Here is a 112,470-nt window from a genome sequence, read left to right as displayed (position 1 = left end):
AGCGGGTCTGCGTGGTGACGTGTGGGCCTCTGACAACTCCGACAGCAGGGAGCATTTTTTCCGATGACCGCACAGTTCGCACGCCCTGAGCGCAGCGGTCCCCAGACCGCCTCGGTCATGGACGTCTCGCCCTTCAAGCCTTCTCTCGTCAAAGCGGTGTTCAGGGACGTAAGCCCGATGCACGTCTCTCGGTCGGCCGCGTGCGCCGCCGCGGCGGTGACGCGGACGGTGCTGACGGAGATAATCGACGGCGCGAGGAGAGCGGCGGCGGAGGAGGCCCGGAAGAAGCTGATTCCCGGGGACCTCGTCGCGGCGATCGATCGGAACGTCGAGCTCGAGGTGGGGAGCAAGTGGTTCCTCCACAGTCCGACGTTTCACGGCCTGACCGGTGTCATGTACGACGCCGAGGGCGTCATTGTTTCTACTCGTGAGCGCAGGGGGTCACGCAAACCGAGCGCTGTGGTCGGCGCCCACAGGTTCGAGGCCGGCGTCAAGAAACTGCTGCGAAACCAGGGGACGACGGCCGTCCCGGTGATGGTCCGCGACCTGGACGGAATCGCGAGCGCGTTCCTGACGGACCTCGCCCGGGACGCGGTCACGGTCGTCCGCAGGGGGGACAGGCGGACCATCGGCAGGGACGACATCCTGGCCGCCACCGCGATTCAGTTGTTCGGCGGCACCCTCAGGCAGCGAGCCCTTACCGAGGCACGCGAGGCGACACAGAACACTTCGGCCGGCTGAACGGGTGCGATGGTGCGACCAACAACGCCGCCTGCACTCTCATCTGCCACCGCAGACGCGCCGCGGTCTGTAGCGGTTTGTGGACTGGACACCCGACGCGACGCCCCATGACCCATGACGGCCGGGGCCGTCGGAGGTTGCCAAACGATGCAGACTTGCCCAGGTGATCCGTGAGGTGGCCGGCCGGGAGCCCGATGCCCGGAGACAGGCGGCACTCCTCGAAACGCCGTACCACCTCGGTCTCGAAGACCCGGATGATGAATGAGCCTGCCGCCATCAGCAGACGAGTCGGCTCCCGGCCCGGGCCGTCGCGATGCAACAACAAAGCCTCGGTGTAACGGAGTTCAGCGCAGAGCACGCCGCTCATCTACACAACGGGTCGGTGTCCCCAGAAACACATCGGGTGTTGCAGAGCCATAAAGGATGTTGAACGTCTCCAATTGATAGGACCAGGCCCCATCGCATCTGCCGACGAACCGGTGATTGATCTGCCACTGCAGCCACTGGCCGGGAGCCAGGCGGACGGCGGGCGGGCGCCGATTACGTCGTGGCATGGCGAACGTGGATATCGCTGGTGGATCCACGCGCAGCACCCCATCGACCTCGCGGAGGATGGTCCCGGGCGCCGACAGATCCCGCACCTGCATACGAGGCTCGAAGGAATCGGACTCCCGCATGGCGACCTCGTGGAGGGCGGAACTCAAGCCCGGAGGCAGCGAGAAGACCGTAGGGGCGGCGTTCCTCAGGGCAGCATCAGGGCCGCCGCGCGACTTCTTGGTCCACGACGTGCGCACGCGCTGAACGACTGCATCCATGGGCTCGATCATCCGGCATGACTCCGCACCGCGGCCACAGAGTTACGTGCCGCGCCGGCCTGTGCCAGGTCGTGCGGGCAACTACGGGGAACACCGGGCACCTTGCCGGCGCCTCCGGACGCTGGCACCGCCCCGACGCACGTCAGAGGTGCCCTGATTCCAGAACGCTCGGTTGATGTGCCTGACAACGGTGACCGGTTGAGAGATCATCGGTTGATGCCCTCAGAGACGGCGCTTTTCAGCCTGCGCATGGTGTGTCCGCCGCCGGGTCAGGGGGCGTTGGAAGCCCGCCCGGTTGTCGACGGCAGGGATGTGCTGTCCGAGGTGTTTCCCGGGCGTGTGGCCGTGAGCCCCCTGTATCTCCTGGACCCGGACGACGGGCCCTTGCACGCCACGGCCACGCCCCACGAGGTCCGGCTCGCGGGGTCGAGCCCCTGCGAGGAATGGTGTTGCGGCGCGCTGTATGTGACCGTCAGACGTGAGGGGCAGCAGGTGGTCTGGGCGGGCTGGCGCAACCCGGCCAGTCAGGACCTCGACCTACCGGAACTGCGGTTCGACGTCGACCAGTACGAGGCGGAGGTCAACCGGGCGGCAACGGACCGCGGCTGGGAATGGCCGGCCGGAGCGGTCGCGAGGCTCCTGCAAGCCCGGTTGCGCCGGCACGAAGACTGGCTGGAGACGTGGGACTGCGAGGTGGAAGGCATCGGGGCACCCCGGACCGAACCCGATCGCATCCATGTCGTTCTGATGCACCCCCGAATCCGGACCGAGGCGGACCAGCCCTGGCTCCAGTTCGGGATAACCCTCCCGGTCTCCCAGGACGACCCCGTCGACAGCCAGGCCGCACACCTCCAGGCGCGCCTGACCGCCGGTGATCCCCGCGCGATCGCCGAAGTCTGGGGTGGCTCGGAGGCGTACGCCGAACAACTCGGCTACCCGTGGCCGCACTGATGCCGCGCACCTGATCGCACGGGGACGAATCCTGTACCCAGCGGGCATCGATCTCGCGGCGGTTCGGCAGGGTGTGGCGCGGCGGGTCCGCGGCCGGGATGAAGCCGGCGCCTGACAGCGCTCGGCCGGACGCGGGTGTTCGCCACCTCGTGACCAGCACGCAGGGTCCGAAGACCTCCGTGCGCAGGACATGCCGCGGATGAGCGCGCACGGATGGCAGCGGAGTGTTGGGCACTGTCCATCCGCGACGCAGTCGTGACCAGGCCGTTTGCTCCCCTGGAGCCCCGATGGCCAACTCCGCCGGTGTTGGCTGCTGCCGCGCTGTCAGCGCGTCAAGGTCACCAGGCCAAAGATCACCAACCCGGCCCCCATGAATCCGAACTGCAGTCTCATGCGTTCAAGGTTCTTCCAGGGCGTCCCCCAGCGCGTCCTGTAGCGCGATGACACGTCTGCCCAGTCCCACACCCAGACATCCACGCCGCGAAAGCCACAGGCCACCACGAGGAAAGCACCGCCCACGATCAGCGTGAGCACCCCACGGAGCAACACACCAGTCCACCCCCTGCCTCATGATCAGTGTCACCGTCGCGGCATTGTCGCAGGAGGCGCCGAAAGCCCTGGGAGCGGTCCCCAGCAGAGCCGTGGCAGAGCGAAGAGAGGCACGGCATGCGTACGAGCCCGGTCCCTCGCCCCATGACGGCTCCAACCCAAGGCCTCACGCCGGGCGTCCGGCCGTACTGTCGGAGGCGGCTTGTATCCTGCACGCATTTGACGATCGGACGATCACGGATACGGGCGTGCGGGAACGGGGCGGGCGTCCAGGGGCGGGAGCGCGGGGATTTCGATGAGTGACGCACATCCGATACGAAGCCATGGACCGGGCCTCTCGATCGGCGCGCGCATCATCGCGGTGGTCGTCCTCGCCGCGATCGGGGCCGTCGTCGCCTGGCTCCAGCACGACGCTCCCGGCCGGAGCACGGAGCCGCGTACGGAGTTCACCGCGAACAACCCGCCCGCGGGTCTGCCCACCGCGCTCACCGCCGGCCAGCACCTCCACTGGGCCAACTGCACCTCGCCGCCCACCGCGCGCACGGGCTACGACTGCGCCACCATGAAGGCCCCCCTCGACTACCGGAAACCGGACGGCAGGACGATCGACGTCGCCCTGATCCGCCGCAAGGCCACCGGCCCGAACGCCCGGCGCATCGGCTCGCTCGTCCTCAACTTCGGCGGCCCCGGCGTGTCCGGCGTGCGCGGACTGCCCGAACGCCTCAACCAGTACGAGCCGCTCCTCGACCGCTACGACCTGGTCTCCTTCGACCCGCGAGGCGTCGGCGCGACCATCCCCGTGCGATGCGGGAAGACCGCGAAAGACACCGGCTACGACGGGACCGACGCCTGCGCCGAGCACTCCGGGGCGCTCCTCCCGTACATCGGCACCTCGCACACCGCGCGCGACCTCGACCTGATGCGCTACCTCCTCGGCGACGAGCGGCTGCACTACTTCGGCGTCTCCTACGGAACGGCGCTCGGCGGGGTCTACGCCCACCTGTACCCGTCGCACGTCGGACGGCTCGTCCTCGAAGCGTCCGTCGATCCGACCGAGGACCTCGACGAGGAGCAGGTGTCACAGGTCAAGGCGGTCCAGGCGGCGTTCGACCGGTTCGCCGCGCACTGCGCGGCCCGTATCCGCCACTGCCCGACCGGCGACGGGCCCGAGGAGGCCGCGCGGCGCATGGCGCGTCTGGCCGACCGCCTGGAGAAGAAGCCGGCCCCGGCCGGCGCCGGAAGGAACCTTGACGCCGACGACCTCGCGTACGCCGTCGGCGACCATCTCGACCTCGGCACGGACGGCTGGGCGCTGCTCGCCAAGGCCCTCACCGCGCTGATCGACCACAACGACGGCCGTCTGCTGAGCAAGGGCGCGGACGACATCGGCTCCGGCGACCGCACGGCGATCCCGCACGATTTCAGCCGCGCCGCCCTGACCGCGATCACCTGCGCGGACTCCAGCCTGCGCCCCGGCTTCGAACGCCTCGACCGTGACGAGGCCCGCGTCAAAGCCGCCTCACCCGTCTTCGGCGCGGCCTGGTCCATCGGTGTCTACCTCTGCTACGACTGGCCGTTCGACGGCGAGCGCGCCACGCTCCAGGTGAACGCCGACGGCGCTGCCCCCGTCCTGGTGGTCGGGGGCACCGGCGACCCGACGACCCCCTACCCCGGCGCCCGCCACATGGCCCGCGCCCTCGGTGACGGCGTCGGCGTCCTCCTGACGGCCGAGGAGGAGGGCCACGGCACCTATCCGCAGAACCGCTGCGTCAAGGAGAAGGTCGACCAGTACCTCCGCACGGGCCGAACCCCGGCCCAGGGGACGGTGTGCCGGGGCAGCATGTCCTGAGGCTCGTACGGATCCGCCGGGCGGCCGTCAGCACACCGGTTCATTCGCAGCTGGAGGGTGAAGGCGGTCGCGTCGGCGGCGGCGATCTTCACCACCCGTTGAAGACCTGTCCTGAACCCCTGCCTGCGTTCCGGCGCCCCGTACGCACACTCGCCACACGCACGCACCGGCCGCTGCTGCGCCCGCGCTCCGCGCGAGCGACGGGGGTTCAGAGACAGACTCCTGTTCGTCTGGGGGAGTCATTGCAGGAAGCTGTCGATGGGCGCCGCGTCGAATTCGGTCGCGCCCGTCGTAGTGATGCCGCTGGCTGAGCCGGGCAGTCGCAGAGAGCCGACGGCGCTCACCAACAGGTCGGCCTTTCCGTCACCGTTCGTGTCGCGCAGCCGTACCAGGTCACCGAACTGGTCGTCAGCCGTCAACGGGCCCGGCACGCCGGGGGTGTTGCGGGCGAACCACTGCGAGCCGGCACCGGACAGACCGCTCGCGCGCCCCTTGAGGACGTGTACGGCGCCCGCGTTGTCCTGGCCGTCGATCTCTTCGCCCCGCACGCCGATCGCGAGATCGGCGTAGCCGTCGCCGTTGACGTCGCCCGCCGAGATGGATGAGCCGAACTCGTCGTAGTTCTCTGGGGATCCGGCGACCCCACTGGTCGACTGGGTGAGGCGGGTGTTTCGGGACGGGCCGGTGGACGAGCCGTACCAGACGCTGACGCGGCCCTTGTGCTTGGAGTAGAGGGATGTGCCGACGGCGATGTCGCCGTAACCGTCCTTGTCGAAGTCGGCTATGACACCGTCGCCACCGCGCTCGGAGCTGCCGCCGTTGCCGGACTGGGACTCCAGGCGGAGGCTGTTGCCCGGGGTGAGCGCGCTCGCGCCGCCCTTGATGAACCAGACGTCGGACGCGATGTATTCGGGGGTGGCCACGTCACCGATGATCGCGAGGTCGGTCTTGCTGTCGCCGTTGACCTTGCCGGAGATGAGGGCCGCGGAGTAGAAGGACGTCGTCTTGTCGAGCTTGGTCACCGAGCCGGTGGTTCCGGAGCGCTTGAGCGGGCCGCGGTAGACGTAGGTCATGGCGTCGTTGATGACGGCCAGGTCCTGCTTGCCGTCCCCGTTGAAGTCGCCGGTGGCCAGATCCAGGCCCATGTAGTTGTTGCGGCCCGGGTTCTTGTTCGGGAGAGCCGTGCCCGTGGACAGGCCGGAGGCGGAGCCCCAGAGAACCGTCACGGCGCCCTGGTCGGCGCCGTGGGAGCCGTTCTCGCCGGTCGCCGCCACCGCGAGGTCGCCGTATCCGTCGCCGTCGAAGTCCGTGGCGGCCCGTACCTCACCGAACATGTCGTCGGCTTCGTCGCTGCCGGGCACGCCGGGGCTCGACTGGGTGATGCGCTGCTGTGTGGTGCCGGGTCCGGTGGCGGTCCCGAAGACCACGGTGACGCCGCCGCCCCCTCTGGCGCTGAAGCTCGAGTACGCGTAGTCGCGGTAACCGTCGCCGTTGAAGTCGTCGCCGTGCTTCGCGGGCGCGGCGCTCGCCGCCGCGGCGGGCAGGGTGAGGGGGATGAGGCCCGCTACCAGAAGGGTGGCGAGCATGACCGTTGTGCGGTTGGGCATGGGTGTTGGGGTTCCTTGTGTGTCGCGGAGGCGGTGGGGTCGGTCGGCGATCTGGGCATCGAAGCGGGATGCGTGGCCGGTGGTGGGTGGGGGCGCCACGTCGTTCACCGAAAGCTGTTCCGGGTGACGCGTGGGGTGTGCGAAGAGCAGACCGGTGAGGGGGCGTAAGGGTTGTACGTCGGCGCACAGGAACGTCGCCCGGCTACGGTACGGGCATGGTGAATTTCGTGCTGGTTGCGGGTGCGCGGCTCGGGGCCTGGGCGTGGGACGACGTGGTGCCGTATCTGCGTGCGGCCGGCCACGGCGCTTACCCGTTGACGCTGTCCGGCCTTGCTGAAAAGCGGGGTGTACGCGCGGGGCAAGCGACCCACGTCCAGGACATCGTTTCCGAAGTGGAACGCCAGGGTCTGCGTGACGTGGTCCTGGTCGGTCACAGCTACTCGGGCATCCCGGTTGGCCAGGCCGCGGAGCGGATCGGCGACCGACTGGCCCACGTGGTATTCGTCGACTCAAGTGTGCCAATTGACGGCGAGTCGTTTGTCTCCGCCTGGCCAGATGGTGGGGCGGCGGTGAAGGCATCGATCGCCGAAAACGGTGGGTTTTGGCCGCTCGTGCCAGCTGCTCACTATGACGGCGAGGGTCTCACCGAGGAGCAGATCGCACGACTCGTCCGTGGCTCAACGCCTCACCCGGGCGCCACGCTGACCGAGCCCGCCGTGCTCGCAGGGCCGCTCGGTGAACTTCCGGCGACGTACGTCCTTTGCCTGTTCGCGGGGGCCGAGCCCGACGAAGACGTGGCCGAGCTGCTGAACAGCAAGCACTGGCGGCTGGTCACGATGAACACCGGCCATTGGCCGATGTTCTCCCAGCCGCGTGAACTGGCGCAGATTTTCATCGATTCTGCCGTGGAGTAACAGCACTTGCATGCTGCGGGCTCCCCATAGGGAACGCTTCACGTGCGCTGGTCACAGCCATTCGTCGATGGCGGCAACGAGAATGGTCGCCTCGTAGCGGACCACTGATGCGGCGGATTCCCCGGCAACGCAGGTAAGCGTGATTCCTTCTGGAGGTCACCGTGCTTGCGTGCACCACGCTTTCGAGCGGCAGGTTGCCTCTTATGACACGCCGTAGGCACCCGTCGGGCTGGCGGGCAGACTGCGTCCATGCAACTCCCCGCACAAGCCGTTGCAGCCACCGCGCTGATCGAAGTCGTCAGGATCTCCGCCCTCCCGGCCAAGCGGGGCGCCCCATTCCCTGGCGAGGTGGTCACCCACTGGGCCGGGAGCGAGGCCGCCGACGCCTTGGCCTTGATCGAGACCCTGCCCGGCAGCGAACAGCACCGCTGCGGCTTCTCACCAGGCTGGAGCATCCGGGCATACGAGGACACCCTCGACCTGGCGTTGTTCGAGGCGGCATTCTGCTTCAGCTGCCATGAGGTCCGGATGCAGGGAACGGCTGTGCCACCCACGCTGGCCACGCAGTTCTTCGACGCGGCCGCCCCGTCGGCCCAGAGCCTCCTGGCCCTCTTCCGCGAGGCGGCCTTGTAGTCGGCAGGCTTCCGGGTTCGGCGCTCAGGTTGGGCGGACGGGCCAACCTGAGCGCTCAGCCACAGGCGTGTGACGCCGTCCGGGGCATGGCGAAGAGCCCCGGATCGGGTTCGGTGTGGATGCCGATGCCCAGTTCCTGACGATCGGCGCCCTCAAGGCTTCGGCTCGACCGAACCATCTTGATAGCGACACACATGGCCACGACAGCAACTGTTCTTCCCAAGGGCTGCATCGGGTCAGCGAGCACCGTCGTGGCGACCGCCAACAAACACACGCCGAAGGCGAACAACAGCAGCCCCCAACCGTAGACGCGAGGGCGTTTCACCGTCGGCCGGGCCTTCGGAAAAACCCAGCCGCCAGTGATTGCCGCGATGGCCTCGACAGCGTTCACCAACGCCAGCACACCAGCGAATATCACCCAGTAGATGGACATACTTCCTCCGCTACACGCCAGATCCAGGCACAACGCCCCCGTGGTCATGACAGCGCCTCCATAGGGCGGGGTACGTGGCGTCGGCCTCGGCCTCCTCGATCCCTCGCGTGCCGTCCTCGACTCCGCCCGCGTCCGCGCCAAGCCGCGCCCCGGCTTCCAGGTCGGGCGGGGAAGCCTTGGCGGATGGTCGCCAAGCGACTGCTTCACCCCGACGATATGACCTCGACATACACGGCAGAAAAGGTGGCGTCATCTTCGTCGACGAACAGGTTGTAGGTGACTCCGCCACGGCTCACCGAGCCGGACTCGTATCGCTTCACCTTGGAGACGTCGCGTCCAGCCATGTGCGCAACCTCTTCGAAACCCTGCCAAGGTCCGGGGCCGTAGGGGGACTTCAGGTCGACATCAATCGACTGGAAATAGGGTTTAACGCGGTTTTCGGGAATGACGAAGAGGAAGTGTGACATACCCGCGTACGGAACGCCCTGCCCGTCCGTGCAGTGATAGACCTCGTCCGCCTCCGCCGGCAACGAGACGTTCCATGCCCGGGCGAGCCCGGCCGCATCGCCCCGACCGCTCTTCCCGCAGTCCTCTCCCATTGCTATCGCGTTCCAGGACGGTAGATGGAAACCGACGACCAGCCAGTAGCCGAAGGCCAAGACGAACGCCGCGCACCCGACGCGACGGCGTGCCCTACCTCGAACCTCACCTTGCATTGCCCATACCTTTCTTGCACCCGACCCCGTGGCGACTCTTGTGACCGCGAGAATCAGGAGAGCGAGGGAATCGCAGTTCACACGCGTGGGTTGCCCCTCGCTCCGGAGACGGAGGTCAGTCAGTCCGTGGCGATCAGCAAGTCACCGTCGTCGTCGCCCCAGCCGATGCCTACCGCACCGTCGGCGATGTCGCCAATGACGAACTTCATGTAGTCGACGGCCCCGTCGCCCACACTCTGGGCCGGCAGTCGCAGGGTGTGGAGCAGACGCCCGGTGTCCGCGTCGAGGACGAGCAGCTCGCCTTGGAACCAGCAGCACGCGTCCGCCTCGGTGAGGTAGGGCTGACGTACGACGTACACCCGGCCTTCAGCGATCTTGGGGAGCCCGTACTCCTGGCCGCTCGGCGCCCGCAGTTGCCAAGTGGGCCGTCCGTCGGCGGTGTCGAAGGCGCGCAGGAGCGTGACATGTCTGCCGGAACGGTGCTTCGGGTCGGTGCCGGACAGTACGGTGCCGCTGCCCGCAGCGATCATGTTCCATCGGTCCAGGGGGAGAGTGGTGCGTGGTGAGATCCTTTGGCGGTTCATGTCGAGCACCTGGATGGTCCGCCGGTGGTCGGGGTCCGGAGCGACCAATGTGTGCCCGTCACCCCAAGCCGTCAGATCCGGGTCCACGGTGCGCTGCTGCCACAGGACCTTGCCCGTGCGGTTGTCGACACCCAGCAGCAGGCCGATGTCGTCGGGGCCGTAGCGTCCCGAGCCGTTGCACAACACGTGGACGGCGGTCAGATGGTCCGGCAGGGTGTGCACGGAATTGAGGAACACCTCGGGACACCAGTCAGGGGTTTTCGCCGTCCACAGGTTCCGGCCGTCGCGTTCGTCGAAGGCGCGCACGGCCCCGGGATCCTCGGTGACGGTCTGGCCTCCGGCGATCTTCACGTTCCGGCCGCGGTCGCCGGCCTGGATCTCCGCGTGCCACAGCAGTTTGCCGGTGCGCAGATCGAGGGCGACGAGCTTCCCGTCGTCGAAGCGGGTCACCACCGTGCGGCCCGACGCCCCGAAGTGCCACACAAGGGAGTCGTCCACATCCCGGCGCTCGTAGTGCCAGTACTCCTTGCCGGTCCGCAGGTTCACGGCCTCGATGCCGTTGTACTCGTCCATGTACATGTCCGTCCACCGCAGGGACAACCCGTGCACCAGGACTTGCCTGTTCCGCGGGCTGCGTATGAGGTGTTCAGGCGCGACCGGGGCCTCGGTGGCGAACGCGGCGGGGAAGGGGCCGTGGGCTCCGGTGAACACGTCCCGTGACATGTACCAGTCGTCCAGGGCAAGGGCCGCTTTGGAAAGGAGGAGCACCACCAAGAGAACGATGACTTTCCAGTTGCCGTCCATCAGTCGGCTCGCACGACCCCCCAGGGGCCTGCCCGGCCCCATGGATGCACCCACCCCTGGTTCTCCCAGCAAATTCATCCGCTGCACCACGACTGCCCCCAATGCCCTGCGCCTGTCACGGTGACGGGGCAGCTCAGGGATCTTCACTGGTCAACGGGAGCCAGGCAAGTCGGGCCATCGGCGCAGTCCTGTCGGCCGCACTGACGCGTGAACGGCATCTGGGACCGAATGGCACCCTCCGGACATCCAGCCGGATTTGCTCATATTCGGCCACGTGGGGCGGCCGCCCCTTCGCGTTTCCAAGGGCTGTCCCGTGAGTGACCTTCAGGCGGTTGCGGTCAGGCGCCCGTGCAGGGGAGTGACCAAGCCCGCCGCTGCGGGCAGGTCGACGGCCCCTTACTCGTAGCGGTACTTCAGGGAGTCGGCCTCCGCCTGCTGGATGTCGGCGATCGTCAACTCGGGCATCCGGAGTTGCGCCAGTGTCACCTCGGCCGAGGTCGGCTGGGCGTCCGCCGACAGCCACTGGTCCGGCTTCCAGGCCCCGCTGCGCAGGAGCGCCTTGGGGCAGTGCGGGTAGACCTCCTCGATCCCCAGCACCAGCGCACTGGCCGGCGGCTTGCCCACGGCGGTCAGCTGGGACAGCAGCTCCGGGCGGGTGGAGACGCAGGCCCGGCCGTTCACCCTGAGTGTCGTGGTGCGCCCCGGGATGATGAACAGCAGCCCGGCCCGTCCGGTGGCGACGACATTCTGCAGGGTGTCCAGACGCTTGTTGCCGGTCGCGTCCGGTATCGCCACCGTCCGTGCGTCCAGGACGGCGACGAACCCGGCGGGGCCGCCGCGCGGGGAAACGTCACAGTTGCCCTCGGCGTCCGCGCTGGCGACCAGGACCAGCGATGAGCATCCGATCAACCGCTTGGTCTGCTCGGTGAGTTCGGTCATCTGCTTGCGCACGGCCGTGTCGCTGGGGAGTGCGTAAGCCCGGCGCAGCGCCTCCTGGTCGGGCACGGCGTCCAGGCGGAGCGAGTCGAAGGCACTGCCGGCAAGAGGTGTCGTCATGCCCACGACCCTAACGGGCGCCGACACGTGATTGATCTTGGTCGTCCCGTCCCGCGCCGGTCCAGTGGGCGACCAGCGGAGGATGCGCCTCCTCGGAAGCGACCTGCCGAGCGTGAACGACCTCATGAGTCATCGCCCAGCGGGAACATGACGCTCAATCGCGGGAGTCTGCGAGTCGCATCGGCTTCATCCCGAACATTCCAACGTTCCCCAGCCAACACCCGCCTGCCGACCAGGTGTTCGCCCCGCTGAGCCCGCACAGCGGCATGGAACCGATCGCCGCACGGGTCTGGATCCCCGGTCGCAAGGCCGTAGGCTTCCGACGCCACATAGTCCAGCAATTCCCATCCTGGCCAGTCCTCGCCCCAGTCCCTCCAACTCCTCCCGGTCAAAGCCAGGACCTCAGGCGCATCGGCCAGGGCATCCGGATCGAGCACCGCTCGTCCGAAGATCTGCCCTCCCAGCCCGACCATCCAGAGGCCGAAGTAGTCGAAGTCGTCGTCCGAGCACCGGCCGCCGAAGATCCGCTCGGCCGCGGCCACCAAGTCCCAGTGGAAGGCCTGACGGGTCACCCGGTCGAGGCACAGCTGGAAGTCGACGATCTCCAGTTGCGGCCTTCGCGACAGGTCGGCCCGCAGCCAGGCCAGCCGCGCATCCCTGCCTTCCGCCTGTCGGCGGCATGTCTCCATCAGTTCCCAGAAGGATTCAACGTCCACGGGGAACACCCTGCCAGGGGCCACTGACAACCACCGTGTCGGCTTCGGGGCGGGGCTCACGGCGGCCGGTGGGCGCGATCGCACGACAGAGGAGGCGTCGCCCGTACAACCGTTCCGAGTCGGCAAGGGTCTAGTGATCGCAACACTGTTCCCCTGGAAGACAGCGTCCGTTTCCCCCGCGTCCCAACAAAGGTTCCCTCCATGCCGATACCCCCACACAACCGTCGCACCTCCCGGGCCGCTGTCGCCGCCCTCGGTGCTGCCGGCCTGATCGCGTTGGTCACGGTTCCCGCCGCCTTCGCCGATGCAGCAGCATCCGAACTGGTCGTCGGAGGCATCGAGCCGATCCACGGGTTGAAACCGGGGGACACCTTCGACCTGCCGGTCACCGTGGCGAACAAGGGCACCGGGACCGCCGAGAAGGTGTGGGTCTCCTACTCCGTCACCCGGGGGCTCGACTTCGTGGACGTTCCCTCCAATTGCCGTGTACAGCACATTGAGACCTACGACGAGATGACCGAGAACTGGGCCGCGACGTGCGCGTTCGACCAGGCAGTGGAGCCGGGCGTCGTCTACACGCCCGAGAAGCCTCTCCGTGTCAAGGTACTGGACCGCGCGTACATAGACAGGCTGCGTGTGCGTGTCGAGGACGGCGGCGCCCCCATGGACGACGAGAACGGAGATCCGTCGGTGGCGGGGACCGCGCCGGCGGTGAAACTGGTCGAGCAACCGGCCGGGGGCGAGGGCTCCGCGGAACGTGTCAAGGTGTCGGTCACCTCGGTCAACACGGCCGACTACCAGGTGACGGGTGCCGCGTTGAGGGGGCGGGTCGGTGACACGGTGACGATGAAGGTGAAGTTCGCCAACGCCGGGCCCGCCTGGCTTCTGGAAGAGGAAGTGGAGCGGGGCGTCCAGATCATGATCACGCCTCCCGCCGGAACCTCGGTCATCAAGCGCGACTACTACTGCCACGCCGAGCGCGGGACGTATCGCTGCCCCGCGCACTTCGGTATGAACATGGCTGAGGACGTCCAGACGGCCTACACCTTCAAGCTGAAGATCGACAAGCGGGTCGCGGGCGCCAAGGGCTCGATCGCGCTGACCACCGAACCGCGGCCGTTCGACCACAACAAGGCCAACGACAAGGCCGACATCACGCTGGACGTCACGGGCGGGGGGTCGACCGGCTCGACGGGCGGCTCGACCAATGGTTCAGGCGGCTCGTCCGGCGGGTCGACAACGGGCTCGACGACGGGTTCGACGGGCGGCTCGACGAGTGGCTCGGGCGGATCGTCCGGCGGGTCGTCGACGACCGGCGGCGAGGGGGCGACGACGACCGGCGGCAACCTGGCGGAGACCGGCTCCTCGACCCTGCCGGTCATGGGCGCGGCCGCCGTGGCGCTGGTCACGGGTGCGGGCACCCTCCTGATCGTGCGCCGCCGACGGGCCAGCGCCTGAGCTGACGACCGTCCGACGCGAAGGGCGGCCCCGGACCTCTGGTCCGGGGCCATCACGACACGGCGGCTTCCCGGTACTGCCCCAGGTAGCGGAACGCGCGGTCGACGACCTGGAAGTCGAACATCGCGTCGTGGTTGTAGCCGTACCCCGACTCGTACTTGACCGTGCGGGTGATGCCGGCATACGTGATCTGGGGCATCCGGCGGGCGATCGCGCCCCGTTCCGTCAGCGTGATGCCGTCGTTGTGACAACTCTTGGCCAGGAACATCACGGCGTCGTGGGCCTCCGCCGCGTACCAGCCGGGGTCGGCGCCGAAGCGGGTGCGGTAGGCCGCCGTGAACGCGCGGGCCGAGGCGCGGGCCGTCGGGTCGGTGAACGACGTGACGAAGACCCAGCCCTTCGCGGCGGCTCCGGCCGCCGCGAGGAACCGTGGGTCGAGAGCGCGTTCCGTCGCCATCCGGGCGCCGGTGAACCGGTCGGCGGTCAGCGCCGCCGCGAGTCCGGCGGCCCGGGCCGCGTCGCCGGTGAAGACGACCGCGTCCGCGCGGGCGGACCGCACCTCGGCGGCGAGCGACGCGTAGTCGATCTTCCCGGCGGCCACATGGGTCACCGTGGCGTCCCGGCCGTTCTGCCGCAGCGCCCGCTCTGTCTGGTCGCACACGGTCCAGGCGAAGTCGCCCTGCGCCCGGTCGTCCACGAGGAGCACCTGACGGGAGTCGACGTGGTTGCTGAGATAGCGGACGCACGGGGCCGCGAGCAGCCCGTACGTGACGTGGAGCGCCGCATGGCAGTGGAAGACGTTCGTGCCGAACGTCGAACTCAGCGTGTCGGTGCCCACCGAGACGGACACGACGGGCATCACCGCCTCGGTGTACGTCCTCTCGGTGGCGCGGAAGCAGGCGTCGCTGGTCGGGCCCAGCACCGCGAGCACCTCGGCGTCCTTCGTCAGCCGGGCGGCCAGCTCACCGGCCCGCCCGGTGTCGCCGCCGTCGTCGTACGTCCGCAGCTTCAGCCGAAACGGGTGGTCGCTCCGCGCGTTGAGCTGATCGACGGCCAGCCGGGCGCCATTGAGCTGGGCCGTCCCGCTCTCCTTGGCGGCGCCGGTCAGATCGCCGTGGAACGCCACGACCAGTTCGGGGCGCCGAGTGCCGGTCCCGGAGGACGTGGACGTTCCCGGTTTCGCCCGGGTGCTCCACCACCAGGCTCCGCCACCGCCCGCCGCGAGGAGTCCCGCCGTCGAGCCGAGGCGCAGGAAGCCGCGGCGGCCGACCGCGCGCGGGATGGGGTCGGTGGCGGTGACGGCCGTCAGCGTCGCGGCCTCCGGCGACGCCGTACTCGCCGTGTTCGGCGGTGTGGACGCGGACACCTGGGTCGGCTCGATCGCGCCGATGGTGAGCACGGCGGCGGCCCTGTCGTTGATCAGCCGGGTGACCGGCGCGGGCAGCCAGTCGGACGGCTCGTCGGAGTCGGCCGGCGTTTTCTCCCCGAGCGTCGCCCGGAGCCGGGCGAGGCTCGGCCGGTCGGCCGGAGCCTTGTGCAGGCAGGCACGCAGCAGAGGTGTCAGAGCGTCCGGGAGCGACGCCGGATCGGGCTCCTCGTAGATGGTGCGCAGCAGTACTCCCGCCGCCGGTCCGCCACCGAACGGCCGCACCCCGGTCGCGGCGAACGCCAGGACGCACCCCAGCGAGAACACGTCGCTGGGCGGGCCGATCTCGCCGCCCCGCGCCCGCGCCTGCTCGGGTGACAGGAAGCCGGGCGAGCCGACGATCACGCCGCTGGAAGTGAGCGCGGTGGCGTCGGGCGCGCGGGCGATGCCGAAGTCGATGAGCCGTGGACCGTCCGGGGCCAGCAGGACGTTTCCCGGCTTCACGTCGCGGTGCACGAGACCGGCGCCGTGCACCGCCTCGAGCGCTTCGGCGAGTCGCGTGCCCAGCACGTGCACGGAGGTGAGCGACAGCGGTCCGAATGCGTGCACCGCCTCGGCGAGCGAGGGCCCCGGCACGTACGAGGTCGCCAGCCACGGTGTCTCCGCGTCGGCGTCCGCGTCCAGCAGCGGGACCACCCAGCGGCTGCCGACCTGCCGGGCGGCCTCGACCTCACGGCGGAAGCGGGCCCGGAATCCGCTCTCGTCGGCGTACGAGGACCGGACCGTCTTCACCGCGGCGATCGCCCCGCCGGGCGCACGCGCCAGGAAGACCACGCCCATGCCGCCGGCGCCCAGTCGCCTCAGCAGTCGATAGCGGCCGATCCGCGACGGGTCGGCCGCCCGCAGGGGTTCCATCAGACGGTGAGCGGCGCGGGGCCGTCGTACACGAAGGCACCCTGCTCCACCCGCCAGAGGAAGCCGCCGGTGCCGTCGATGACCATCATGCCGTTCTTCTTGAAGGCGTACGTCTTGGTGATGCCCTCGTACGTCCCGTCCCGTACGGCCGTGAGCAGGTTCTGCCGGGTGCGGCTCTTCGGTGGCAGCCCGGCCAGGGCCTTGAGCAGCATCCCGGTCACGTCGTAGGCCTCCGCCGCGTACCGGGGCGGCGCCTCCTTGAAGCGCTCGCGGTAGGCTGCGGCGAACTTCCGCGCCTCGGGTTTGCGGGTCGCGTCGATGACCGGGGCCACCATCACCCAGCCCTCGGCGCCTTCTTGAGCCTGTGTCAGGAACCGTTCGTCCAGCAGCGCAGGTCCGGACACCCGCGGACCCGGGAAGGCGCGTTCCCGCAGCGTCGCGGCGATCAGCGCTCCCCGGTCGGGCAGACCGGCGAAGAACACGGAGTCGGCCCCGGCGGAGAGCACCGCGTCCACGGCGCTGCCGAAGTCGTGGCGCATCGCGCTGACCACTTCCGGCACGGACGGGTACGGGATGCTGCCGAGGGCGTTGCTGAGGGAACTGCCCAGGTTCGTCCCGTAGTTGCCGGCGGGGCGGTCGATGACGATGCCGACCTTGCGTGATCGCCCGGCACCGCGCAGGTAGTTGCTCACGTAGACGGGCAACACCGCGTCGGGCAGACGTGCGTGCAGGAACGAGCGGAACCCCTGGAGGGACAGGTTGGTCGTGCCGGGGGACACGCCGACGACCGGCAGCAGCCCGGCGTCGTAGGTCGCGAGTGCCGCCTGCCCGGTGTCGTCGGTGGTCGGGCCGACCACGGCGAGGACCGCCGGATCGTCGGTGAGCTGCGCGGCGATCCGGGCCGAGGCCGCCGGATCACCCCCGTCGTCGACGGCTTTGACCTTCACCGTGAACGGGGCGTCGCCGCGGGCGTTGAACTCCGCGACCGCGAGCCGCAGTCCACGCTCCTGGGCCCGGCCCGTCTCCCGCTGCGGTCCGCTGAGGTCGCCGTGCAGCGCGACGGTGTGAACCGGTCGGCGCGAGGACACGGCGGCAGGGCTCTTGCCTTCCGGGCCGCCGTCGCGGGCGACCGCCCACCAGGCCCCGCCCCCGCCCGCCGCCAGCACCACGGCCCCGCCCGCGAGCAGCAGGAAACGACGCCGGCCGGCCGGGAGGGAGTCCAGCGGCTCTGCCGGCCCGGACATGTCCCGCGTGTCGGGCTCCGCCGGGTCGGCGGCGGCCGGTGTGTCGGACGGCGCCAGCGTGTGCTCGATGTCCGGCAGCGCGAGCGCGGCGGCCGAGCGCTCGGCGATCAGCCGGGCCACCGGCTCGGGCAGCCACCCGGACGCCCCGTCGTCCCGCCGCGCCGCTTCGGAGGTCTCCTCGTCCGGCGGTGCGGCTTCGGACGTCCCGTCGTCCGGCGATGCCGCTTCCGAGGTCTCTTCGTCCCGGGGTGCCGCTTCCGAGGCCGGTGCGTTCCGTAGTGCGGCTGCGGAGATCTCTTCGCCCGGGGCGGCGCCGGCGGCCGTCAGTTCCCGTACCAGCTCACCGGCATCCGGCCGCCGGGCAGGATCCTTCTCCAGGCAGCGGTCCAGCACCTCATGCAGCCACGCCGGCACCCCCTCGAGGTCCGCCGGGTCGTGGACGGCACGGTAGAGCAGGGCGTCGACCGCTCCGCTGCCGAACGGCGCCCGCCCGGTCGCCGCGAAGGCCAGGACACAGCCGAGGGAGAAAACGTCGCTCGCCGGGCCGATGCCGTCCCCGCCCCGCCCCTCGGCCTGCTCGGGAGACAGATAACCGGGTGTGCCGACCACCATCCCGGTCGCCGTGAGTGTCCGGTCCTCCGGCGCGCGGGCGATACCGAAGTCGATGAGTCGCGGCCCGTCATGGGCGGTCAGCACATTGCCCGGCTTCAGGTCCCGGTGGACCAGCCCGGCCCGGTGCACCTCGCCCAGCGCCTCGGCCAGCCGGGCGCCGAGCAGCCGCAGACCGCGCTCGGGCAGCGGCCCGTAGGCGGCCACGGCCTCGCCCAGCGACGGTCCGGGCACGAACGCCGTCGCCAGCCACGGCGCCTCGGCGTCCGGGTCGGCACCCACCAGCGGCACCACCCAGGGGCTGTCGACGCGCCGGGCGACCTCGACCTCGCGGCGGAACCGCTCCTTGAATCCGGGCTCCTCGGCGTACTCGGCGAGCAGCACCTTCAGCGCCACCAGCGCGCCGCCCGGCGTGCGCGCCAGGTACACCACGCCCATGCCTCCGGCGCCGAGCCGCCCGAGCAGGCGATGGTCCGCGATGCGCGCGGGATCCGACGAACGCAGCGGCTCCATCAGCTCTTTCCTCCGAGCTCGAACTCCACACTGTTGAGCATCGTGACGTTGGCGTGCGACGCGTAAGTGGCCAACTCGTTGTCCGTGTAGCCCTTGGCGCCCTTCACCGACACCGCCAAGGTCACCGTGCCGAGCCGGGTGACATACCAGTAATAGGTCTGCTCGCCGCTGCCGGTGAGGTATTTGCCGATTTCCACGACCTGGTCGTCGGAGTAGGTGTTGTTGCCCTGGCCGTAAGGAGTGGCGGCCGAGATGAGTTTGGCGATCCGCTCGTCGGTACGGACCTGCTGTTGCCGACAGCGCAACGGCTCCTCCAAGGTGGAGGCCAGCCGCTCGTCGGCGTCGCGCACGCTGGTGTGCACGGTGACCGCCGCGCTCACCTTGAGCTCGCCCTTGCCATCGGCAGCGGGAATCTCGCTGTAGCGGGAGAGGGAGGCCAGGACGCCCTGCGACAGACCCCGCCGCTCCCACCGGCACTGCTCGTCCAGCACGGCGACCGTGCGCGGGGTGCTCACGGCCGGCCGCTGCGCCCGGAAATCCGCCCCCCACGCCTGCGGTTTCAGCGTGACAGCCGCTGCCAGGGCCTCGGCCCGGCTCTTCGTCCTGGGCACCTTGGCGGGGTCCGCCTGGAACGGTGTCAGCGGCGACGCGTCACCATCCGAGGAGGACGCGGACGCGGCGGCCGAGGGAGTGCCGGACGTCGCGGCTGAGGCAGTGCCGGACGTGGTCGCGGCGGCGGATTTCGAAGGTGCCGAAGGTTTCGGCCCGGCCGCCTTGCCATCGTCCCCGGAACCGCAGCCGCTGAGCACCAGGGCCGTCGTGGCGAGCGAAGCGGCTAATCGCCACGCCCAAGTGCTCCTGCGCACAACGGTGTTGCCGTCGTTCATCCCCGCCCCCTCGCTCACGAGCCCCCCGCCCGCGTGCCGTGATCATAGCGGCGGACACGAGGAGTGGGCGGGCGGTTACAAGAAAGCAGCTCGTGAGGCCCGGATCGCCCTTCGGCGTGGTGTCAGCGCAGGCCGCTGTAGGCGGCCATCACGATCTCCATGCCGCGGTCGTCCTGCTGCCGGTCCCGGTCGATCATCTGATTCATGACGTAGGCGACCGTCATGTGCGAACCGGGATCGTTCACGACCAGCGAGCCGCCCCAGCCGCCCCAGCCGAAGGTGTCGCCGAACTTGCCGAAGCCGGCAGTCCAGGACATCGGCGTCCCCAGCACGCGGTCGTCGCCGCGGAACACCTCCTGCCACGCGGGCTCGCACCCCTGGGCGGAGAGCAGTCGCACGCCGCCCGCCGAACCCTGGTTCGCCAGCACCGACTGGACAAGGGCGACGGAGCGAGCGTTGCCGAAGCCGTTCACTGCGGGGATCTGCGCACGGCGCCAGGGCGCGGAGTTGGCGTCCTTGACCCGGATGACGGCACCGGTGTTCTCCCGGCGTGTGCCATCCGGTCGGGGCGGTGCCTCGGCAGCGTACTCGTCGGTCAGTGACGGTGGCGGGATGAGCGGTGCGACGCGGTGGTCATGGTCGTCGGAGAGCCCGATGTGGAAATCCGCGCCCAGTGGTCCGGCCACCTCTTCGGCGAAGAACTCGCCGAGACCGCGGCCGGTGACGCGGCGGACGATCTCACCCACAAGGAAGCCGAAGGTGAGCGCGTGATAGCCGGCGGCCGTTCCCGGTTCCCATTCGGTCGCCTGGGCGGCGAGCCCTGCCGTCACGTTCTCCCAGTCGTAGAGCTCCTCGACCGCCGTCAGCCCGGACAGGTCCGGAAGCCCCGCGGTGTGCGACAGCACGTGTCGTACCAGCACCTTCTCCTTGCCGGCCGCGGCGAACTCGGGCCAGTAGGCGGCGACCGGCGCAGACAGATCGAGCTCGCCCCGGTCGGCGAGAATCAGCGCGCACAGGGCGGTCATGTTCTTGGTCGTCGAGTTAACGCCGGTGAGGGTGTCGCTCTCCCATCCGACGGAGCGGTCCGCGTCGGCGTACCCGCCCCAGAGGTCGACCACCGGCTCACCGTCGATGTAGACGGCCGCCGAGGCGCCCACGTCGTCCTTGCCGAGCAAAGCGGAGAGTGCCTCACGGACTGCGGAGAACCCCGGTTCGCAAAATCCCCTAACATCGTTCATGGGCGTAAGCCTCGGACAACCCCAGGGCCTCCTGCCCGACAATTCCCGCACCGGTCATGTCGGGCGGGGCGCGAACAGAACTCCTGTACTCCGGTGAGGCGGCCTGACGGCCGCGCGGTCGTCCCCTCGGACGAGGCCTTCCGCCTCCGGCCCCGGGTCTTCCGGAGGTCGACCCCTCTGACCCTGCCCAGCGGCCTGGCGGCGGCCCGGCCGGTCGTCCACCAGCCCGGCCGTATCGGTAGCTGTCCCCGGAAGTAAGGACGGACACGCGTGCTGGAGCGGCTGAATCAGGCGCTGGACCACCTGGAGGCCTGCCTCGACCAAGAGGTCGACATGGCCGAGGTGGCCCGGATCGCCGCGGTGTCGGAATACCACTTCCGGCGGATGTTCTCCGCGCTCGCCGGGATGCCGCTCACGGTCTACGTACGGCGCCGGAGGATGACACTCGCCGGGGCCGAGGTGCTGGCCGGGGAGCCGACGCTGCTCGACGTCGCGGTGCGGTACGGGTACGGCTCGGGCGAGGCGTTCGCCCGGGCGTTCCGGTCGGTGCACGGCATCGGGCCGGGCGAGGCCCGGCGAACGGGCGCGGTGCTCTCGGCACAGCCGCGCATGTCCTTCCGTGTTGTCGTCGAGGGTAGTACGACGATGCGGTACCGGATCGTGGAGAAGGAGTCGTTCCAGGTCGTCGGCAGGAAGGCCCGGGTCCCCCTCGTGCACGAGGGGCTCAACGCGGCAGCCGCGGCGCACGTGCAGAGCCTGGACGAGCGGGCGATCGTGCGGATGAAGGAGCTGGGCGACAGGGAGCCGGAGGGGGTCCTGTCGGCGGTGGTGTACCTGACCGACAGCCGGGAGGAGGGCGCCGAGGCGGACTACTGGGTGGGCGTGGTGACCGGTCCTGAGGTGGTCGCCGAGGAACTCGACGCCCTCGACGTGCCGGCCGGGACCTGGGCGGTCTTCGACAACCACGGGCCCTATCCGAGCGCCCTCCAGGAGCTGTGGCGCGACGTGTTCACGCAGTGGTTCCCTTCGAACCGGTACACGACCCGACCGGGCCCGGAGCTGCTGCGGACGCGGCCGGTGGAGATCGGCGCGGAGACCAACTCCCAGCTGTGGATCCCGGTCGAGCGGGGCAACGGGAGTGCCGGGGCGTGAACATCGTTCCCTGACATCGGAGTTCTGGCTCGGCTGGCCGATTCCGCCCTGCTGGTCCGCGCTTGCGCAGGCCTCCACCCGCCCGCCCGCGGCGCCGTCACCCTTGGCTACGTGCAGCTTGCAAGCCTCTACCGCCGACGTACCCGGGGACCGGCGCCGCCGCATCCAGCTCGTCCCGCAGAACCGGCTCGGCGCCTTCAATCCCGCGCACGCCGTCGGCACCAGCATCGCCCGGCCAACGCGCGCTCACCACAGGGCCGAAGGCAGGGCTGATGCCCGGATGACCCCTGGTCTCCGGCTGGTTGTGGGCCGAACCAGGCCGGGTCGGTCGAGTCACGGCCGCACCACGCAGCGCCGGACACCTGGCGTACACCGCGGATACGGCAGGCGGCACCCGTGGACTCGCCTCTGGGTGCCGCCCCGCGCAGGCGCGGCTCGCGCACGTCCAGAACGGTGTCCGCCACTCCCTCGTGACGAAGTTCGTCAACGAGCTGATCGAGGCCGCGGACGAGAAGCCGTTGATCAAGACTGTCGCCCGCCACGGACGCGTCGATCTCCTCTGCACGACGAACTCGCCACCTGGAACTCGACCGTCACGGCGCCGAACGCCTCTTCCAGGTCCTGACGGAACACGAGGAGATGAGCGGTGTCGGCATCACATCCACTGCCCCCTTCTCCAAAGCGCACCGCGCGGCCATCGTCGACCGCCTGATCTTCAACGGCACCATCACCGAGACCGGCACTGACCCCTACCGCCTCGCCGGCACCCGGGCGCGAGCTGAGGGGCCGGCGAACGCCGGCTGAGCTCAGGGCGACCAGACATACGGTGTCGTCGTGGTGACCGCGTGCAGGCCGAGGCGGGTGAGTATCGGGGCGCTGTCGGCCGAGGCGTCGACATAGACGTAGGGGACATCGCGAGCAGCGGCGAGTTGGGCTCGGTGGGCGACCATGGCCCGGTAGATTCCCTGTCCGCGCCATTCCTTGAGCGTCGAGCCGCCCCAGAGGCCGCCGAAGTCGACGCCGTCCTTGAACACCAGCCAGGCGGCGCAGACGACTTGGGCGCGTGCCTCGGCGACGAGGACGACGATGTCTCCGGGGGCGTTCTCGATCCGGGCGGCCAGGTCGTCGGCGAGCCAACTCCAGTCCTCGCCCCAGACGATGCTCTCCATGGCGGCAATGCGCTCGACGTCGGATCTGGCGGAGCGTCACGCCGTCGGGCAGGACGGGGTCGGCGGCGAGTTCCGCTGACTTCCCGATGAGCACGGTCTCGCTGGCCTCGGCGACGAAACCGGCTGCCGTGAGTCGGTCAGTGAGGTCGGGGGGGTGCCCCTATGGGTTTGGTCAACCCGATCGGACGGGTTGTGGGTCGTAAAAGGTGCCGTCGCGGAGCATCGCGAAGAGGACGTCGGCTCGTCGTCTGGCAAGGCAGAGGAGGGCTTGGGTGTGGTGCTTGCCTTGACTGATCTTCTTGTCGTAGTAGGCCCTGGAGACGGGGTCGGCCAGGGCGGCGAACGCGGAGAGGAAGAAGGCCCGTTTGAGCTGCTTTTTTCCCCGCAGGGACGGCTGTTCGCCGCGGATCGAGGAGCCCGAGCTGCGGGTTGCCGGGGCGAGGCCTGCGTAGGCGGCGAGGTGGGCGGCGGACGGGAACGAACTGCCGTCGCCGATGTCGATGAGGATGCGGGCTCCGGTCCTGACGCCGATCCCCGGCATGGACGTCAGGACCTTCGAAAGAGGGTGGTTCTCCAGCAGTTCCTCGATCCTTGCGGCGAGGAGTTTTCGCTGTTCAAGGACGGTCTGGAGCGAGTTGGCGAGGCTGGGGACGATCAGTGCGGCTGCGTCGGTGCCCGGGACGACGACAGTCTGTTCGTCCAGGGCCGTGAAGATGTCCTCGACCAGCCGCTCGGCCATCCGCGGGGCCTTCGGACGTATCAAAGTCACGAGCCTGCGGCGTCCAGCCTTGCGAATCTGGGTTGGTGAACCGAACTGGTCGAGGAGCTTGAGGACGGCCGGGTGCTGCAGCCGCGGGCCCAGCACCCGTTCCAGCGCCGGGTGGATCTGCGTGAGCAGACCGCGAAGGCGGTTGCTGATGCGGGTTGCTTCGCCGGCCAGGTCGTCGTCGAACCCGACGATCATCTCCAGCTCGGCAATGGTCTCGTCTTCGAGGTCGACCGAGCGGAGGGTGTGGGGCATGACGCGGGCCGCGTCGGCGATGACGAAGGCGTCGCGGGCATCGGTCTTGGCCTCGCCCGGATAGAGATCGGCGATCCGCCGCATCGTCAGCCCGGGGAGATATGCGACCGAGCAGCCCATGTCACGCGCGACTGCCAGGGACAGGGCACCGATGGAGGCCGGCTGGTCGACCACGACGAGCACGGTTCCGTGCTTGGCCTGCAGTTTCCCGAACACCTCGCGGAGCTTGGGTTCACTGTTGGGCAGCCGCTTGTCGAATGCCTTCTTCCCGACCGGGGTGACGGCGGTGGCGTGGTGTTCGCCCTTGCCGACGTCCAGGCCGAGGAAGGCGCCGATGTCACTGACGTCGATCACGTGCGTCCTCCGGTCGTCCCCACACCCGGCCGTCCCACGGCACCGATCGCCACATCCACATTACGAAGAGCCTCCCGACCTGCGGAAAGGCCGGTGGTCATGCCCCTAATCAGCGGTCTGTCGATGCCTCCGGAGCCGGTGACACCACCCCCCAGGCCATGCGTTCGACAGGGGGAGACAGTCATGCCAACTCCGGAGGCCGGGCGCCCCATTGCGGGGCCACCAAAACGGTAATGGGGGGGGAGGTCATGGCCGCGCGTCTTCCATTCGACCGCCTCGCCACGGGCGGCGTAGAAGTCACGCTGCCGCGCTATGAGCGTGTCGAGTTCCGCCCCGCACACACCGAGGTCGCGTGGGCCCGTGACGAAGCCGCGGTGCCAGCCGACGACGCGGGTCAACGGGCCGTCCCTCTCGACGCGGGCGCTGCCACCGGGCGGTGTGACACCGCGGAGTTGGGCGTCGTACGCGGTGCGGAGTTCGTCGATCAGAATGTCTTTCACGCGAACACCGTACGGACCGGGTCAAGTGATGTGAACGCCGTCGAACCGAGGTCGTGCCCGTGAATATCGCCTCCGCCCGGCTCGTGCCGGCCAAGACGAGCATGCACGGAGCCATGGCACGCGAACAGGCCGCTTTCACAGTGGACTTGGGGGGACCGGTGGAAGACACAGCAACTCTGCTGATCCGCGACGATCGTCCCCTCGCTCCAGCTCGGGGATTCGCCGAGGATCCGGCGGGGCGAGGCGCAGGGGAGCAAAGTCTCTCGGAGCGGAACCGGTAAGCGCCGAGAGCCGGTGACGGAAACCTCCGGTAGCGGGGTTCGGGTTTCGGGTTCAGGAACGGTTGTGGGCGCGTCCGGCGTGCTTGCATGAGGTCGTGGTGAACGACGGCATGGCCGTGACCATCGACCTCGTGTCCGAAGTGGTCGAGCGTGCATGGAAGTTGTTGCCTGAGGAAAGCTGTCGGCCGGGTTCGCGTCATCCTCGGAAAGAGCCTCGCCCGGGGTGCGCGTCGATGGCACCGAGCGGATAATCGAAGTAGACACGGTTCTCACCTCTTCGGTCATGCGCACGAAGCAGAGACAGTGAGACCGCTCGCTACACGGCTGAGCCGGCATCCCGGAATTCACCTCGCCGTACAGAGGTGCGGAGCAGGTGGGGCCCGGCGCGTCAGACGCGATTGCCCGGTCACAGTAAAACCGTCCGCCTGGCGATCGACACCGTCGATGCGCCGCCTCCGGCGCAGACGATCGACGAGGGCGAGCTCCAGTCGGGGTCGGCGTGAGTGTTCCGAACGCGGAGAACAACCACGCGACAACATCCGATGAGCGAGGTTTCCCCACCCCTCCTCATGTACGCGAGGTGTCCCATGACCAGGACCTCCCACCTCCATTGCATCATCCCCCCGCACCTGCTCGAAAAGCTCCTGAGCAGCGACGACAGCGAAGTGCGCCAGACGGCACTGAACACCATGCTGACCACCGCCCGGTTGCGGGGCGAGCGAGGGATCCGGGCGTCCTTCGCAGGCGCCGCTGCCACCCCCGGCAACGGCCGGCGGACCGTCTTCGACTGCCAGAACGGCACCTTCCTCCCTTCTGCTGTTCTCGCCCGGTCGGAGGACGGCCCCGAGTCCCCGGATGACTCCGTCAACAAAGCCTTCGGCGGACTCGGAACGACACGCGATTTCTACAAGGCGGTGTTCAACCGCGATTCGATCGACGGCCAGGGGATGCGGCTGGACGCGTTCGCCCACTTCGGCGAAAGGTTCAACAACGCCTTCTGGGACGGGCAGCAGATGGTCTTCGGTGACGGGGACGGAAGGATGTTCTCCGACTTCACCGGATCCGTCGACGTGATCGGCCATGAGCTGACACACGGAGTCACCGAGCTCACCGCGGGACTCAAGTATCACAACCAGTCCGGGGCCCTGAACGAATCCCTGTCGGATGTCTTCGGGTCGCTGGTCAAACAATGGTCACTGAAGCAGTCGGCCGATGAGGCGGACTGGCTGATCGGGCCCGACATCTTCACCCCGGGAATCGACGCCGACGCCCTGCGATCGATGAAGGCCCCGGGGCGCGCGTACGACAACGACCTGTTCGGCAGAGACCCCCAACCCGACCACATGGAGAACTTCGTCAGACTGCCGGACACCGAGAAGGGTGACCTGGGCGGGGTGCACGTCAACTCCGGTATCCCGAACAAGGCGTTCTTCCTGACGGCGGCACGCATCGGCGGATTCGCCTGGGAGGCTCCCGGACTCATCTGGTACGAATCACTCAAGGCTTCCAACGCCGAGACCCAGTTCCAGGAGTTCGCGAACACCACGTACCGGAAGGCCGCGGAACTGTTCGGCGAGGACAGCGCCGAACAGTTGGCCGTACTGGCGGGCTGGCAGGACGTGGGCATCCAGATCAGCGGGATCCTGGCAGGCGTCGCCCGGGCGCGAAGCCTCGCCGCCGACCGGAACGGTGGCACGGGCGGTGACAAGGGAATGGCGACCGTGAGCCGCCAGATCGGCGCACTGGCCGCCCAGGTGACGGGGCTGGCCAGGGACGTGACCGCGCTGAAGGGCAAGTGACCGACGGCTGTTGACGCGGCCGACCCCCGACGGCGAGGAGTGCCGGTCGGTCGGCCTGAAGGGTGTGCCCGATGAGGGTGACCTGGGAAGCACAGGGAGGCCAGGCGGCTGCGATCCGCCTGGGCCTACCGCCCAAGGTGCTGGACACCGACGCCCTGCCCGAAAGCGCGGCGGGAGAGCTGGACCGCCTGGTGGCGGCGGCCGCCCCCGAAGCCGGGCAGGACCGGCCGAGCCGGGCCAGGGACGCGATGAGCTACACGATCACCGTGGAGGACGGCGGCCGCTCGACCGCTCTGACCCAGTCCGAAGCCGCCATGTCCCCGGCATTCGCGGCCCTGCTCGGCTGGCTCGAAAAACACATCGCGGAGCAGTGACACACGCGGGAACGCCCATCAGGCCGAGGAGGACACCATGGCCGCCCCTATGAGCACGCACATCCCGGCCGAGGTCCTGGCGGGCAGGGGAGAACCACCGCGCGAACCGGTCACGGACCCTACGCTGGGCATTCCGGTCGGTGACCAGGAGCAGGGACAGGAGCCACGCCATCGGCTCGTGACGATCGGCGACTCACTCACGCACGGGTTCCAGAGCGGAGCGGTCTTCAACACCGACCTGTCCTACCCGGCGATCATCGCTCACGAACTGGGATCCGGCACCGACTTCCGATTCCCCGTGTACCCGGGGTACGGAGGGCTGCCCCTCAACATCGAACTGCTGCTGAGGGAGCTTCAGGAGCGCTTCGGAAAGGATCTGGACTGGTGGGAGGTCCCGCTGGCCCTCTTCCACGCCCGCAGGTTCCTGGACGAGGCCGAGGACTACTGGGAGCGCGGGCCGGGAAGCGTCGTCCCGCAGATCGACGCCATCAACCACAACCTCTCCGTGTACGGCTGGGACCTGCGCGACGTCCTCGAAAAGAGCGCCAAGATCTGCCAGGACGCCATCGCGGCGCCCGCCGACAACCTGCTGCGGCAGACCGTGGAGAACAACGGTGACCGCGCGGCACTGCGGGTCCTGCCCTCCGGCAGCGTGGACCGAGGCGGAACCATGACGCTGCTGTCGGCGGCCCGCCGCCTCGGTGAGGACCGTCCCGAGGGGGGGACCACGGAATCGAGACCCTGATCGTCTTCCTCGGCGCCAACAACGCCTTGCAGACAGTGACCCAGCTCAAAGTGGCGTGGAGCGGTGAGGGATACGACGACCTGGAGCACAAGAAGGCGTACACGGTCTGGGATCCCAGCCACTTCAAGGACGAGCTGCGGCAGATCGTCGCCCAAGTACGGCAGATCGCGGCTCGCCATGTCATCTGGTGCACCGTCCCGCACGTCACCATCGCCCCGCTCGCCCGTGGAATCGGCGCCAAGAGCGCGCCAGGGTCCAGGTACTTCCCCTACTACACCCGTCCCTGGATCGACGATGACACCTTCAGCCCCGTCCTTCACCCTCACCTGACGGGGCAGGAGGCGGAAGACGTCGACCGTGCCATCGACCTCTACAACGAGGCCATCACCGACCAGGTGAGAACAGCGCGGACGACGGGGGCGGACTGACTCCTCATGGACACGGCCGGCCTGCTCGACCGGCTCGCGTCACGCCGGTACATCAAAGACATGACGGCCCAACCGCCATGGTGGCGGCCCTACCAACTGCCGCCGCAACTGAAGGCCCTTGCCCCGGAGCCGAACTCCCACTTCATCACCAGCGACGGCACAGGACGTAGCGACGGCGGCCTGTTCTCCCTCGACGGCGTTCACCCCACCACCATCGCGTACGGGATCGTCGCCCAGGAACTGATCAACGTCATGCTCGCGGCCGGTGTGCGGTTCCGCCACTCCGACGGAAGCGTACGGACTGCCCCGGTCACGGTCGACTTCGATCGGCTCATCCGCCGGGACACCCTCGTCAACCAGCCTCCCGCCAACCTGGATTCCACCTTGAACATCCTCGCCTGGGCGCAGTCGTCACTCGGCCTCCTGAAACGCACCGTGTACTTCCGCGTCTGACAGGTCTCCCGCCGGCACAGGCGTCAGCCCCCTCACCGCGTCTCCCGATCCGTCGAGAGCGGCCGACGGCTCACTGTCCGGCCGTTCCCAGAATCGCGTCGGCCGTCGTGAAGCGGTGCACTATCGGCTTCAGTACCTCGTGGAGGTGCCCGAAGTACGCCGTTTCCGCAGTCCCGGTGAGCACCGCCAACAGGAAGGCGAGGCACCCCATGTCGTGCTGCTCCCACAGGGGACCGCGCCCCTCGTTGTAGAGCACGGTCCACTCGTCGGGGTGCTGACCGGGCCGCGCCAGCCAGTACAGGAACGCCCCCGTGCCCTCCTCGAATGCCCACGGCAGGACCTTCACCCCCGCCTCCCGCAGACCGGCGGGCTTCTCCTCGAACTCCCACAGGTCTGCCAGGATTTCGTCGCGCTCCGCCGTCTGCGCGTGCAGGTCGCAGTCGTCGTAGGCGGAGTCGGGGACGAGCAGCCAGATCGTCTCGTCGAAGATGCCGTCGCCGTATGTCTCGACGAGCTGCTTGTAGTCGGCCGGCAGTCCCGCACCCAGGGCGCCCTCGGCTTGCGCCCAGTCCACCGGTGGCGTATCGGCGGGCGGAGGGCAGAGCCGGACGAGTGCGTCGAGAGCGATCATGGAACGGACGTTACAGGGATGCCGACCGCTGTCCGAGGGGGTCCCAGCCCTGTTCGGGGCCGACGCCAGACGGGCGGTAACGGAGACTGCGAGGTCGTCGGCCCCATCAGGATCCGGGCGTCAGGCTCGCCGTACGGCTCTCGTTCAGGAGGGCTGACGCTGCTCCTGAAGGAGAGCCGCAGCTTGAAGGTCATTGGTCACCATCACCTGAGCCAGTCTGGCCGCGATGGCGATCACGGAGCCCCATTCCTCGGCATCGAGATAGGCTTCATCCGGGGCGCTGCGGCCCACGGACTCCTGCACCGGCGAGTAGGCTCTGCCCAGCTCCTTCATGAGCGTGACTTCCTCCTCGGTCCGGAGGCTCTTGCCCAGCCACGGAGCGGGATCGTCAGCGTTGCAGAAGTCGTCGAACAGCACGTTGATCACGTAGTCCAGGTTTTCGAACTCCTCCGGCTGCAGCCACACATCGCGTTGCCATGAGGGGCTCGCCAGAGCGAGAACCGCCGGCACGACATGCAGACGAAAAACGGGGAACTCAATGCCGTGATCAGTCACTCGGCCAGCCTAACGAGGCGGTGAGGGAGGCGGAGCCGTCCGATCAGGAACCGCGGACAGAGCCCTGATTCCGTCCGGTGCCGCTCGTCGCCTCAGTCGGTTTGGTGCTCAACGGATGGGGAGGTTTGCCGACATTGCGCGAGTTCCGGGGTGAGGCCGGTAGGGCCATAGGTGCTGCAGAACTCGCAATCACAGCTGGTCAGGGAGTTCGCCTGGCAATGGGCGGTCGGCCAGTAGCGGGATGCGCAGGGGCCTGGGTCGAGCGGGGATTCGTCGCGGGGCACTGTCCTGTCGCACCAGGTGCAGCGGACGGCCGCAGACACGTCGGCCTCCCGCAGTCGTCGGGCCGCGACGGCGGCCGTGTCGAGCGGGACCTTCTCCACAACCGTCGCGGGGGCACGGTCCAGAAGAAGCTTGCTACGCCACAGGCTCAGTCCGGTCAACGCTCCGATCGCCTGCAGGGCTTCGCGTCCTCCGTTCCCGGAATGGGTCACCAGCACGGTGAACTCTGGCTCCTCCATGGATCACGTCTCCCTCGGCGACGGGACAGCGGCCTCAGTATGCCGACGGAGAGACTTTCGGCCCACCAGTTTTCAGCGAGACGACCGCCCTTACCGCCGGGCGGCGACGTCGTCATCTGTGAGGCTCTGGCTCGCGGAAGTGCCTGTGCTGTCGCTGGACGTGAGCGACCCCTCGTGGTGACACTGATCCCATGACCAGGGCAACGAGGGAACCGCTACCGGGAGGCGGTGTCGTCCTGGCCGTACCGGACGGGCTGTCAGGCCCGCCCCTCCTGCGCTTTGAGCGCGTTACGGACCGCGAGTGGACCCTCCGGCAGGGGGAACGGCCGCTGATCCAGGCCCGGTCGGAGGGCGACGGCTGCTGCCGCGACCTCCACCTGCGCCGCCTGCCCGGCCACCGCTCCCCACTGCCGCCGCTGACCGCCGCGGCGATGCGGACCGGGGCCGACTGGCCGCACCGATACGCGCTGTGGCTGGAGGAGACGGGGCTCGGCCCACTGCACCACGGGCGCTGGCTGCTGACTCCGCGCTCCACTTTCGCTCCGGGTATCTGGGATGGTGACCTCGTTCAGGACTGGCCGGACGCCACCCTCGAACTGCTCTGCGGGGGTGGCTGGCACGGTGTCTTGCCGCTGCGTCCGCTGTCGGCACCGGATGCCTCGCGCGTGAAGGCGTACCGCAAGCACGCCCGGGAGGGCACTCTCGCCCCGGTCCTGCTGTGGTGGGTGTCCTTCCTGGACGGTTGGTTGCTCCTCGACGGTCATGACCGCGCTGCTGCCGCTCTGGCCGAGGGCAGGCAACCGGCCTGCGTGGAACTGGTCCGCGTACCGGACGACGCCGACTGGCGGGCGACCGCCGAGAAGATCACCGAGGCGCACGAGCAACAAGTGGCGCGACTGTCCGAGCGCCCCGTGGGCCCGCACACCGCACGTGAACGGCAGACGCTGGACCGGGGCTACGCCGACGTGATCTCCACGCTGGCGTACGACGCGAACGCCACCGCCGTGTTTGAACGCCCCCGCGAATGACCGCATCGTGCTGCGCCTCTTACTTCGCGCCAAGGGCGGATGCGGCACCGAACTCGGCGTCGTCTGGGGCGGATCCGTACCACCGGACCCTGAGGAGAGCCAGGTGATCGCCTCCAGCTCGGTTTCAGCGCCGGGTGCGTCCTTGCGGGCCCATGCCTTCTGTCGCGCCCCACGGGATCGATTCGGCCCAGGCACGCTCCAGCAGGGCGCCGAAGGGGGGCGAGCTCTCGGCGGATCAACTCGGTCAGTGTGGAGTCGACGGCCGTGAAGTTGCGGCCCGGGTTTTGCCTTTCGCCGGGAACGACCCGGCACGGCAGCCGGTGTGCGCCCTCGACGCCTTCACCGTACCTACTCCTTCAGTCTTCCTGGTCTTGCCGCGGCTGTCGTGCCGTCAGGAGTACGGTGAAGACGTCGAGGGCACGTCGTACGCCGGTGATCACACAGGCCTCGTCCTCGTCGCAAGAGAGATGCGGGCCACTCAGGTCCGGGCAGGTTCCGCCCCGTGACACCCGAAGCCGCGCATTGCCCACCCCGCTCCGAGGCCACGCATGAGCGAGCAGGGCCGGGTGAAGCCCGTATGGTCGCCGCGGACTGTGAAGCGGTTCCGCGCGTCGCGGACGCGCTCCGGTCGCCTTCCGCCGGTGACGAGCAGCGTCGCGGGCCCCTCGGGAACGGGGACGCGACTGCACCTCACAGCGAACGCCTCGCACGCAGCGGGTCCGCTCCGCTCCTGGCTCGACTTCCGCGGACTGCCCGCCGATCGCATCCACCCACCCATCGTCGAAGAGGCGCAGCCCAAGACCCCGGCCGCACTGTCGTCACCGAGGTCAAGGACCGCCCATGTCTTTCCAGTCTCTCCGTCCCCCGTCCGCCGCTCAGCCGGAAAGTGCCTCGCCGCTCCAGGAGTACGACGGGAGGGCACCCTTCCCGTGCGGCGGAACCACGGGCGAGCGCACCGGCAGCGAGCGGCTGTCCCTGACGATCACGGCGTTGATCGTCTTTCTGCCGTTCCTGGCACTGGGCCTGGCCGGCTGGTTGCTGTGGGGCGCCTGATCCATCCTGTCGATGTCGTGCTCGCCACGGTGCTCTACACGGTCACGGGCCTCGGCGTCACCGTCGGGTTCCACCGGGGCCTGACCCACGGCGGCTACCGGGCCGTACGGCCACTGCGCATCGTGCTCGCGACGGCCGGGTCGATGAGCTTCCAGGGTGACGTGATCGGCTGGGTCGCCATCCACCGCCGCCACCACGCCTTCACCGACCGGCCGGGCGATCCGCACTCTCCGTACCGCTACGGCACGTCTGTGCGCGGCCAGTTGCGGGGTCTGGTGGACGCCCACGTCGGCTGGCTGTTCCGCAACGACCCCACGTCCGCCGCGCGTTACGCTCCCGACCTCGTCGCCGACCGCGACATCCAGGCCGTGTCCCGGGCCTTCCCGGCCCTGTGTGTGCTCACCCTCGTCCTCCCCTTCGCCGCGGGCGGGCTGATCGGCGGCACCTGGGCGTCCGCTCTGACCGCCCTGCTGTGGGCGGGACTTGTCCGCATCGCCCTGCTCCACCACGTCACCTGGAGTGTGAACTCCCTCTGCCATGTGATCGGCGAGCGTCCGTTTCGCACCCGTCGCCACGACCGCGCCACCAACTGGTGGCCTCTGGCCCTGCTCTCCTTCGGCGAGAGCTGGCACAACCTCCACCACGCCGACCCCACCAGCGCCCGGCACGGCGTCGACCGTGGCCAGCTCGACCCGTCCGCCGCCGTCATCCGCCTCTTCGAACGCCTCGGCTGGGTCAGGGACGTGCGCTGGCCGACCCCGGACCGTATCGCCGCCCGTCGTGTGTGAATCCGATCGACCGTGTCCCTCAGGAGTTCTCATGACACTCGCTCCCCCGCCCCCGCCCCCGCTCTCCTCGTCGTCCGCCGTCCGCCTGTGCCTGTCGGTCCAACCGGCACAGGGCCGCATGCCCCGGCGCATCGACGGCGCCTGGTGGCCCCGCTCGACCGATCTGACGTCCGAACTGCCCCAGCTGCTGGGCGGACTGCCGCCCGCCTGGGGGCACGTGAGCAGCGTCCTGGTGGACGAGGCCGTATGGGCTCCGTTCCCCGTACGGCTGCTCGTCGCCGATCAGGTGGTACGCCTGCGCCGGACGACCAGCCGGCACGCCCCTTCCACCGTCTGTCTGCTGGTGCCCGGCCGCGGCCGGTGGGACCTGCTGGTCGTACCGCCCGCGGCCACGGAGGCGGAGGCCGGAGGGCTCATGGACGGCATGGACACCGCCGTGAAGGACGGCCTGGGGTGGGGAACCGCTGTCCGTTGACGGTGTCTGCCGGACCGGTTGTGGGTCCACGGCACCCAGGGGGGCCGTGGACCCGGGGGCGTGGTCACCGCACCGGTCGAGGGCCGTCAGTGCCTTCCGCCCGGCACCGAGCGGCGCAGCCCGGAGCGGTGGAGGTCGGTGGTGCTGCGGTGACACGACCGGGCGGCGCGGAGTTCTCGTCCCCCGTCCTGCGGCGGCCGTGTTGTTCGGACGCGGAGTCCGTCCGGACCATCGGCGGAGTACGCTCGGTGCTACCGAGGGTATTTCGCGCACCGGCTCCCATGTCCGTGTCGCTTTCGGCGATTTGATCACCTCGGGCCGGTTTCGGTCGGTCCGGAGCCGGGTTCGTGTCATGAATGCGACCGCTACCCTCACGCCGATCCCCGCATACACGCCTTCCCCTCCGTCATGCCGGAGGCCTTTCGCTTTCGTTGATTCCTCGCCGACGGCCGTGCTCGATCCGCTGAAGGGGCCGGTCACAGGCGACCTGGCGGATCATCCGTACCGGACGGCTGTCCCGGGCGCGGTGCCCGTGGGTGGGCAGGGACAGCGGACTCCGGCCTCGGCTCTTTGGCTGCTGGCCGCGGGGAGAGACTGCCTGCGCACCTCGCACGCGGGCCGACTGATGGTGGAGGCGGCGAGCCTGCGCACAGTCTCCGAGGCTGACCGGGCCGTTCAGACGGCCTGGGACTCCGAAGGGGACGATGCGATCCGCGAGCCGTCAGCACGCCCGCAGATCCCGGTCGTTTCCGCTCCGCCGGCGGCGAGATGAGGGCCGTTGAGGCGCTGTGACCACCACGGCCACAGCCGGACAGGGCCGGGCGGGCGCACCAGGAGGTGAGGGAGGAGGGTCGCCGTGCCGTGAGCGCCGCCGGGCTCCTGGCGGACGGCGGCGGGGAGCCGCTCCTTCCCGGCACTGTGATCCTTCGGATGAAGACGACAGCCGAGCACGCGGGACCTTCGACCGCGCTTGGTGACTGTCGGCACGCGACCTCAAGAGTCGGCCGGCACACGACCTTCGGCCGGCACGCGACCTCAAGAGTCCGTGGTGGCCGCGGACACGCGACCCCAGGAGCTGGCAACTCCTCCACGGCAGCCCGAGACCCCGGCCGCATCACAGACGACAGGCCGGGGTCCGCCCGTGCCGTGTGCTTGCCGGATCCCTCGGGTCCGGGACCGTCATCGACGTAAGGAATGTGGGAACCATGGGTGTTCTGATCACCGTGCTGGCGGTGTTCGCCGTGGCCGGGCTCGTCCTGCTCGCCCTCAGCGTGCGCAACGTCCAGCAGTACGAGAAGGGTGTGGTGTTCCGCTTCGGACGGCTGCTGCCGGACATCCGCGGGCCGGGCCTGCGGCTCATCCGGCCGATCGGGGACCGGATGCGGAAGGTGTCCGTACAGACCGAGGTCCTCGGTATCCCGCCGCAAGGGTCCATCACCGCCGACAACGTGACACTCACCGTCGACGCTGTCGTCTACTTCAAGGTCATCGACCCTGTCAAAGCCCTGGTGAACGTGCGCAACTACCCCGCCGCCGTCTCCCAGATCGCCCAGACATCGCTCCGCTCGGTCATCGGCAGGGCCGATCTGGACACACTGCTCTCCGACCGCGACCACATCAACGCTGAACTCAAGAAGGTGATGGACGCCCCCACCGAGGAGCCCTGGGGGCTGCGCATCGAGCGTGTTGAGATCAAGGACATCGCCCTCCCGGAGTCGATGATGCGCTCGATGTCCAAGCAGGCCGAGGCGGAGCGGGAACGTCGTGCCCGGGTCATCGCCGCCGACGGCGAGTTCCAGGCGTCGCAGCGGCTGAGCGACGCCGCGGCGACCATGGCCGACACCCCCGGAGCTCTCCAACTACGCCTGCTGCAGACCGTGGTGGACGTGTCCGCCGAGAAGAACAGCACTCTCGTGATGCCGTTCCCCGTGGAGATGCTCCGCTTCTTCGAGCACCAGAGCAGGGAAAGCGGCGGCGTGTCCGACGGACGGGTCACGCACCGGATCAGCCGTAGGACCCGGCGCCCCGCGGCGCCTACGGGCGTCGTGATCCCCGAACCCGCCGTCCCGTCACCGGTCATCGCGCCCGCCTTCTCACTGAGCGGAGAACGGGTCGGATCCGGCGGCAAGCGGATCGGCGGCCGTGCGGAGGAGGCCGGGGAGCGACGGGACGACTGGCCGACACGGAGGGACGCCGAGGAGTCACTGAACGGCTGACCGCTCGGCCGACGGAGTGACGCGGATCGTGGTGCCGCTGATGACCTCGGTGACAGCACGTCACCAGGGTCACAGCGGTCCGGAGTGACTGAAGCGGCCGGCCCGGCGCTGGATGCGGTGCCGGAGGGTGCGGTGGCGTACCGGTGGTAGCGAGGCCCGCGCGTCGGCACGGGCGTAGAAGACGTGCTTGGCGCTCTCGATCAGCACCAGGTAGAGCACGACCATCAGGGCCAGGGTGAGGAGGAGCCCGAGCGGCAGGGACTGGAAACCGAGCGGCCCCGCGAGCGGCGACATCGGCAGCGCGACACCGACGGCGACGACGGCGAAGGCGCTGACCATCAGGGGGCGGCTGGGCCGGCTGCGGTAGAACGGTACCCGGCGGGTGCGGATCGCGAAGACGACCAGGGCCTGCGTGGCGAGGGACTCCACGAACCAGCCGGAGCGGAACAGGGACGCGCCCGTGTGGAAGATCTCGGTCATGACCGCGAAGGTGAGGAAGTCGAAGACGGAGCTGACGGGCCCGAAGAAGAGCATGAAACGGCGGATGAAGGCGATGTCCCAGTGCGAGGGCGCGCGCAGCTGCTCCGGGTCGACGTGGTCGGTGGGGATGGTCAACTGCCCGGCGTCGTAGAGGAGGTTGTTGAGCAGGATCTGCGAGGGCAGCATCGGCAGGAAGGGCAGCACCAGGGAGGCTCCGGCCGCGCTGAACATGTTGCCGAAGTTGCTGGAGGTGCCCATCAGGACGTACTTGATGGTGTTGGCGAAGATCCGGCGGCCCTCGGCGACCCCGTCTGCCAGGACGCCGAGGTCCTTCTCCAGGAGCAGGACGTCGGCCGCGTCCTTGGCCACGTCGGTCGCGGTGTCCACGGACAGCCCCACGTCGGCTGCGTGCAGGGCCAGCGCGTCGTTCACGCCGTCGCCCAGGAACCCGATGGCCCGGCCCCGGTGCCGCAGCGCCCGTACGACCCGGGCCTTCTCCTGAGGTGAGACGCGGGCGAAGACGGTGGTGGTCTCGGCCGCCCTGGTCAGCTGGTCGTCGTCCAGCTCCCCGATGTCCCGGCCGGTCAGGGCCCGGCCGGGCGGCAGACCGAGGTCGGCGCAGACCTTCTGCGCGACGAGCGCGTTGTCGCCTGTACAGATCTTGACGGTGATGCCGAGATCGGCCAGGCGTTTCAGCGAGGCGGCGGCACCGGTCTTGGGCGGATCGAGGAAGACCAGGAAGCCGGCCAGGCACAGCCGGTACTCGTCGGCCGCGGTGAGGGACGTCTGCCCGTCGGCGTCCCTGGTGGCGACGGCGACGACCCGGCTGCCCGCCGCGAAGTGTTCCTGGAGCACCACCGCGGACTCGTCCGGTACGTCCCCGCAGCGGGCCAGGACCGCCTCGGGCGCCCCCTTGGCCACGAGCAGGCGGCTGCCGTCCGCGCGCTCGACGAGCGCGGAGCCCAGCTGCCGGTCGTGGTCGAAGGGCAGCAGTGCGAGCCGGTGGTGACCGGCCGGGGGAGTGCCCGTGGCCTGCCACAGCGCGCTGTCCAGCGCGTTCCCGCCCACCTGGTCGAGGTCGCCCTCGGCGGCCAGCAGGCCCAGCTTGAGCACCGTGTCGGAGGGCGCGCCGGCCGGGTCGAGGGCCGCCTCGAAACGGATGCGGCCCTCGGTGAGCGTGCCGGTCTTGTCGGTGACCAGGACGTCCATGTCGCCCAGGTCCTCGATGCACACCAGCCGTTTGACGAGGACCTTGCGCCGCGCCAGCTGCCGTGAACCGGTCGCCAGACTCGTGCTCACCACGGCGGGCAGCAGCTGCGGGGTGATCCCCACCGCGATGGCCAGCGAGAAGAGCAGGGCGTCGAGCAGCGGCCGGTGGAGCAGGAGGTTGACGACGAAGATTCCCGTGGTGAGGGCGGCGGCGACCTTGAGGAGCAGCATGGAGAAGCGGCGAAGCCCCGCCTGGAAGTCGGTCTCCGGCTGCCGTTCTCCCAGCCCCAGCGCGATCCGCCCGAACTCGGCACGGCCCCCGGTGGCGACGACCACTCCGGTCGCGCCGCCCCCGTGCACCACCGTCCCCATCAGCGCACAGGACGTCAGCTCGGCCAGCGCCGCCCCCGCGGCGACCGGCTCCGGGGTCTTGTCGACAGGGGCGGACTCCCCGGTGAGGACGCTCTCGTCGCAGGCGAACGCCGTGCACTCCAGCAGGCGCAGGTCCGCGGGCACCACCTGTCCCAGCGTCAGACGTACGACATCGCCCGGCACCAGCTCGGTCACATCGACCTCGGTGGCCGCGCCGTCCCGGACCACGACGGCCGTGTGGCGCACCCGCGAGTGCAGGGCCTGTGCCGCCTTCTCCGCCCGGTACTCGTTGACGAATCCCAGGGCCACGCTCAGCACCAGGATCCCCGCGATGATGATCGCGCCGGTCCGCTCTCCGAAGAAGTACGAGACCCCGGCCGTCACCGCCAGCAGGATCAGCAGAGCGCTGCGCAGTTGCCGCCCGAGAAGTGCCAGGACGCGGACGTGGTGTGTGCGTACGGCGTTCGGCCCGACGGCCGCGAGGCGCTCGGCCGCCTCACCCGCCTCGCCCCCCGACAGTCCGTCGGGACCGCTCGCGAGCGCGGCCAGCACGGCCTTCGCGTCTTCGGTGGCGGCGTCCCCCACCCGCATCTCCGCCACCAGGGTGGTCACTGGCTCCAGGTCCATTCGGCGACCTCGGGCAGGTCCTCCCCGTGGGCGCGGATCCAGTCGTGATGGCGATGGCGGACGTCGACCATCCGCTGCCGCAGCGCCGCGGCCCGGACCGCGAGACCGGGCACCCGGTCGATGACGTCCATGACCAGCCGGTACCGGTCGAGGTCGTTGCGTACGACCATGTCGAACGGGGTCGTCGTGGTGCCCTCCTCCTTGTAGCCGCGCACGTGCAGGTGCGGGTGATGGGCGCGCCGGTAGGAGAGCCGGTGGATCAGCCACGGATAGCCGTGGTACGCGAAGACGACGGGCTTGTCGGGGGTGAACAGTGCGTCGTACTCGTTCTCGGACATGCCGTGCGGGTGTTCCTCCGCGGGCAGCAGCCGGGCGATGTCGACGACGTTGACCACCCGTACCGCGAGTTCGGGCAGCTGGACACGGAGCAGCGAGGCGGCGGCCAGCACCTCGAGGGTGGGTACGTCGCCCGCGCAGGCGAGCACCACGTCCGGCTCGCCGCGCTCGGACTCGGTGCCGGCCCAGGACCAGATCCCGGCGCCGCGGGCGCAGTGCGCACGGGCGGCGTCGAGGTCGAGCCAGTCGAAGCAGGGCTGCTTGCCCGCGACGACGACATTGACGTAGTCGCGGCTGCGCAGCACGTGATCCGCCACGGACAGCAGGGTGTTGGTGTCCGGTGGGTAGTAGACCCGCACGACCTCCGGGGACTTGTTCAGCACGTGGTCGACGAAACCGGGGTCCTGATGCGAGAAGCCGTTGTTGTCCTGGCGCCACACGTGCGAGGTGAGCAGGTAGTTGAGGGAGGCGATCGGGCGGCGCCAGGGGAGCCTTCGGGCGACGCGCAGCCACTTGATGTGCTGGTTCGCCATGGAGTCGACGATGTGGACGAAGGCCTCGTAACAGGAGAACAGGCCGTGCCGTCCGGTGAGGAGATAGCCCTCCAGCCAGCCCTGGCAGGTGTGTTCGGACAGGATCTCCATCACCCGGCCCCCGCGTTCCAGATGCTCGTCCGTCGGCAGTACCTGGGCCTCCCACGCCTTGCCGCTCGCCTCGTAGACGGCCTGGAGGCGGTTGGAGGCCGTCTCGTCCGGGCCGATCAGCCGGAAGTCCCGCCGTTCGCCCGTGTCGGCCATCACCCGGGCCAGCAGGTCGCCGAGGACACGGGTCGGCTCATGCGCCGTCGCGCCGGGCTTGTCGACCGGGACGGCGAACCCTTCCAGGGGCGGGAGGGGCAGGTCGTGCAGCAGCAGGCCGCCGTTGGTGCGGGGGTTGACGCCCAGGCGGTGCGCTCCGTCCGGAACACAGGCCACGACCTGCGCCCGGGGGCGTCCGTGCTCGTCGAAGAGTTCCTCCGGCTGGTAGGAGCGCAGCCACTGCTCCAACTGCCGCAGATGGTCCGGATTTTCGCGTACGGCCGACAGCGGGACCTGGTGCGCCCGCCAGGTGCCCTCCACCGGGAGGCCGTCGACCTCGGCCGGTCCGGTCCAGCCCTTGGGGGTGCGCAGCACGATCACCGGCCACCGCGGGCGTTCGGTGACGGCGGAACCGGCGCCTTCGGTGCGGGCGGCGTGCTGGAAGGCGGCGATGCGGTCCAGGGCCTCGTCCATGGCGCGAGCCATCGCCTGGTGCACGGCATGAGGGTCGTCCCCGGTGACGTGGAGGGGCTCGTGGCCGTATCCCCTGAGCAGGGAGTCGAGTTCGGGCTCCGGTATCCGGGCCAGGACCGCCGGGTTGGCGATCTTGTAGCCGTTGAGGTGCAGGATCGGCAGGACGGCACCGTCCCGTACCGGGTCGAGGAACTTGTTCGAGTGCCAGGAAGCGGCCAGCGGGCCCGTCTCGGCCTCGCCGTCGCCGATCACACAGGCCACCAGGAGCCCCGGGTTGTCGAACGCGGCCCCGTAGGCGTGCGCGAGGGAGTAGCCCAGCTCTCCACCCTCGTGGATCGATCCGGGGGTCTCGGGCGCGACATGACTGGGGACGCCGCCCGGGAAGGAGAACTGCCGGAAGAGGCGGGCCATGCCGGCCGCGTCCCGCGTGATGTCCGGGTACGTATCGGTGTAGCTGCCCTCCAGCCAGGAGTTCGCCACCACGGCGGGCCCACCGTGACCGGGCCCCCAGACACAGATCGCGTCCAAGTCCCTGGCTTTCACCACCCGGTTGAGGTGGGTGTGGACCAGGTTCAGTCCCGGTGAGGTGCCCCAGTGCCCCAGCAGCCGCGGCTTGACGTGCTCAAGAGCCAGGGGCTCGGTCAGCAGCGGGTTGGACAGGAGGTAGATCTGCCCGACGGCCAGGTAGTTCGCCGCCCGCCAGTGGGCGTCCAGCGCGGTCAGTTCCTCCTCGTCGATGGTGTCGCCGCGGGCCGGGGTGTCGAGCGAAGTCCCGCGAGGGGGGCCGAGTGGCATGACGAACCCTTCTTGAAGAGGGTTGCTCAGGAACTTCGGGAACTGAGGCCGGGGAGGAATTCGGTTTCGTCGATGAAGGCGCGGGCGACATCCGAGAGGCGGCGGTTGTGGGAGCGGGCGTAGGCCCTCAGGGTGGTGAAGGCCTGTTCCATGTCCGTGTGGCGGCGTTCGGCGAGTTTTCCCTTGGCCTGTTCGATCAGGACGCGGCTGTTGAGGGCCGTCTGCAACTGCTCGTTGAGGAGCGTGTTGCGCTCGGTGGTGCGTTGTTGCAGCAGGCTGATGGTGGCGACGTCGGCGAGGGCCTGGGCGAAGGGTGCGGCGGCGGGGCTGATGGGCGCCGGGGTGGCGTGGAAGAGGTTGAGGGCGCCGACCACCTCGTCGCGCAGGCGCATGGGCAGCGCTTGGACGGCGGTGAAGCCGCTGCGCTGAGCCTGGGCGGTGAACAGGGGCCAGCGGGCAGCCTCGTTGCGCAGGTCGTGGACGGAGACCGCGATTCCGGTGTGGAAGCAGTCCAGACAGGGGCCTTCGTGGTTCTGGAGCTGGAAGAGTTCCAGCAGGCGCACCCGTTCGTCGGAGGCGGCCATGACGCGCAGGACGCCGTCACGGTCGGCGAGCAGGACGCCCGCCGCGCTCGCGTCGAGCAGGTCGACACAGCGGTCGGTGAGCAGGCGCAGGAAGTCCATGAGGTCGAAGTCGGCGACGAGACTGTCGGCGAGCTCGACGAACGTCCGGGCCATCAGCTGTTCCTTCATCGTGCACATCTCTGTGGATGGGGCGTGAGCATCAAGGCTCCTCGTCGGGGGGTCGTGCCTCCGGCGGTCGGATGTCGGACGGAGTCGTGTCCGGGGGGAGGCGGAGCCGGTGGGCGACCACGTCGGCGGCGACCACCGAGATCGGTGTCCCCCGGGCGTACGCGTGGGCGCGCAGCCGGATGAAGGCTTCCTCGAAGCCGACGTCGAGCTGGACCATGAGGATCCCGGTGGCCTGGTCGATCTCGGCGCGGTACCCGCCCAGGTCGTCGAAGGGCGCGGTGTCCGGCCGGTCGGTGCCGGCCGCGTCGGTGTCGGGCGCGCGGGTGTCGAACGGGACACCCGTCTCACTGATCCGGGCATCGAGCAGAATCAACGTGGCAGCGTCGGCGAAGGCCATCGCATCGGCCACCTCCTCCGCGTCCAGCTCGACCGAGATGCTGGAGTACAGGTCGAGTACGCCGGGGCTGACGGCCCCGATCTGCAGAGGGAAAGCGAAGACCGCTCTGGCACCGGCTTCCAGGGCCGCGTCGGCGAACACCGTCCAATGCCGCTGGAGTTCACCGGCCAACAGGTCGGGGCAGAGCACCGTCGAGCCGAGGACGTAGGCGTCCACGCACGGTCCCTCGCCCAGCGTGAGCTGGAGTTCTTCCAGATGCTGACTGACGGAGTCGGTGCTGCACAGCGGATGACTCGCCCGGTCGCGGGACATCGCGGACATCCCGGCCCCGCCGACCGGCAGTGCCGCCACCGCCGCCGTACACACGTCGAGGACGCCGACCCGGGCGCCGCGCAGCGCCGCCTGCTCGGCCACGAGAGCCTGGATCCGCGCCGACCGGCTGCCCGGTATCACCGCGACCACCGGGTCCAGGAGCGGAGACCAAGTCCCTTCGGCCTCACCGCCGTTCGCACCCCCGAGGGGATCGCCAGGGCCAGGAGCACGGCGCCGTCGGCCGCCCTGCGGCCGTCTCCGGCGTCCCTCCGGTCCCAGCGGCGGAGAGCGGCCAGGATGGGCTGGTCAGGCCGGTCCGCCAAGGTGACACCGGGTGGTGCCCGGTGCGCGGTGAGCAGCGGTTCCCGCAGCGGCCGGGGGGATTCTCCGGTCGTGGCGCTGGTGACCGGCGCCCGGTTGTCCGTGTCGTGCCGGCAGACGTTCAGGATCGGTGGGATACCCATGGGGCAGGGTGCCTCGGTTCACGAGACCGTACCGGGTACGCGGTACGGTCGTACGGTCGTGCAGGCAGGCGAATGACCGATCCAGCAGCCGATGTTCCGGACCGTAGGACCCAGCCGGTCACCTCGGGATGCGCGGGGCGGGCGGACGGGTGATCCGCTCTCCGCAGGCATGGGGGGCAAGCAGTGGTGGCCCGCCGGGGTCTGGGACGTCCGTACGCAGCATAGTCCCGAGGCCGGTCTCCTGGTGGGTCCGGAGAGGGCACCGCGATGTAAACACGGCGGTGGACGGCTCCCATGCCGTGCCGGGGCGTTGACCACAGGTGAAACACCGTCAGCCGGGCAGCCGACGCGGGTTCTCCGCCGAAGAGGCCTCACCTACCCCGCGTTCAGCGGGAGAGATAGCCCGGTACTGCCTGAACGCGAGCCGGGGTTCCTCGGTCTGCGCGTTGGTCGCCGTGCTGTCGGTCAACGCCCGACTGACTCTCTTGTCAACGCATTCTCGACAAGCGGGAGTTCCGCGAGCTGGGCGGGGGTCGCTGGGCGAACGGAGCCTCGGCGGGGGCGTTCACCGGCTCGGCCGATGGCGCCGGCAGGATGCGGTCCTCCCGCCAGGACGGGCCCATCATGGCGGCGAGCAGGACGAAGGAGGTCGAAGCCGGAACGATCACCGCGTACATCTGTACCGCCCTGCGGCGGTATGCGCGCGATGCGGCGGACAGCACGAGGGGGCTGGACGGGCGTCAAGTGGCCATCCGCTTCCGGCCACTTCCGACCGCTTCCGTCGGACGCCGAGGCCACGGTGCGCTATCCGCAGGCCCTTGGAAGGGCTACGCTGTGTGAACAGGCCCTGGCCCCCGGCAGTGATGGTTTGTTCCGCTCCGGGGAGGCCCGCCGTGTTCGTTCTGTTTCTCGTGCCGATCGTCGTCCTGTTCGGCCTCGGCTTTCTCAATCCCCTTTGGTGGGTGGCCGCGGCCGCGTTGCTCTTCGGCGCCAACCGTTACGGCCGAGATCGCGGGGGAGGCTGGATCCGTGGCGACGGTTCCGATCACAGGGGCTACCGGGACTATCAGGCGCGCTGGGACCGGCAGGACCGGTGGGACCGCCGCTACAGCCGACAGAACCGGGCGCGCTGGAGGCGCGAGGAGCGTCGGGACCACGAACGCCGCGGGTGACCGGTTGGCCGCCCCGTCGTGCGGTCGGCGGCCGTGTCAGGGGTGCGCCACTCGCGGATCCCACTCGCGGATCCCGGCTGCCCGGATCATCCGCTGTCCCTCTTGAGCGGGATGTCCGTCGATGCGAGCCGCGCCCCTTGGAAGGTCGCGGTCTGACCGCCCCGCCAGTTCGGCTGTGGCAACGACTCCGGCGCAAACACGCCGGAGTCGCCCTTCCAGGCGGCTGCACGTGAGAGTGAGCCAACCCAACATCCATGCTACTGCGGGTGGCGCGGTTCGTACTTTCTCCCAGGGGTCGCGCCAACCGCGCTCTCCTCTGGCTTACGTGATCCATCCGGCACCGAGGACATGGCCCACGGGTGACGTGACGACGACTACCCCGCCTACACGATGGGGCGGGCCGCCGAGATGCTCGGCACCACCCAGGGCTTCCTCCGTGCCATCGGCGAAGCCCACCTGGTCACCCCACTGCGCTCCGAAGGCGGGCACCGCCGCTACTCCCGCTACCAGCTGCGGATCGCCGCGCGCCCGGGAACTCGTCTACCAGGTGACCCCCATCTTCCTGAGCATCGCCAGCACTCTGGCCGTGCTCCTCTTCTGGCCGTGCTCCTCCTCCCGTCGGACCGGCGGCCCGTCCCGCTGTGGATCGTCTGGACAGGCGCGCCGGCCGGTTCGGCTTCCACGAGATCTGGCATGCCGAAGCGCAGGACTCGGGGACGGGTCCTGGCTGCACCTGGTCCGGGAGAGGCTGGTGGGCGGGGCGGAACCCGGGTTCCGTGATGCGATGTGACCTGTCCGATGATGGACTTTGCACAGGTCGTTCGCACCTGCGGGGCGGAGTCCTGAGCGTCATCGAGCAGTGAGGAGCCGCTGTGACCGCAAGAACGCCGGACAGCGGGCGGGCCTCTCCTCCTGCGAAGGGCGGGGGTGGCCGGGGCGGGGCGATGACCTTGGCGGGGACGCTGGAGGCGGCGGAGGCTGCGGCGCCGGTGGAGTCGCTCGACGTGGTCGCGCGCATGCTCAAGGAACATCTCGGGGCGAAGTCGGTGTCATTCCTGATCACCGACTTCAGCGGTGGCTCGGTCGTACGGCTGGGGCTGGCGGGCAGCGTCGATACCGACGAAACCGCCCGGCGCATCACGCTGCGGGGCACCCTGTACGACGACGTGATCCGCACCCAGCGGCCGGGTGTGGAGGACAAGGGCGAGGACGCGCTGGTGCGGATCGTCGCCCCGGTGACCAACCGCGGGGACGCCATCGGGCTCCTCGAACTGTTCCTGCCCGCGGCTCCGGACGCGGAGGTGATGCGGGAGATCGGCGAGACCGCGCACGCTCTGGCGTACATCGTCATCGCGAACCGCTCCTTCACCGACGTCTACCAGTGGGGCCGTCGCACCACCCCGCTGAGCCTGGCCGCGGAGATCCAGCACCGGCTGCTCCCGGCGTCGCTGGCGTGCGAGGCGGCGCAGTTCGCGGTCGCCGGGGCGCTGGAGCCCGCCGACCACGTCGGAGGTGACACCTTCGACTACGTGATCGACCGGGACACCGTCCAGCTCTCCATCACCGACGCCATGGGTCACGACGTCGACGCCGCACTCCTGGCCACCCTCATGGTCGGGGCCCTGCGCCGGGCGAGGAGGGCCGGTGCGAGTCTTGAGGGGCAGGCCCACGAAGCCGACCGTGCTGTGAGGGAACACGGCCGCGAGGGTTATGTCACCGGCCAGCTGCTGCGGATCAATCTGATCGACGGCGGTACCGAGTTCGTCAACGCCGGCCACCCCTGGCCGCTGCGGATGCGGGACGGCCAGGTACGAGAGATCGTTCCGAAGGTCGACAGGCCGTTCGGCTTCCACGCCCCTCACACCTACCGGGTGCAGTCGCTGGACCTGCGGCCCGGGGATCGGCTGGTGATGCTGACGGACGGCATGCTGGAGCGCAATGCCAAGACCCTGGATCTGTCGGACATGATCGTCCGCAGCCGTGCCCTGCATCCCCGCGAAGCCGCTCGCGCCCTCATCGGGGCGATCGTCGACGCCGGCCACGGTCACCTGGAAGACGACGCGACCGTCATGTGCCTGGACTGGTACGGCACTGGCTACTCCCAGCGGGACGCCGACACCGGCGCCGACCTCACCGACGCCTCACAACCGTCAGGGACGGGCCGGACCAGTCCCGGGCGATGACCCTGGGCGGATGGCGAGGAAGACGGCGACGCGGTCGCTGTGCTGCGCGTTGAGCCAGGTCGATGAGGGGCGCCGCGGGACCGACCATCGCCAGGATCACGACCGTCTGCATGATCCTCACCTCCTCACCTCCTCAACGGCTGACACGGCAGCGTGGCGGCGGCGGGCGGGATCCGTGGACGTACGAGAGGTGCGGGGCCCCTGCCAGGTGTGAGCGGGACGACCGTGTGCCCAAGTCCACCACACCGATCCGGGCACCACACAGGGCCGTCGGCTCGGTGACCAGCACCTGGATGCCGGCCGACCGGCTGCCGGGCCTCACCCAGGCCACCGCGTCCAGGCATCGTGCGCAAGTACCTCCGACCTCCGGGAGGTTGATTTGCCGGCGGGAAGGATCAGCACCCGGAGCGGCGTGGTGCCGGTCGGCTTCCAGAACGCTCCCACGTCCAGCCACCCCCAGGAACGGCGCGTGGTGAGGGTGGGGTGATCGGCCCGGTCCACCAGGGTGGCGCCGAGTGACGCCTGGTGGTCGGCCAGCAGCCGCTCCTGCAACCGGCGGGCCACGTGCGCGTTCTGCGGGTGCGGGGGGATCAGGATGTCGGTGATCGCGAAGACGCCCTGAGCCGCTGCGAGTTGTTCGACGCCGCGCGGTAGGGCTCGGTCGAACCCGATCCGCCCGAAGGCGTCGCTGAGCATCGGGGATCCGAAAGCACATCCCACCAGTCCGTCCGTCTCCGCGATCACCATCGCGAAGCCCGGCCGCCGGATGTCGGCTGTGAGACGGTCCAGGAACTGCCGGCGGCTGGGACGGCCGTACGCATCAGGACGCGATGATGTCTCGTGGGAGTCCACATACAGTTCCGTCAGCTTCCCGCTCAGATCCTGTGCCAGCCCGCGGTTCACCCGACGTAACCGGACCGCGTCCAAGATGGGCGATTCGCAGCCACGGGGCTTTCGTGGCCGTCCCCGCCCCGCCCAGGCCGTCACGGCGCATCACCCGAGAGCGCAGAGGCAAGTGGAACAGCCCGGCGCCGCGGGGTCTGAGCGGTCGGGGCCGGGACATCCCCGAGGGGAAGTGACAGCTGCCCGAGAGGATCGTCGAGGAGCAGGAACCCGGAGCCGGTGAGGTCGAGGATCAGACCCAGCGTCGGCGGCGGGTGGTGGAGTCGCAGGGTCCCGCCGGTCTCGGTGGTCTGCTGCGCGGCGTGGAGGAAGACGTTGAGGCCGGTGCAGTCGCAGAAGGTGACAGGGGTGAGGTCGATGTCGATGGTGCGGATGCCGTCGCTCAGACATCGCGCCAGTGCCGTGCGTACCAGCGGGGCCGATTCCAGGTCGATCTCACCGGCCAGGGTGATCAGTACCCGCTTCCCTCGGTCATGGCGATAGACGGCGAGCTGCGGTCGGGGCATGATGCCTCGATTCGGTGGACCATCCGGCAGCGGACGAGGTGACGCCGGGGATCCCGGCCCCCCATGGCGCGCTGCCTACAGGGCGTACGTTCGCGGAGGCGGAGCAACGGACGGTCCGACAGCGCACCGGAACCGCCCAGTTCCTCCAGGGATGCGACGGGTCACAGACGAAGAGTCCGCTCCCTGCAGCCATCTGTGTCGAGCAACGACAAGCCGCCAGGGTCTGGGACGCCCGAACAGCAGCATAGTCCTCGACCCGGCCCGGCGGACGCCCGGCAGCCATCCGTTCCTCGTACCCGGGCGACGCCTGGACATTTTGCCGCGCGAGTACATCCGTGCCCTGCCTGATCCTTGGGTCAGTCGTTTTCCCATGCCTTCTGCGCCTCCACAGGATCTATTCGGCCCAGGCACGCTCCAGCAGGGCGCCGAAGGTGGCGGGCTCTCGGCCGATCAGCTCGGCCAGCGTCGAGTCGACGGCGGTGAACTCGCCGTTCCGGGCCGCTGCGAAGATGCTCACCATCAGGTCGGCGATCGGGGCCGGGGCACCGTGCGCCAGTGCCTGCTCGCGGAAGGCCTCGTCGGGGACGACGGTGCGGGTGAAGGGCCGTCCGGTGGCCTGGGACGCGAGCTCGGCGATGGCGTCGAAGTCGAGCGTCGCCGCGCCGGTGAGCGGCGGGGTGGGCCCCTCGAATCGGCCCTCCTCGGTGAGGATCGCCGCGGTGGCCTCGGCGAGGTCGTCGTGGCCGGTCCAGGCGACGGGACCGTCTGCGGGGAGGGCGATGTCGCCGGTGTGGCGGGCGGACTCCAGGAAGTGCAAGGCGCTGGCCGCGTAGAAGCCGTTGCGCAGCGCGGTCCAGGGCAGGCCGGTGGCGCGCAGAAGATCCTCGGTCTGGGCGTGGTCCCGGCATGCCTGGAAGCGGGAGTCGTGGGCGGCGCCCATCTGGCTGGTGTAGAGGATGCGGCCGACGCCGGCCTTCACGGCGGCGTCGATGGCGGTGCGGTGGCCGGTGACGCACTCCTCGCCGATGCGGTCGAGGGAGACGAGGAGCAGCTGCTCGGCCCCCTCGAAGGCGTGCACCAGCGAGGCGAGGTCGTCGAAGCTGCCCTGCCGGACCCGGACGCCGCGGTCGGCGAGGTCCTGGGCCTTGCGGGGGTCGCGGACGCTGACGCCGACGCGGTCCGCCGGGACGCGCTCCAGGAGGCGTTCGACGGTGCGGCGGCCGAGCTTTCCGGTGGCTCCGGTCACGATGATCATGAGGTTCTCCCGACGGTGTTTCCAGTGGAATCATTTCGACGATAACACTGGAATATCAATGGAACCAAGTCTTCGATATCATCGATTCATGGCCACGCACGACATCACCGACAGCCCTCGTCGCCGCATCGTCGAGGCGGCCGTCGAGCTGCTGGAGAACGGTGGCCCGGACGCGGTGAGCACCCGCGCGGTCGCCGCCGCGGCCGGAACGCAGCCTCCGGCGATCTACCGCCTCTTCGGAGACAAGGAGGGGCTCCTCGAGGCCGTCGCCGAGCACGGCTACGCGCAGTTCCTGGAGCGCAAGCGCGCACAGCTCGACTCCGGCCCGCAGGACGCGCTGGAAGACCTGCGCCGCGGCTGGGACATGGTGGTGGAGTTCGGGATCTCCCGACCCGAGCTGTTCGCGGTGATGAACAGGGCCACCAGCCGGGGGGCGGACATGGCGCACCGCGCGGGCCTGGAGATCCTCCACGGCCGGGTGCGCCGACTGGCGGCCGAAGGGTGGCTGCGGGTCGATGAGGAGCTGGCCGCCCAGATCATCCAGGCCACCGGTCAAGGCACGGTCACCACCTGGCACTCCACCCCGGCAGAACGCCGCGATCCGGCGCTGCTGACCGCTCTTCGCGAGGCCATGGTCTCCGCCATCACTCGCGCGGAACCGACGATCCCCGCCACGGAGTCCGGCCCCGCCGCGGCGGCCCGCACGCTGCGCGCCGCTCTCCCCGACGATGCCGATGTCCTGAGCGACGCCGAACAGTACCTGCTGCGCGAGTGGCTCACCCGCCTGGCGGCGGACAGTGGCGCCCCGTACGCCTGATCGCGCCCCAGGACCCCTCGTGCTCACCCGGCAGTGCGAGACGGACACCCGTGCCCGCTTGGCCTTGGCGTGCGAGCGGGCCTGCGGTCCGGACGCCGATCCAGCTTGAGCTGCCTTCACTTCTCCACGCAGTACGGCCGGTTTCCCGGGGGCCGGTTCGAACTGCCTGGAGTCCGTCGCCCGGCAGGTACAGGTACCCGTGTCGGCAGGAGCGGAGGAGAGAGCGCGGGGCTACGGTGTCAGCACGATCCTGCCGAAGACTTCACCCGCGTCCATCTTCTGGTGCGCCAGCGCAGCTTCGTCCAGAGGAAGCAGTGCGTGCACCACCGCTTCGATCTCGCCGCGGCCGGCTGCGCCGAACTGCTTGCCGCGCACGGTACCCAGCTCGGCTGGGGTGACGGTAGCCGCGCTGAAAGCGGCGAAGGACATCGACTTCTGGAACGCCGCCATGATCTTCGTCCCGAAGTCCGCAGGCGGCTGACCTGCGACAGCGCCCACGGCCACCATGCGGCCGTTCGGGTTGAGCCTGTCGAAGAACGACGGCATGTCCTCACCGGCCACCACGTCGATGATGACGTCATAGCCCGGGGGAGCCTCTTTTCCTCCGTCGCCGGAGCGGTCCAGCACGTGGGTCGCGCCGAGACGGCGCAGCCGCTCGCCGCGCTCGGACGACGATGTCGTGACCGCCACCGCGGCGGCACCACCGCGAGCCGCGAGCTGCACTGCCATGATCCCGATACTGCCGGCCGCGCCACGCACCAAGACCGTCTCCCCGGGAGCGAAATGGGCGTGGCGAAGCCCGAAGTGGGCCACCGCGCCGGAACTGCCGAGCGTCACCGCGGCAGCGGCGGACAGGCCGCTGGGCAGGGGAAGAATCTGCTCGACCGGCACGATGGCCTGTTCGACGTAGCCTCCGCCGGTGCCGGTGAAGCCCCACACCCGCCGGCCGATCCACGACGCGTCGACGCCGTCACCGACCGCGGTCACGGTGCCCGCCACCTCGCTACCCGGGATGTGACCCTCCTTGAAGCCGTAGGCGGCCAGAGCCCCGCTTCGGATCAGGGTGTCGACACCACCGACGCCCACCGCCTCGGTGGCTATCAGTACCTGCCCGGCAGCAGGCGTGGGTGTTGGCAGGTCGACAACAGCCAGACCGTCAGGACTTCCGAACGTCTGGATCGAGATTGCCTTCAATGTGGTCTCCAGGTTCCCGGACAGCTCAAAATGCGAGAGCTTCTACGTCTCGGACGGTAACGGACGCCCCCGTCCGTTTAGGTAAAGTGAGAGCGGTGACCGACCGTTTGCCTCATACGTTGCGCTCCGACGCGCTGGACAACCGCGAACGCATCCTCGACGCGGCCCGAGCGCTGTTCTCCACCGACGGCCTGGACGTGCCGATGCGGGAGGTCGCGCGGCGTGCCGGGGTGGGACCCGCCACCTTGTACCGTCGCTTCCCGACCAAGCAGATGCTGGTCACCGAGGCCTTCGCGGATCAACTGAGCGCGTGTCGGGCCATTGTCGACGAGGGGTGCGCCGATCCTGATCCCTGGCGTGGCCTGTGCCTGGTGATCGAGAGGATCTGTGAGCTGCACGCACGCGATCGGGGTTTCACCGAAGCCTTCCTGTCGACCTACCCGGAGGTGAAGGATGTCGCCGCCGGCCGGGAGTACACGGTGAAAGCAGTCGCCGAACTGGCTCAGCGAGCCAAGGAAGCGGGGCACCTGCGCTCCGACTTCGTCCTGGACGACCTGATTCTCATCCTCATGGCCAACAAGGGGATCCACGCCACATCGACCGCCGGCCAGGTCAAGGCCTCCCGACGCTTTTCAGGGCTGGTGATCCAGGCGTTCGAAGCCTGCCCTCGGCATGCACCCCTACCACCCGCGGCACGACTGGCATCCGGACCACCCCACGGCCTGTCGCGGTAGAGGCCCGATTCACCGTGGCGGAACCTCTGCGGTGATCTTCGCGACCCGCGGCGGACCGATCCGGCCGCCGAGGCGTCATGCCGCTGACCGTCGGCTCCGTCTCGAGTTCTGGCGAGTTCCAGGTCCGGTTCCCTGTGGCTACTGCTTCTGCTTGGTGGTGTGCTCCTCGGAGCCCTGGCTCGTCGGCAGCAGGTACTGCAACTGCGTGTACCGCTGAGCGCAGGCCGTGTGCGCGATGGCCTCGGCGACAGCGTCGGCGAGGGGGCGGGATGCTTCGCCCAGCAGCGTTCGGGCCTTGTCGGTGAGTGCCACCTCGACGCCGCGCCGGTCGCGGCACGCGGAGTTCTTGGTGATCAGTCCCGCGTGCTGCAGGCAGGCCACCTGGTAGGTCAGCCGGGTCTTGGGGCGTCCCAGCAGTTCCGCGATCCGTGTCATTCGCAGGCTGGAACCGGGCTGATCGGCGAGCAGGCACAGCAGCAGGAACTCGTCGTGCGAGATCCCCGTCGCGTCCTTCACCCGTGAGCGGAGCTGTTGCTCGATCGTGCCGGCCGCGGCCAACAGCCGCATCCAGGAGCGCAGTTCGGCGGGCAGGAGCCCGGCGTCGTCCGATGGCTCGCGCTCGGGCTGATCGGCGGGGGCGGAAGAGTCGGCCATGGTGTCACAGTCTAACGGTTGTCCATTTTTGGATAAACCGCTAGCGTGCGGGGAGTCATCCAAATTTGGACTACTGGGCTGCGGTCCCGGCACTTGCGTCGCGGATGCGGCTTCCCCGTTCCCATCCTCACTCTTATGGAGAACCCCCATGACCGTCGTCATAGAAACCGGCTTGTGGCAGCTGGATCCCGCCCGGTCCACCGTGGCTATCGCGCATCGGACGATGTGGGGTCTGGTGACGGTGAAGGGTGCCTTCGGCCATGTCACCGGAGAGGGCGAGATCAAGCCCGACGGGACCGCCCACGGTGTTGTCAGTGTGGACGCGGCGTCTCTGGACACGAAGAACGCGAAGCGGGATGAGCACCTGCGCGGCAGTGAGTTCTTCGACACCGAGAACCACCCGACTCTCGCCTTCGCCGTCAACGGCGCAGCGGTGCCCGAGGACGGCACCGCCGAGATCGTCGGTCAGCTGACCGTCCGGGGTGCCAGCAGCGCGCAGGCCGTCACCGCCCACGTCACCGCGTCGAGTGGCGACGCGATCAGCCTCGCCATGGAGTTCACCGTGGACCGGGAGCAGTTCGGGATGGTCTGGAACCAGCTGGGGATGATCCGCGGCCTGACCACCGTCACCGCGACGCTCACCTTCGCTCGCGCGGTGGTCTGAGGAGCCAACGGGCTCGCGCCCTGACGACCAGATCCTTCCCAGCCGGGGCGGCCGGCCGACAGAACGAGCCGCCCGGCTCGCGGTCTTGCGCCGGCTCGGCTTCTACGACCACCGGCGCAGGCACTCCACTATCGGCTACCTCACCGGTCGCCTTCGAACAGAGATCAACTACGCCGGCCATCGCTGCATGACAAGCGGTGTCCATGATCAAGGTGGAAGCCCCGTGAGCGGCGAGGGCGGAACCGAGATCATCCGCTGTCCCTCACGGGCTCGGCTCGCCCGCTACTCCTCGCCCTCGTCCGTGACCGCGTCCCAGGACGGCAGGGTCGTTCCGGCCGCCGTCGTTATCCGAAGCACCTCACATCCCATGAGCCGAACAGCGGCGACGAGACGCCGGCGAACCTGTTTGCTGTCCTCGGGTGGGAAGTTGATTCGGATCTGGTGAGGCCGGGACGCGTCGTAGGTCAGCAGCCAGTCGGCATCGACCATCGCGAAGTGGTCTTGTCTCGCCTCGTCGTGCTCGGAGCTCCACGAGCCCCGGTCCGTGGTGGGAGCCAGCGTCTCGCGCAGGATCCGTAGCCGATCGGGGTGGGACAGGGGGCCTTCGGACAGCCGCAGGCACCGGTGGGTGCGGGTACGGAAGGCGTTGAACCACGGCGCCAGGTTCGGCTCCATGCTTCCGAGCAAGCCGGAGCTTACGCGTCCGCCGGCCCAGCCCTCAAGGAAATCGGCCGCGCCCATCCGATGGGTCTCGTACCAGCCCTCGCTGCTCCACACCACCACAGGCCACTGCTCCGGAACCCCGTCGGTGAGCCAGCACAGCCGGTCGGCGTCCATGGTGGTGCCCCAGATCAGCAGCCCACCCGGAGCGGGGTGCAGTGGATAGGGGTAGCGCTCAGGGTCCCCTTCCGGAGATCCCGTGGGGTGGGGACTCTGCCACTGGATGCCGTTGTGCCTGTTGGTTCCGAACGGAGTCCGGAGGTAGAGGAAATCGCAGAACTCGCCCCAGCCGTAGGCTTCGACGAGTCGCTTGTAGTCTTCCGGCAGCCGGGTACCGATCAGGGTCTCGACGGTGATCCAGTCCCCGTGGGCGTCCACGGGCGCGGCCGGCGGCGGCACGAGCCGGACCAATCGGTCGCAGTACGCCGTGCTGGGCTTCGCATCCGCCATGGCGGGAGCATAGGCATCCCCCGGCGATGAGATCGACGAGATTTCAGGCCGGCGGTGGAGCGCTCGCCCGGATCCCCTCGCGGCCGTCCGTCCAGAGTGGTGAGGGCGAGCGAACGGGCGTGTTCTGACCCATGCGGCTCAACGCACTGCGCCGCTGCACATCGCACGCCGCCGTCGCCCGGCCGACGCACTACTGCGCCGACCTCGCGGTTGTTGCGCAACACAAGGTTGCGTATCCCTGACGCGAGGGCTAGGGTGATACGCAACCGATGGTTGCTTATTGGAGGTATGTGGTGGAGTTCGGAAAGCTGGAACGCGAGATCCAGATCGATGCCGCACCGGAGATCGTGTTCGATGTCGTGAGTCGTCCCGAGCACATCAAGATGTGGTGGTCCGACGACGCGTCGTTCGATCCCGCGCCGGGCGCGGTCGGCGAACTGGTCTGGGGCGACCGCGCCGCGGTGGAGCGGATCGTGGTCGTCGACGTGGATCCGCCGCGCAAGTTCGCCTTCCGCTGGGTCGCCGAAGACGGGCAACTGCCCGATGGCGACAACTCCCTCCTGGTCACCATCGAGCTCGAGCCCTCCGGTGACGGCACGATTCTGCGCCTCACCGAGAGCGGCTGGCGAGAGAAGGGCTGGGAAGCCGCCGTACTGGAGGAAGCCTTCCACGACCACGAGCGCGGCTGGGACCTGTTCCTGCCCAAGCTGCAGGGCTACGCCCCTTCCGTGGTGGCGCAATGACCGCCGCCGTCGACGACGAACTCTGGTCGGCGATAGGCGACCCGATCAGGCGCCGCCTGCTCGACCTGCTGCTCGCGGAAGGAGTCGGTACGCCGACCAGCCTGAGCGATCGTCTCCCGATCACGCGCCAAGCGGTCACCAAGCACCTGGGCGTCCTCGATCGCGCGGGCCTCGTGCACGCGACACCGATGGGCCGCGAGCGGCGCTACGAAGTCGACGAGGCGCAGCTCGCCCGTGCGGTCCGCCAACTGAATGAGGTCGGCAGGGCGTGGGATGCGCGATTGAACCGCATCAAGAGCATCGCGGAACAGATCCAGCGTCAGAAGAACGACCGAGACTGACCGTCCGGCCCCCGGAAGAGAGCTCTGGCCACCCCTTCGATCAAGGTCGGCGCCCCGGCTACGTAGCGCGCAATGAACCCATCACCTGTGAACGACCCCATCACCTTTGGAGGGCACAATGAGTGGATTGCTGCTTGCTGACAAGAACGCCGTGATCTACGGAGGCGGGGGCGCGATCGGCGGCGCGATCGCACGGGTATTCGCCCGCGAAGGCGCAAGGGTCTTCCTCGCCGGGCGGACGCAGGAGAAGCTCGACGCCGTGGCGCGCGACATCGCCGCCACCGGCGGGAAGGTCGAGACCGCGCAGGTCGACGTGTTCGACCAACAGGCCGTCGAAAAGCACGCCGAGGACGTCGCGGCGACGGCCGGCAGCATCGACATCGCGCTCAGTGCCGTGAGTGTCATGCACGACCAGGGGACCTTGCTGGCGGATCTCTCGCTCGAGGAGTTCATGCGGCCCATCGACGGCTTCCTTCAGACGCTGTTCATCACCAGCAAGGCCGTGGCGCGCCACATGGGCCGCGAGCGTCCTGGCGTCATCCTGACGTTGTCCGAGCCGGGTTCCAAACTGGCTGTGGGCGGCATCTTGGGGCACAGCGTGAGCGCGGCCGGCAAGGAGGCCTTCTCGCGGGTTCTGGCCGCGGAGCTGGCACCCGACAACATCCGGGTGGTCTGCATCCGTCCACACGCTGTCGTCGACGCGCCGGCAGCGGGTTCGTACACCAAGGACCTCTTCCAGCAGATGGCGGCAGCGGGCGGGCAGTCGGTCCAGGAGATGCTCGAAGGCGGAGGGATGGTGCAAGGGACGCTTCTGAAGAGGCTTCCCACGCTGTCGGAAATCGCGGAGACAGCCGCGTTCCTGGCGTCGGATCGCGCGGGAGCCATGACCGGCACCGTCGCCAATCTCTCCGCCGGCGCGCTGGTCGACTGAGCCCGTCATGTCCGATCAAGCATGTCCGATCAAGCCGACAAGGCCAGACTGCTCAGGCCCCGCACATCCCGGGCGCCCCGCCGGTGCTGCCGAACGCCTGGGACGCGGGCAGCGCCCGTGCCGTCGTCAAGGCGGGGTTCCCGGTGGTAGCGACCGCCGGCAACGCAAGCTCCGGGTGCTCGACGAGGGGCTCGACGCCCTTCTCAGACATGCAGGACGGGTCGATAGACGAGCTCTTGGATGTGGCCGTCGAGCGTCCGGTGCTCGATCAGCTCGAGGTCGAAGTCGGCCGCACCCTGGAAGATGGGGTCCAGCCCTGTCTGACCGGTGATCACCGGGAAGAGCGTCACCTGGACGCGGTCCACCAGACCTGCGGCCATCAGCGCCCTGTTCATCGACAGGCTGCCGTGCGAGCGCAGGGGAACGTCGGAGTCCTTCTTGAGACGGGCGACGACGTCGACGGCGTCGCCGCTCACGACGTTCGCATCCGGCCAGTCGAGAGGTCCTTCCAGGGTGGACGACACCACCGTGGCCGGCAGGCTCCTCATCCGCGTGACCCACGGGTCGCGCACGTCGGACTCGTCGGTGCTCGCCGCGATCATCTGCGCGAACGCCCTGTACGTGTTGGCTCCGAAGACCATCCGCTGGTCCTCGTCGTACAGGGCGAGGCGGCGGTCGAGGAGCTCGGGGCCCTGCTTGCCCCAGTAGCCGGTCCAGTTGCCGCCGGCGGCGCCGAAGCCGTCGAGGCTGGAAAAGACGTCGAAGGTGTAGGTCGTGGTCATGACGTGATCCTCGAGTTCGTTGGTCCGGGTGTGTTGATAGAGACTGGAAGCCACGGCAGAACTCATCGCCGACGGACTCCTGGAGTCCAGCGTGGCTCCGGCTGCGGTCCCCGGCGACGGTGCTCCTCAGGGATGGCCGCACAGGAGAAGCGGGACATCCCTCGGTCAGCATTTCGCGGCCGGCTCGTCGAACGCCCCGAGCCGCAGCGGCATGACCGTCCGCGCGCCGGATAATCCCTCGTCCAGCGGAGACCGTCCGGCGATACTGCCTCCTCATGAGGCGTGATGAGCCCGACGGGGAAGTCCCGGCCAACCCGGCGTTGCGACGCATTTTGCGACGGCCTCGCGGCACGGAACTGTCGGAGCTGCTGACCGAGGGTATGTCCGGTGGTGATCTGACCACGCTGCTGCTCGAAGTGTTCAGGCGCCGGGCGGAGCGGCTCTCACCGGCGGACGTGATGCGGTGCTACCGCAGTGATCGGTTCGTGGCACCCGCACCGATCAGTTTCGCCGCACTGTGTCGCGCCGACGGCGCCTTGCTGTTCGCGTTGCCGGACGAGTTCGAGATTCTCGTGCTCGCCCCAGTGCTGCCGCTGGCCGCGCACTCAGCTGTCGCGACCGTCGATCCGCGCAAGGTGATCGCAACGCTACGGCGTCGACCGGCTGGCTGAAAGCCTCCCACCGTCCCATTGAGGCACCGTGCTCCGGGCGTCGTTCAGCACATGCCTGCCTGCCGTGCCTGCCGTGCCTGCCGTGCGTGAGGATCTTTCGATGGCCGGTGTGAGGACGGGGTCGGAATCGTTTGGTCTGGCTCCACCGCAGGCCCACCGCGTGGCGCTCCCATCGCGCCAACGCCGCGGGGGAGTTGGGCACGTGAGCTCGCTCGTGCCGGTGCCCGCGTCGCGCTCGGCGTGCGCGACACCGACGCGGCCCGACGCGCGGTCGCCGCGCTGACCGTCGCCTTGGCATCCGACCGCTCGACGTGTCGGACCTGACCTCGGTGCGAGCCTTCGCCGAGTCCTGGTCGGGAATGGTGCCGAGAAATGAGAGCACCGGGGCGATGGAGGCATGTCAGTGGTCTCCGGTTGTATTGCCTCATGAGTGTCCACGAAGTGATCAAACAGCTGCCCGAACCCGAGGCCGTGCGTGCCCGCTCGAAGGCGATGGCGATGCTGGACGCCGTCCTGAGCCCGGAGTGGCAGTGGCGTTACTACTCGTACGACGCTCAGTGGGCGCCGGATGAGGAGATGGCCTCGATGCGCGACGGCTCCGGCAACGACTACGCCGTCGTCTTCTCCGCGGCCGGGGTCTATGCCCAGGCGAACAACCACAAGTCGCCGATCGCCGCATATCGTCGCTCGCCGCCGGCGCCGTGGCCCGGCATGTTCGACTCGCTTCCCGAGGCTTTCCGTCCGTTTGCGCAGGAGCCCGCCTTCCAGGACCACAACGGTGTTCCTCGGGCCACCGTCTGTCTGTGGCGAGAGAACGCGGACTCCGCGTGGAGGTGCGGCGACGTCCGGATCCCGGATGAGGACGAGAATGACGCCGATGGCGCTGTGTGGTTGTTCGGGCTCCTGCTGGAGGGCAAGGCCGAGGCCTATCTGGAGTTCGCCGAGAGCTACTACGAAGTGGAACCGCCCATGGAGGCGATCCGGCACGTGTATGACCTCAAGCCGCTCACACAGGAGGTCGTCTCAGCCCTGAACCCGGAGGTTCGGCTTGAAGATCTGGCCGAGGACATCGCCCAGATCGGGTATCCGCAGTAGGCGTCGGCCGCTCCGGACGATCGGCCGTGTTCCCGTACGCGTGTGCGAGACAATCGCACGACACGACGGGCGAGTTGGAGTCGAGGGGCCGGGCGGCTTACACATGCGGGCTGGGCGGCTTACACAGGTGACAACACGGCCTCCTGGGAGAGTCGGTTGGTTCGCATCCCCGAACTGCCAAGAAGCCCTGCCTTCATGCGCGCACAGCCGGAAGATCGCCCGGCCGGGAACCCTGTTCGGCCCACACGTTCCCTGATCGGTTGAGATACAGCTACTCAGCTCTGGACGAGCGCGCGTCCGACCGGTGGGATCACTCCTCAACTCCCGCCCTCGACAAGGGCGTCGACGATAAGATGATCTCGCTCGCACCTGCGGCGCACGCCCCGATCCGTCCTCTCCGGGAGACCAAGACATGAGCGTGGCCGGCAGCGCGTCCGACGCGAGCGCGAACGATGAACGTGAGGTCTTCGTCGGGCGGCGGTCCGAGTCCGAGCGGCTCGCGGCGTGTGTGGACAAGGTGCGCGGCGGTGAGGCGTGGCTGGCGGTCGTCGAGGGTGAGGCGGGGATCGGCAAGAGCGCTCTGATACGCCGGGCGGTCTCCTCGCTGGATGACTTCACGGTGCTGTGGGCGGTGGGCGATCCCTCGGAAACCGATCTGCCCGGTGGCGTGCTGAGCCAGTTGGTGCGGCGGGTCGACAGGGAGTTGGCGGCCCGGTTCCCGCTGCTGGCGCGGCCGGACGCGGCGGGGGTGTCGCCGCACGCCCTGGGCGGGCAGTTGTTGTTGCTGCTGGGCGCGCTGCAGGAGTCCGGGGGCGGGGTCGCGGTCGTCGTCGACGACGCGCACTGGGCCGATCCGCTGTCCTCGCAGGTGCTGGGATTCGTGGTGCGCCGTCTCTGGGCCGACCGGGTGCTGGTGCTGATGGCGACCCGTACGGACAGCGGGCAGAGCGGGGAGGCGCTGGAACGGCTGGTGCGGTCCGTCGAGCGGGCGGCACGGGTCGAGGTCGGCGGACTCGGACAGGACGAGGTCGACCAGTTGGCCCGGCGGCTGTTGGCGGTGCGTGTGACACCGGAGCTGGTGACACGGCTGCACGGCTACACGAAGGGCCATCCCCTCTACGTGCGCACGGTCCTGGCTGAGGTACCGCTTCAGGTGCTGGGCGACGCTTCGGCACGGCGGTGGCCGGTCCACCAGTCGCTGCGGGCGGGGATCGGGGCCGTACTGGGGCGCCTTCCCGCCGATTCGGTGGCCCTGGTGGAGGCGCTGGCGGTGCTGGACGGCCGGTTCCCCCTGGTGGGTGTGGCGCGGGTGGCCGGGGTGGACGACGCCGTGCGGGCGCTCGAACCGGCGCTGGCGGCGGGTCTGGTGCGATGGTGGCCGACGGATTCCGTGGGGCCGGTGTCCTTGGTGCACGGGTTGCAGCGGGACGCGGTCTACGCGGGGATCGGACCCGAGCGACGGCGCGCACTGCACAACTCCGCGGCCGAGGTGGTGGGTTCGGGAGCGGCGTGGGCCCATCGTGTGGCCGCGGCCACGTCCGATGACCCTGTTCTGGCGGCCGACCTGGAGCGTTCGGCGAACGCCGAGGCCCTCGCCGGCCGCAACGCCCTGGCCGCCACCCGGTTGCTGTGGGCATCGTCGTTGTCCGACGACCGTCTGGAACGGGAGCGGCGTCTGCTCACGGCCTGTGCGCAGTGGCTGCTGACCTTGCAGCCGTGGGCCGCCGTTCGGTTGAGGGCGCAGGTGGAGGAGTGCGCGGAGGGAACGCTGCGCAATTGCGTGCTGGGGGTCATGGACCTCCTGGAGGGCCGGCTGGCCGTGGCCGAGGCTCGGTTGACCGAGGCCTGGCAGGAGGCGCTCGCCGATCCGGACGCGAGCTGGGTGGCGCTCCTGGCCGGTACGTTTCTGACCGTCATCACGATCCGGCAGTGCCGGGGCGCGCGGACGGCCGACATCGCGGGCAAGACGCTGGCGATCGGTGACCTCGACGCGGGCACGTCCGATTTCATCCGCGCGGTCCTGGCCACGGGCCGGATGTGGGACCAGGGGCCCGGTGCGGCGCTGCTGGACGTGGCGCACCTTCCCGTCGAGGCCGCCGAGGCGTCGAACGACCAGCTCGCGACGCTGGCCACCCGTGGTGTCATGCACCTGTTTCTGGGCCGGCTGGCCGCGGCGCGGGCCGATCTGGTCACCGTGGCGCACCGCGACCGGCTGGGCGCGGGGTCCAAGCTCAGCCATCTGTCGTCGGCGCTGCTGGCGGTGGTGGAGTACCTCGCGGGTGACTGGAGTGCCAGTGAGGGCGCGGCGGACCGGGCGCTCGCGATCGCCGCGGCCCACGACCACGTCCTCGGCGACGCGGCCACGTGGTTCGCGGCCGTGTGCGTACAGGCGGGGCGCGGGCGCTGGGAGGCGGCCCAGGAGTCCGTCGAGGCCCTGGAGCGGATCAACCGGATGCTGGGAGATCCACCGGCGGAGCTCGTGTACGCCGGACTGGCGGGGGCGGTGCTGGCGCAGGCCCGGGGTGACCACGCCGCCATGGTGAGGGCGTTGGCTCCGCTGGTCGAGCCGGTGACCGGAACCGGAGCCGAGGACGGGGGAGGGAACGGGAACGGGGACGAGGCCGGGGCCGAGGATGATCGGGTGCGCCTGCGGTTCAAGCCCCTGTGGTTGTGGCAGCAGTCCCTGCTGGTCGAAGCGCTCACCGGGACGGGACGGCTGGCGGCCGCCGCCTGGGCCCTCGACGACTTCTGGCGCGGTGACGACGGCAGTGGATATCTGCGGGTCGTGGGCGCCCGGCTCAGCGGCCAACTCGCCGAAGCCCAGGGGCGGCCGCGTGAGGCGCTGGCGATCTACGCCCAGGCTCTGGGCGGGAAGTCGGACGGCACCGAGGGGCCCGACGCCGCCGGGAGCCCCGTAGCGACCGGCGGGGTCGGTGACGCCGGCGAGGAAGCCCCGCTGTTCCGCGCCATGCTGGAACACGCTTACGGCAGGCTCCTGGTGGCGACCAGGACCGGCTCCCGGCGGGAGGCCGCACGGTGGTTCAAGTCGGCCCACGACCGATTCGACGCCCTGCGGGCAGAACCGTTCCTGCGGCGCTGCGAGACGGACCTCGCCGCCATGGGACTCACCGCTCCCGCCCACGCGCGGCAGCACGTACTCGCGCTGACCGAGCGGGAGTTGTCGGTCGCCCACCTCATCGCCGGCGGAAAGACGAACCAGGAGGCCGCGACGGAGCTCTACGTCACGCAGAAGACCGTCGAGTACCACTTGTCGAACATCTACGCCAAGCTCGGCATCACCTCGCGCCGCCACCTCGCACAGGCGCTCCGGACCCCGCAGCCCTGACGGCATCGCAGCGGCGGAGGCAGCGGCACCTCGGTGGCGTCTCGGCGGCACGCCGGCGGTCACACTAGGGTCGATCCCCAGGGTTCCGGGGCCCCCGGGGTGGTCTGCTGGGGGAATGACTGGACGCTCCCGGGCCGGAGCCCGCACCCGCCGGGTTCCGCTCACCGGTCGGCACGAGGAACTGCGGGCCCTGTCCGACCTGGTCGCGGGCGTGCGTGACGGTATGAGCGCGGCGCTCGTCGTCGTCGGCGAGGCCGGTATCGGCAAGACCACGCTGCTGGACCATCTCGCCGAGACCTCGGACGACCTGCGGGTCGTACGCACCGCCGGGACGGAGTCCGAGGCGCGGCTCGGATTCGCGGGCCTGCACCGTCTGCTGCGGCCCTTCCTGGACGGTCTGGAGTCGCTGCCGGCCCCCCAGTACGAGGCGCTGGCCTCCGCGTTCGGAATGCTGGCCGCGCCTCGGGCCGATCGCTACCTGGTGGGCATGGCGGCCCTGACGCTGCTGGCCGACGCCGCCTCGGCGCAGCCGCTGCTGTGCCTGGTCGACGACGTGCAGTGGCTGGACCGCGAGTCCCGCGACGCGCTGGCGTTCGTGGCCCGGCGGCTGGGCGCGGAGGCTCTGGGCCTGGTGGTCGCGGGCCGCGAGGAACCGGGCGGACCAGGCGCGTTCGAGGGGCTGGAGACACTGACGGTCGGCGGACTGGCCGGCGCCCAGGCGCACGAGCTGCTCGGGCACAGCGTGGAGGGGCGGGTGGACGCGGCGGTGGCCGCGCGCATCGTGGCCGACGCCGGCGGCAACCCCCTGGCCCTGCTGGAGAGCGCCCAGGCGCTGAGCCCCGCGCACCTGGCCGGGACGACCCCGCTGCTCGAACCGCTGCCGGTGGGAGCCCGGCTGGAGAACCACTTCGGACGTCTGGTGAGGGACCTGCCTCCGGAGACCCGGACCTTCCTGGTACTGCTGTCGGCCGCGCCGCCCGAGGACGCGCTGCTGCTGTGGCGGGCGGCGGCGGAACTGGGCGTCTTCGCGCAGGCCGCGGACGCGGCGGTGTCCGCGGGCGTGCTCACCGGCGGGCCGTTGCTGGAGTTCCGGCACCCGCTGATCCGCTCGGCCGTCTACCGCAGCGCCCCGGCCGGTGAGCGCAGGCGCGTCCACGCCGCGCTCGCCGCTGTCAGCGACGCACTGCGCAACCCCGAGCGGCGGGCCTGGCACCGCGCCGAGGCGACCGTCGGGCTCGACGACGAGGTGGCCGACGAACTGGTCGCGGCGGCGGAACTGGCCCGCGGGCGCGGCGGCTATGCCGAACGGGCCGCCCTCCTGGCCCGAGCGGCACAGCTCTCCCAGGCCAACCGGGCGGTGCGGCTCGTCGAGGCCGCTCGAGCCCATCTCGTGATGGGCGATCCCGCTACCGCCCAGTCCCTCCTCGCGCAGGCCCAGCCGCTCCTGGCCGGCGGCGACGCCGTCCTGCGGGCCAGTGCCCTGCTCACCCAGGCCACCACCGACATCTACTTCGGGCGGCTCGCGGGCCTGGAATCGCCGCTGCTGGCCGCGGCCGGCGTGGTCGCGGACATGGACCGCGCTCTGGCCCGGTCCATCATGCTGGAAGGACTCCTGGCCGTGCTGTGCGGTGAACACGACGCGACGACCCGCCAGGAACTCGGCGTGACGATCCTGACCTCGCCCGCCCTGAGCCCGCTGGCCCCGAGCCCGCCGGCGCTGCCAGCGCTGCCCGCACCGGCCGGGTCCGCACCGGCCGTGGTCCCGACCCCACCGGCCGTGGCCACGAACCTGCCGGCCGCGACCCCGCCAGCCCTGGCACCGCCCGCCCTGTTCGCGCCGACCGTGACCCCGCGTGCCCTGGTACCGGCGGCTCCGGCGCCGGCGGCCCTGGCATCAGCGGTCGTCGCCCCGTCGGCCGAGGCCTCGGCCCTGACCACGCCGACCGTGGCCTCACCGTTCACCATCCCGCGAGCCGCCGCCCCACCCGTTGCCGCCCCGTCGGCCGTCACCACGGCGGTCGCGCCCCCGGCACCTGAGCAGGCCGCCCTCCCCAGCAGCGCCGATCTCCTCCTCGAAGGCTTCGCTCTGCGGATGCACGGCGGCTACCAGGCCGCTCTGCCTCTCCTCCAGGCCGCGCTCGCCGCCCTGGAACGCGACACCGACGTGGTCGGTCACGGCTTACGCGCGGCGACCCTGGCCCTCTACGCCGCCGAGGAGGTCTGGGACGAGACCGGCGGCGCGGAGGCAGCCCGGCTCGTGGAGGCACACGAGCGCGCCATCGGCGCGCTGGGAGCACTGCGCTCCACCCTGCTGGTCCGGTCCACCTGGGAACTCCGGGCCGGCCGGTTCGCCACCGCCACCGCGTGCCTGGACGAGGCGCAGGACCTCGCCGCCGTCATCGGCCAGCCCTCACCCGGCCTGGCCTACCGTGTGGAGCTTCTGGCCTGGAGCGGCCAGGAGGCGGCGGCCCGCACGGCCGCAGACCTCCTCGTACGCGACCTGGCCAGCAGGCACGCGCACGGCGGTCTGGCCGACTGGGCCCGGAACAGCCTGACCGTGCTCGAACTCAGCCTGGGGCACTACGTCCAGGCCGCCGCCCACGCACGCATCACGTTCGACGCCGACAACCCCGGAGGCGCCCCTCGCGCCCTGCCCGATCTCATCGAGGCCTCCACCCGCTCTGGCGACCGGCCCACGGCCCGACGGGCCCTCACCCGCCTCGAAGAACGCGCCCTGCCGGCCGGCACACCCTGGGCCCTGGGACTCCTGGAACGCTGCCGGGCCCTGGTCTCGGCCGACGACGACCGGACCGAACCCCACTTCGCCCAGTCCCTGCACCTCCTCGACCGCACCCAGGTACGCACCGAACTGGCCCGCACCCACCTCCTCTACGGTGAATGGCTCCGCAGGCGCAGACGCCGCACCGACGCCCGGACCCAACTCGGCCACGCTTACCGGATGTTCACCGACATGGGGGCGGCCGCCTTCGCCGAGCGGGCCCGTACCGAGCTCCTCGCCACCGGCGCGCACCCCCGCAAGCGGGCCGGCCGCTCCCCGCACGACCTCACCGAGCACGACCTCACTCCGCAGGAACGGCGCATCGCCACCCTCGCCGCGCGCGGTACCACCAACACCGAGATCGCGACCCGGCTCTTCATCACGCAGTCGACCGTCGAGTACCACCTCAACAAGATCTTCCGGAAACTCGACATCACCTCCCGGCGACAGCTCAACTCCTTGCTGACCAGCGAGAACTGAGCCTGTCGCCCGCCACTGGCGGACGGCACCCCAGTCCGGTCGGGGGCCGGGCGCGCGCCGGGACTGGGGGTTCTCCCCGATACGAACCAGGAAAGGCGGGTGATGTCCTGCGGTCGCCGCACCCGCCGCCGACGACTCCGCCGGCCCCCTGGAAGGCCCCGACCCATGACACCGGAACTCCGCCCCACCACGACCGCGAACCGCCGTGCGTTCCTCAGGACCGCGACGGCCGCGCTGGCGGTCCCCGCCGCGGCCGTCCTCGTCGGCGAGGCGCTGCCGGGCACGGCACACGCCGCCACCGCTTCGACGGATCTCCCCGACTTCGCCCCGGTCCCCATCGCCGCGACCGGTCCCGCGCTCAACGAGCAGGGCTACTTCGTCGGCCGTATCAAGGGCAACCTGTACTGGGTGACCGACGCCTACTACCAGGCGATGTTCCTGAGCACCCGCGAAGGGGTGGTGCTCGTCGACGCGCCGCCGACCATCGGGAACAACCTGCTGCGCGCCATCGCCGAGGTCACCCGGGCCAACGGCCGGCCGTCGAAGGTCACCCACCTGGTCTACACCCACAGCCACGCCGACCACATCGGCGCCGCCCACCTCTTCGGCAAGCACGTCGTGCGCATCGCGCACAGCGAGACCCGCCGGCTGCTCCGGCTGGAGGCCGACCCCAACCGGCCGCTCCCGACCGTTACCTTCGACGACCACCTCGACCTGCGCGTCGGCGGGGAACGCCTGGAGCTCGCCCACCACGGCCCCAACCACTCCCCGGACAACATCTTCGTCTACGCGCCCGACCACGCGACGCTGATGGTGGTGGACGTCCTCTATCCCGGCTGGGTGCCGTTCAGGAACCTGGCCGTCTCGCAGGACATCCCCGCCTGGGTGAAGGCCCAGGACACGGCGATGAGTTACCCCTGGACGACCCTGGTCGGCGGACACCTCGGCCGGCTCGGGGTGCGCGCCGACGGCGAGGTGCAGAAGCGGTACATCGCCGACCTCACCGACAGCGTGAAGGCCGCGATGTCCCTGGACCCGACGCCGTACTTCCGGAAGTACGGCCCGTCCGGGAACTCCTGGGCGATCTTCAAGACCTATCTGGACGCCGTCGCTCAGCAGGCGGCCGGTCCGGTGATCGCCAAGTACACCGGCGTCCTCGCCGCGGCCGACGTGTTCACCCTCGACAACGCGGCCACCATGCTCGAATCGCTGCGGATCGACGCCGGGCTCCTGGGCCCCTTCGGCACCCGTCCGTAGCCGCGGCTTCCGGGCGGCGGGGGTGGGGGCGGGAACGGACGTGCGAGCAGGCGTGTCACCCCGGCCCCACTGCGGAGTCCACCCCGGTTCCGGCACCGACGCACTGGGGTCTTTCCCCGGTACGAACGCCTTCGCCCCCGTGGTGTGCTGGCCCGGCGCCGGACACCTGGCTGCCGTACAGGCCGCACCGCCGTATCGATCATCTCGCCGTACCCACCGCACCGACCGAACCGAGAGGTCCTCATGACGTCACCGACCCCCGTCCCCGTCATCTTCATCCACGGCCTGTGGCTGCACGCCAGCTCGTGGGCCCCCTGGCTCGACCTGTTCCAGCGGGAGGGTTACGCCCCGGTCGCACCGGGCTGGCCCGGCGACCCCGGCACCGTCGAGGAGGCCCGTGCCAACCCCGAGAGCATCGCCGACCACGGAATCGACGAGGTGGTGAACCACTACGCGGCGATCATCCGGGAGCTGCCGGTCCAGCCCATCGTGATCGGGCACTCGTTCGGCGGCATGATCGCGCAGAAGCTCCTCGGGCAGAACCTGGCGGCCGCCGCCGTCGCGATCGACGCCGCCCAGATCAAGGGAGTGCTCCCGCTGCCGCTGTCCGCGCTGCGCGCGACGCTGCCTGTGTTCAAGAACCCTGGCAACAAGCACCGCGCGGTCTCCCTCACGGCCGACCAGTTCCGCTTCGCGTTCGGCAACGCCGTGTCCGAGGAGGAGTCGGTCGAGCTGTTCGAGCGATGGGCGATCCCCGCCCCGGGCAAGCCCCTGTTCGAGGCCGCCGCCGCCAACTTCAACCCGCACTCGCCGGCCAAGGTCGACACCGCCAACGGCTCGCGCGGACCGCTGCTGCTGATGACCGGCGGCAAGGACCACACGGTGCCGGAGGCCGTCGTCCGGGCCACCCTCAAGCAGTACCGGCACTCCGAGGCCGTCACCGACATCACCGACTTCCCCGACCGCGGACACTCGCTGACGATCGACGGCGGCTGGCGCGAGGTCGCCGACACCGCACTGGAGTGGCTGCGTCGGCACTCCCTCTGAACGGCCCTTCTGTTGAACGACAACTCCGTTGAACGAAGCCTCCGTTGAACGGCGGCTCCTCCGAACCGCACTCCACCGACAGCACCGGCACCGTCGAAGGGCCCTGGCATGGATCTGCACCTGACCGGCAGGACGGCGGTCGTCACCGGCGCGAGCCGCGGCATCGGACTCGCCGTGGCCGGGGCACTCGTACGTGAGGGTGCCCGGGTCGTGACCGGTTCGCGGGAGATCACCCCCGAGCTGCGGGCGCTGGCCGCCGAAGGCGACGTCCTGACGGTCGCGGTGGACCTGACCGCGCCCGAAGGTCCGGCCGAGCTGGTCGCCGCCGCGACCTTCGCCTACGGCGGCCTGGACATTCTGGTGAACAACGTGGGTGCCGTCCGGCCCCGCACCGACGGCTTCCTCGCGGTGACCGACGACGACTGGGCCGCGACGCTGTCCGTCAACCTCCTGGCCCCCGTACGCACCACCCGGGCCGCGCTCCCGCACCTGCTGGAGCGCGGAGCGGGGAGCATCGTGACGGTCAGCTCCGTCAACGCGTTCCTGCCCGACCCGCTCGTGATCGACTACAGCGCGTCGAAAGCCGCACTGTCGAACTTCTGCAAGTCCCTGTCCAAGCAGGTGGGCCCGCGGGGTGTCCGCGTCAACACCGTGAGCCCCGGCCCCGTCACCACCGGTCTGTGGCTGGCGCGCGACGGGGTCGCCGCGACGGTCGCCGCCGCCACCGGCGGCTCCGCCGACGCCGTGGCCGAGCGGGCCGCCGCCGACGCCGCCACCGGCCGGTTCACCCGCCCCGACGAGGTCGCCGACCTCGTCGTGTTCCTGGCCGGCGACCGGGCCGCGAACATCACCGGGTCCGACTTCGTCGTCGACGGCGGTCTCGTCAGCACCCTGTAACCCCAGCCCCGGCCGCGAGCACTCTCATCGCCACACCCACGCCTTTTCCTTGAGTGGAGCACCTTTGAAGCACCGTCATGCCTTCTTCCGGCCACGCGTCCTGGCACCGCTCGCGATCGCCGCGGCGTTCGGCCTCAGCACCGCCACCCTCTCCGCCGCCGATGTCTCCGCCGCGGCCCCGCCCACCAAGACCGGGATGACCGCGCCCCTGTCCGCCGCCCCCCTGGTACCGGCCGGGTTCACCGAGCACAAGGCCGCCGGCCTCGACTACGTGATCGGCGGCCACGGTCCGACCCTCGTCCTGCTCCACGGCTACCCGGAGACCTGGTACGAGTGGCGCGCCCTCCTGCCGGAGCTCTCCCAGCACTACACCGTCATCGCGCCCAGCCTGCCCGGCGCCGGCAAGAGCGACGCCCCGGTCGACGGCTACGACAAGAAGTCGATGGCCGCAGCCGTCCACACACTGCTCCGCAGGATCGGGCACGCCGACGACATTCGCCTGGTCGGCCACGACATCGGCTCGATGGTCGCCTACTCCTACGCCGCCGCGCACCCCGGCGACGTGAAGAAGCTCGTCCTCAGCGAGGCCCCGATCCCGGACGCGAGCCTCTACACGTTCCCGTCCCTGACCGCCGCCGGCCCCGCCGCCTGGAACTTCGGCTTCTTCTCCCTCGCCAACGGCCTTCCCGAAAAGGTCGTGGCCGGCCGCGAAAAGGAGTGGGTGGGCGGATTCGTCGACAGCCTCGAAGTCCGCAAGGGCTCCGTCACCGACGACGACACAGCCGTGTTCGCCGAGGCCCTGAAGGACCCGGCGCACCTGTCGGCGAGCTTCAAGTGGTTCCGGACCTTCCCTCAGGACGTCGAGGACAACGCCGTCAACCGGCGGACGAAGTTGACCATGCCGGTCCTGGCGATCGGCGCCTCGGGCAGCCTCGGCGAGGCCGTACCCGACCAGGTCCGCCGGTACGCGAAGAAGGTCACCGGGGTCGTCGTCCCCGACTCCGGCCACTGGATCTACGAGGAGCACCCCGTGAAGACGACCGCACTCCTGCTCTCCTTCCTCGGGCGCACGTCGTGATCGCGCCCTTTCCCGACAACACCTTCGCCTCAGACGGCGGCGAACCCTTCTGGTTCCTCGGCGGCCGGGCCCGGATCCTGGTCCCCGGCAGCAGGACCGGCGGAGCCCTCAGCGTCATGGAGTTCTTCGACACCGCCGGCCACGCGCCCCCGCGCCACATCCACGCCGACGAGGACGAGGTCTGGATCGTCCTCGACGGAGAGGTCTCGTTCTTCGTCGGCGACCAGCGCCACGAACTCGAACCGGGCCAGATCGCGTTCGGCCCGCGCGGGGTGCCCCACAGCTACCTCGTCCGCTCGGAGACCGCACGTCTCGCCGTGGCCTTCACACCGTCGCGGGTCGAGGAGTGGTTCAGCGCGAACGGCACTCCCGCCACCCGCCTCGACGACGTGGCGCCCGCCTTCGACATCGGGAACATCCTCGCCTCCGCGGAGTCCTTCCGCGTGAGCGTCGCGGGCCCGCCGCCGACCGCCTGACCACCGCCCACCCTGCGCGTGCGATCCCGTACACCACGCACTGCCCCAGACGTGCCGCAGACCAGCCAGCGGCCCTACCAGGAGAAGGACTCCGCCATGCCTGGAACCCCGTCAGTCCCGCAGCCCGGAAACCGCTGGTTCCACAGGCGCGTGGCCATCCCGGCCGCCCTGGCCGTCGCCGTCCTGACCGTGTCGGCCGTCTCCCCGGCCTCCTCGGCACCCGCTCCGTCGGCGGTGGCCGCCCCGGCCCGGCACGCTCCTAAGCCCACCGTCGTCCTGGTCCACGGCGCCTTCGCCGACTCCTCCGGCTGGAGCGGGGTCGTCGCCCGTCTCCGGCACGACGGCTATCCGGTCATCGCCGCGGCCAACCCGCTGCGGGGCCTGGACTCCGACGCGGCCTATGTCAGCAGCCTCCTCGACTCCGTCTCCGGGCCGGTGGTTCTGGTCGGCCACTCGTACGGTGGTGAGGTGATCACCAACGCCGCGGTGGGGCACGCCAACGTCAGGGCCCTGGTGTACATCGCGGCCTTCGCTCCCGACCAGGGCGAGAGCGGTCTGGCGCTGGTCGGTCTCAACCCCGGAAGCCGGCTCGGCGAGGCGCTCGTCGTCCGGCCCTACGCGGTCGCGGGCGGCGGCGGAGCGGACGGATACGTCGACCCGGCGAAGTTCCGCACCGTCATGGCGGCCGACTTGCGAGGATCCGACACCGAACTGCTGGCCGCCCAGCAGCGCCCGGTGGACCTGGCCGCCCTCCAGGCGCCGAGCGGTGTGCCGGCCTGGAAGACGATCCCGTCCTGGTACCTGGTCGCCGGGGCCGACCGGGCGATCCCGGCCGCGACGGAGAAGTTCATGGCCCGCCGGGCCGGAGCTCGCACGGTCGTGGTCGACGGCGCGTCCCACCTGGTCATGCTCTCCCACCCCGGCCGGGTCGAGAACCTGATAGTCCAGGCTGACGAGGCGACCGACTGAGCGCGAGTTGGGATGAGGCTGACCTCAGGGGAGTTCGACGGTCTCGATCCCGGGGTGGACCTTGCGCGGGTTCGGCCGGCTGGGCGGTGAGCACCGGTCGTCCGGGGCGGCGGAGGGCGAGGTGGGCGGCGTGGGCGGCGGCGAGGTCGACGCCGGCCACGGTCGCCGGTTCCGAGACCGCCGGTGCGGTGGGGCGGTCCAGGTCGTGGAAGTCGAGGACGGATGCGGCGAGGGCGTCGTCGACCTGCCGGCGCCGCTGGGGCGAACTGTCACCGCTGACCAGGCCGGCGGCCGCCGGGTGGGGTCGTACGGCTGGGGTGCAGAGAGGGCTGGCCCGGTACTTGGATCACGGCACGCACCTCAGGGGCCGGCACGTTGGCTTCGCTCACTTTCAGCGACAGCGTTTGTCGATGAGTTGCAGCAGCTGACCATCAACGTGCTTGGTGTTCACGAGAAATGGTTCTGGCTCGCTTTCCATGAACCCGTCATGGTGTCATGCGACGTAGCTCAGCGGCTGTGGTTCTGGTGCGCTTCTGTGGCGAGAAGTCTTGCGCCGCGGAGGTGACCCGGTCGCGAAGGTGCTGCTGGAGCAGGCTCAAACCAAGGCCGTCGGCCGCCTCACGAGAACTCATGGGGAGCCGGCCGACGGCCCATCAGGTCGAAGCTCGGCCTGCAACTCATCGCGGGACGGAGGATCTGGGTCACGGACGGGACGGCCAACGTCGGACGGCCAACCGGGACGGAAGCGTTCAACGAAATCTGCGAAGTCGCGACGCAGATACCGAGCATCGGCCGGCTTCAGCCGGATCTGTTGGCGGCTGTCGGCCCACCAGATCTCGAACTCACCGACGGTGCCCTCCGCTGGCCAGTCCTCACTCTGATCCGGAAGCAACGCAGCATCGACGAAGCCTCCGACGGCCAGGCCGATGTCCACGAAGATCCCGATCACACCGGGCCGAGGAACGTTCACGACGGTGCCCTCGAAGACCTGCCCGAAGCGCAGGCCTCTGCGAATCCGAACCCACTCGGCATCTGTCACCACGAACGCATCATCGCATCATCGTCCGGATCGAGATTCCGGCGGTCGCAGGCGTTGTCGGCCGGCCAGACGCAGACCCGATGCCCTGCTCGCCGACCGTGCCTACGACCACGACAAGTACCGCCGCCTGCTCTGGGACCGCGGCATCCGTCCGGTCATCGCTGAACTAGGCGTGGAACAGGGTTCGGGCCTGGGCAGTGCGGCTGAGACGCCCGGACCCGAGCTGTACGAGGCCGTACTGGCCGTACGCCGCGCGGGCGCGGAGCTGTTCGCGATGTTCACCGGGGCGGACGTCATCAAGGCCGTCCGCCGGCGGTATTGGCTGGCTACTCCTCGGGCTCCCAGGCGATCAGATGCTCGAACACCTGCTGGTCGCCCTCGATCTTCAGGTCGCTCAGCGTGAGGCGGCCCCAGACGAAGAGGAGCAGCCGCTCGGCCGTGCCCGTGGCCGAAGCGGAGGCGGGCGCGGCGTCGTCCGTGAGGGGTGCGGGCCAGGCGCCGGTACCGTCCAACGCGAGGAGCCAGGAGCGGCCCTCGGTGGCGTGGTAGTGGATGGTGGCGGGCTCGTGCGGCCAGGCCGCCGGGGTGGAGTTGCAGGTGTCGAGGAACTCGGCCACGCCGTCGATCGCGACGTCCGCCGGCATCGGCTGCACGGCGCCTGCGGCGAGTTGGGCGTCGTAGGTGTGCACCAGCACCTCGTGCACCCGGCGCCGGGCAACGCCCCAGGCATTCGCGGGCGACACGCCGGCGCTCCACCACGCCCAGCACTCGCGCTCCGCGCCGGCCTCGCGCAGCGCACTCAGCAGCAGCTCGTTCGACTCGGCGTACCAGGCCAGCAGCGCCTCGACCTCGCGCGGCACCTCCGCGACATCCTTGGCCGGCGGAGCCTCGGCCGGGCCCGCGGCGACGATCGCGGCCCACCAGCGCTGGCCCGTACCCAGGTGCTGCACCAGATCGAACAACGTCCACTCGGGGCAGGACGGCACCGGCGCGTCAAGGCTGGGCGCGGCGGCAACCGCACTCCGGAACGCGGCCGACCGCTCGTCGATCAGGTGCAGCAGGGCGGAAAACTCAAGACTCTCTGTCACATCGCTTACCTATCACCCCAGCTCAGCCGACCGCACCCTATTTTCCAGGCCGTCAGCTGAGGGAGTTGGAGCATCTAAGAGATGGCCTGGTCGTAGCCAGATCCCCTTCCTGGCCGCCTCGTTGAACGAGTCATGGGGAAGGGAACGGTCCTCCGTGGATGGTGCCGGACGACCTGTGGGGGCGGATCGAGCCGCCGTTGCTGCCGGTCAGGCCCATCACCGACGCAGACGGCACCCAGGGCGCCATCACGGCCCGAGTACAGTCCGCAGCAGTCACTCCCAGTGCCTTCGCCGCGCGACTCAGCGAACACGATGATCTCAAGGTCGAGCATGCCAAGCTGATTGAGCACTGCGCTGAGCTCGAACAACGTCTCAAGAGCTACGCGACGGCCATCAGCCCCCTGACGCTGGAGAATGCGGCCCTGGCCGCCTCCGTCGCAGGCGCCTGTGGTCCCGCTGCCGCGGTAGGGACCTTCCCATGAAGGCCGGTGGACAGTCGGGGCACGTGGGTCAGGCGTTCCACCACTCGTCGTTGGCGCAGCCGACCTCATGGTGCCACCAGCCTTCTCCTTCACCTTGAGCCAGGAGCGCCTTGACGCCGGCGAAGTCTGCTCCAGCCGGAACGGTGAAAGCCACCATGGGGAACTCCTCGCTGAAGACCTCCCCTCCGAGCCCGAATGCTGAAAGGCGCTGGTGCACGGCATGAGGGCTGCGTCCCAGGGGGCCATCGGGGACGGGTACAACGCGAACGGTGCAGTTGCCAGAGGCGATGACCCGCCCCACAGCCCAGTGGAGTCCATCGGAGTCGGTGGCGAATCGCACCACGTCACCTTCAGCCACTCCGTCCTGGAGGAAAGGGACGTTCTGCACCCTGGCGGTGTCCTCGCTGAGTTTCGTCACCCATAGGCCCTCGGTGTCCTGCGGAAACCATCCCTCGCGAGGAATGAACCGGAACCAGATCTTGATCTTCTCGCCTGCGCCGTCCATGACGAGCATGATGCTGCCTCGTTCGGCACCGCCCCGCGCCGGGGGAGGGAGAGAGCCGGAGTCGGGGATCGCCTTCGCTCTGCGGCCGTTGCGTCGCGGAACCGGCAACGCGCGAAACGCGAAGCGCAGGAGTAATCGCTACCGTGTTCGAGTGCCGATGCGAGGTGCGGAGGATGCTGCGGACGACTGGGCAGGGTTGTTCGCGGGGATCGAGGCTCTGGTTGCAATGCCATCGATGCGACGCGCGTGGTTGCACGGGCTGAGCCACATCGCGCCGCCGGAAGATTTGGTGCGACTGGTGGGCGTGGTGAATGGCCTGGCGACCTCGCCGAGCGCTTCGCCGACGATCCACACGAGCTGGTGAGGGCACGCGCCGCAGCCGACCCTCGACTCTCGCCCGCCACCGTCCTGCGACTGCTCGACTCCACCCACCGGATCCGCGAAGCAGCCATCAAAAACCCGCAGCTCCCGATCCCTCACCTCATCCGCCTACTCCGCGACCCAGCCACCGCACAGGCCGCGGCCGGCAACCCGGCGCTCCCCACAACGGTCATCCACCGGCTGATCGATCTGGCCTGCACGCCAGAATGACCAGAACCCAGGTGGGTCTCCACGGGACTTCGCCAAGCATCGAGGTGCCAGGGTTGTGACCGGCTTCCATCCCGAACCAGGTGAGGGGTGAAGGTGGAGACGAGCGGCGCGGTGTCGGCGGACGATCCTGTTGAGTGGACTTTGCCGCGGGCGATGACCTTGAACGAGCCGTGGGACGCCGAGAACCCGCTCGCGGCCTCCAACCGGTTACAGCTCCGTACAGCCGAAGAGTCCTCAGCCACGACCGTTGTGGAAGTTCTGGCCGTGAGTGGCCGCACACGCCGAATCCGCAACGTTGCCGGGTCCCGACAGTCAGGATGGCTGGACTTGGTCGAAGAGGGCGAGGGCTTCACCGGGGTCCGGACTCACGAGGCGTTCCAGACCAGCCGTCGTGATCTTCGCCCACCTGCTGGCCCGCGCCCACATCTGTTCCTCGAAGGCGCGGACGGCCTCGTCCAGGTCTTCAGGGCCGGTGGCGAGGGACTCGGCGAGTTCGGCGCCTTCCAGCATCGCGAGGTTCGCGCCCGCCCCGAGTGGGGGCATCAGGTGGGCGGCGTCGCCCAGTAGCGTCACCCCGGGGACGTGGGTCCAGGTGTGGGACACGGGCAGGACGTAGAGGGGGCGGTGGACGAAGGCGCTGCCGTGGCGCAGGAGGTCGAGGACGGGAGCGGCCCAGCCGTCGAACAGAGCCAGCAGGCTCGATCGCACGGCCTCGGAGTCGGCCGGGTCCAGGTTCGGGTGCCAGTCCAGCGGCGCGCGGAACTGGGCGTACACCTTGACGTGCCCGCCACTGTTGCGCTGGGCGACGAGACCTCGGTTCACGCCGTACACAGCGACGGAACCATCGCCGACCAGCCGGGCGAGGTCGGGGTGGCGGGTGTCGACGTCGTCGAGGGAGGTTTCGATCGAGGTGACGCCGGTGTAGTGCGGCGTGGCCGACGAGACTGCGGGGCGCACCCGGGACCAGGCGCCGTCCGCGCCGATCACGAGGTCGAACGTCTCCTGTCGCCCGTCCGCGAAATGGACCCGTACGCCGTCCCGGGTCCCCGGCACCACCTGCGTCACGTTCCGGCCCCACTGGACGTCGAGAGGGCCGAGCAGCAGGTCACGGAGTTGACCGCGGTCGATCTCGGGATGGGCCCGGTCATCCGGACGGGGTCGCCAGTCGCGCAGGACGGTCCCGTCCGTGTCCAGGATGCGCATGGCCTGGCCCTCGGGACGGGACAGCGCCTGGAACTCCGCCAGCAGCCCCGCCTTGTCCAGCGCGAGCTGACCCATCCCTTCGTGCAGGTCCAGCGTGCCGCCCGGGGAGCGGGCGTCGGGGGCGGGATCGCGTTCGAGGACGGCGACGGAGTGGCCATGGCGGTGCAGGACACGGGCGAACGCAAGCCCCGCAGGACCGCTCCCGACCACGGCGATTCGTTGTCTCATGTCGATACACTGTATTGCCCCTATACGATGCATCGCAACAGTACGATGTCACCATGACTGTGTGGGACCGGCCGGAGCCGCCGACTCGCCCTGTGCCGCTCGACCGGGAGCGGATCGTCGCCGCCGCCATCGCGCTGGCCGACGAGGGCGGGCTGGAAGCGGTGTCGTTGCGCAAGGTCGCCGCCCGGCTGAACGCCGGCCCGATGCGGCTGTACGGATACATCGCCACCAAGGAAGAATTGCTCGACCTCATGGTGGACGAGGTCCAGGCCGAGATCCTCCCCGAGGAGCGGTCCAGTGGCTGGCGGGAGGCGCTGCGCAACCTCGCCAACGGCACCAGGCAGACCGCTCTCCGGCACGAATGGCTGGCCGACCTGCTCGGCGGCCGCCCGACCCTGGGCCCGAACGGTCTCGCCGTGGCCGAAGCCACGCTGGCCGCCCTCGACGGCCTTGCCGACATCGACACCGTCATGCGCGCCGTGGAGACCGTCAGCTCCTACTTCACCGGCGCGATCAGGCGCGAGATCGCGAACCTGCGGGCCGAGCGCGCCTCGGGCCTGTCCAGGCACGAGTGGCAGCGCGCCTCCGGCCCATATCTGACGAGAATGTTGGCCACAGGCCGTTTCCCGGCGCTGACCAAAGCCGTGCGCGACGGCACGGACGTGGACGCCGAGGCATCCTTCGCGACCGGCCTGGACTGGGTCCTCGACGCCGTGGCCGTCAAACTCGCCCAGCCACCGGCGTGACGCTTTGCTCCATCCCGAGCGTCAGTCGTGGCCATGATGCCGGTGGTAGTGCTCGCACTGCGCCCCCGCGATCAAGAGGGACCACCACGGTTGACCTTTCCGCGAGTTGCTCGCGGAGGGCCGTGTTCTCGTACATACCGGCGCGCCGTCCGTCGGACTATGGCTCAGTGCGTCGATGGGTTGTGGACCTCGTTGCGCTGAGGGTCGAAGCAGGTCAAGCCGTGTTTTCGCGCAAGGGCGAAGACCACACGAGAGAAGCCGTCGGCCCGTGACCAGCCGACACAGAGGATCAACCGATGCTTGTTCGCGTCGGGACTCACGCTCCACACGAGGTCATCGATCTCATCGTCATCCGGGTTGTCGGGGTCGGGGAATCCGACCAGCAGATCATCCAGGAGGGCGAGATTCCGCGGATCAGGCTGAACAACGGTGTCATCGCCGTCTGCCAAGCTCTGGCAGACAAGGAGTGCCCGGTCGACCGTGATCGGCATCGGCTCGTGCCAGACATAGAGATCGAAGCTCATTGCAATACCACCTGCATGATCGGCCTCTCTTGAGGTGATCACCTTCGCGGGCTGGGGCCAGCCTGGCAAGACCCGAACCTCCGGCCATGCACCGCTCCATCCCGCCTCAACGGCCTGGCCACCGCAGTACGCGAGCCCACTGAGGAACCAAGCCCGCCGCACCGGCGAGACGACCCGCCCGACGCGCAATCCGGGCGCGAAGCCGTCCTGGGATCTGGCATGCTGGGCCCGTGAACAGCAACCTCAGAAAGGACGATGCCGCGTAATCGGCCGTCCCGAGTCCGCGCCTCCGGACGTCACCCGAGGCGGCAGACGCATGAATCACCAGCGCCTGGGATCCCGCGGGGCTCCGGCAAGCTTGCCGGAGCGGTTTCCCGCCTCGAACACGATCGGCTCTGGCCTGGGGCGATAGCCCAGGCCATGCAGCAGTGGTCACGAACAGCCCACCGCCCCAGCCGTGCTCTCTCCGGTGGTTGCGGTTGCCCTTTGTGCAACCCCTTCTACACAACCGACGAGCGGGGCGTTCTGGAAGCGGCCATGCACGCTCTTCCGCGACAGGCGGCGCGTGAGCTGCGGCGTCTGGTGCAACCCCTCGACGACCTCTACATCGCCAAGACCTGGCCCGACCCCTTCGCCTCGCCCGGCGACGGATGGTGGGCAAGACGCTGTTGGGGATAGACCTGCGTCGATCACTGCCCCAGCACCGTTGTGCCCATCTGGCTTTCGCCTTGCGGGGTTGCCGTGCGGTGAGGCGGCCGGTGCATCGAGACTGGTTCGGAAGCACCGGGACCTGCCGCTGCACGTCGTAGGGGGCCTCTCGATGCCAGACCCGCCCACCGCCAGATCAATGGCCCCTGACCAGGCAGGGCGCCTTCTAGGGGTCGTCGCAACACACGGTCGTGTTGATCAGGCCATGAGGAGTTCATGCAGCCGCTCGGCTGGGGTTTCCCCGTAGAGAAGCCGCTTCAGCTCGGCTTGTCGCGGTGTCGCCGGACGCGTAGAGGGGCCCGCGCCCGTGGTCCTTCGGGCTACTGGGTAGCGTCGCCCTGGTGAATCTCAACCTCTTCAACGATGTGCCTGATGGCTTGACGCGACGAGCCCGATCGTTCGTCGGCGCACACGGCATCAAGGTCGACGTCCGGCCCGTGGAGGGGCACCGGCAGTGGTGGCTTGAGCGGGACGTCCCGGCAGCAGTGATCGACCGAATGGCGGCCTACCAGGAGAGATGGGGCGGCCTGCTACTGCCACCCGCATCGCAGTACGACGGAGGCCCCAAGTACCTCGATCCGGACTCGCCCGAATCAGACTCGGCAGGGTGGTGGTTCGAAGCCGGCACGCAACGAACCGCGGTCCCCTACTCATTCATGATCAGTCCGTCTGGTCAGTTCGGAATCCATGCCGATGGGTGGGCGCCTCTCCACGCCTCCATCGAGGGATGGGTGGAATCGCTCGCCCTGGCTCACCACGCGTCCATGTGGGCGAAGCAGGTCACGAAGCTCGTCGGCGAGGACGTCGAGGGCATCGAACTGGACGGCTACGAGCCGGTGCGCGAGGTGATGGGCCTTGCCGACACCTGGTGGAGAGGTTCTGACTCTCTGGTGGCGCTCTACACCGGGGAGGCCGAGTCCCTCGGTTCCCCAAAGGGCCGCATCGCGTTGATCTACTCGGGGCTTGATGAATGGGGGCTGCGAGGCGGCGTCGAGGCAGACGGTAGCTGAGAGCGCTGGGCGGCTCTGCCGATGAGTTCACCGTCCGAGAACGGTCTACTCAGCGACCGACCGTTCTCGATAGGAGTGCCATGTCCACCATCCAGCCAGTGATCCTGACTGCCGACCAGGACGTCCTGTTCGGCTTCTATACGAAGTTGTTCGGCGCCGAGGAGATCTTCCGGGTACCGGAGGAAGGACCGGCCTTCTACCGCGGCTTGCGCATCGGCGACACGGACCTCGGGCTGGTGGCCAAGACGGATCTGGGGACCAGGGGGGCACCGCGGATGCTGCTCAGCATCGGTGTCGACGACGTCGACGAGACGCTCGGCCGCGTGGAGGCTCTGGGCGGCTCGGTCCGCAGCGGCCCCAACGACATGCCGTGGGGACAGCGCGTCGCCCACATCCAGGACCCCGACGGCAACCCGGTGAACCTGACCCAGCCGATCCCGGCCCAGTGACACTGTTCCAGGAGCTTGTGCCGGTCGTGGGCTGCCTGCGGCAGAGATCACTGCCGGTGCCATGGCACCACTCAAGACGGCCGGCCTACTGGTTCGGTATGGACCGATCCACCATCACCTGCCCAATCGGCGAGACGCGGCCCCTGCTCGCGCGGCGGGGCTGCAAGACCGAGCAGAACGCGGTGAAGTCCATGATCCTCACGGACACCGAGGGACGCGTGCTGTTCTGTGGCCCGGTTCAGCCCGGAAGCTGCGCCGGCAGCACCCAGGCCCGGCAGCCGGGGCCGGCCCAGCTCCTGGCCCACGGGCCAGCCATGCACGAGGTCGCTGCGGGGGCGGATGGTCCCGAGGTCGGTGAGCGCGGCCGAGTGATCACGTGACCTGCCGTGATCGCTTGAGCCGGCGAGCTGGTCGGCGAAGTCGGCGGGCAGCCGTTCGGCGCGGTTGCGCCGGCGCCGTCAAGGCCCCGCGAGGTGGTGACGCGGGCAGGTGGAAGGTGCCTACGGACCGGAGACAGGTGAAGTGCCCAGGGTGCCCAGGGTGCCCAGGGTGCCGACGAGCGGTAGAACGTAAGAGTGAGGGACGAGAGCAGCCCTGATGAGGATGCGCAGTCGCACCGTGTGGCAAGGCCGGCGATCGACTACCAGGCGCTGTTCACTGTCACCCCGAGCCCTTGCATGGTGCTGAGCCCGGATCTGGTGCTCGCCGACATCAACGAGGCGGCCTGCCGGGTGACCGGCCGTACCCGGGAGGATCTGCTCGGGCGCTATCTCTTCGACGCCTTCCCCGACAATCCGGCGGACCCGGCTGCGGACGGCGTGCGGAATCTTCGCGCCTCCCTGCACCGGGTCCTGCGTTCGAAAGAGCCGGACACGATGGCGCCGATGAAGTACGACATTCCCGTGGCCGACCGGTCCGGCGTGTTCGAGGAGCGGTGGTGGTCCGCGATCAACACCCCGGTGCTCGGCCCGGACGGGCAGGTGGAGTGGATCCTCCACCGCGGAGAGGACGTGACCTCGTTCATCCGCTCCCGCCCCCGCCTGCGAGAAGGCGGTGCGCTCAGTGACGTGGAGGCGAGGGAGGTCGAACTGTACGCACGGGCGCTTGAGCTCAAACGACTGAACGAGGAACTGCGCCAAGCCCACGCCCGGGAACGGCAGATCGCCGTCACCTTGCAGGAGGCCATGCTCCACTCGCCACATCTGGCCCGGCACCGGGACGCCGCTGTGCGCTACCTGCCCGCAGTTGGATCACTGAACGTGTGCGGCGACTGGTACGAGGTGGTCGACCTGCCCGAGGACAGATTCGCCGTCGCGGTCGGCGACGTCGTCGGCCACGGTCTGGAGGCCGCCGCCGTCATGGGGATGCTCCGCAGCGCGTTGTCCGCCGTTGTCCGGGCCGTCGAACGGCCTGCGAGGGCCCTGGACGTCCTGGGCCTGTACGCACGCGACGTGGAGGGTGCGCTGGCCGCCACTGTCGTCCAGGCCGTTGTCGACACCCGCGCTTCCCGCATCATGTACAGCAGCGCCGGCCACCCGCCCCCCATCCTGGTTCACCCGGACGGCACCTTCGACCTTCTCGACCGGGCCACCGACCCTCCGCTGGGAGCCCGCCCCGAACACGTCCCCCACCCCCATGCCGAGCTGCGCTACACCCGGGGCGACACCTTCGTGCTCTACACCGACGGCCTCATCGAACGCCGAGGCGAGGACATCGACGCCAGCCTGCGACGTCTCACCGACGCGCTCACCCGCCATGGAGACCGCGAGCCCGAAGGCCTCGCCGATGCCCTGCTCGCGGACCTCGGCGTCAGCAGCGGCGCCCCCGACGACATCGCCTTGATCGTCATCCGCCTTTGACCCGCGGGCCACGAGCGGACGCGCCACAGCTCGCGCATCCCAGGTGCTCCAGTTAGTCCCGCAGCGCCACCTGCCGGGCGCGGTTCGCGGGCTCCAGGCTGCGGATCTCGTGTCCAGGAAGGCGAGCCCGGCGGTCACACTCCGATGAAGGTCACCGTTTCCGTCATGTCCGCCCGCCCGGTACGCAGCCTCGGCACGCCTTCCTTCTCGAATCCCACGGAGATGCCGCAGAACAGCACGAGCTCGTCCTCGGCTCCGACTGCTCGGCTGACGGTGGCGCGGTACATGGTCCACATCACCTGGGGGCAACTGTGCAGCCCTTCCGCCCTCAGCAACAACATGACCGTCTGCAAGTACATCCCCGCGTCACCCCACTGTCCGGGCCCCATCGTCCGGTCGAGATAGCAGAACAGGACGACCGGCGCCCCGAACGCCTCCGAGTTCAAGGCGGCGATCTTCTGGGGCCGGCCGGGGTCGTCGCGCTCGATCCCCAGCGCTTCGTACCGCTGAGCCGCCGCGGCAGAGAAGCGGTCCAGATACGGCGAGGTCAGTTCGTCCGGGTACATCGGATACTCCCGCTCATCACCCGGGTCTCCCGCCAGTGCCCTGGCGGTCGCATGCCTCTTCAGCTCGGCCAAGGGTTCGCCGGTCACGACATACATGTGCCACGGCTGGAGGTTCCCACTGGAGGGAGCCCGCGTCGCTGCGGTCAGCACGCGTTCGAGCACCTCCTTGGACACCGCCTCATCGCTGAACGCCCGCACGGCCCGGCGACTCTCCACGGCCTCATACACATCCATGTCTTCGCGTCCTCTCATTGCACCGGGCCCCTGCACCGTATTCAGCGGTCAGCTTCCACCGGTGAGCAAGGGAGTTGCGGTCGGTGGCGGGACCACCGGCAGGTCGTGAACGGGAGTGCTCTACCGGATACGCACGGGCGTGCAGTGGCGTGATCTTCCTGAGCGGTACGGCCCCTGGAAGACGCCCCACGAGCGGCATCGCCGATGGTCGGCGGACGGAACGTGGGAGGCGGTGGCCTGACTCTGTTCGGTGCTCGACGGCTCTCCTCGGACGGGTCGGTGACGGAGGCATCGTACGTCCATGAAGGGCGATGACCACTGCCCTTCTGCTTATCGATCGTTCAGTAGGTGCGGGTGGAGTCGTCGGTGCTCGCTAGATGTCTTCTCCTCGAAGTCCGTTGATGTTGGCGGGAGTTCGTTCATCGGATTCGGTGAGAGCTGTCGAAAACTCGGTTTGCCCTAAGCGTTGACCGTCCTCCCTGTCGCTCATACCGTCTTAGCGAACGCTCAGTAAGTTCCCGGTTCGGCAGCCGCTGAACCGCCTCCGAGAGAGGAACCGATGAGTCCGATCAGTGATCATCCGGACACGAGTACGGATCGAACACCCGGCAGCGCAGGGCCGTTGGACGGAGTGCGCGTGGTGGAGGCGGCCGGCTGATGGACCTCTCCATGCCCCTGCCGTACGCGGGGAATCCGCGCGCCGCTGCGGACGAGGCCGCCGCACTGGAGTCCGCCGGTCTCGATGCCGTCTGGGTGGCGGAGGCCTACGGCTTCGACTCCCCGACGGTCATGGGCTATCTCGCAGCCAGGACGGAGCGCATGCGGATCGGTTCGGCCATCCTGAACGTCTACTCCCGCACCCCCGCCCTGATCGCCCAGACCGCGGCCGGACTTGACGCCCTCACCAACGGACGAGCCCTCCTCGGTATCGGTGCCTCGGGCCCCCAGGTCGTCGAGGGCTGGCACGGCCGTCGCTACGACCGACCGCTCGGCCGCACCCGCGAGACGATCGAACTGGCCCGGCGCATCTGGCGCCGAGAGGTGATCGAGCACCACGGCATCACCGACCTGCCCCTGCCCCTGGAGAAGGGCGGCAGCCTGGGCAGACCGCTCAAGCTCCTCACTCACCCGGTCCGCGAGTCGGTCCCTGTGTACGTCGCCGCGCTCGGCCCGGCCAACGTCCGCATGACCGCGCAACTGGCGGACGGATGGCTGCCGTTCCTCTACGTTCCCGAACATGCCGCCAAGGTCTGGGGCAGGCCCGTCGCCGAGGGCACCGCGTCCCGCGACCCGGCGCTCGGACCGCTGTCCGTGGTGGCGGGCGGACTGCTCGCCGTCGGCGAGGGCTCGGAGGCCGTACGCGACCTGATGCGTCCCACCATCGCGCTCTACGTCGGCGGCATGGGCGCTCCGGGCCGCAACTTTTACCACGACCTGGTGTGTTCCTACGGCTACGAGGCCGAGGCCGCCGCCGTGCAGGAACATTACCTGGCCGGCCGGAAGAAGGAGGCGGAGGCCGCCGTCCCGGCCGAACTGTGCGAACTGGTCAGCCTGGCGGGCCCCGAGGGCTATGTGCGGGACCGGATCGAGGCCTTCCGGGACGCGGGGGTGACCATGCTCAACGTCACGCCCGTCGGCCCCGACCCCGCCCGGCTCGTCGAGCGCGTCAGAGGCTGGCTGTGAACTTCCGGCCGGCTTCGACCGGTGCATCGCCGCGCCCGGCCGCGGCTCACTCGACGCGGTGCACGCCTCGAATTCTCCTGCCCCGCGCTCCTCGTACGCCGACCTCCTCGGCCGGACCGGAAGGTACCCGCGATGACCAGTGAAGCGTATGTGTACGAGGCGATCCGCACCCCCCGTGGACGCGGAAAGGCAGGCGGCTCCCTGCACGGCGTCAAGCCCGTCGACCTCGTCGTCGGTCTGATCGACGAGGTGCGCCGCCGTTTTCCAGGCCTCGACCCGGCGGCGGTCGACGACATCGTGCTCGGCGTCGTCAGTCCTGTCGGCGACCAGGGTGCGGACATCGCCCGTACCGCGGCCCTTGCCGCCGGGCTGCCCGACACCGTGGCCGGAGTACAGGAGAACCGCTTCTGTGCCTCCGGCCTCGAAGCCGTCAACCTGGCCGCCGCCAAGGTCCGTTCGGGGTGGGAGGACCTGGTCCTGGCAGGCGGCGTCGAGTCGATGTCCCGGGTCCCGATGGGCAGCGACGGCGGCGCCTGGGCACTGGACCCGCTGACCAATCACGACACCGGTTTCGTGCCACAGGGCATCGGCGCCGATCTCATCGCCACCCTGGAGGGGTTCACCCGCCACGACGTCGACACGTACGCGTCCCTGTCCCAGGCGCGGGCCGTCGAGGCGTGGAAGGACGGCCGGTTCGACCGGTCGGTCGTCCCCGTGCGGGACCGCGCCGGGCTGCTGGTGCTGGACCGGGACGAGCACATCAGGCCCGGCACCACCCCCGAGAGCCTCGCCGCGCTCAGGCCGTCGTTCGCGCAGGCGGGCGAGGCGGGCGGATTCGACGCGGTGGCCCTGCAGAAGTACCACTGGGTGGAGCGCATAGATCACGTCCATCACGCCGGCAACTCCTCGGGGATCGTGGACGGCGCGGCACTGACTGTCATCGGATCCGCCGCGGCGGGGGAGCGGTACGGCCTGCGGCCCCGGGCGCGGATCGCCTCGGCGGCCGTCTCCGGCGCCGATCCGACGATCATGCTGAGCGGGCCCGCACCCGCCTCCCGCAAGGCACTCGACAGGGCCGGGCTCACGGCCGGGGACATCGACCTCGTCGAGATCAACGAGGCCTTCGCCGCCGTCGTCCTCCGCTTCGTCAAGGACCTGGACCTCGACCTGGAGAAAGTCAACGTCAACGGTGGTGCCATCGCCATGGGGCACCCCCTCGGGGCGACCGGCGCCATGATCCTCGGCACGCTCGTGGACGAGCTGGAGCGCCGCGGCCTGCGGTACGGGCTCGCCACCCTGTGCGTGGGCGGCGGTATGGGCATCGCCACCGTCGTGGAACGCCTCTGAAGCGGCAACGCCCCCGTCCCCGCACTTCCTTCCGTATCTCTGGAGACCGACCTATGGCCACTCTCACCGAGAGCAGCACCATCCGCTGGGAAGAGGACACCGACGGTGTCGTCACGCTCGTCCTCGATGATCCCGACCAGTCCGCCAACACCATGAACGCGGCGTTCATGGATTCCCTGGACGCCACGGTGGACCGCTTGGAGGCGCGTCGCGACCTGCTCAGGGGCGTCGTCCTGACCTCCGCCAAGAAGTCGTTCTTCGCGGGCGGCGACCTGCGCGACCTGATCGCCGTCACCCCCGCGACCGCCGGACGCTCGTTCGAGGCCGGGATGCGTGTCAAGCGTGCCCTGCGCCGGCTGGAGACGCTGGGCGTGCCCGTCGTCGCGGCGATCAACGGGGCCGCGCTGGGCGGCGGTTACGAGATCGCCCTCGCCTGCCACCACCGGATCGTCCTCGACCGGCCGACGGCCCGCGTCGGACTCCCCGAAGTCACCCTGGGGCTGCTGCCCGGCGGCGGGGGAGTGGTGCGCACGGTTCGGATGTTCGGTGTCGTCGAGGCCCTGCGCAAGGTGCTGCTGGAGGGGACGCAGTACGGCCCCGCGTGGGCGCTCGAAGCGGGCCTGGTCGACGAGATCGCGGCCGACCGGACCGAACTCCTCTCGCGTGCCCGCGCGTTCGTCCACGCACATCCCGAGTCGGCGCAGCCGTGGGACACGCCCGGATACCGCATTCCCGGCGGCACGCCCGCACACCCGGTGCTCGCCGCGCAGCTGCCCGCCCTGCCCGCCCTCCTGCGCGGCAGGACGGGCGGCGCCCCCTGCCCGGCACCGCGCAACATCCTGGCGGCAGCCGTGGAGAGCACCCAGGTCGACCTCGACACGGCCTTCGCCGTCGAGGCCCGCCATCTGACGGACCTGCTCACCGGACAGATCACCAAGAACATGATCCAGGCCTTCTTCTTCGACCTCCGGGCGGTGGACTCCGGCGCCGGCCGCCCTCAGGAAGTGCCCGTCCGCACGGTCAGCAGGGCCGCCGTTCTCGGCGGCGGGATGATGGGCGCCGGCATCGCGTACGCCTGCGCGAAGGCGGGTATCGACGTCGTCCTGAAGGACGTCTCGGCCGAGGCGGCGGAGCGCGGCAAGGCGTACGCGGCGGGCCTGCTGGAGAAGGCCGTCGCCCGGGGACGTACGACCGAGGAACGGCGCGACGCACTCCTCGGCAGGATCGTCACGACCGACGACGTCCGGGATCTCGCGGGCTGCGACGCCGTGATCGAGGCGGTTTTCGAGGATCCGGCGCTCAAGCACCGGGTGTTCCAGGAGGCGGAGCCGGCCGTCGCGTCCGACGCCCTGCTGTGCTCCAACACCTCCACCCTTCCCATCACGCTGCTCGCCGAAGGCGTGCGGCGCCCCAAGGACTTCATCGGGCTGCACTTCTTCTCGCCCGTCGACAAGATGCGCCTGGTGGAGGTCGTGAAGGGGTGCGAGACCGGTGACGAGGCCCTGGCCCGCGCCTTCGACCTCGTCCGGCAGATGGGCAAGACACCGATCGTCGTCAACGACAGCCGGGGCTTCTTCACCTCGCGTGTCATCGGGCACTTCATGAACGAGGGCGTCGCCATGGTCGGCGAGGGCATCGACCCGGCGACCGTGGAACAGGCCGCCGCGCAGGCCGGCTACCCGGCCAGGGTGCTCGCCCTGATGGACGAGCTGACGCTCACCCTGCCGCGCAGGATCCGCGAGGAGAACCGCCGCGCCACCGAGCAGGCGGGCGGCGTCTGGCGGCCGCATCCCGCCGATGCCGTCGTGGACCGCATGACCGGTGAGTTCGGCCGTGCCGGGCGCGCCGCGGGCGCCGGGTTCTACGACTACGCGGACGGCCGCAGGACCGGGCTCTGGCCGGGCCTGCGCGAGCACTTCACGGACCCCGGCCTGCCGCCCGCCGACCTCGGTGAGCTCATGGAGCGGATGCTCTTCGTCGAGGCACTGGACGCGGTGCGCTGCCTGGAGGAAGGCGTACTGGTGTCCGTGGCGGACGCCAACGTCGGTTCCCTGCTGGGCATCGGATTCCCGGCCTGGACCGGCGGCGTCCTGCAGTACGTCAACGGCTACCCGGACGGCCTGCCGGGCTTCACCGCCCGCGCACGCGAACTGGCCGACCTGCACGGCGAGCGGTTCACGCCGCCAGAACTGCTGCTGCGCAAGGCCGAGCACGGCGAGACCTTTACCGACGGCTGAGCGACCACCCCCTCCTGGCGGCAGTCGGACGGGCAGGCGACGGCGTCGTCGAAGGCACGGCGGGCCAGGCCGAGCATGTTGGCGGCCGGGAAGAGCCGTTCGTGGTTCAGTCCGGCCATCAGCTGGCGCCGGCCGTTGTCGACCTCGCCGACGACGGCGTCCGCGGGCAGCCGCACGCCGCTGAGGAAGACGTCGTTGACCTCGCGGCCGCCCACGGTCTCGATGCCCCGCTCCTCCGTACTCCTCGGGCAGGCACACGCCGAGCGGACGAGGACCAGCCCGCGCGGTCGCCCGCCGCTACCTCGCCCCGCTCCTCGGCGCCTGACCGGTCGCGTCCGCCACACCGTCACCGGCCTGGGTCTCCGGTGGTCCCACCGGCGGAGGGGGAGTGCCGCGGTGCGGGGGTCGCGTCCGTGGTCGCTGTGGCTTCCTCGGGGAGAGGCCGCAGCGGTCTGCTGTGGGCCCAGTGGGGGCCGAGGTCGTCCAGGGTCCAGCCGAACGGATAACTGCGGGGCTTGTTCCGGTACGGCCACCAGTCGGGGCGCGGCGGCAGGTGGCGCAGCAGGTTCGGGTACCGCTGCGTGACGACTCTCAGTGTCGCCGCCGCGACCCGCCGGTTGGCCGGGTCGTAGGCGAACATCTCCTGCTCGTAGGTGTCGTGGAGGTGGGCGAAGCCCGCGTAGTCGGCGGGTATGCCGGTGATGCCCATCAGCTCGCCCATGCGGCGCCCCACGAGGGCGAGGCTCTCGGTCTCCTGCTCGGACAGGGCCCGCCAGCCGTACCGGTCGATCCATCGTTTGGGGCCCACCACGGTGGTGGCCAGGACGTACAGATAGTCCTCGTCGGGTATGCGGTAGCGGCCGTGGATGCGGTGGAGGTGGCGGGCGGCGGCACGGGCCTGCTCGGATTCCATACCGTCGCGGACCATCTCGTGCGCGATCAGCACGGTGTCGTCGTACCGCTTCTGGCCGGCGCGCTCGAACTCCTGGGTGCGGTGCAGGAGCCGGGAGATGCGCGGTACGCCGTAGTCCCGCAGGAAGGCGATCGAGACGCCCTGGAGGTAGTCCCAGGGGAACTCGTACTGGGTGACCCAGCGGAAGATCTCCTCATAGTCCTGCTGCGGGTCCATCTGCCGGATGCGGTGGAGCCGGCTGTAGCGGCCCATGGGGACGTCTCCCATCGTTGTCTGCTCGTGCGGACGGGTGGGCCGGCGGTCCGTGCTGTGCGGGCGGGCGCTACCGTGCCTTGCTGTGTACGGACAGGCCGGCGAAGTTGACGGTCTCGGCGTCGACCAGCACCTGACCCGCCTCCACCGCGGTCACCGACAGTTTCGGCAGTTGTACGGCGATGGGCAGGTTCGCCGGGACGATGTCGGCCCCGACGCAGATGCGCGGGGTGCCGACACCGAGGACGGGGATGGTGATGGAGCCGGTCAGCTGCGTGACGTAGATGTCGACCTGCGGGATGTCGAGGTCCACGTCGATCGTCTGGACCTGGCCCGCGCTCTCCAGGCGGAAGGAGTAGTCGTCCGCGACCAGCCGGTCGGCGTGTACCCACAGCACCTTCAACCGCCCGTCGTCGGCGGTCGGGAGGTAGGTCGCGCCGTGGATGATGGCGCCGTACGCGGTCAGAGTGTCGGCGCCGACCTCGGGATAGGCGGGACTGATCGGATAGGTGGACCGGGGGCGGCCGGGCTGGCCGCCGACGACGACCGGCGGGCGCAGCGCCGTCAGGTCGTCCGGGTCGGCGGAGGTCTTGCCGGGTGCGGCCTCCTCCAACCGGTCGGGGTTGGGGAGCCCCCCGGTGTCGACGCCCGTGAGACACGGGAGCGTGACCTGGGCGGCACCGGCTCGGCCGGCCGGTTCTTCCGCCCCCTGGTCGCCGTTCTTGTCCGCGGAGCCGCCGCTGTCCGCTTCCCCGGTGGCCCGTGGTGAGGCCGCAGAGGGAGGAACGGACGCTGAGCCGGTGCCGCCCAGGGCGGGAGTGGGGGAGGGGGGCGGGGCCGGCTCCCAGGGCCAGGCCAGGGTGGGCCAGGGGAGCGGGAACACGTTCGTGCCCGGTGCCGCGGCGGCGGTGCCGGCGGCCGGGAGTCCGGCCGCCGCCACCAACGCGCTCACCACGATGAGGGCCGTGCCCCGGGAGGGCCTTCGGCGGCTGCCGGAGCGGACACGGTCCTCATGGGCTTTTGGGGCACCGACCTCCCGGTTCTCCGGGGCAGCGACCTCCCGAAGGGTGCCCGCGGGACCGGGTGCGGCCTCGTCACGGACCTCCGGAGCCGGATCGCCCGGCGCGGCCCCCGGCGGACCGGGCAGCCGGTCGCCGTCGCCGTCCGCTTCGCCGACCGGGTCGGGCATCCAGCCGAACGCCATCGAGGAGCCGATGAGCCCGGCCATCATGCCGACGCCGAAGCCGCCCAGGTTCGTCGTCGCCATCGAGGTCAGCGAGGCGATGGCGGTGACGACGGAGACGAACATCCGCTGGTCGGGCTTGAAGAGGAAGAAGATGCCGCCCGCGATCAGCACCAGACTGATGCCGACGGCCGACATGGCGCCCACGCCGATCTTGATCATCAGGGGGAGCGGGGCCAGCGGGATGGCGACCATCTCCACGCCTCCCGCGATGACCCACAGGGCCGCCCAGAACGGACGGCTGCGCCGCCGGCCGCGCAGGGAGCGGCGCAGCCTGGGGGCGGGCAGGATCCGGTCGAACCAGTCGCCGGTCTCGCGCGCCAGTTCCGACAGGAAACCGAAGACGAAGCTGAACATGACCGAGTCCGTCCTTCGTCGCGTCAGAAGCACTGCTTGCCGGTGCGGCTGAACTCGATCTCCAGCTTCTCCAGCGTGAGGGTGCCGCCGTTGGCGGCGTACGCGGTGCTCTGGACGTCATGGGCGACGGCGGTGCTCGCCTGGACGCCGAAGGTGCCCTTGGGCCCGGTGACGCCGGGCGCACCGGTCAGGGTGGAGGCGTCCCGGCCGGCCTGGACTCCGGTGACCTTGCCGCCGCCCCCGGTGAGGGCGTCCGCGTTCACCACGAGGTTGCTGCCCTCGAGCGGCTTGTCCGCCCCCGAGTGCACCAGCATGGTGATGTCCCCGACCAGCGGCAGTTGCTGCTTGAGCGAGACGCACACGTCGGCGACCGTGCCGTTCTTGACGGCGGCCAGCAGTACGGGCCTGGCGTCGTCCGCGGAGTCGCCGATGGAGGAGGGGAACGACGACACGCCCTCCGCGGTGATCTCCGAAGCGGAGACCTTGAACGCGGCGCCGGAGACGGCGAAGGACGCGGCGAGCGCTCCCTGGGCGAGGGCGATGCCGAGTGCTCCCACGGCCAGGGAGCAGGGGACGAACATGACGGCGCTGCGTTTCCAGTGCGTACGACCCGTACTCAGGGTATTTGTCCTCATATAGGTATATCTGTCACTCATGGGAAGTCCCTTTCGCGGGGCTGGAGCGATGGCGGCGAGCTCTCGGGGGCCATCGATGAGTCGAAGATACAAAAACTATTGACTTGTTTCACAGAGCGCGTCAATACTCCGGACACAACGGAGAAAGGGAGGCGCCATGGCTGCTCTGCCGCACCTGCCCACCGCCCCAACACTCGTATGTGCAAAGGAGGTTGAGGCCTCCTCCGCGGTGAGGGCGCCGCGTCGGGGCGGGACGGCCCGGCGATACTTCGGGGACGCCCGGGCCACCCTCATGGCACCCCAATTGCTCCTGCTCCAGGTCGCCCACCCCGTCGTCGGCTCCGGCGTCGAGGGCCACAGCACCTTCCGCGCCGCACCCTGGCCCCGGTTGAAGCGCACCCTGTTCTCGCTGAGCACCGTGATCTACGGAGGGCGGCGCGCGGCCGCCGAGGAGGCACGGCGGCGCATCACCGGCACGCTCGCCATCGCCTACTGGGCCACCCACCGGCCCGGCACCGATCCCGTCACGCGGCGCCCGCTGGGAGCGAGGTGACATGAAGCCCACCACCGAGCCCACCCCACTGGCCCCGGGAACGATCCTGTGGGAGATCGCGGGCGACGTACGGCTCCTGCTCTCGCTGCCCGCCGCTCTCGTCCTCCAGGTCGCCCACCCGGCGGTCGGCGCGGGAGTCGACGACCACTCGGTGTTCCGCACGGACCCCTGGGGACGCGCCGAGCGCTCTCTGGAATCCCTCCAGTTGTGGGTCTACGGCGGCGAGCGGGCGATCGAGGAGGGGCGCCGCCTGCGCCGCCTGCACAAGACCATCAGCGGCACCGACACCCGGGGTCGTCCTTACCACGCGCTCACCCCCGCCTACTGCGCCTGGGTGCACGCCACCGCCTATCCGGTGTTCCTGCGGGCCGCCCGCTACCTGTCACGGCCGCTGTCCCCCGAGGGCGAGCGCCGTCTGTACGACGAACTGCTGCAACTGGGGGCCATCCTCGGCATCAACGAGCGCGACATGCCGGGCACTCCCGAGGCGTTCTGGCCGTACTTCGACACGATGATCCAGGAGGAACTGGAGAGCACCTCCGTGGTCCGGGAACTGCTCGACCCTCGCCGCCCCATCGCCCCGCCGCCCGGCTCGGGCAGGCTGCTGCGCCGACTCTGGCCGCTGCTCCGCCGGCCGTTGGGGCGCCTGCACGTCTTCGTCACCGTGGGCCTGCTTCCGCCCGCCGCCCGTGACCGGCTCGGGCTTCCCTGGACGCCGAAGGAACGAACGCAGGCTGCGCCGCTTCGGCGCGGTCGTACGCACTCTCGTCCCCCTGCTCCCCGAGCGTCTCCGCTACCTCCCGACAGCCCGCGCGGCCAGACGGTGAAGGCGGCAGCCTGAAATCATCCCGAGGACCGTCTCGCGGCCCAAGGGCACGAAGGGCTTCGTCGTCCTTCCTCCGCGTCACCCCGACCGCTGGGCCTGCACAACGGCTGAGGCCAGCTCGGTGATCCGTGACCGTTCGGAGGGTGTGAGTCCATCGGTGAGTGCCGAAATGCGCCTGCCGATCTGGGCGGTACCCCAGGCCGTGAGGTCTTTGCCGCTGTCGGTCAGGGAGACGAGGACCGCACGGCCGTCATGTGGAGAAGGCGAGCGCTTCAGCAGGCCGCGCTTCTCCGCGCGGGCCACCAAGCCCGTCATCGAGGACTTGTCGAGGCCGAGGACTGCGGCCAGTTCGAGCATGCCGGCAGTGCGACCCCGCAGTACCCCCAGCAGTCGGATCTGGATGACCGACAGCCCGCGCTCGGCGCCTACCTCGCCCAGGATCCGGTTCACCAGGAAGGACAGCTGTACGAGGGCGTCCACCGTGTTGAGCGGGGCGTCGCCCGCGGCCGCTGCGGGCGGTTCAAGATCGGAGGCCATGGGGGCACCTTAGCTTGCGTTAGTTCGTGACACAAACTAGATTGCGGATAGTACGTGCCACCAACTAAACCAGTGTGGAGTTCACCGCATGTATGCCGCAGTAGTCCATTCCTTTGGCGCCTCGCCACGCTATGAGCAGTTCTCCGACCCCGTCGCTCGCGGGAAGAACGAGGTGGTCGTCGACGTCCTTGCCGCCGGGCTCCATCCCCGGGTGCGCTCCCAGGCGGACGGCTCGCACTACACCAGCACCGGTGAACTCCCGCTGATCCCGGGGATCGACGGCGTTGTCCGGGGACCTGATGGCCGCCTTCGTTACGCGATCCTCGATGAGACTTCCCTGGGGACTCTGGCCGAGCGCACGGTCATAGAACCTGACCGCAGCATCGTGCTGCCCAAGGATGTCGACCCGGTGATCGTTGCCGCGGCGATGAATCCCGCCATGTCCTCCTGGGTGGCGCTGCGCCGCCGCATCGACTTCAGACGAGGGCAGAGCGTGCTCATCCTCGGCGCAACCGGCAATGCCGGACGCATGGCCGTTCAGGTGGCCAAGAAGTTCGGCGCCGCCCATGTCATCGGCGCCGGCCGCGACACCGCAGCCCTTCAGGCCCTTCGTCCGCTCGGTGCCGACGAGGTGCTCCCGCTCGACCGGCTCGCCGAGGCCGCGAACGTCGACGTGGTCATCGACTACCTGTGGGGCGAGCCGGCCGCGGCCGGCATCGTTGACATGATCACTGCCCGCAAGGAGCGTTCCGACCCGATCGCCTGGATCCAGATCGGGTCCGTGGCCGGGCCCACTTCCCCGATCCCTTCGGCCGCGCTGCGGGCAGCGCGCTTGCAGATCGTCGGGAGCGGCATCGGCTCGGTCCCCGGCCGGGACTGGCTGAAGGAGCTGCCCAAACTCGTCCACGCCATCGCCAAGGGCGAGTTCGATGTCCGTTCGAAGGCCGTGCCCCTCAAGGACGTCGAACAGGCCTGGCGCACCGAGACCGGCGACCGGATCACCCTCGTCCCCTGACGAGAGCCCGCACCGCATCCCCGGCCTCGGGGGTCTCGTTGAGTTCGAGCACACCGCCGGGGGAGCTTCCCAGTGCCGTGTTTGCGGATCAGGCGCGTGGCGAGCCGGCGCCGATGAAGCGGGCGGCGCGGGCGTCGCCCAGGTTCTCTACTGCACGTGGTGGTACCAGCGTCGGTGCACCGCAGGTTCGACGCACAGCACGGCGGCGCCTGCGATCGTGCCGATCAGAAGGGCCGGGGCTCCGCCACCGTTGATGAGCGCGCCGAGGCAGGCGGCGGCAATGGCGAGCGGGCGCAGCAGGGTCAGCGGGCCGAGGCCGATGACCACCGCGAGGGTGCTGGCCCGGAAGGGCAGGGCGAAGTACGCCGCGAGCGAGACCAGTACGACGGCGGTGTAGAGGGCGAGCGGGAGCAGGTAGCCGCGGCCTCCGGCGGTCAGCGTGTCGAAGGTCTCGGCCTGGTCGGACGCGGTCGACAGCACGATGGCGGCGGTCAGCGCGGGGGCGAGCAGCAGAACGGCCCCGACGGCCAGGCCGCGCAGAGCCGCTCGCGCTGTGGCCCGGTGCTTGCGGATACGGGCGTCACGGCCGGCGTAGGCGCGGAATCCGCTGAACGACGCGTCGATCAGGCCGAGTAGCGCGAGCGGTATGGCGGGGGTCATCCGGAGACCTCGGCCAGGTGCTCCGGGCCGACCAGCCGGCGCGCGGCCCGTCCCAGCGCCAGGCGGAGCGGCGCCTCCAGGTGCGGGCGCACTCCGAGGACCGGTCGCAACGTGGTGCAGAACGGGTTCACCGAGCCGCGTGGCTCGTACAGCAGCGACCGGATGCCGGGTGCGGCGGCGGCGCGCAACAGTGTTTCGTCGCTGTGCGCGCGCCGCGCGGAGACGACGCCGTCGTGGCGGCCGAGGGGGTGGCGCATCCGGGCGTGGTGGAACACCCAGGCGCCGACGGGGGCCAGGCGGGTCGAGGCGATGTCGAAGTGGCAGAAGGCCTGTGCCGGTGAGGCGGCCTGGGCCTGGAAGAACTCTGCCAGGGCCGGACCACGGAAGTGGTGCAGCACACCGGTGGAGACGTAGACGGTCGCTGCCTCCGGTATGTCGAAAGCGTTTCCGTGGACAAAGCGACAGCCGAGCCCCTCTACGCGGGCCAGCCGCTCCGCTTCACCGACCAGCGCGGCGTCGAGGTCGACCCCAACCAGCTCGACGTCCGCTCCAAGGGCGTTGGTGGCCGCCAGCCAGCGGACCAGGTAGCCCAAGCCGCATCCGACGTCGACCAGGCGGTACGGCCCGGGCTGCGGGCTGGTCGAGCGAATTGCGGTGAAGAGCGGGCCGAGCAGGTGGACCAGGCGTTCGCCGGTCCGCAGCTCCTCGCTCAGGCGCTGGAGCTCCGTGTGCACGCTGATGAGCAGGCGGTCCACGGCGTGTGGGTCGAGTACGCCGTCCTGGTCCGTGGGGAGCTCGGCAACAATCCGGGACCCGCGTTCGTCTCCGCTCTCAACGAGCTGCTGGATCACCTCGTCGCGCCGGACCGGGAGCCGGCGGCCGCTGCGTGGTTCCACCGTCGTGATCAGGTCGGAAATCTCAAGCTGGTGCACGAGGCAGAACCCTACGGCCTCCCTCCGCCAAGCCCGGGGTCATCTGCCCCGCCCGTGGAGTGCACCGCCTCCCGCGTCTTCTCGGCACCGGTGCTGTCGAGACCCGTGCACGTTTCGCTTCGCTCGCGGCGCCGACTGCCTCCCAAACTGCTGTGCAAGTGCTGGAGCGTTACTGGTGACGGCCCCGGTGGCGTGCACCGGTGAGCGATCGTGCAGGCTGGACGCATGGCCAGTCGCGTTGAGAAGTACCTCGCCCATCTTGATCGACTTTCCGGAGGAAGGGAGCCCCGTTTCTTCCCCGTCAAGTCAACCAAGCAGGGGCTGCGGGGCATAACGGAGATCGTGTACGACAACCTGCCGGACGGGCTTCTCACGACGCTCACCTACGGGTTGTCGCTTGCAGAACATCCGGACTGGCAGCACGGCTCGCCGGAACTCTGCCTCAGCGTGAACTCGACGAACGTGATCTGGGCCCACGCGGTGGGCTTCCTCGCCGAGCAGCTCCGTGGCACCCACCCCTTCAGTTACGGCAGCACCATCAACTTCGGTGAGCGCATCGTGCCCGAGTCAGAGATGACGGCATTCTGCGTGTTCGCACCGCTGGCCCTCGACAGAAGCGACTACCTGGGCATCGACGTCGGCATTCCGGGACATGAGGGCCACGATGTGATCAACATCCAAGGGATCTACCCCATCCACGAGGTCGAGCGGCAGTTCATCAACGAGCGTGGGCTTGAAACCTTCTGGAAGAGCGACTGGGAGCCCACCGACGTGCTCCGGCGCCCAGCGATCTGATCTGCGGAGGTCAGCAGCCTGAATCTGACGACCCATTGGTGGACAGCATCAGGCGAGCATGACTCGCTTGCGTAGGAGCGCGAAGCCGGCTCGGCCGAACATCTGGCGCTTGAGCATTTTGATCCGATTGACATGCCCTTCGACCGCGCCCGAGGTCCAGGGCAGAGTGAGTCCGGCGGTGACGGCGTCGAGATCGCGGTCGATGCCGGCGGCAAGAGTGTGGAGGCTGGGCAGGTCGTCCTCCCGGACGGCGTCGAGTCAGGCTGGCAGGTGTTCGCCTTGGCGCTGGGTGAGCATGACTGCGAAGGAGCGGACATGCCGGGTGAGGGCATCGAGCTCGGAACAGTGCATGCAGACAATCTTGAGCTGGCGCTGTTCGGTCTCGGTGAGGGTCTCCGGGCGGCTCAGGATCCATTTGGAGACCGTCGGGGGCGACGGTGGCCGGGCGGTCACCGGCCGCGGCGAGGTCCGCTTTGTGCAGGTAAGCACGGACGCGCTGGTAGCTGCCCTTGTAGCCGAGCGGCACGATCTCCTCCCACAGCTTCCAGGCGTTGGTGAATCCCTCGTTCCACCGGCCGTCCAGGTAGGGCTTGTAGTCATCGAGGACCGAGGGCCGGTTCTGCCACTGGCCGGTGAACAGTTCCTCCGGGGCGGAAGCGTCACCGAGCTGCTTGACGGTCCGCCAGGTCATGCCGAGTTGACGCTGGATCGAGCGGCGGCTGTGCCCGGCCTCCAGCAGTACGTGGACGGCAGCGTGCCGGGTCCGGGTGCGGTCAGCGAACCGATGTCCGGTCGGCCAGGGTGAACCAGGCGGTTCTCCTTCCGGGGCGGGCCCCGACTCGGGTCCATGGGCAGCCGGGACAAGGGGGCGAAGGCAGTTGCGGTGCTGGGCAACGGCCCGTTCGGCAGCTTCGCTCAGGTAGTGCCACAGGTGCCACCGGTCCGCGACCTGGACGGCCTGCGGCGCGCCGGCGGCGGCGCCTTCGGCGAAGAACGGTGCCCGGTCCCGACAGATGACCTCAATGCCTGGCCGTTCGGCGAGCCAAGCCGCGAGGCTGGATGCCTCCCGGTTCGGCAGCAGGGCGATGGGGCGGCGCGTTTCGAGGTCGACGAGGACGGTTCCGTAGTGTCGGCCCTTGCGGGTGGCGTACTCGTCGACACCGACCACACGCGGTGCGGCCACCGTGGGGTCGGGAAGAGCGTCGACCAGCCGGAGCACGGTACTGCGGCTGACCGACACCCCGAGAACGCGGGCGATGCGAGACCCAGTCCGGCCCGCGAGGGCCAGAGCGACCGCAGCCAGGGTGGATCGCAGCCTCTCGGTCCGCTGACCGTGTCGGCGTGTCAGGCCGGGTAGCTGCTCGACGAAAGTCCGGCGAGCGCAGCCCGGGTTCCCGAAGGCGAATCGACGGACCCTCAGTTGGAGAACAACACTTCGGCCACCGCTCGGCACATCAGCGGGAAACCGTAGGTAGGAACCATGAATCCGGTTCGACCAGACCCCACAGACCGGGCACACGGCGCCGTCCGCGACGCATTGCGCATCAACGCGCACTATCTCGATGTTGACTTCCACCGACAGCACCGCGACGTCCGCTATCGACGGGAACAACAACTCCTTCAGCCGGAGCGCAACCTCTTCCACGGCCCCGAACTGTCAGCCCGACCGCGGTGCTCAGGGAGCATTTTCGGGCGACTTCACGTACGGCTCGAAGGGGCTCGGATTGTCACTCAGAGTGGCCGCGTCACAGAAGCTGAGCCAGAACCCGAGAACGGGGCCCTTCAGCAGAAGTCACGCGAGCTGGGCCGCTTCATGGCGGCGTGAGCCTGGTCTGCCGACACCCGCCAAGGGCCTTTCGCGAAGGCCGTCAGTTGGCCGGCAGAACGGGCTTGAGAGGTGGGGCAGGTCAGTCACCCGATCGTGCGGCAGACCCGCTGACCGTGCTGCGTACGCCGGGCCACGCGTCCGGCGCGGTCTGCCCGTACGCACCGGCCCTGACCGCCCTCTTCGGCGGCGACACCCCGTTCGCCGGTGGGCCGGGGCGACGGGGCGGTCGTACAGCCGCTTCCCGACCATCGTCGAGTCGATCCGTGACCGGCTGCCGATCCTGCCGGGCGACACCGTCGTGCACACCGGACACGGAGGAAAGACCACCGTCGCCGCCGGGGCCCCACACCTCCAGGAGTGGATCGGGCGCGGTTTCTGACGCCCACTAGCCCCCTCGACCGCCGCTCTCGGCTCGTGTCCGTCGCGAGCCGATATGGCGGGCTGTTGTTGGTTGTTCCGTATGGATCGAGTTCCGTGTTGCGCACCATGAGGGACGCGTCGGAGTGCCCTGGGGATGCCTTGACAAGGGTTCTGGTCGACCCCAGACTATTGTTGCGCTCACTGCAATCCGTTTCGCTATACGCACCGAGGTGTCATGATGATTCCCGCGTGCCGTCTCGTGGATCTCCCGCGAGGTGAGGCTCACCGGCTCGACATCGATCCGCCGGTGTCGGTCTTCCATACCGAGGACGGCGAGCTCTTCGCCATCGACGACACCTGCACCCACCAGGACGCCTCGCTCGCCGACGGCTGGCTGGAGGGCTGCGAGGTGGAATGCCCGCTGCACGCTTCGAAGTTCGACCTGAGGACCGGCGCGGTCGACTCTCCGCCGGCCAGGCTCCCGGTCCGGACGCACGAGGTCGTCGTCGAGGACGGCGTGATCCACGTCCGGTTGTCCGGCACTGCCCCCAACCTGCCGCCCTGCGTCGCAGCCCGGCTCGCCGGGGGTTCCGCGTGAGGACCGTCGCCGTGGTCGGCGCCTCGCTGGCCGGTCTGTCGGCGGCGCGCTCGCTGCGGAAACAGGGCTATGACGGGCGGCTGGTCGTCATCGGTGACGAACTCCACCGCCCGTACGACAGGCCTCCGCTGTCCAAGGAGTTCCTGGCCGGCACCCTGGGTGAGGCGGATCTCTCGCTGGAGACGGACGACGAGGACCTGCGGGCGGAGTGGCTGCTCGGCGCTCGTGCCACCGGACTCGACCGCACCGAGCGCGCCGTCCGGCTCGCCGACGGGCGGAAGGTCCGCGCCGACGGCATCGTCATTGCGACCGGCGCCGCGGCGCGCACTCTGCCGGGGTCCGAAGGTCTGGCCGGAGTGCACACCCTGCGTACCCTGGACGACGCCCGCGCCCTGCGGGACGAACTGGTCCGGGGCGGAAGGCTGGTGGTGATCGGTGGCGGCTTCATCGGCGCGGAGGTCGCCTCCACCGCATACACCCTCGGGCTGGACGTGACGGTCGTCGAGGCGGCCCCGACGCCGCTGGCCGGACCTCTCGGCGCGCGCATGGGCGGGATCGTCTCCGCCCTCCATGTGGACCACGGCGTAAGACTGTTGTGCGGCGTGGAGGTCAAGAGGCTGAGCGGGGACGAGCGAAGCGGGATGGGGGTCGCCCCGGACGGAGTCCGGGGGAGGGTGGACGCCGTCCTGCTGAAGGACGGCCGCAGCATCCCCGCCGACATCGTCGTCGTCGGCGTCGGCGCGCGTCCGTGCGTCGAGTGGCTGGACGGATCCGGCGTCGACCTCGACAACGGCGTCAAGTGCGGTCCCGACGGCCGCACCAGCCTGGCCGGCGTGGTCGCGGTCGGCGACTGCGCCAACTGGTACGACCCGCGCGCGGGCGCCCATCGTCGCGTCGAGCACTGGACCGGTGCGCGCGAGCGTCCCGATGCCGCCATCGCCACACTGCTGGCGGGCGGTGCGGTGGAACCCGGCGTGCCCCGGCCGCCGTACTTCTGGTCAGACCAGTACGGCGTGAAGATCCAGTTCGCCGGTCACGCGGCAGCCGCCGACAGCGTGACCATCGAGGCGGGCGCCGCGGACGACCGTGACGTCCTGGCCGTCTACCGGCGTGCCGGAGTTCCGGTCGCCGTGCTCGGGATGAACCAGCCTCGGTTGTTCACCCGCTGGCGCAAGCAGCTCGCCGCCGCGAGCTCTTGACACTGCCCTCGAGTCCTTTCATGCTGCGGTTGCGCATGGCGTGCAGCGTTGCTCCATACACAACACCGCCCGGTGTCTTTCCTCCTGGCGCGTGAATGGCCCCTCCACGACGTTTCCCGAGGAGTGCACCGTGACCTGGACCAGCCTGCCGGACAGCCTGATCGCCACCCTCCCCGGCTCCTCGTACACGGATCCGGGGATCTTCGCCCAGGAGCAGGAGCGCATCTTCGAAACGATGTGGTTCTGCGCCGTGCGTTCCTCGGGGCTGGCAAAGCCCGGTGCCTTCCGGACCGTGGAGGTGGGTCGCGAGAGCATCCTGGTGACGCGAGCGCGGGACAACTCCGTACGCGCCTTCTTCAACGTCTGCCGGCACCGCGGTGCCAAGCTCTGCACGGTGGAGTCCGGCGAGGTCAAGCGGGCTTTCCAGTGCCCGTACCACGCCTGGACCTACGACTTGAACGGCAAGCTCGTCGCGGCGCCCAACCTCATGAAGATGCCTGACGTCGGCCGCACGGAGTTCGGCCTGGTCAGCGTGACCACCCGTGAATGGCTCGGCTACGTCTGGGTCTGCCTGGCGGAGAACCCGCCCTCCTTCGAGGACGATGTCATCGGCGAGGTCGTCGGCCGGCTCGGCGACGTGGAGTCGATCGAGCACTACGACATCGACAACCTCGCGGTCGGCAAGCGGATCGTCTACGACGTCAAGGCGAACTGGAAGCTCATCGTCGAGAACTTCATGGAGTGTTACCACTGCGCCACGATCCACCCCGAACTCACCGAGGTGCTCCCCGAGTTCGCCGGCGGCTACGCCGCTCAGTACTACGTCGGCCACGGCGCCGAGTTCGGTGAGGAGGTTCAGGGTTTCACCGTCGACGGCTCCGAGGGCCTGGACCGCATACCGGGTGTGTCCGACGACCAGGACCGCCGCTACTACGCGATCACCGTCAAGCCGCAGGTCTTCATCAACCTCGTCCCCGATCACGTGATCTTCCACCGGATGTACCCGGTATCCGTCGACCGCACGATCGTCGAGTGCGACTGGCTCTATCTTCCGCACGTCGTCGAGAGCGGCGAGGATGTCAGCCGGTCCGTGGAGCTCTTCGACCGGGTCAACCGCCAGGACTTCGACGCGTGCGAGCGCACGCAGCCCGGGATGAGCTCCCGGATGTACGCCAGGGGCGGGGTGCTGGTGCCCAGCGAACACCACATCGGTGCCTTCCATGGCTGGGTGAACGAGCGCCTCGGTACTCCCCGGCCGTAGTGAGGCGGGTCAGCCCAGGTAGCCCATCCGGTGGCTGATCTCTTCCGCGCCCTGGACCAGCACCGGAGCGAGTTCGTGCAGGCGCTCCTCGGTGAACCGGTACGCGGGTCCGGAGGCACTGAGTGCCGCGATGACCTCGCCGTTGCGGTCGCGCACCGGCGCGGCCATGGCGTGGAGCCCGACCTCCAGCTCCTCCAGGGTCCAGGCGTAGCCGCGCTCCCGGGTCTCGGCGAGGTTCTTCTCCAGCTTCGTCTTCGAGGTCAGGGTGTGTGGGGTCACCTTCTTCAGGCCGGCCTCGGCCAGCAGCGCGGTGCGCTCCTTGGCGGGCAGATGCGCCAGCAGAGCCTTGCCGCTGGAGGTGGCGTGCAGCGGGGTCAGCTGGCCGACCCAGTTGTGCGCGGTGACGGCCGCCGGGCCTCGCACCTGGTAGAGGTTGATCGCGTAGTGCTCCTGCATCACGGCGATGTTGACGGTCTCACCGATCTCCTCGGCGAGCCGCTCGCAGACCTGGCGGCCCTGCTGGGTGATGTCGAGGCGCCCCGTGACCGCGCCTGCCAGGCGTACGATGCCGAAGCCGAGGCGGTACTTGCCGCGCTCGCCCGCCTGTTCCACCAGGCCGCGCGCCTCCAAGGCGCCGAGCAGGCGGAACGCGGTCGACTTGTGGACATCGATCTCGGCGGCCACCTCGCTGACGCCGGCCTCGCCGCGCTGGGCCAGGATCTCCAGCACGCTGATGGCGCGGTCGACGGACTGCACGCCGCCGGACTGCGAACCTGTCGTTTCCATGTCTGGACCGTTGCTCATAGCAAAACTATACGCGTAATAAACAACAGCGGCGCAAGTAACGGCGTGGAAACGTGGACCTTGTAAGTTGCGTTGCTTGCAACCTGGTGCGTATAGCGGTACTCGTATTAGCATGCCCCGCGTATCTACGGCGCGAGCGAGACGAGGCACCATGGCTCCCTTGCAATACGACTTCGTCATCGTCGGCGGTGGATCCGCCGGCAGCGCACTGGCGAACCGGCTCTCCGCCGAACCGGGCAACCAGGTGCTGGTCCTGGAGGCGGGCCGGCCCGACTACCCGTGGGACGTCTTCATCCACATGCCCGCGGCGCTGACGTATCCGATCGGCAGCCGGTTCTACGACTGGAAGTACGAGTCGGAACCCGAGCCGCACATGGGCGGCCGACGCATCTATCACGCGCGCGGCAAGGTGCTGGGCGGGTCCAGCAGTATCAACGGCATGATCTTCCAGCGCGGCAACCCCATGGACTACGAGCGCTGGGCGGCCGAGGCCGGCATGGAGTCCTGGGACTACGCGCACTGTCTGCCGTACTTCAAGCGGATGGAGAACTGTCTCGCGGCCGAACCCGACGACGAGTTCCGCGGCCACGACGGTCCCCTCGTCCTTGAGCGCGGCCCCGCCACGAACCCGCTGTTCGGCGCCTTCCTCAAGGCCACCCAGGAGGCGGGTTACGCCCCCACCGACGACGTCAACGGCTACCGGCAGGAAGGTTTCGCGCAGTTCGACCGCAACGTCAGCCGCGGCCGCCGACTGTCGGCCTCGAAGGCGTACCTCAAGCCCGTGAAGAAGCGGCCCAACCTCACCGTCACCACCCGGGCCCTGGTCACCCGCGTCCTCTTCGAGGGCAAGAAGGCCGTCGGTGTCGAGTACCGGCGCCGCGGCAAGGCCCAACAGGTGCGTGCCCGCGAGGTCATCCTCTGCGGCGGCGCGATCAACTCCCCGCAGCTGCTCCAGCTCTCCGGAGTCGGCAACGCCGCCGAACTGTCCGCCCTGGGCATCGACGTCGTCCACGACCTGCCGGGCGTCGGCGAGAACATGCAGGACCACCTGGAGGTGTACATCCAGTACGCCTGCAAGCAGCCCGTCTCCATGCAGCCGTACATGGCGAAGTGGCGAGCGCCCTTCATCGGCCTGCAATGGCTCTTCCGCAAGGGCCCTGCCGCGACCAACCACTTCGAGGCCGGCGGCTTTGCCCGCAGCAACGAGGACGTGGACTACCCCAACCTGATGTTCCACTTCCTGCCGATCGCGGTCCGCTACGACGGCTCCTCGCCGGCCGGCGGCCATGGCTACCAGGTGCACGTCGGGCCCATGTACTCCGACGCCATCGGCTCGGTGAAGATCAAGAGCAAGGACCCGCAGGAGCACCCGGCGCTGCGATTCAACTACCTCTCCACCGAGCAGGACCGCCGCGAGTGGGTCGAATCGATCCGGGTCGCCCGCGAGCTCCTCAACCGGCCGGCCCTGGCCCCGTACAACGACGGCGAGATCTCACCCGGCCCGGCAGTGGCGAGCGATGAGGAGATCCTCGCCTGGGTCGCCAAGGAGGGCGAGACCGCCCTGCATCCTTCCTGCACCTGCAAGATGGGCACTGACGAGATGTCCGTCGTCGACCCCGCCAGCATGCGTGTGCACGGCGTGGTGGGACTGCGCGTCGTCGACGCGTCGGTGATGCCCTACGTCACCAACGGCAACATCTACGCGCCGGTGATGATGATCGCGGAGAAGGCGGCCGACCTCATCCTCGGCAAGGAGCCGCTGCCCGCCTCCAAGGCCGCGTACTACCGATACCGGGATGCCCGGAAGTAGGGCCGGGCGGACGTTGGACGCCAAAGGGTTCCCGGCACTGCTGCCGAGTGTCCGCTACGAGGTGCTGCCCGCGAGGACGACCGGGGACAAGGTCCTCGCCCATGTACCGCGCGACGTCGTCGTCACCGTGACGGCGTCGCCGGTCAAGGGGCCTGGAGCCGACGCTCGACCTCGTCGGCCGGCTGGCGGCGCACGGATACCGCGCCGTCCGGCACGTGCCCGCGCGGCAGCATGCCAACGGTGCTGCGCAGGCTGGCGGGGCCCGTGCGGCGGGCGAAGTTGCTGGCCATGGCGACGAAGATCGGGGTGGGGGAGTCGACGCGCATCCTCACCAGGCACGCCTCGTGGTTCCTGCGGTTCGCGATCCCGGGCGGCTACTCGCCCGCAGTGGGAAGGCGCTGACCGCGCCACGGCCGGGGTGGCGGGCCTGCACGTGTTCACGTTCAACCAGCTCGCCGAGACCGAACGGTGGCGCCGCGCGCTGGTGGACCGGTTGAGCGACTGAACGATCGCCGGAGCGGGTCACCTCGTCCAGGAGGACGCCCGGTTCGTATACGACGGTGGCGGGGCCGGAATCCGACCCCGCCCCCTCATGCCGTACCGCTCAGCGGAAGACCACCGTGTGGTTGCCGTCCACCATGACGCGGCTCCCGCTGTGCCGCTTCACCGCGTGCGCGAGTACCTGTGCCTCCGCGTCCCGCCCGACCGTGACCAGGTCCCCGGTGTCGAGCGAGTGGTCCACCCGGACCACGTGAGCGGATCGTTCAGGCAGTGGCCGAACTTGGACACCATGATCAGCGTCCGGGTCGGGGTCGACGCTTCGCGGGACCGAATCGGTAACGCAGAGTTTTCGCATTCGTGTCAGGGTCGGAGACGTCGAAGTGAACCCTCATGAAGAAACGGCCCTGGAGTCGATCGTCGAACTGCCGGCTCTCCAGGCGGTCTGGGGGACACGTGCAGCCTCCGCTGATGCGTATTGCACAACTCGGTGAGCGATACGCAACATGGTTGGGGTGGAGGGGGTCATCGCTCAAGAGGGACGAGTCGATGGGCCCTTGTGGAATCGTCATCCGCCAACCCCTTGACGTAGGTCTGTGGCGTTCGCCATGGTGTTCCACCACAAGCAATTGAATGCACGATGCGCAACGCGTAACGGCTGAAGGGCTTGGCGAGTGGCAGACCTGTACGTGGCTGGGGAATGGCGCGACGCGGCGGCCGGTGGCCGCCGGGAGATCCGCTGTCCCGCTGATGGTGTGCTTGCCGCGACCGTGTCCGAGGCGACGCGTACGGATACCGAGGCGGCGATCGCGGCGGCCCGCCGGGCCTTCGACGAAGGTCCCTGGCCGCACACCCCCGAGCGGGAGCGCGCTGCGCTGCTGCTGCGCACCGCCGACCTCATCGGGCGCGACGCCAAGGAGTTAGCCCGCGCCGAGTCGCTGGACACCGGCAAGCGGCTGGTGGAGAGCGAGTACGACATCGCCGACGTCGTCTCCTGTTTTCGCTACTACGGCGGGATCGGGGGCACGGATGCCGGCCGGGTGATCGACACCGGTCGTGATGACGCCGTCAGCCGTGTCGTCTATGAACCGATCGGCGTGTGCGGGCTCATCACCCCTTGGAACTACCCTCTGCTGCAGGCCAGTTGGAAGGTCGCCCCGGCGCTTCTCGCGGGCAACACGATCGTCCTCAAGCCCAGTGAGCTCACCCCCTCCACCTCGATCCTGCTGATGCGGGCACTGGAGGAGGCCGGGCTCCCGGCCGGCGCCGCCAATCTCGTCCTCGGCGCGGGCCCCGAGGTGGGCGGACCGCTCTGCGAGGACCCGGCCGTCGACATGGTCTCCTTCACCGGAGGCGTGGAGACCGGCAAGCGCATCATGGCCGCCGCCGCCGCGACCGTGAAAAAGGTCGCGCTGGAGCTCGGCGGCAAGAACCCCAACGTGATCTTCGCCGACGCCGACTTCGAGACGGCCGTCGATTTCGCCCTCACGGCCGTCTTCCTGCACTCGGGCCAGGTCTGCTCGGCCGGCGCCCGGCTGATCGTCGAGGACTCGGTCCATGACGCCCTGGTCGACGAGGTCGTCCGTCGCGCCCGGCAGATCCGACTGGGCGGGCCCTACGACCCCGAGGCCGAGACGGGCGCGCTGATCTCCGCGCAGCACCGGGAGAAGGTCGAGGCGTATGTCGCGGCCGGCCTCGCGGAAGGTGCCGTACTGCTCTGCGGCGGCGAACGGCCGGGCGATCCCGCCCTCGCGGACGGTTACTACTACCCGCCGACCGTGCTCGACGCGTGCACCCAGGACATGCGGGTGGTGCACGAGGAGTCCTTCGGACCCGTGCTGACCGTCGAGCGCTTCACCGACGAGGACGACGCCGTACGCATCGCCAACGACACCGAGTACGGACTCGCCGGAGCCGTCTGGACCCAGGATGCCGGGAAGGCCCAGCGGGTCGCCCGGCGACTGCGCCACGGCACTGTGTGGATCAACGACTACCACCCCTACGTGCCGCAAGCGGAATGGGGTGGCTTCGGGCACTCGGGCGTGGGCAGGGAGTTGGGACCGACCGGCCTTGACGAGTACCGAGAGCCCAAGCACATCTGGCAGAACATCCAACCCCGGCCGCAGTACTGGTTCCGCGGCTGAACGCCGAAGAGAGGCCGATCGTGACCCCAGCACAGGCTGAGGTGCCGCAGCGGCGCGGCACGCCCCAGGACTCGGCCCCCACTCCGGTGATATCCGTGCGCCAGCTGTGGAAGGTGTTCGGGCCGAAGGCGGACCAGGTGCCGAACTCCGAGGAGCTGTGCGGGCTCACCCGTCGCGAGCTGATGGACCGCACCGGATGCACCGCTGCCGTACGCGATGTGAACTTCGAGGTCTCGCCCGGCGAGGTCTTCGTCGTCATGGGCCTGTCCGGCTCCGGGAAGTCCACCTTGGTGCGATGTCTGACCCGGCTGATCGAACCCACCGCAGGGGAGATCGTCTTCGAGGGCGAGGACATCCGCGACGCGGACGACAAGCGCCTGCGCGAACTGCGCCGCCGCAAGTTCTCCATGGTCTTCCAACACTTCGGGCTGCTGCCGCACCGAAGGGTCGTCGACAACGTGTCGTTCGGCCTGGAGATCCGCGGCATGAGCAAGGCCGAGCGCACCAGGCGGGCGCTCGAGGTCGTCGAACTGGTCGGCCTCTCCGGCTACGAGAACTCTTACCCCGACCAGCTCTCCGGCGGTATGCAGCAGCGCGTCGGCCTTGCCCGGGCGCTGGCCGGCGACCCGGACGTACTCCTCTTCGACGAACCGTTCTCGGCGCTCGACCCGCTGATCCGCCGGGACATGCAGAACGAGGTCATCCGGCTGCACCACGAGGTCGGCAAGACGATGGTGTTCATCACCCACGACCTCTCCGAGGCGCTCAAGTTGGGTGACCGCATCCTCATCATGCGCGACGGCAGGACGGTCCAGTGCGGCACCGGTGACGAGCTGGTCGGCGCCCCCGCCGACGACTACGTACGCGAGTTCGTCAAGGACGTGCCCCGCGGCGACGTACTCACCCTGCGCTGGATCATGCGCGCGCGGGAGGACGGCGACGAACTGGACGGCCCCGAGCTGGGCCCGGACGTCGTGGTGAAGGAGGCCACCCGGGCGGTGCTCACGGCCGACAAGCCCGTCAAGGTCGTCGAGAACGGCAAGCTGCTCGGCATCGTCGGCGACGAGGAGATCCTTGCGGTGGTCGCCGGGCAGGAAGGCGGCGCGTGATGACCGTCGCCATCGAGAAATCCCAGAAACCCGAAAAAACAGAGGCCGTGGAGCCGGCCGCGCCCGCCGAGGGCGCGCGCAAGGTCAGCCGGCCCATGGTGATCGGCGCGATCCTCGTCGTCTGGCTGGTGCTGTTCGCCGTCCTGCGCGGAAAGCAGACCCTGCCGCTGGCAGCGGCGGATCTGACCGATCTGCACCGGTGGATCAACGGCTTCAACGACTCCGTCGGCGCCCATCGCAACTCCAACCCGCTCTTCCTGTACTTCTTCAACGAGATCCGGCTGGTCATCGACAACCTGGTGACCTTCATCCAGCACCTGATCTCCCAGCCGTCGGGGGCCCGCCCGGTCCCGCAGGTCGGCTGGCTCGGCGTCGTCGGCATCGCCGGGTACGTCTCCTGGGCCGTGGGGAACTGGCGGGTCGCGCTGCTGGCCGTGGCGGGCTTCACCTTCTTCGGGCTGCAGGGATTGTGGCAGGAGAGCATGGACACCCTCGCCCTGACCCTCTCCGCGGTGTTCGTGGCCCTGCTGTTCGCGATCCCGCTCGGGGTGTGGGCCGGGCTGTCGGACCGGTTCAACCGGATCATGGCGCCCTTCCTGGACTTCATGCAGACGATGCCGACCTTCGTCTACCTGGCACCGCTGACCCTGTTCTTCCTCATCGGCGGAGCGTCCGCCACGATCGCCACCGTGATCTACGCTGCCCCGCCGACGATCCGCATCACCGCGCACGCCATCCGCAACGTGTCGAAGACGACCGTCGAGGCGGCCGAGTCCCTGGGCGCCACCCGCCGTCAGTCCCTGCTCAAAGTCCTGCTGCCGATGTCCAAGCGGACCGTGGTGATGGGCGTCAACCAGACCATCATGGCCGCCTTGGCCATGGTGACCATCGCGGCCCTGATCAACGCGCCGGGTCTCGGTGTGAACGTCCTCCAGGCACTGCAGTCGCTCGACGTCGGCACGGCCTTCAACGCGGGTCTCGCCATCGTGGTCATGGCGATCGTCCTGGACCGGGTCACGACCGCGGCCAGCGCCCGCGAGGAGAGCGCGCGGCGCTCCAGGAACCGCTTCGTGAAGTGGCGGCGGCCACTGCTGGGCGCGGGCGCTGTGGTCACGGCGGTCCTGATCCACCTGTCGCACACCTATCTGTGGGCGGCGGACTTCCCCGGCGACGGCACGATCGGCCACCACATCGCGCGTGCGGCGGACACCGCGACCAACTGGGCGCAGGACAACCTGTCGGGTCTGACCAACGCCTTCCGCGACGCCATCACCAACGGCCTGCTCAACCCGTTCCAGACGCTGCTCACCGACTCCCCGTGGTGGCTCGTCGGCACGGTGCTGGTCGCACTGGGCGTGGTGTTCGGCAGCTGGAAGGCCGGGGTCACCACGGCCGTGTGCGTGGGCCTGCTGGTCGGTACGGGTGTGTGGTCGGACGGTATGACGACGCTGGCCTCGACGCTCGTCGCCACGGTGCTGGTGATGGTGCTCGGCATCGTCTTCGGCGTGTGGATGGGGCGCAGCACGCTCGTGGACCGGCTGATCCGGCCCACCCTGGACGCGGCCCAGGTCATGCCGCCGTTCGTCTATCTCGTGCCGTTCCTCGCGCTGTTCGGTGCCACCCGTTTCACGGCCATCGTCGCCGCGATCGTCTACGGTGCGCCGGTCGCCATGAAGATCATCGCCGACGGGATCCGGGCCGTGCCCGAGACCACCGTGGAGGCGGCCACCTCCGCCGGGTGCAACACCTGGCAGATCATCACCAAGGTTCAACTGCCGATGTCACGCAGCGCCCTGACGCTCGCGACCAACCAGGGCCTGATCTACGTGCTGTCGATGGTTGTTGTGGGCGGCCTCGTAGGAGCAGGGGCCCTCGGCTACGACGTCGTGGCCGGATTCTCGCAGGGAGAGCTGTACGGCAAGGGGCTGGCGGCGGGATTCGCCATCGTACTGCTCGGAGTCATGTTCGACCGGATCACTCAGGCAGCGGCGCGTCGCGCGGGCGCTTAAGGAGCACGACACCATGGCAAGATACTGGCGAGCCGGCACGGCCGGCCTGGCCGTCCTCGGCCTCACCCTCACCGCGTGCGGCGGGGCGAAGGTCGGCGACTCCTCCCCGGGTTCGAACAGCGCGGGCAGCTCGGGCAAGTGCGGCACGTTCAACCTCGCGGTCAATCCCTGGGTGGGTTACGAGGCCGACGCGGCGGTCGTCGCGTACGTCGCCGAGCACAACCTCGGCTGCAAGGTCAACAAGAAGAACCTGAAGGAAGAGATCGCCTGGCAGGGCTTCGGTACCGGCGAGGTCGACGTCGTCCTGGAGAACTGGGGCCACGACGACCTGAAGAAGAAGTACATCACCCAGCAGAAGACCGCGGTCGAGGCCGGTGAGACCGGCAACAAAGGCCTCATCGGCTGGTACGTGCCGCCGTGGCTGGCCAAGGCGCACCCCGACATCCTCGACTACAGGAACCTGAACAAGTACGCGTCCGAGTTCAAGACGTCCGAGTCGGGCGGCAAGGGACAGCTCCTCGACGGCGACCCGTCGTACGTCACGAACGACGCGGCCCTGGTGAAGAACCTGAAGCTGGACTTCAAGGTGGTGTACGCGGGCAGCGAGACCGCGCTCATCCAGTCCTTCCGGGACGCCGAGAAGAACAAGAAGTGGGTGATCGGCTATTTCTACGAGCCGCAGTGGTTCCTGTCCGAGGTGCCGCTGAAGAAGGTCTCCCTGCCGAAGTACACGACCGGCTGTGACGCCGTTGCGGAGAAGGTCGCCTGCGACTATCCCGTCTACAACCTGGACAAGATCGTCAGCTCGAAGTTCGCCAAGTCGGGCAGCCCCGCCCACAACCTGGTGAAGAACTTCAACTGGACGAACGAGGACCAGAACACGGTCGCCAAGTACATCGCCCAGGACAAGCTGTCCGGCGAGGCGGCGGCGAAGAAGTGGGTGGACGCCAACAAGGACAAGGTGGACGCCTGGATCAAGTAGGCCGAGGCCACAAGCCGGTCGGACATGCCCGGCGGGCGGCGCGTGCAGGTGTGCGCCGCCCGCCGGGCATTGCCGTGTTCCGGGCGGTGTTTCGGCCTGTTTTCCGACGTCACGGACCCCTTGACACCCCGTCCTCGCGGCAGGCACATTGAGTTGCGCAACCTGAACTGTGTTGCGCAGACAGCAACTCTACGGTTTGATTCCGGAGGTGCGGTGATGGCGGGACCCCGAGTGGTGATCATCGGAGCGGGCGTCGTGGGAGCGGCCCTCGCCGACGAGATCTCCGCGCGCGGCTGGACCGAAGTGACCGTGGTCGACCAGGGCCCGCTGCCGGCCACCGGGGGATCGTCGTCGCACGCCCCGGGCCTGGTCTTCCAGACGAACTCTTCCAAGACCATGACTGAGTTGGCCCGCTACACGGTCGAGAAGTTCTGTTCCCTCGACGTCGACGGCAAGCCCTGCTTCCTGCAGGTCGGCGGCCTCGAAGTGGCGACCACCCCCGAGCGCGTCGCCGAGTTGCACCGCCGCCACGGCTGGATCACCGCCTGGGGCATCGAGGCCCGGCTGCTGAGCCCCGAGGAGTGCGTCGAGCAGCACCCGCTCGTCAACCCGGACAAGGTCCTCGGCGGCCTCCTCGTCCCGACCGACGGCCTCGCCAAGGCCGTCCTCGCGGTAGAGGCGCAGATCCGCCGGGCCACCGGGCGCGGCGTACGCTTCCTCGCCCGCCACGAGGTCCTCGACGTCCGGCAGAGCGAGGGCCGCGTCACCGGCGTCCTCACCGACCAGGGGGAGATCCCCGCCGACTTCGTCGTGTGCTGCGCCGGTATCTGGGGCCCGAAGATCGCCCGCATGGTCGGCATGAACCTCCCGCTCACCCCGCTCGGCCACCAACTCGCCTGGACCGGCCCGGTACCGGCGCTCGCGGGCCAGACCGAGGAGGCCGTGCGCCCGATCCTGCGCCACCAGGACGCCGACCTCTACTACCGCGACCGCTTCGACGGCATCGGCATCGGCTATTACGGTCACCGCCCGATGCCCGTCTCCGCCGACGACATCCTGTCCGTGGACGAGGCCGACGAGATGCCGTCGGTCCTGAAGTTCACCGAGGACGACTTCGAGGACGCCTGGACCGAGACCCAGTCCCTGCTCCCCGCGACGCGCGAGGCCAAGGTCGAGGAGGGCATCAACGGCCTGTTCTCCTTCACCACCGACGGTCAGCCGCTCCTCGGCGAGTCCCCGGACGTCAAGGGCTTCTGGGTCGCCGAGGCCGTCTGGGTCACCCACTCCGCCGGTGTCGGCCGGGCCATGGCCGAATGGCTGGTCGACGGCCACTGCTCGTCCTTCGACCTGC

The 112,470-nt window shown here is 69.6% G+C and carries 99 protein-coding genes and 11 pseudogenes (1 of these 110 cut by a window edge); 63 read left to right on the top strand and 47 right to left on the bottom strand.

All coding sequences use genetic code 11. The features are described from left to right. The first annotated feature begins 63 nt into the window (after positions 1–63). Positions 64–741, top strand: a complete 678-nt coding sequence (locus ACF07B_RS21020; RefSeq protein WP_392180015.1) for a hypothetical protein — start codon at positions 64–66, stop codon at positions 739–741. Positions 742–1,085: 344 nt separating this feature from the next. Here the strand turns inward: ACF07B_RS21020 and ACF07B_RS21015 are convergent, their stop codons facing one another. After that, a complete protein-coding gene (locus ACF07B_RS21015) occupies positions 1,086–1,568 on the bottom strand; it encodes a hypothetical protein (protein WP_392180014.1) in 483 nt (160 codons plus the stop codon). A gap of 327 nt (positions 1,569–1,895) precedes the next feature. Between ACF07B_RS21015 and ACF07B_RS21010 the strand changes: the two genes are divergently transcribed. Continuing rightward, entirely contained in the window at positions 1,896–2,507 is a 612-nt protein-coding gene (locus ACF07B_RS21010; protein WP_392180013.1) for a hypothetical protein, read from the top strand. Positions 2,508–2,831: 324 nt separating this feature from the next. Here the strand turns inward: ACF07B_RS21010 and ACF07B_RS21005 are convergent, their stop codons facing one another. Continuing rightward, entirely contained in the window at positions 2,832–3,041 is a 210-nt protein-coding gene (locus ACF07B_RS21005) for a hypothetical protein (RefSeq protein ID WP_392180012.1), read from the bottom strand. A 310-nt stretch (positions 3,042–3,351) separates the two neighbouring features. Between ACF07B_RS21005 and ACF07B_RS21000 the strand changes: the two genes are divergently transcribed. Then, complete coding sequence (locus ACF07B_RS21000) at positions 3,352–4,905, top strand: alpha/beta hydrolase (protein WP_392180011.1); 1,554 nt, start codon at positions 3,352–3,354, stop codon at positions 4,903–4,905. A gap of 239 nt (positions 4,906–5,144) precedes the next feature. Here ACF07B_RS21000 and ACF07B_RS20995 read toward each other — a convergent pair whose 3' ends face one another. Continuing rightward, positions 5,145–6,512, bottom strand: a complete 1,368-nt coding sequence (locus tag ACF07B_RS20995) for an FG-GAP and VCBS repeat-containing protein (RefSeq protein ID WP_392180010.1) — start codon at positions 6,510–6,512, stop codon at positions 5,145–5,147. Positions 6,513–6,727: 215 nt separating this feature from the next. Between ACF07B_RS20995 and ACF07B_RS20990 the strand changes: the two genes are divergently transcribed. Then, on the top strand, positions 6,728–7,426 hold the full coding sequence (locus tag ACF07B_RS20990; protein ID WP_392180009.1) for an alpha/beta fold hydrolase: 699 nt from the start codon (positions 6,728–6,730) through the stop codon (positions 7,424–7,426). Between the two features lie 249 nt (positions 7,427–7,675). Continuing rightward, complete coding sequence (locus ACF07B_RS20985; protein ID WP_392180008.1) at positions 7,676–8,059, top strand: hypothetical protein; 384 nt, start codon at positions 7,676–7,678, stop codon at positions 8,057–8,059. 55 nt (positions 8,060–8,114) lie between these two features. On the opposite strand, the gene ACF07B_RS20980 is transcribed toward ACF07B_RS20985, so the two are convergent. The 5 genes from ACF07B_RS20980 to ACF07B_RS20960 form a co-directional block, all read right to left on the bottom strand. Then, positions 8,115–8,492 (bottom strand): hypothetical protein, encoded by a 378-nt coding sequence (locus tag ACF07B_RS20980; RefSeq protein WP_392180007.1) that lies wholly within the window; start codon positions 8,490–8,492, stop codon positions 8,115–8,117. Between the two features lie 203 nt (positions 8,493–8,695). Further along, positions 8,696–9,151, bottom strand: a complete 456-nt coding sequence (locus ACF07B_RS20975; protein WP_392180006.1) for a hypothetical protein — start codon at positions 9,149–9,151, stop codon at positions 8,696–8,698. Positions 9,152–9,327: 176 nt separating this feature from the next. Next, a complete protein-coding gene (locus ACF07B_RS20970; protein ID WP_392180005.1) occupies positions 9,328–10,563 on the bottom strand; it encodes a PQQ-binding-like beta-propeller repeat protein in 1,236 nt (411 codons plus the stop codon). A gap of 429 nt (positions 10,564–10,992) precedes the next feature. Next, positions 10,993–11,652, bottom strand: coding sequence for an MSMEG_1061 family FMN-dependent PPOX-type flavoprotein (locus ACF07B_RS20965; protein ID WP_392180004.1), 660 nt, complete (start codon positions 11,650–11,652; stop codon positions 10,993–10,995). 122 nt (positions 11,653–11,774) lie between these two features. Then, positions 11,775–12,368, bottom strand: coding sequence for a DUF4240 domain-containing protein (locus ACF07B_RS20960; RefSeq protein ID WP_392180003.1), 594 nt, complete (start codon positions 12,366–12,368; stop codon positions 11,775–11,777). Positions 12,369–12,569: 201 nt separating this feature from the next. On the opposite strand from ACF07B_RS20960, the gene ACF07B_RS20955 reads away from it, so the two are divergent. Then, entirely contained in the window at positions 12,570–13,826 is a 1,257-nt protein-coding gene (locus ACF07B_RS20955) for an LPXTG cell wall anchor domain-containing protein (RefSeq protein ID WP_392180002.1), read from the top strand. A gap of 52 nt (positions 13,827–13,878) precedes the next feature. Here the strand turns inward: ACF07B_RS20955 and ACF07B_RS20950 are convergent, their stop codons facing one another. The 4 genes from ACF07B_RS20950 to ACF07B_RS20935 form a co-directional block, all read right to left on the bottom strand. Beyond that, entirely contained in the window at positions 13,879–16,107 is a 2,229-nt protein-coding gene (locus tag ACF07B_RS20950; protein WP_392180001.1) for a bifunctional serine/threonine-protein kinase/ABC transporter substrate-binding protein, read from the bottom strand. After that, positions 16,107–18,473 (bottom strand): ABC transporter substrate-binding protein, encoded by a 2,367-nt coding sequence (locus tag ACF07B_RS20945; protein WP_392180000.1) that lies wholly within the window; start codon positions 18,471–18,473, stop codon positions 16,107–16,109. The genes ACF07B_RS20950 and ACF07B_RS20945 overlap by 1 nt, the downstream gene beginning before the upstream one ends. Then, on the bottom strand, positions 18,473–19,360 hold the full coding sequence (locus ACF07B_RS20940; RefSeq protein ID WP_392179999.1) for a hypothetical protein: 888 nt from the start codon (positions 19,358–19,360) through the stop codon (positions 18,473–18,475). Before ACF07B_RS20940 ends, ACF07B_RS20945 begins: the two co-directional genes overlap by 1 nt. A gap of 122 nt (positions 19,361–19,482) precedes the next feature. Next, entirely contained in the window at positions 19,483–20,598 is a 1,116-nt protein-coding gene (locus tag ACF07B_RS20935) for a serine hydrolase domain-containing protein (RefSeq protein WP_392179998.1), read from the bottom strand. 270 nt (positions 20,599–20,868) lie between these two features. On the opposite strand from ACF07B_RS20935, the gene ACF07B_RS20930 reads away from it, so the two are divergent. Both ACF07B_RS20930 and ACF07B_RS20925 read left to right on the top strand, forming a co-directional pair. After that, entirely contained in the window at positions 20,869–21,750 is an 882-nt protein-coding gene (locus tag ACF07B_RS20930) for a GyrI-like domain-containing protein (protein WP_392179997.1), read from the top strand. A gap of 455 nt (positions 21,751–22,205) precedes the next feature. Beyond that, positions 22,206–22,554, top strand: a pseudogene (locus tag ACF07B_RS20925) (ATP-binding protein); the annotation flags it as partial. 2 nt (positions 22,555–22,556) lie between these two features. Here ACF07B_RS20925 and ACF07B_RS20920 read toward each other — a convergent pair. From ACF07B_RS20920 to ACF07B_RS20910, 3 genes and pseudogenes are all read right to left on the bottom strand, one after another. Next, a pseudogene (locus ACF07B_RS20920) lies at positions 22,557–23,073 on the bottom strand (GNAT family N-acetyltransferase); the annotation flags it as partial. Between the two features lie 18 nt (positions 23,074–23,091). Further along, complete coding sequence (locus ACF07B_RS20915; RefSeq protein ID WP_392179996.1) at positions 23,092–24,294, bottom strand: IS110 family transposase; 1,203 nt, start codon at positions 24,292–24,294, stop codon at positions 23,092–23,094. Positions 24,295–24,533: 239 nt separating this feature from the next. Then, positions 24,534–24,794 (bottom strand): annotated as a pseudogene (locus ACF07B_RS20910) (GNAT family N-acetyltransferase); the annotation flags it as partial. An 868-nt stretch (positions 24,795–25,662) separates the two neighbouring features. On the opposite strand from ACF07B_RS20910, the gene ACF07B_RS20905 reads away from it, so the two are divergent. The 5 genes from ACF07B_RS20905 (at position 25,663) to ACF07B_RS20885 (ending at position 28,874) form a co-directional block, all read left to right on the top strand. Beyond that, positions 25,663–26,874 carry a M4 family metallopeptidase gene (locus tag ACF07B_RS20905; RefSeq protein ID WP_392179995.1) on the top strand — a complete coding sequence of 404 codons (1,212 nt, stop codon included), beginning with the start codon at positions 25,663–25,665 and terminating at the stop codon, positions 26,872–26,874. Between the two features lie 71 nt (positions 26,875–26,945). Further along, positions 26,946–27,248 (top strand): protealysin inhibitor emfourin, encoded by a 303-nt coding sequence (locus tag ACF07B_RS20900; protein WP_392179994.1) that lies wholly within the window; start codon positions 26,946–26,948, stop codon positions 27,246–27,248. A 37-nt stretch (positions 27,249–27,285) separates the two neighbouring features. Further along, positions 27,286–27,993, top strand: a complete 708-nt coding sequence (locus ACF07B_RS20895; protein ID WP_392179993.1) for a hypothetical protein — start codon at positions 27,286–27,288, stop codon at positions 27,991–27,993. Between the two features lie 35 nt (positions 27,994–28,028). After that, complete coding sequence (locus tag ACF07B_RS20890) at positions 28,029–28,421, top strand: hypothetical protein (protein WP_392179992.1); 393 nt, start codon at positions 28,029–28,031, stop codon at positions 28,419–28,421. A 6-nt stretch (positions 28,422–28,427) separates the two neighbouring features. Beyond that, the gene (locus ACF07B_RS20885) at positions 28,428–28,874 is read left to right on the top strand and encodes a hypothetical protein (protein WP_392179991.1); all 447 of its coding nucleotides are present in this window, start codon (positions 28,428–28,430) and stop codon (positions 28,872–28,874) included. 70 nt (positions 28,875–28,944) lie between these two features. Here the strand turns inward: ACF07B_RS20885 and ACF07B_RS20880 are convergent, their stop codons facing one another. The 3 genes from ACF07B_RS20880 to ACF07B_RS20870 all read right to left on the bottom strand — a co-directional run bounded on the left by ACF07B_RS20880 (position 28,945) and on the right by ACF07B_RS20870 (position 30,581). Beyond that, complete coding sequence (locus ACF07B_RS20880; protein WP_392179990.1) at positions 28,945–29,505, bottom strand: SMI1/KNR4 family protein; 561 nt, start codon at positions 29,503–29,505, stop codon at positions 28,945–28,947. Positions 29,506–29,649: 144 nt separating this feature from the next. Beyond that, complete coding sequence (locus ACF07B_RS20875; protein WP_392179989.1) at positions 29,650–30,060, bottom strand: hypothetical protein; 411 nt, start codon at positions 30,058–30,060, stop codon at positions 29,650–29,652. A gap of 92 nt (positions 30,061–30,152) precedes the next feature. After that, entirely contained in the window at positions 30,153–30,581 is a 429-nt protein-coding gene (locus ACF07B_RS20870; protein WP_392179988.1) for a hypothetical protein, read from the bottom strand. A 191-nt stretch (positions 30,582–30,772) separates the two neighbouring features. Between ACF07B_RS20870 and ACF07B_RS20865 the strand changes: the two genes are divergently transcribed. The 4 genes and pseudogenes from ACF07B_RS20865 to ACF07B_RS20850 all read left to right on the top strand — a co-directional run bounded on the left by ACF07B_RS20865 (position 30,773) and on the right by ACF07B_RS20850 (position 36,141). Continuing rightward, positions 30,773–31,609, top strand: a complete 837-nt coding sequence (locus ACF07B_RS20865) for a hypothetical protein (RefSeq protein WP_392179987.1) — start codon at positions 30,773–30,775, stop codon at positions 31,607–31,609. A gap of 840 nt (positions 31,610–32,449) precedes the next feature. Further along, positions 32,450–33,450, top strand: a pseudogene (locus ACF07B_RS20860) (acyl-CoA desaturase). A 31-nt stretch (positions 33,451–33,481) separates the two neighbouring features. Then, positions 33,482–33,925 (top strand): DUF5994 family protein, encoded by a 444-nt coding sequence (locus ACF07B_RS20855; RefSeq protein ID WP_392179986.1) that lies wholly within the window; start codon positions 33,482–33,484, stop codon positions 33,923–33,925. Positions 33,926–35,130: 1,205 nt separating this feature from the next. Next, positions 35,131–36,141, top strand: coding sequence for a slipin family protein (locus ACF07B_RS20850; protein WP_392179985.1), 1,011 nt, complete (start codon positions 35,131–35,133; stop codon positions 36,139–36,141). A 69-nt stretch (positions 36,142–36,210) separates the two neighbouring features. On the opposite strand, the gene mgtA is transcribed toward ACF07B_RS20850, so the two are convergent. From mgtA to ACF07B_RS20825, 5 genes are read right to left on the bottom strand one after another with little or no spacing between them, the layout of a single operon-like run. Next, positions 36,211–38,829, bottom strand: coding sequence for a magnesium-translocating P-type ATPase (gene mgtA / locus ACF07B_RS20845; protein ID WP_392179984.1), 2,619 nt, complete (start codon positions 38,827–38,829; stop codon positions 36,211–36,213). After that, positions 38,811–41,231, bottom strand: a complete 2,421-nt coding sequence (locus ACF07B_RS20840; RefSeq protein WP_392179983.1) for a phosphoketolase — start codon at positions 41,229–41,231, stop codon at positions 38,811–38,813. Before ACF07B_RS20840 ends, mgtA begins: the two co-directional genes overlap by 19 nt. A 26-nt stretch (positions 41,232–41,257) precedes the next feature. After that, on the bottom strand, positions 41,258–41,983 hold the full coding sequence (locus ACF07B_RS20835; RefSeq protein WP_392179982.1) for an ANTAR domain-containing protein: 726 nt from the start codon (positions 41,981–41,983) through the stop codon (positions 41,258–41,260). Positions 41,984–42,014: 31 nt separating this feature from the next. After that, positions 42,015–42,794, bottom strand: coding sequence for a GAF and ANTAR domain-containing protein (locus tag ACF07B_RS20830; protein ID WP_392179981.1), 780 nt, complete (start codon positions 42,792–42,794; stop codon positions 42,015–42,017). 35 nt (positions 42,795–42,829) lie between these two features. Then, positions 42,830–43,156, bottom strand: a complete 327-nt coding sequence (locus ACF07B_RS20825) for a hypothetical protein (protein WP_392179980.1) — start codon at positions 43,154–43,156, stop codon at positions 42,830–42,832. Positions 43,157–44,049: 893 nt separating this feature from the next. On the opposite strand from ACF07B_RS20825, the gene ACF07B_RS20820 reads away from it, so the two are divergent. From ACF07B_RS20820 to ACF07B_RS20810, 3 genes and pseudogenes are all read left to right on the top strand, one after another. Beyond that, positions 44,050–44,328, top strand: a complete 279-nt coding sequence (locus ACF07B_RS20820) for a hypothetical protein (protein WP_392179979.1) — start codon at positions 44,050–44,052, stop codon at positions 44,326–44,328. Between the two features lie 390 nt (positions 44,329–44,718). Further along, positions 44,719–44,887, top strand: a pseudogene (locus tag ACF07B_RS20815) (MerR family transcriptional regulator); the annotation flags it as partial. A 385-nt stretch (positions 44,888–45,272) separates the two neighbouring features. Then, a complete protein-coding gene (locus ACF07B_RS20810; protein ID WP_392179978.1) occupies positions 45,273–46,511 on the top strand; it encodes a PP2C family protein-serine/threonine phosphatase in 1,239 nt (412 codons plus the stop codon). Positions 46,512–46,829: 318 nt separating this feature from the next. Here ACF07B_RS20810 and ACF07B_RS20805 read toward each other — a convergent pair whose 3' ends face one another. From ACF07B_RS20805 to ACF07B_RS20795, 3 genes are all read right to left on the bottom strand, one after another. Next, positions 46,830–47,363, bottom strand: a complete 534-nt coding sequence (locus tag ACF07B_RS20805; protein ID WP_392179977.1) for a hypothetical protein — start codon at positions 47,361–47,363, stop codon at positions 46,830–46,832. A 131-nt stretch (positions 47,364–47,494) separates the two neighbouring features. Next, positions 47,495–47,920, bottom strand: a complete 426-nt coding sequence (locus ACF07B_RS20800) for an STAS domain-containing protein (protein WP_392179976.1) — start codon at positions 47,918–47,920, stop codon at positions 47,495–47,497. A 394-nt stretch (positions 47,921–48,314) separates the two neighbouring features. After that, entirely contained in the window at positions 48,315–49,175 is an 861-nt protein-coding gene (locus ACF07B_RS20795) for an SDR family oxidoreductase (protein WP_392179975.1), read from the bottom strand. Between the two features lie 88 nt (positions 49,176–49,263). On the opposite strand from ACF07B_RS20795, the gene ACF07B_RS20790 reads away from it, so the two are divergent. After that, on the top strand, positions 49,264–49,992 hold the full coding sequence (locus ACF07B_RS20790) for a TetR/AcrR family transcriptional regulator (RefSeq protein WP_392179974.1): 729 nt from the start codon (positions 49,264–49,266) through the stop codon (positions 49,990–49,992). Positions 49,993–50,223: 231 nt separating this feature from the next. Here ACF07B_RS20790 and ACF07B_RS20785 read toward each other — a convergent pair whose 3' ends face one another. Further along, positions 50,224–51,186 (bottom strand): zinc-binding dehydrogenase, encoded by a 963-nt coding sequence (locus ACF07B_RS20785; RefSeq protein ID WP_392179973.1) that lies wholly within the window; start codon positions 51,184–51,186, stop codon positions 50,224–50,226. Between the two features lie 95 nt (positions 51,187–51,281). Here ACF07B_RS20785 and ACF07B_RS20780 point away from each other — a divergent pair, with 95 nt between their 5' ends. Next, positions 51,282–51,920, top strand: a complete 639-nt coding sequence (locus tag ACF07B_RS20780) for a TetR/AcrR family transcriptional regulator (RefSeq protein WP_392179972.1) — start codon at positions 51,282–51,284, stop codon at positions 51,918–51,920. A 138-nt stretch (positions 51,921–52,058) separates the two neighbouring features. Here the strand turns inward: ACF07B_RS20780 and ACF07B_RS20775 are convergent, their stop codons facing one another. Further along, complete coding sequence (locus tag ACF07B_RS20775; RefSeq protein ID WP_392179971.1) at positions 52,059–52,574, bottom strand: MarR family winged helix-turn-helix transcriptional regulator; 516 nt, start codon at positions 52,572–52,574, stop codon at positions 52,059–52,061. 148 nt (positions 52,575–52,722) lie between these two features. Here ACF07B_RS20775 and ACF07B_RS20770 point away from each other — a divergent pair, with 148 nt between their 5' ends. Next, entirely contained in the window at positions 52,723–53,238 is a 516-nt protein-coding gene (locus tag ACF07B_RS20770; RefSeq protein ID WP_392179970.1) for a YceI family protein, read from the top strand. Positions 53,239–53,520: 282 nt separating this feature from the next. Here the strand turns inward: ACF07B_RS20770 and ACF07B_RS20765 are convergent, their stop codons facing one another. Continuing rightward, on the bottom strand, positions 53,521–54,408 hold the full coding sequence (locus ACF07B_RS20765) for an SMI1/KNR4 family protein (protein ID WP_392179969.1): 888 nt from the start codon (positions 54,406–54,408) through the stop codon (positions 53,521–53,523). A gap of 290 nt (positions 54,409–54,698) precedes the next feature. Here ACF07B_RS20765 and ACF07B_RS20760 point away from each other — a divergent pair, with 290 nt between their 5' ends. From ACF07B_RS20760 to ACF07B_RS20750, 3 genes are all read left to right on the top strand, one after another. After that, a complete protein-coding gene (locus tag ACF07B_RS20760) occupies positions 54,699–55,151 on the top strand; it encodes an SRPBCC domain-containing protein (protein WP_392179968.1) in 453 nt (150 codons plus the stop codon). After that, positions 55,148–55,492, top strand: a complete 345-nt coding sequence (locus ACF07B_RS20755; protein ID WP_384239801.1) for an ArsR/SmtB family transcription factor — start codon at positions 55,148–55,150, stop codon at positions 55,490–55,492. Before ACF07B_RS20760 ends, ACF07B_RS20755 begins: the two co-directional genes overlap by 4 nt. 118 nt (positions 55,493–55,610) lie before the next feature. Next, positions 55,611–56,423 carry an SDR family NAD(P)-dependent oxidoreductase gene (locus tag ACF07B_RS20750; protein ID WP_392179967.1) on the top strand — a complete coding sequence of 271 codons (813 nt, stop codon included), beginning with the start codon at positions 55,611–55,613 and terminating at the stop codon, positions 56,421–56,423. Between the two features lie 203 nt (positions 56,424–56,626). Here ACF07B_RS20750 and ACF07B_RS20745 read toward each other — a convergent pair whose 3' ends face one another. After that, positions 56,627–57,205, bottom strand: a complete 579-nt coding sequence (locus ACF07B_RS20745) for a dihydrofolate reductase family protein (protein ID WP_392179966.1) — start codon at positions 57,203–57,205, stop codon at positions 56,627–56,629. 275 nt (positions 57,206–57,480) lie between these two features. Here ACF07B_RS20745 and ACF07B_RS20740 point away from each other — a divergent pair, with 275 nt between their 5' ends. The 10 genes from ACF07B_RS20740 (at position 57,481) to ACF07B_RS20695 (ending at position 71,300) form a co-directional block, all read left to right on the top strand. Further along, the gene (locus ACF07B_RS20740; protein ID WP_392179965.1) at positions 57,481–57,876 is read left to right on the top strand and encodes a hypothetical protein; all 396 of its coding nucleotides are present in this window, start codon (positions 57,481–57,483) and stop codon (positions 57,874–57,876) included. 441 nt (positions 57,877–58,317) lie between these two features. After that, the gene (locus ACF07B_RS20735; RefSeq protein ID WP_392179964.1) at positions 58,318–58,971 is read left to right on the top strand and encodes a hypothetical protein; all 654 of its coding nucleotides are present in this window, start codon (positions 58,318–58,320) and stop codon (positions 58,969–58,971) included. A gap of 412 nt (positions 58,972–59,383) precedes the next feature. Next, positions 59,384–62,317, top strand: a complete 2,934-nt coding sequence (locus ACF07B_RS20730; RefSeq protein ID WP_392179963.1) for an AAA family ATPase — start codon at positions 59,384–59,386, stop codon at positions 62,315–62,317. 115 nt (positions 62,318–62,432) lie between these two features. Further along, positions 62,433–65,576 (top strand): AAA family ATPase, encoded by a 3,144-nt coding sequence (locus ACF07B_RS20725; protein WP_392179962.1) that lies wholly within the window; start codon positions 62,433–62,435, stop codon positions 65,574–65,576. Between the two features lie 165 nt (positions 65,577–65,741). Further along, entirely contained in the window at positions 65,742–66,833 is a 1,092-nt protein-coding gene (locus tag ACF07B_RS20720; protein WP_392179961.1) for an MBL fold metallo-hydrolase, read from the top strand. A gap of 243 nt (positions 66,834–67,076) precedes the next feature. After that, entirely contained in the window at positions 67,077–67,880 is an 804-nt protein-coding gene (locus ACF07B_RS20715) for an alpha/beta hydrolase (protein ID WP_392179960.1), read from the top strand. Positions 67,881–67,988: 108 nt separating this feature from the next. Further along, positions 67,989–68,777 carry an oxidoreductase gene (locus ACF07B_RS20710; RefSeq protein ID WP_326783089.1) on the top strand — a complete coding sequence of 263 codons (789 nt, stop codon included), beginning with the start codon at positions 67,989–67,991 and terminating at the stop codon, positions 68,775–68,777. 64 nt (positions 68,778–68,841) lie between these two features. Next, positions 68,842–69,855, top strand: a complete 1,014-nt coding sequence (locus tag ACF07B_RS20705) for an alpha/beta fold hydrolase (protein ID WP_392179959.1) — start codon at positions 68,842–68,844, stop codon at positions 69,853–69,855. After that, positions 69,852–70,331: a cupin domain-containing protein gene (locus ACF07B_RS20700; RefSeq protein ID WP_392179958.1), complete on the top strand. Its 480-nt coding sequence runs from the start codon at positions 69,852–69,854 to the stop codon at positions 70,329–70,331. The genes ACF07B_RS20705 and ACF07B_RS20700 overlap by 4 nt, the downstream gene beginning before the upstream one ends. 96 nt (positions 70,332–70,427) lie before the next feature. Next, positions 70,428–71,300 (top strand): alpha/beta fold hydrolase, encoded by an 873-nt coding sequence (locus ACF07B_RS20695; RefSeq protein ID WP_392180191.1) that lies wholly within the window; start codon positions 70,428–70,430, stop codon positions 71,298–71,300. Between the two features lie 628 nt (positions 71,301–71,928). On the opposite strand, the gene ACF07B_RS20690 is transcribed toward ACF07B_RS20695, so the two are convergent. Continuing rightward, positions 71,929–72,342: a hypothetical protein gene (locus tag ACF07B_RS20690; RefSeq protein ID WP_392179957.1), complete on the bottom strand. Its 414-nt coding sequence runs from the start codon at positions 72,340–72,342 to the stop codon at positions 71,929–71,931. 32 nt (positions 72,343–72,374) lie between these two features. Here ACF07B_RS20690 and ACF07B_RS20685 point away from each other — a divergent pair. Beyond that, a pseudogene (locus ACF07B_RS20685) lies at positions 72,375–72,535 on the top strand (IS5/IS1182 family transposase); the annotation flags it as partial. Between the two features lie 130 nt (positions 72,536–72,665). On the opposite strand, the gene ACF07B_RS20680 reads toward ACF07B_RS20685, so the two are convergent. Next, positions 72,666–73,427 carry a maleylpyruvate isomerase family mycothiol-dependent enzyme gene (locus tag ACF07B_RS20680; protein WP_392179956.1) on the bottom strand — a complete coding sequence of 254 codons (762 nt, stop codon included), beginning with the start codon at positions 73,425–73,427 and terminating at the stop codon, positions 72,666–72,668. A 158-nt stretch (positions 73,428–73,585) separates the two neighbouring features. Here ACF07B_RS20680 and ACF07B_RS20675 point away from each other — a divergent pair, with 158 nt between their 5' ends. Then, complete coding sequence (locus tag ACF07B_RS20675) at positions 73,586–73,909, top strand: hypothetical protein (protein WP_392179955.1); 324 nt, start codon at positions 73,586–73,588, stop codon at positions 73,907–73,909. A gap of 28 nt (positions 73,910–73,937) precedes the next feature. On the opposite strand, the gene ACF07B_RS20670 is transcribed toward ACF07B_RS20675, so the two are convergent. Then, positions 73,938–74,423: a DUF4265 domain-containing protein gene (locus tag ACF07B_RS20670; protein ID WP_392179954.1), complete on the bottom strand. Its 486-nt coding sequence runs from the start codon at positions 74,421–74,423 to the stop codon at positions 73,938–73,940. Between the two features lie 894 nt (positions 74,424–75,317). Then, positions 75,318–76,436, bottom strand: coding sequence for an FAD-dependent oxidoreductase (locus ACF07B_RS20665; RefSeq protein ID WP_392179953.1), 1,119 nt, complete (start codon positions 76,434–76,436; stop codon positions 75,318–75,320). A 53-nt stretch (positions 76,437–76,489) separates the two neighbouring features. Between ACF07B_RS20665 and ACF07B_RS20660 the strand changes: the two genes are divergently transcribed. After that, positions 76,490–77,182: a TetR/AcrR family transcriptional regulator gene (locus ACF07B_RS20660; RefSeq protein ID WP_392179952.1), complete on the top strand. Its 693-nt coding sequence runs from the start codon at positions 76,490–76,492 to the stop codon at positions 77,180–77,182. A gap of 164 nt (positions 77,183–77,346) precedes the next feature. Here the strand turns inward: ACF07B_RS20660 and ACF07B_RS20655 are convergent, their stop codons facing one another. Beyond that, positions 77,347–77,706 (bottom strand): hypothetical protein, encoded by a 360-nt coding sequence (locus ACF07B_RS20655; protein ID WP_392179951.1) that lies wholly within the window; start codon positions 77,704–77,706, stop codon positions 77,347–77,349. 537 nt (positions 77,707–78,243) lie between these two features. Here ACF07B_RS20655 and ACF07B_RS20650 point away from each other — a divergent pair. The 5 genes from ACF07B_RS20650 (at position 78,244) to ACF07B_RS20630 (ending at position 81,732) form a co-directional block, all read left to right on the top strand. Then, positions 78,244–78,384 carry a hypothetical protein gene (locus ACF07B_RS20650; protein WP_369480393.1) on the top strand — a complete coding sequence of 47 codons (141 nt, stop codon included), beginning with the start codon at positions 78,244–78,246 and terminating at the stop codon, positions 78,382–78,384. A gap of 371 nt (positions 78,385–78,755) precedes the next feature. Next, the gene (locus ACF07B_RS20645; RefSeq protein ID WP_392179950.1) at positions 78,756–79,424 is read left to right on the top strand and encodes a hypothetical protein; all 669 of its coding nucleotides are present in this window, start codon (positions 78,756–78,758) and stop codon (positions 79,422–79,424) included. Between the two features lie 80 nt (positions 79,425–79,504). After that, positions 79,505–79,873, top strand: a complete 369-nt coding sequence (locus tag ACF07B_RS20640; protein ID WP_392179949.1) for a VOC family protein — start codon at positions 79,505–79,507, stop codon at positions 79,871–79,873. A 98-nt stretch (positions 79,874–79,971) separates the two neighbouring features. Further along, positions 79,972–80,253, top strand: a complete 282-nt coding sequence (locus ACF07B_RS20635) for a hypothetical protein (RefSeq protein ID WP_392179948.1) — start codon at positions 79,972–79,974, stop codon at positions 80,251–80,253. A gap of 297 nt (positions 80,254–80,550) precedes the next feature. Next, positions 80,551–81,732, top strand: a complete 1,182-nt coding sequence (locus tag ACF07B_RS20630; RefSeq protein WP_392180190.1) for a PP2C family protein-serine/threonine phosphatase — start codon at positions 80,551–80,553, stop codon at positions 81,730–81,732. Positions 81,733–81,866: 134 nt separating this feature from the next. Here ACF07B_RS20630 and ACF07B_RS20625 read toward each other — a convergent pair whose 3' ends face one another. Further along, positions 81,867–82,532 carry a nitroreductase gene (locus ACF07B_RS20625; RefSeq protein ID WP_392179947.1) on the bottom strand — a complete coding sequence of 222 codons (666 nt, stop codon included), beginning with the start codon at positions 82,530–82,532 and terminating at the stop codon, positions 81,867–81,869. Positions 82,533–82,610: 78 nt separating this feature from the next. On the opposite strand from ACF07B_RS20625, the pseudogene ACF07B_RS20620 reads away from it, so the two are divergent. The 4 genes and pseudogenes from ACF07B_RS20620 to ACF07B_RS20605 all read left to right on the top strand — a co-directional run. Beyond that, positions 82,611–82,761, top strand: a pseudogene (locus ACF07B_RS20620) (transposase); the annotation flags it as partial. A 428-nt stretch (positions 82,762–83,189) separates the two neighbouring features. After that, positions 83,190–84,215: an LLM class F420-dependent oxidoreductase gene (locus ACF07B_RS20615; protein ID WP_392179946.1), complete on the top strand. Its 1,026-nt coding sequence runs from the start codon at positions 83,190–83,192 to the stop codon at positions 84,213–84,215. 132 nt (positions 84,216–84,347) lie between these two features. Continuing rightward, the gene (locus tag ACF07B_RS20610) at positions 84,348–85,562 is read left to right on the top strand and encodes an acetyl-CoA C-acetyltransferase (RefSeq protein ID WP_392179945.1); all 1,215 of its coding nucleotides are present in this window, start codon (positions 84,348–84,350) and stop codon (positions 85,560–85,562) included. 53 nt (positions 85,563–85,615) lie between these two features. Then, positions 85,616–87,799 (top strand): 3-hydroxyacyl-CoA dehydrogenase NAD-binding domain-containing protein, encoded by a 2,184-nt coding sequence (locus ACF07B_RS20605; protein WP_392179944.1) that lies wholly within the window; start codon positions 85,616–85,618, stop codon positions 87,797–87,799. 346 nt (positions 87,800–88,145) lie between these two features. Here the strand turns inward: ACF07B_RS20605 and ACF07B_RS20600 are convergent, their stop codons facing one another. The 3 genes from ACF07B_RS20600 to ACF07B_RS20590 form a co-directional block, all read right to left on the bottom strand. Next, complete coding sequence (locus ACF07B_RS20600) at positions 88,146–88,964, bottom strand: oxygenase MpaB family protein (protein WP_392180189.1); 819 nt, start codon at positions 88,962–88,964, stop codon at positions 88,146–88,148. Between the two features lie 70 nt (positions 88,965–89,034). Continuing rightward, positions 89,035–90,564 carry a DUF6114 domain-containing protein gene (locus ACF07B_RS20595; RefSeq protein WP_392179943.1) on the bottom strand — a complete coding sequence of 510 codons (1,530 nt, stop codon included), beginning with the start codon at positions 90,562–90,564 and terminating at the stop codon, positions 89,035–89,037. Positions 90,565–90,587: 23 nt separating this feature from the next. After that, positions 90,588–91,220: a DUF6230 family protein gene (locus tag ACF07B_RS20590; RefSeq protein WP_392179942.1), complete on the bottom strand. Its 633-nt coding sequence runs from the start codon at positions 91,218–91,220 to the stop codon at positions 90,588–90,590. A gap of 271 nt (positions 91,221–91,491) precedes the next feature. Between ACF07B_RS20590 and ACF07B_RS20585 the strand changes: the two genes are divergently transcribed. Together ACF07B_RS20585 and ACF07B_RS20580 are read left to right on the top strand one after the other, a co-directional pair. Then, a complete protein-coding gene (locus ACF07B_RS20585; protein WP_392179941.1) occupies positions 91,492–91,752 on the top strand; it encodes an oxygenase MpaB family protein in 261 nt (86 codons plus the stop codon). Position 91,753: 1 nt separating this feature from the next. Continuing rightward, positions 91,754–92,579 (top strand): annotated as a pseudogene (locus tag ACF07B_RS20580) (oxygenase MpaB family protein). Positions 92,580–92,656: 77 nt separating this feature from the next. On the opposite strand, the gene ACF07B_RS20575 reads toward ACF07B_RS20580, so the two are convergent. Continuing rightward, the gene (locus ACF07B_RS20575; protein ID WP_392179940.1) at positions 92,657–93,115 is read right to left on the bottom strand and encodes a MarR family winged helix-turn-helix transcriptional regulator; all 459 of its coding nucleotides are present in this window, start codon (positions 93,113–93,115) and stop codon (positions 92,657–92,659) included. Positions 93,116–93,203: 88 nt separating this feature from the next. Here ACF07B_RS20575 and ACF07B_RS20570 point away from each other — a divergent pair, with 88 nt between their 5' ends. Next, entirely contained in the window at positions 93,204–94,130 is a 927-nt protein-coding gene (locus ACF07B_RS20570; RefSeq protein ID WP_392179939.1) for a zinc-binding alcohol dehydrogenase family protein, read from the top strand. Positions 94,131–94,277: 147 nt separating this feature from the next. On the opposite strand, the gene ACF07B_RS20565 is transcribed toward ACF07B_RS20570, so the two are convergent. Further along, entirely contained in the window at positions 94,278–94,790 is a 513-nt protein-coding gene (locus ACF07B_RS20565) for a hypothetical protein (RefSeq protein ID WP_392179938.1), read from the bottom strand. Further along, positions 94,787–95,722, bottom strand: coding sequence for a class I SAM-dependent methyltransferase (locus ACF07B_RS20560; protein ID WP_392179937.1), 936 nt, complete (start codon positions 95,720–95,722; stop codon positions 94,787–94,789). The genes ACF07B_RS20565 and ACF07B_RS20560 overlap by 4 nt, the downstream gene beginning before the upstream one ends. 225 nt (positions 95,723–95,947) lie before the next feature. Here ACF07B_RS20560 and ACF07B_RS20555 point away from each other — a divergent pair, with 225 nt between their 5' ends. Further along, on the top strand, positions 95,948–96,517 hold the full coding sequence (locus ACF07B_RS20555; protein ID WP_392179936.1) for a suppressor of fused domain protein: 570 nt from the start codon (positions 95,948–95,950) through the stop codon (positions 96,515–96,517). 48 nt (positions 96,518–96,565) lie between these two features. On the opposite strand, the gene ACF07B_RS20550 is transcribed toward ACF07B_RS20555, so the two are convergent. Next, positions 96,566–96,721 (bottom strand): hypothetical protein, encoded by a 156-nt coding sequence (locus tag ACF07B_RS20550; RefSeq protein WP_392180188.1) that lies wholly within the window; start codon positions 96,719–96,721, stop codon positions 96,566–96,568. 145 nt (positions 96,722–96,866) lie between these two features. Between ACF07B_RS20550 and ACF07B_RS20545 the strand changes: the two genes are divergently transcribed. Next, complete coding sequence (locus ACF07B_RS20545) at positions 96,867–97,322, top strand: hypothetical protein (protein ID WP_392180199.1); 456 nt, start codon at positions 96,867–96,869, stop codon at positions 97,320–97,322. Positions 97,323–97,445: 123 nt separating this feature from the next. Here ACF07B_RS20545 and ACF07B_RS20540 read toward each other — a convergent pair. Continuing rightward, positions 97,446–98,036 (bottom strand): annotated as a pseudogene (locus ACF07B_RS20540) (ISL3 family transposase); the annotation flags it as partial. A 410-nt stretch (positions 98,037–98,446) separates the two neighbouring features. On the opposite strand from ACF07B_RS20540, the pseudogene ACF07B_RS20535 reads away from it, so the two are divergent. The 4 genes and pseudogenes from ACF07B_RS20535 to ACF07B_RS20520 all read left to right on the top strand — a co-directional run. Further along, a pseudogene (locus tag ACF07B_RS20535) lies at positions 98,447–98,724 on the top strand (MBL fold metallo-hydrolase); the annotation flags it as partial. A gap of 216 nt (positions 98,725–98,940) precedes the next feature. Then, on the top strand, positions 98,941–99,303 hold the full coding sequence (locus tag ACF07B_RS20530) for a bifunctional 3-phenylpropionate/cinnamic acid dioxygenase ferredoxin subunit (RefSeq protein WP_392179935.1): 363 nt from the start codon (positions 98,941–98,943) through the stop codon (positions 99,301–99,303). Further along, a complete protein-coding gene (locus ACF07B_RS20525) occupies positions 99,300–100,502 on the top strand; it encodes an NAD(P)/FAD-dependent oxidoreductase (protein ID WP_392179934.1) in 1,203 nt (400 codons plus the stop codon). The genes ACF07B_RS20530 and ACF07B_RS20525 overlap by 4 nt, the downstream gene beginning before the upstream one ends. 130 nt (positions 100,503–100,632) lie before the next feature. Next, entirely contained in the window at positions 100,633–101,763 is a 1,131-nt protein-coding gene (locus tag ACF07B_RS20520; protein ID WP_392179933.1) for an aromatic ring-hydroxylating dioxygenase subunit alpha, read from the top strand. Between the two features lie 9 nt (positions 101,764–101,772). On the opposite strand, the gene ACF07B_RS20515 is transcribed toward ACF07B_RS20520, so the two are convergent. Next, on the bottom strand, positions 101,773–102,567 hold the full coding sequence (locus ACF07B_RS20515; protein ID WP_369480407.1) for an IclR family transcriptional regulator: 795 nt from the start codon (positions 102,565–102,567) through the stop codon (positions 101,773–101,775). Positions 102,568–102,718: 151 nt separating this feature from the next. Here ACF07B_RS20515 and betA point away from each other — a divergent pair, with 151 nt between their 5' ends. Continuing rightward, a complete protein-coding gene (betA, locus tag ACF07B_RS20510) occupies positions 102,719–104,377 on the top strand; it encodes a choline dehydrogenase (RefSeq protein ID WP_392179932.1) in 1,659 nt (552 codons plus the stop codon). 143 nt (positions 104,378–104,520) lie between these two features. Here the strand turns inward: betA and ACF07B_RS20505 are convergent, their stop codons facing one another. Next, a complete protein-coding gene (locus ACF07B_RS20505; protein WP_392179931.1) occupies positions 104,521–104,667 on the bottom strand; it encodes a hypothetical protein in 147 nt (48 codons plus the stop codon). Positions 104,668–104,981: 314 nt separating this feature from the next. Then, positions 104,982–105,354 (bottom strand): annotated as a pseudogene (locus tag ACF07B_RS20500) (hypothetical protein). Between the two features lie 195 nt (positions 105,355–105,549). On the opposite strand from ACF07B_RS20500, the gene ACF07B_RS20495 reads away from it, so the two are divergent. The 5 genes from ACF07B_RS20495 to ACF07B_RS20475 all read left to right on the top strand — a co-directional run. Next, a complete protein-coding gene (locus ACF07B_RS20495) occupies positions 105,550–107,019 on the top strand; it encodes an aldehyde dehydrogenase family protein (RefSeq protein ID WP_392179930.1) in 1,470 nt (489 codons plus the stop codon). 20 nt (positions 107,020–107,039) lie between these two features. Beyond that, the gene (locus tag ACF07B_RS20490; RefSeq protein ID WP_369480410.1) at positions 107,040–108,128 is read left to right on the top strand and encodes a glycine betaine/L-proline ABC transporter ATP-binding protein; all 1,089 of its coding nucleotides are present in this window, start codon (positions 107,040–107,042) and stop codon (positions 108,126–108,128) included. Then, positions 108,128–110,137: an ABC transporter permease gene (locus tag ACF07B_RS20485; RefSeq protein WP_392179929.1), complete on the top strand. Its 2,010-nt coding sequence runs from the start codon at positions 108,128–108,130 to the stop codon at positions 110,135–110,137. Before ACF07B_RS20490 ends, ACF07B_RS20485 begins: the two co-directional genes overlap by 1 nt. A gap of 13 nt (positions 110,138–110,150) precedes the next feature. Next, positions 110,151–111,119, top strand: a complete 969-nt coding sequence (locus ACF07B_RS20480) for an ABC transporter substrate-binding protein (RefSeq protein ID WP_384236119.1) — start codon at positions 110,151–110,153, stop codon at positions 111,117–111,119. A 216-nt stretch (positions 111,120–111,335) separates the two neighbouring features. Further along, positions 111,336–112,470, top strand: partial view of an FAD-dependent oxidoreductase gene (locus ACF07B_RS20475; RefSeq protein WP_392179928.1) — the start only. Its footprint extends 1,304 nt past the window's final position; 1,135 of the gene's 2,439 nt are visible here — the first part of the coding sequence; it begins with the start codon at positions 111,336–111,338; its stop codon lies off the right edge, out of view.

The organism is Streptomyces sp. NPDC015532, assembly GCF_043078065.1.
GTDB lineage: Bacteria > Actinomycetota > Actinomycetes > Streptomycetales > Streptomycetaceae > Streptomyces.
Note: the sequence above shows the minus strand (reverse complement) of the source record. Positions and strands in the feature narration are given on the sequence as shown.

Excerpts from the sequence above, each read along its gene's own strand:
- ACF07B_RS20605 (WP_392179944.1), top strand. The coding sequence starts at position 85,616 with ATGGCCACTCTCACCGAGAGCAGCACCATCCGCTGGGAAGAGGACACC.
- ACF07B_RS20755 (WP_384239801.1), top strand. The coding sequence starts at position 55,148 with ATGACCGCCGCCGTCGACGACGAACTCTGGTCGGCGATAGGCGACCCG.
- ACF07B_RS20485 (WP_392179929.1), top strand. The coding sequence starts at position 108,128 with ATGACCGTCGCCATCGAGAAATCCCAGAAACCCGAAAAAACAGAGGCC.
- ACF07B_RS20840 (WP_392179983.1), bottom strand. The coding sequence starts at position 41,231 with ATGCCACTCGGCCCCCCTCGCGGGACTTCGCTCGACACCCCGGCCCGC.
- ACF07B_RS20565 (WP_392179938.1), bottom strand. The coding sequence starts at position 94,790 with ATGACCCCCGCCATACCGCTCGCGCTACTCGGCCTGATCGACGCGTCG.
- ACF07B_RS20480 (WP_384236119.1), top strand. The coding sequence starts at position 110,151 with ATGGCAAGATACTGGCGAGCCGGCACGGCCGGCCTGGCCGTCCTCGGC.
- ACF07B_RS20745 (WP_392179966.1), bottom strand. The coding sequence starts at position 57,205 with ATGACCACGACCTACACCTTCGACGTCTTTTCCAGCCTCGACGGCTTC.
- ACF07B_RS20900 (WP_392179994.1), top strand. The coding sequence starts at position 26,946 with ATGAGGGTGACCTGGGAAGCACAGGGAGGCCAGGCGGCTGCGATCCGC.
- ACF07B_RS20965 (WP_392180004.1), bottom strand. The coding sequence starts at position 11,652 with ATGACGACACCTCTTGCCGGCAGTGCCTTCGACTCGCTCCGCCTGGAC.
- ACF07B_RS20730 (WP_392179963.1), top strand. The coding sequence starts at position 59,384 with ATGAGCGTGGCCGGCAGCGCGTCCGACGCGAGCGCGAACGATGAACGT.
- ACF07B_RS20800 (WP_392179976.1), bottom strand. The coding sequence starts at position 47,920 with ATGCCCCGACCGCAGCTCGCCGTCTATCGCCATGACCGAGGGAAGCGG.
- ACF07B_RS20905 (WP_392179995.1), top strand. The coding sequence starts at position 25,663 with ATGACCAGGACCTCCCACCTCCATTGCATCATCCCCCCGCACCTGCTC.
- ACF07B_RS20775 (WP_392179971.1), bottom strand. The coding sequence starts at position 52,574 with ATGGCCGACTCTTCCGCCCCCGCCGATCAGCCCGAGCGCGAGCCATCG.
- ACF07B_RS20695 (WP_392180191.1), top strand. The coding sequence starts at position 70,428 with ATGCCTGGAACCCCGTCAGTCCCGCAGCCCGGAAACCGCTGGTTCCAC.
- ACF07B_RS21020 (WP_392180015.1), top strand. The coding sequence starts at position 64 with ATGACCGCACAGTTCGCACGCCCTGAGCGCAGCGGTCCCCAGACCGCC.
- ACF07B_RS20865 (WP_392179987.1), top strand. The coding sequence starts at position 30,773 with ATGACCAGGGCAACGAGGGAACCGCTACCGGGAGGCGGTGTCGTCCTG.
- ACF07B_RS20545 (WP_392180199.1), top strand. The coding sequence starts at position 96,867 with ATGCAGACAATCTTGAGCTGGCGCTGTTCGGTCTCGGTGAGGGTCTCC.
- ACF07B_RS20980 (WP_392180007.1), bottom strand. The coding sequence starts at position 8,492 with ATGTCCATCTACTGGGTGATATTCGCTGGTGTGCTGGCGTTGGTGAAC.
- ACF07B_RS20655 (WP_392179951.1), bottom strand. The coding sequence starts at position 77,706 with ATGAGCTTCGATCTCTATGTCTGGCACGAGCCGATGCCGATCACGGTC.
- ACF07B_RS20935 (WP_392179998.1), bottom strand. The coding sequence starts at position 20,598 with ATGAACGATGTTAGGGGATTTTGCGAACCGGGGTTCTCCGCAGTCCGT.
- ACF07B_RS20855 (WP_392179986.1), top strand. The coding sequence starts at position 33,482 with ATGACACTCGCTCCCCCGCCCCCGCCCCCGCTCTCCTCGTCGTCCGCC.
- ACF07B_RS20995 (WP_392180010.1), bottom strand. The coding sequence starts at position 6,512 with ATGCCCAACCGCACAACGGTCATGCTCGCCACCCTTCTGGTAGCGGGC.
- ACF07B_RS20990 (WP_392180009.1), top strand. The coding sequence starts at position 6,728 with ATGGTGAATTTCGTGCTGGTTGCGGGTGCGCGGCTCGGGGCCTGGGCG.
- ACF07B_RS20950 (WP_392180001.1), bottom strand. The coding sequence starts at position 16,107 with ATGGAACCCCTGCGGGCGGCCGACCCGTCGCGGATCGGCCGCTATCGA.
- mgtA (WP_392179984.1), bottom strand. The coding sequence starts at position 38,829 with ATGGACCTGGAGCCAGTGACCACCCTGGTGGCGGAGATGCGGGTGGGG.
- ACF07B_RS20850 (WP_392179985.1), top strand. The coding sequence starts at position 35,131 with ATGGGTGTTCTGATCACCGTGCTGGCGGTGTTCGCCGTGGCCGGGCTC.
- ACF07B_RS20515 (WP_369480407.1), bottom strand. The coding sequence starts at position 102,567 with ATGAGCAACGGTCCAGACATGGAAACGACAGGTTCGCAGTCCGGCGGC.
- ACF07B_RS20575 (WP_392179940.1), bottom strand. The coding sequence starts at position 93,115 with ATGGCCTCCGATCTTGAACCGCCCGCAGCGGCCGCGGGCGACGCCCCG.
- ACF07B_RS20670 (WP_392179954.1), bottom strand. The coding sequence starts at position 74,423 with ATGCTCGTCATGGACGGCGCAGGCGAGAAGATCAAGATCTGGTTCCGG.
- ACF07B_RS20810 (WP_392179978.1), top strand. The coding sequence starts at position 45,273 with ATGACCTTGGCGGGGACGCTGGAGGCGGCGGAGGCTGCGGCGCCGGTG.
- ACF07B_RS20610 (WP_392179945.1), top strand. The coding sequence starts at position 84,348 with ATGACCAGTGAAGCGTATGTGTACGAGGCGATCCGCACCCCCCGTGGA.
- ACF07B_RS20765 (WP_392179969.1), bottom strand. The coding sequence starts at position 54,408 with ATGGCGGATGCGAAGCCCAGCACGGCGTACTGCGACCGATTGGTCCGG.
- ACF07B_RS20940 (WP_392179999.1), bottom strand. The coding sequence starts at position 19,360 with ATGAACGACGGCAACACCGTTGTGCGCAGGAGCACTTGGGCGTGGCGA.
- ACF07B_RS21015 (WP_392180014.1), bottom strand. The coding sequence starts at position 1,568 with ATGATCGAGCCCATGGATGCAGTCGTTCAGCGCGTGCGCACGTCGTGG.
- ACF07B_RS20660 (WP_392179952.1), top strand. The coding sequence starts at position 76,490 with ATGACTGTGTGGGACCGGCCGGAGCCGCCGACTCGCCCTGTGCCGCTC.
- ACF07B_RS20750 (WP_392179967.1), top strand. The coding sequence starts at position 55,611 with ATGAGTGGATTGCTGCTTGCTGACAAGAACGCCGTGATCTACGGAGGC.
- ACF07B_RS20795 (WP_392179975.1), bottom strand. The coding sequence starts at position 49,175 with ATGATCATCGTGACCGGAGCCACCGGAAAGCTCGGCCGCCGCACCGTC.
- ACF07B_RS20725 (WP_392179962.1), top strand. The coding sequence starts at position 62,433 with ATGACTGGACGCTCCCGGGCCGGAGCCCGCACCCGCCGGGTTCCGCTC.
- ACF07B_RS20650 (WP_369480393.1), top strand. The coding sequence starts at position 78,244 with ATGCACGCTCTTCCGCGACAGGCGGCGCGTGAGCTGCGGCGTCTGGTG.
- ACF07B_RS20870 (WP_392179988.1), bottom strand. The coding sequence starts at position 30,581 with ATGGAGGAGCCAGAGTTCACCGTGCTGGTGACCCATTCCGGGAACGGA.
- ACF07B_RS20635 (WP_392179948.1), top strand. The coding sequence starts at position 79,972 with ATGGACCGATCCACCATCACCTGCCCAATCGGCGAGACGCGGCCCCTG.
- ACF07B_RS20585 (WP_392179941.1), top strand. The coding sequence starts at position 91,492 with ATGGCACCCCAATTGCTCCTGCTCCAGGTCGCCCACCCCGTCGTCGGC.
- ACF07B_RS20590 (WP_392179942.1), bottom strand. The coding sequence starts at position 91,220 with ATGAGTGACAGATATACCTATATGAGGACAAATACCCTGAGTACGGGT.
- ACF07B_RS20615 (WP_392179946.1), top strand. The coding sequence starts at position 83,190 with ATGGACCTCTCCATGCCCCTGCCGTACGCGGGGAATCCGCGCGCCGCT.
- ACF07B_RS20895 (WP_392179993.1), top strand. The coding sequence starts at position 27,286 with ATGGCCGCCCCTATGAGCACGCACATCCCGGCCGAGGTCCTGGCGGGC.
- ACF07B_RS20640 (WP_392179949.1), top strand. The coding sequence starts at position 79,505 with ATGTCCACCATCCAGCCAGTGATCCTGACTGCCGACCAGGACGTCCTG.
- ACF07B_RS20675 (WP_392179955.1), top strand. The coding sequence starts at position 73,586 with ATGGTGCCGGACGACCTGTGGGGGCGGATCGAGCCGCCGTTGCTGCCG.
- ACF07B_RS20665 (WP_392179953.1), bottom strand. The coding sequence starts at position 76,436 with ATGAGACAACGAATCGCCGTGGTCGGGAGCGGTCCTGCGGGGCTTGCG.
- ACF07B_RS20720 (WP_392179961.1), top strand. The coding sequence starts at position 65,742 with ATGACACCGGAACTCCGCCCCACCACGACCGCGAACCGCCGTGCGTTC.
- ACF07B_RS20835 (WP_392179982.1), bottom strand. The coding sequence starts at position 41,983 with ATGAAGGAACAGCTGATGGCCCGGACGTTCGTCGAGCTCGCCGACAGT.
- ACF07B_RS20630 (WP_392180190.1), top strand. The coding sequence starts at position 80,551 with ATGGTGCTGAGCCCGGATCTGGTGCTCGCCGACATCAACGAGGCGGCC.
- ACF07B_RS20955 (WP_392180002.1), top strand. The coding sequence starts at position 12,570 with ATGCCGATACCCCCACACAACCGTCGCACCTCCCGGGCCGCTGTCGCC.
- ACF07B_RS20595 (WP_392179943.1), bottom strand. The coding sequence starts at position 90,564 with ATGTTCAGCTTCGTCTTCGGTTTCCTGTCGGAACTGGCGCGCGAGACC.
- ACF07B_RS20555 (WP_392179936.1), top strand. The coding sequence starts at position 95,948 with ATGGCCAGTCGCGTTGAGAAGTACCTCGCCCATCTTGATCGACTTTCC.
- ACF07B_RS20505 (WP_392179931.1), bottom strand. The coding sequence starts at position 104,667 with ATGGCCAGCAACTTCGCCCGCCGCACGGGCCCCGCCAGCCTGCGCAGC.
- ACF07B_RS20570 (WP_392179939.1), top strand. The coding sequence starts at position 93,204 with ATGTATGCCGCAGTAGTCCATTCCTTTGGCGCCTCGCCACGCTATGAG.
- ACF07B_RS20530 (WP_392179935.1), top strand. The coding sequence starts at position 98,941 with ATGATGATTCCCGCGTGCCGTCTCGTGGATCTCCCGCGAGGTGAGGCT.
- ACF07B_RS20885 (WP_392179991.1), top strand. The coding sequence starts at position 28,428 with ATGGACACGGCCGGCCTGCTCGACCGGCTCGCGTCACGCCGGTACATC.
- ACF07B_RS20600 (WP_392180189.1), bottom strand. The coding sequence starts at position 88,964 with ATGGGCCGCTACAGCCGGCTCCACCGCATCCGGCAGATGGACCCGCAG.
- betA (WP_392179932.1), top strand. The coding sequence starts at position 102,719 with ATGGCTCCCTTGCAATACGACTTCGTCATCGTCGGCGGTGGATCCGCC.
- ACF07B_RS20985 (WP_392180008.1), top strand. The coding sequence starts at position 7,676 with ATGCAACTCCCCGCACAAGCCGTTGCAGCCACCGCGCTGATCGAAGTC.
- ACF07B_RS20790 (WP_392179974.1), top strand. The coding sequence starts at position 49,264 with ATGGCCACGCACGACATCACCGACAGCCCTCGTCGCCGCATCGTCGAG.
- ACF07B_RS20740 (WP_392179965.1), top strand. The coding sequence starts at position 57,481 with ATGAGGCGTGATGAGCCCGACGGGGAAGTCCCGGCCAACCCGGCGTTG.
- ACF07B_RS20880 (WP_392179990.1), bottom strand. The coding sequence starts at position 29,505 with ATGATCGCTCTCGACGCACTCGTCCGGCTCTGCCCTCCGCCCGCCGAT.
- ACF07B_RS20625 (WP_392179947.1), bottom strand. The coding sequence starts at position 82,532 with ATGGATGTGTATGAGGCCGTGGAGAGTCGCCGGGCCGTGCGGGCGTTC.
- ACF07B_RS20825 (WP_392179980.1), bottom strand. The coding sequence starts at position 43,156 with ATGGGTATCCCACCGATCCTGAACGTCTGCCGGCACGACACGGACAAC.
- ACF07B_RS20945 (WP_392180000.1), bottom strand. The coding sequence starts at position 18,473 with ATGGAGCCGCTGCGTTCGTCGGATCCCGCGCGCATCGCGGACCATCGC.
- ACF07B_RS20710 (WP_326783089.1), top strand. The coding sequence starts at position 67,989 with ATGGATCTGCACCTGACCGGCAGGACGGCGGTCGTCACCGGCGCGAGC.
- ACF07B_RS20715 (WP_392179960.1), top strand. The coding sequence starts at position 67,077 with ATGACGTCACCGACCCCCGTCCCCGTCATCTTCATCCACGGCCTGTGG.
- ACF07B_RS20770 (WP_392179970.1), top strand. The coding sequence starts at position 52,723 with ATGACCGTCGTCATAGAAACCGGCTTGTGGCAGCTGGATCCCGCCCGG.
- ACF07B_RS21000 (WP_392180011.1), top strand. The coding sequence starts at position 3,352 with ATGAGTGACGCACATCCGATACGAAGCCATGGACCGGGCCTCTCGATC.